This is a genomic window from Alteromonas sp. 38, assembly GCF_902506055.1.
Lineage (GTDB): Bacteria > Pseudomonadota > Gammaproteobacteria > Enterobacterales > Alteromonadaceae > Alteromonas > Alteromonas lipotrueae.
Genome location: NZ_LR733300.1, coordinates 4,036,077 through 4,151,419, shown reverse-complemented (window position 1 = coordinate 4,151,419; position 115,343 = coordinate 4,036,077). Strand labels below are relative to the sequence as shown.

General features: G+C 42.4%; 98 protein-coding genes, 4 tRNA genes, 1 rRNA gene and 1 pseudogene (1 of these 104 only partly in view). 80 read left to right on the top strand and 24 right to left on the bottom strand.

Annotated elements, in window-relative coordinates; translation table 11 throughout:
• The 6 genes from FLAVO9R_RS17910 to FLAVO9R_RS17885 all read left to right on the top strand — a co-directional run.
• On the top strand, positions 1-571 hold the 3' portion of the coding sequence (locus FLAVO9R_RS17910; protein WP_159533525.1) for a DNA-3-methyladenine glycosylase I. It extends 122 nt beyond the left edge of the window; the window shows 571 of its 693 coding nt (coding positions 123-693); its start codon lies beyond the left edge, outside the window; the stop codon is at positions 569-571.
• Positions 572-645: 74 nt separating this feature from the next.
• Positions 646-1,431, top strand: a complete 786-nt coding sequence (ubiE, locus tag FLAVO9R_RS17905; protein ID WP_013786255.1) for a bifunctional demethylmenaquinone methyltransferase/2-methoxy-6-polyprenyl-1,4-benzoquinol methylase UbiE — start codon at positions 646-648, stop codon at positions 1,429-1,431.
• Positions 1,431-2,066, top strand: coding sequence for a ubiquinone biosynthesis accessory factor UbiJ (locus tag FLAVO9R_RS17900; protein WP_159533523.1), 636 nt, complete (start codon positions 1,431-1,433; stop codon positions 2,064-2,066). The genes ubiE and FLAVO9R_RS17900 overlap by 1 nt, the downstream gene beginning before the upstream one ends.
• 9 nt (positions 2,067-2,075) lie before the next feature.
• A complete protein-coding gene (ubiB, locus tag FLAVO9R_RS17895) occupies positions 2,076-3,704 on the top strand; it encodes a ubiquinone biosynthesis regulatory protein kinase UbiB (RefSeq protein ID WP_159533521.1) in 1,629 nt (542 codons plus the stop codon).
• 281 nt (positions 3,705-3,985) lie between these two features.
• Positions 3,986-4,195 (top strand): transcription antiterminator/RNA stability regulator CspE, encoded by a 210-nt coding sequence (gene cspE / locus FLAVO9R_RS17890; protein ID WP_013786252.1) that lies wholly within the window; start codon positions 3,986-3,988, stop codon positions 4,193-4,195.
• A gap of 136 nt (positions 4,196-4,331) precedes the next feature.
• Positions 4,332-5,099: a hypothetical protein gene (locus FLAVO9R_RS17885; protein ID WP_159533519.1), complete on the top strand. Its 768-nt coding sequence runs from the start codon at positions 4,332-4,334 to the stop codon at positions 5,097-5,099.
• Positions 5,100-5,140: 41 nt separating this feature from the next.
• Here the strand turns inward: FLAVO9R_RS17885 and cysK are convergent, their stop codons facing one another.
• Positions 5,141-6,097, bottom strand: a complete 957-nt coding sequence (gene cysK, locus FLAVO9R_RS17880) for a cysteine synthase A (protein WP_159533517.1) — start codon at positions 6,095-6,097, stop codon at positions 5,141-5,143.
• 120 nt (positions 6,098-6,217) lie between these two features.
• On the opposite strand from cysK, the gene FLAVO9R_RS17875 reads away from it, so the two are divergent.
• Together FLAVO9R_RS17875 and FLAVO9R_RS17870 are read left to right on the top strand one after the other, a co-directional pair.
• The gene (locus FLAVO9R_RS17875) at positions 6,218-6,691 is read left to right on the top strand and encodes an Lrp/AsnC family transcriptional regulator (protein WP_159533515.1); all 474 of its coding nucleotides are present in this window, start codon (positions 6,218-6,220) and stop codon (positions 6,689-6,691) included.
• A gap of 175 nt (positions 6,692-6,866) precedes the next feature.
• Entirely contained in the window at positions 6,867-8,462 is a 1,596-nt protein-coding gene (locus FLAVO9R_RS17870) for a methyl-accepting chemotaxis protein (protein WP_159533513.1), read from the top strand.
• Positions 8,463-8,495: 33 nt separating this feature from the next.
• On the opposite strand, the gene FLAVO9R_RS17865 is transcribed toward FLAVO9R_RS17870, so the two are convergent.
• From FLAVO9R_RS17865 to FLAVO9R_RS17850, 4 genes are all read right to left on the bottom strand, one after another.
• A complete protein-coding gene (locus tag FLAVO9R_RS17865) occupies positions 8,496-8,660 on the bottom strand; it encodes a hypothetical protein (RefSeq protein ID WP_167347530.1) in 165 nt (54 codons plus the stop codon).
• A 262-nt stretch (positions 8,661-8,922) separates the two neighbouring features.
• Positions 8,923-9,933, bottom strand: coding sequence for a cytochrome d ubiquinol oxidase subunit II (locus FLAVO9R_RS17860; protein ID WP_159533511.1), 1,011 nt, complete (start codon positions 9,931-9,933; stop codon positions 8,923-8,925).
• 9 nt (positions 9,934-9,942) lie between these two features.
• Positions 9,943-11,304, bottom strand: coding sequence for a cytochrome ubiquinol oxidase subunit I (locus FLAVO9R_RS17855; protein WP_159533509.1), 1,362 nt, complete (start codon positions 11,302-11,304; stop codon positions 9,943-9,945).
• Between the two features lie 11 nt (positions 11,305-11,315).
• Positions 11,316-11,873 carry a GbsR/MarR family transcriptional regulator gene (locus tag FLAVO9R_RS17850; protein ID WP_013786244.1) on the bottom strand — a complete coding sequence of 186 codons (558 nt, stop codon included), beginning with the start codon at positions 11,871-11,873 and terminating at the stop codon, positions 11,316-11,318.
• A 271-nt stretch (positions 11,874-12,144) separates the two neighbouring features.
• Here FLAVO9R_RS17850 and FLAVO9R_RS17845 point away from each other — a divergent pair, with 271 nt between their 5' ends.
• Positions 12,145-13,179: an energy transducer TonB gene (locus tag FLAVO9R_RS17845; RefSeq protein WP_232370697.1), complete on the top strand. Its 1,035-nt coding sequence runs from the start codon at positions 12,145-12,147 to the stop codon at positions 13,177-13,179.
• 99 nt (positions 13,180-13,278) lie between these two features.
• Here FLAVO9R_RS17845 and FLAVO9R_RS17840 read toward each other — a convergent pair whose 3' ends face one another.
• The 5 genes from FLAVO9R_RS17840 to ubiD form a co-directional block, all read right to left on the bottom strand.
• On the bottom strand, positions 13,279-14,262 hold the full coding sequence (locus FLAVO9R_RS17840; RefSeq protein WP_220099987.1) for a substrate-binding periplasmic protein: 984 nt from the start codon (positions 14,260-14,262) through the stop codon (positions 13,279-13,281).
• Between the two features lie 57 nt (positions 14,263-14,319).
• Positions 14,320-15,702, bottom strand: a complete 1,383-nt coding sequence (locus tag FLAVO9R_RS17835) for a M28 family metallopeptidase (RefSeq protein WP_159533503.1) — start codon at positions 15,700-15,702, stop codon at positions 14,320-14,322.
• A 155-nt stretch (positions 15,703-15,857) separates the two neighbouring features.
• On the bottom strand, positions 15,858-17,216 hold the full coding sequence (locus tag FLAVO9R_RS17830; RefSeq protein ID WP_159533501.1) for a hypothetical protein: 1,359 nt from the start codon (positions 17,214-17,216) through the stop codon (positions 15,858-15,860).
• A gap of 236 nt (positions 17,217-17,452) precedes the next feature.
• Complete coding sequence (fre, locus tag FLAVO9R_RS17825; RefSeq protein ID WP_159533499.1) at positions 17,453-18,148, bottom strand: NAD(P)H-flavin reductase; 696 nt, start codon at positions 18,146-18,148, stop codon at positions 17,453-17,455.
• Between the two features lie 23 nt (positions 18,149-18,171).
• A complete protein-coding gene (ubiD, locus tag FLAVO9R_RS17820) occupies positions 18,172-19,659 on the bottom strand; it encodes a 4-hydroxy-3-polyprenylbenzoate decarboxylase (RefSeq protein ID WP_159533497.1) in 1,488 nt (495 codons plus the stop codon).
• A gap of 247 nt (positions 19,660-19,906) precedes the next feature.
• Here ubiD and FLAVO9R_RS17815 point away from each other — a divergent pair, with 247 nt between their 5' ends.
• The 3 genes from FLAVO9R_RS17815 to FLAVO9R_RS17805 all read left to right on the top strand — a co-directional run bounded on the left by FLAVO9R_RS17815 (position 19,907) and on the right by FLAVO9R_RS17805 (position 23,825).
• The gene (locus FLAVO9R_RS17815) at positions 19,907-20,158 is read left to right on the top strand and encodes a TIGR02647 family protein (protein ID WP_126871752.1); all 252 of its coding nucleotides are present in this window, start codon (positions 19,907-19,909) and stop codon (positions 20,156-20,158) included.
• A 208-nt stretch (positions 20,159-20,366) separates the two neighbouring features.
• Positions 20,367-21,011, top strand: a complete 645-nt coding sequence (locus tag FLAVO9R_RS17810; RefSeq protein ID WP_159533495.1) for a tetratricopeptide repeat protein — start codon at positions 20,367-20,369, stop codon at positions 21,009-21,011.
• 480 nt (positions 21,012-21,491) lie between these two features.
• Entirely contained in the window at positions 21,492-23,825 is a 2,334-nt protein-coding gene (locus FLAVO9R_RS17805; RefSeq protein ID WP_159533493.1) for a TonB-dependent receptor, read from the top strand.
• A 160-nt stretch (positions 23,826-23,985) separates the two neighbouring features.
• On the opposite strand, the gene FLAVO9R_RS17800 is transcribed toward FLAVO9R_RS17805, so the two are convergent.
• On the bottom strand, positions 23,986-25,671 hold the full coding sequence (locus FLAVO9R_RS17800; RefSeq protein ID WP_159533491.1) for an alkaline phosphatase D family protein: 1,686 nt from the start codon (positions 25,669-25,671) through the stop codon (positions 23,986-23,988).
• 211 nt (positions 25,672-25,882) lie between these two features.
• Between FLAVO9R_RS17800 and rnr the strand changes: the two genes are divergently transcribed.
• The 28 genes from rnr to FLAVO9R_RS17660 all read left to right on the top strand — a co-directional run bounded on the left by rnr (position 25,883) and on the right by FLAVO9R_RS17660 (position 53,012).
• Positions 25,883-28,195 (top strand): ribonuclease R, encoded by a 2,313-nt coding sequence (rnr, locus tag FLAVO9R_RS17795; protein ID WP_159534715.1) that lies wholly within the window; start codon positions 25,883-25,885, stop codon positions 28,193-28,195.
• On the top strand, positions 28,195-28,932 hold the full coding sequence (gene rlmB, locus FLAVO9R_RS17790) for a 23S rRNA (guanosine(2251)-2'-O)-methyltransferase RlmB (protein WP_013786232.1): 738 nt from the start codon (positions 28,195-28,197) through the stop codon (positions 28,930-28,932). The genes rnr and rlmB overlap by 1 nt, the downstream gene beginning before the upstream one ends.
• A 501-nt stretch (positions 28,933-29,433) precedes the next feature.
• Positions 29,434-31,119: a S8 family serine peptidase gene (locus tag FLAVO9R_RS17785; protein WP_159533489.1), complete on the top strand. Its 1,686-nt coding sequence runs from the start codon at positions 29,434-29,436 to the stop codon at positions 31,117-31,119.
• Positions 31,120-31,349: 230 nt separating this feature from the next.
• Positions 31,350-32,726, top strand: coding sequence for a DUF4397 domain-containing protein (locus FLAVO9R_RS17780; protein ID WP_159533487.1), 1,377 nt, complete (start codon positions 31,350-31,352; stop codon positions 32,724-32,726).
• A 143-nt stretch (positions 32,727-32,869) separates the two neighbouring features.
• Positions 32,870-34,957, top strand: a complete 2,088-nt coding sequence (locus FLAVO9R_RS17775; protein ID WP_159533485.1) for a GAF domain-containing hybrid sensor histidine kinase/response regulator — start codon at positions 32,870-32,872, stop codon at positions 34,955-34,957.
• 323 nt (positions 34,958-35,280) lie between these two features.
• A complete protein-coding gene (gene rplN, locus FLAVO9R_RS17770) occupies positions 35,281-35,649 on the top strand; it encodes a 50S ribosomal protein L14 (RefSeq protein ID WP_013786228.1) in 369 nt (122 codons plus the stop codon).
• Positions 35,650-35,661: 12 nt separating this feature from the next.
• Positions 35,662-35,976 (top strand): 50S ribosomal protein L24, encoded by a 315-nt coding sequence (rplX, locus tag FLAVO9R_RS17765; RefSeq protein ID WP_013786227.1) that lies wholly within the window; start codon positions 35,662-35,664, stop codon positions 35,974-35,976.
• Between the two features lie 17 nt (positions 35,977-35,993).
• Positions 35,994-36,533 (top strand): 50S ribosomal protein L5, encoded by a 540-nt coding sequence (gene rplE, locus FLAVO9R_RS17760; RefSeq protein WP_013786226.1) that lies wholly within the window; start codon positions 35,994-35,996, stop codon positions 36,531-36,533.
• Positions 36,534-36,544: 11 nt separating this feature from the next.
• Positions 36,545-36,850 carry a 30S ribosomal protein S14 gene (gene rpsN / locus FLAVO9R_RS17755; RefSeq protein ID WP_013786225.1) on the top strand — a complete coding sequence of 102 codons (306 nt, stop codon included), beginning with the start codon at positions 36,545-36,547 and terminating at the stop codon, positions 36,848-36,850.
• Between the two features lie 13 nt (positions 36,851-36,863).
• Positions 36,864-37,256: a 30S ribosomal protein S8 gene (gene rpsH, locus FLAVO9R_RS17750; RefSeq protein WP_013786224.1), complete on the top strand. Its 393-nt coding sequence runs from the start codon at positions 36,864-36,866 to the stop codon at positions 37,254-37,256.
• Positions 37,257-37,269: 13 nt separating this feature from the next.
• Complete coding sequence (rplF, locus tag FLAVO9R_RS17745; RefSeq protein WP_057795824.1) at positions 37,270-37,803, top strand: 50S ribosomal protein L6; 534 nt, start codon at positions 37,270-37,272, stop codon at positions 37,801-37,803.
• Between the two features lie 12 nt (positions 37,804-37,815).
• Positions 37,816-38,169 carry a 50S ribosomal protein L18 gene (gene rplR / locus FLAVO9R_RS17740; protein WP_041453128.1) on the top strand — a complete coding sequence of 118 codons (354 nt, stop codon included), beginning with the start codon at positions 37,816-37,818 and terminating at the stop codon, positions 38,167-38,169.
• A gap of 9 nt (positions 38,170-38,178) precedes the next feature.
• Positions 38,179-38,679, top strand: coding sequence for a 30S ribosomal protein S5 (gene rpsE, locus FLAVO9R_RS17735; RefSeq protein WP_013786221.1), 501 nt, complete (start codon positions 38,179-38,181; stop codon positions 38,677-38,679).
• Between the two features lie 6 nt (positions 38,680-38,685).
• Positions 38,686-38,865 (top strand): 50S ribosomal protein L30, encoded by a 180-nt coding sequence (gene rpmD, locus FLAVO9R_RS17730; RefSeq protein WP_013786220.1) that lies wholly within the window; start codon positions 38,686-38,688, stop codon positions 38,863-38,865.
• 3 nt (positions 38,866-38,868) lie between these two features.
• Positions 38,869-39,303, top strand: a complete 435-nt coding sequence (gene rplO, locus FLAVO9R_RS17725; RefSeq protein WP_013786219.1) for a 50S ribosomal protein L15 — start codon at positions 38,869-38,871, stop codon at positions 39,301-39,303.
• A 5-nt stretch (positions 39,304-39,308) separates the two neighbouring features.
• On the top strand, positions 39,309-40,628 hold the full coding sequence (gene secY / locus FLAVO9R_RS17720) for a preprotein translocase subunit SecY (RefSeq protein WP_013786218.1): 1,320 nt from the start codon (positions 39,309-39,311) through the stop codon (positions 40,626-40,628).
• A gap of 37 nt (positions 40,629-40,665) precedes the next feature.
• Entirely contained in the window at positions 40,666-40,779 is a 114-nt protein-coding gene (rpmJ, locus tag FLAVO9R_RS17715; protein WP_013786217.1) for a 50S ribosomal protein L36, read from the top strand.
• A 174-nt stretch (positions 40,780-40,953) separates the two neighbouring features.
• Positions 40,954-41,310, top strand: a complete 357-nt coding sequence (gene rpsM, locus FLAVO9R_RS17710; RefSeq protein WP_013786216.1) for a 30S ribosomal protein S13 — start codon at positions 40,954-40,956, stop codon at positions 41,308-41,310.
• Between the two features lie 14 nt (positions 41,311-41,324).
• A complete protein-coding gene (gene rpsK, locus FLAVO9R_RS17705; protein ID WP_013786215.1) occupies positions 41,325-41,717 on the top strand; it encodes a 30S ribosomal protein S11 in 393 nt (130 codons plus the stop codon).
• Between the two features lie 24 nt (positions 41,718-41,741).
• Positions 41,742-42,362: a 30S ribosomal protein S4 gene (gene rpsD, locus FLAVO9R_RS17700; RefSeq protein WP_013786214.1), complete on the top strand. Its 621-nt coding sequence runs from the start codon at positions 41,742-41,744 to the stop codon at positions 42,360-42,362.
• Between the two features lie 19 nt (positions 42,363-42,381).
• Positions 42,382-43,371, top strand: a complete 990-nt coding sequence (locus FLAVO9R_RS17695; RefSeq protein ID WP_041452624.1) for a DNA-directed RNA polymerase subunit alpha — start codon at positions 42,382-42,384, stop codon at positions 43,369-43,371.
• Positions 43,372-43,412: 41 nt separating this feature from the next.
• Positions 43,413-43,814, top strand: a complete 402-nt coding sequence (gene rplQ / locus FLAVO9R_RS17690) for a 50S ribosomal protein L17 (RefSeq protein ID WP_013786212.1) — start codon at positions 43,413-43,415, stop codon at positions 43,812-43,814.
• Positions 43,815-44,024: 210 nt separating this feature from the next.
• Positions 44,025-45,431, top strand: a complete 1,407-nt coding sequence (locus FLAVO9R_RS17685) for a mannose-1-phosphate guanylyltransferase/mannose-6-phosphate isomerase (RefSeq protein WP_159533483.1) — start codon at positions 44,025-44,027, stop codon at positions 45,429-45,431.
• A gap of 214 nt (positions 45,432-45,645) precedes the next feature.
• Positions 45,646-47,928 carry a glycosyltransferase family 2 protein gene (locus FLAVO9R_RS17680; protein WP_159533481.1) on the top strand — a complete coding sequence of 761 codons (2,283 nt, stop codon included), beginning with the start codon at positions 45,646-45,648 and terminating at the stop codon, positions 47,926-47,928.
• 22 nt (positions 47,929-47,950) lie between these two features.
• A complete protein-coding gene (locus FLAVO9R_RS17675) occupies positions 47,951-48,913 on the top strand; it encodes a hypothetical protein (RefSeq protein WP_159533479.1) in 963 nt (320 codons plus the stop codon).
• Position 48,914: 1 nt separating this feature from the next.
• Positions 48,915-49,985, top strand: coding sequence for a glycosyltransferase family 2 protein (locus tag FLAVO9R_RS17670; protein WP_159533477.1), 1,071 nt, complete (start codon positions 48,915-48,917; stop codon positions 49,983-49,985).
• 94 nt (positions 49,986-50,079) lie between these two features.
• Complete coding sequence (locus FLAVO9R_RS17665; protein ID WP_159533475.1) at positions 50,080-51,852, top strand: sulfatase-like hydrolase/transferase; 1,773 nt, start codon at positions 50,080-50,082, stop codon at positions 51,850-51,852.
• A 188-nt stretch (positions 51,853-52,040) separates the two neighbouring features.
• Positions 52,041-53,012, top strand: a complete 972-nt coding sequence (locus tag FLAVO9R_RS17660; RefSeq protein ID WP_159533473.1) for a hypothetical protein — start codon at positions 52,041-52,043, stop codon at positions 53,010-53,012.
• A gap of 584 nt (positions 53,013-53,596) precedes the next feature.
• Here FLAVO9R_RS17660 and FLAVO9R_RS17655 read toward each other — a convergent pair.
• Genes FLAVO9R_RS17655 through FLAVO9R_RS17645 form a run of 3 tightly spaced genes read right to left on the bottom strand, consistent with a single transcriptional unit; the run spans position 53,597 to position 57,075 of the window.
• Positions 53,597-54,457: a glycosyltransferase gene (locus FLAVO9R_RS17655; RefSeq protein ID WP_159533471.1), complete on the bottom strand. Its 861-nt coding sequence runs from the start codon at positions 54,455-54,457 to the stop codon at positions 53,597-53,599.
• A 3-nt stretch (positions 54,458-54,460) separates the two neighbouring features.
• A complete protein-coding gene (locus FLAVO9R_RS17650; protein WP_159533469.1) occupies positions 54,461-55,204 on the bottom strand; it encodes a hypothetical protein in 744 nt (247 codons plus the stop codon).
• Entirely contained in the window at positions 55,201-57,075 is a 1,875-nt protein-coding gene (locus FLAVO9R_RS17645; RefSeq protein ID WP_159533467.1) for a GT-D fold domain-containing protein, read from the bottom strand. The genes FLAVO9R_RS17650 and FLAVO9R_RS17645 overlap by 4 nt, the downstream gene beginning before the upstream one ends.
• A 219-nt stretch (positions 57,076-57,294) precedes the next feature.
• On the opposite strand from FLAVO9R_RS17645, the gene FLAVO9R_RS17640 reads away from it, so the two are divergent.
• The 20 genes from FLAVO9R_RS17640 (at position 57,295) to FLAVO9R_RS17545 (ending at position 82,908) form a co-directional block, all read left to right on the top strand.
• Complete coding sequence (locus FLAVO9R_RS17640) at positions 57,295-60,033, top strand: glycosyltransferase (RefSeq protein ID WP_159533465.1); 2,739 nt, start codon at positions 57,295-57,297, stop codon at positions 60,031-60,033.
• Between the two features lie 1,067 nt (positions 60,034-61,100).
• The gene (locus FLAVO9R_RS17635) at positions 61,101-62,138 is read left to right on the top strand and encodes a Gfo/Idh/MocA family protein (protein WP_159533463.1); all 1,038 of its coding nucleotides are present in this window, start codon (positions 61,101-61,103) and stop codon (positions 62,136-62,138) included.
• Positions 62,135-62,695: a D-sedoheptulose-7-phosphate isomerase gene (locus FLAVO9R_RS17630; RefSeq protein WP_159533461.1), complete on the top strand. Its 561-nt coding sequence runs from the start codon at positions 62,135-62,137 to the stop codon at positions 62,693-62,695. Before FLAVO9R_RS17635 ends, FLAVO9R_RS17630 begins: the two co-directional genes overlap by 4 nt.
• Positions 62,696-62,785: 90 nt before the next feature.
• Positions 62,786-63,547, top strand: coding sequence for a hypothetical protein (locus FLAVO9R_RS17625; protein ID WP_159533459.1), 762 nt, complete (start codon positions 62,786-62,788; stop codon positions 63,545-63,547).
• Between the two features lie 9 nt (positions 63,548-63,556).
• On the top strand, positions 63,557-64,273 hold the full coding sequence (locus FLAVO9R_RS17620; RefSeq protein WP_159533457.1) for an SDR family NAD(P)-dependent oxidoreductase: 717 nt from the start codon (positions 63,557-63,559) through the stop codon (positions 64,271-64,273).
• Positions 64,266-65,339 carry an AroB-related putative sugar phosphate phospholyase (cyclizing) gene (locus FLAVO9R_RS17615; protein WP_159533455.1) on the top strand — a complete coding sequence of 358 codons (1,074 nt, stop codon included), beginning with the start codon at positions 64,266-64,268 and terminating at the stop codon, positions 65,337-65,339. The genes FLAVO9R_RS17620 and FLAVO9R_RS17615 overlap by 8 nt, the downstream gene beginning before the upstream one ends.
• On the top strand, positions 65,336-66,052 hold the full coding sequence (locus FLAVO9R_RS17610) for an acylneuraminate cytidylyltransferase family protein (RefSeq protein WP_159533453.1): 717 nt from the start codon (positions 65,336-65,338) through the stop codon (positions 66,050-66,052). Before FLAVO9R_RS17615 ends, FLAVO9R_RS17610 begins: the two co-directional genes overlap by 4 nt.
• A gap of 11 nt (positions 66,053-66,063) precedes the next feature.
• Positions 66,064-67,002: an NAD(P)-dependent oxidoreductase gene (locus FLAVO9R_RS17605; protein ID WP_159533451.1), complete on the top strand. Its 939-nt coding sequence runs from the start codon at positions 66,064-66,066 to the stop codon at positions 67,000-67,002.
• An 18-nt stretch (positions 67,003-67,020) separates the two neighbouring features.
• The gene (locus tag FLAVO9R_RS17600) at positions 67,021-67,608 is read left to right on the top strand and encodes an acyltransferase (RefSeq protein WP_159533449.1); all 588 of its coding nucleotides are present in this window, start codon (positions 67,021-67,023) and stop codon (positions 67,606-67,608) included.
• 10 nt (positions 67,609-67,618) lie between these two features.
• Positions 67,619-71,350: a glycosyltransferase gene (locus FLAVO9R_RS17595; RefSeq protein WP_159533447.1), complete on the top strand. Its 3,732-nt coding sequence runs from the start codon at positions 67,619-67,621 to the stop codon at positions 71,348-71,350.
• The gene (locus FLAVO9R_RS17590) at positions 71,337-71,798 is read left to right on the top strand and encodes a hypothetical protein (RefSeq protein ID WP_159533445.1); all 462 of its coding nucleotides are present in this window, start codon (positions 71,337-71,339) and stop codon (positions 71,796-71,798) included. Before FLAVO9R_RS17595 ends, FLAVO9R_RS17590 begins: the two co-directional genes overlap by 14 nt.
• Positions 71,798-73,075 (top strand): hypothetical protein, encoded by a 1,278-nt coding sequence (locus FLAVO9R_RS17585; RefSeq protein WP_159533443.1) that lies wholly within the window; start codon positions 71,798-71,800, stop codon positions 73,073-73,075. The genes FLAVO9R_RS17590 and FLAVO9R_RS17585 overlap by 1 nt, the downstream gene beginning before the upstream one ends.
• Positions 73,065-73,964, top strand: coding sequence for an FkbM family methyltransferase (locus FLAVO9R_RS17580; RefSeq protein ID WP_159533441.1), 900 nt, complete (start codon positions 73,065-73,067; stop codon positions 73,962-73,964). Before FLAVO9R_RS17585 ends, FLAVO9R_RS17580 begins: the two co-directional genes overlap by 11 nt.
• Before the next feature lie 14 nt (positions 73,965-73,978).
• Positions 73,979-75,187, top strand: coding sequence for a 6-hydroxymethylpterin diphosphokinase MptE-like protein (locus tag FLAVO9R_RS17575; RefSeq protein WP_159533439.1), 1,209 nt, complete (start codon positions 73,979-73,981; stop codon positions 75,185-75,187).
• 160 nt (positions 75,188-75,347) lie between these two features.
• Positions 75,348-76,229 carry a glucose-1-phosphate thymidylyltransferase RfbA gene (rfbA, locus tag FLAVO9R_RS17570; RefSeq protein ID WP_159533437.1) on the top strand — a complete coding sequence of 294 codons (882 nt, stop codon included), beginning with the start codon at positions 75,348-75,350 and terminating at the stop codon, positions 76,227-76,229.
• 74 nt (positions 76,230-76,303) lie between these two features.
• Positions 76,304-76,849 carry a dTDP-4-dehydrorhamnose 3,5-epimerase gene (gene rfbC / locus FLAVO9R_RS17565; protein ID WP_159533435.1) on the top strand — a complete coding sequence of 182 codons (546 nt, stop codon included), beginning with the start codon at positions 76,304-76,306 and terminating at the stop codon, positions 76,847-76,849.
• Positions 76,850-76,858: 9 nt separating this feature from the next.
• A complete protein-coding gene (gene rfbD / locus FLAVO9R_RS17560) occupies positions 76,859-77,719 on the top strand; it encodes a dTDP-4-dehydrorhamnose reductase (protein WP_159533433.1) in 861 nt (286 codons plus the stop codon).
• A gap of 18 nt (positions 77,720-77,737) precedes the next feature.
• A complete protein-coding gene (rfbB, locus tag FLAVO9R_RS17555; protein ID WP_159533431.1) occupies positions 77,738-78,817 on the top strand; it encodes a dTDP-glucose 4,6-dehydratase in 1,080 nt (359 codons plus the stop codon).
• Positions 78,818-79,117: 300 nt separating this feature from the next.
• The gene (locus FLAVO9R_RS17550; protein ID WP_159533429.1) at positions 79,118-80,305 is read left to right on the top strand and encodes a nucleotide sugar dehydrogenase; all 1,188 of its coding nucleotides are present in this window, start codon (positions 79,118-79,120) and stop codon (positions 80,303-80,305) included.
• Between the two features lie 221 nt (positions 80,306-80,526).
• Positions 80,527-82,908, top strand: a complete 2,382-nt coding sequence (locus FLAVO9R_RS17545) for an Ig-like domain-containing protein (RefSeq protein WP_159533427.1) — start codon at positions 80,527-80,529, stop codon at positions 82,906-82,908.
• 83 nt (positions 82,909-82,991) lie between these two features.
• Here FLAVO9R_RS17545 and FLAVO9R_RS17540 read toward each other — a convergent pair whose 3' ends face one another.
• A complete protein-coding gene (locus FLAVO9R_RS17540; RefSeq protein WP_159533425.1) occupies positions 82,992-83,906 on the bottom strand; it encodes a LysR family transcriptional regulator in 915 nt (304 codons plus the stop codon).
• Positions 83,907-84,015: 109 nt separating this feature from the next.
• Between FLAVO9R_RS17540 and FLAVO9R_RS17535 the strand changes: the two genes are divergently transcribed.
• From FLAVO9R_RS17535 to FLAVO9R_RS17525, 3 genes are read left to right on the top strand one after another with little or no spacing between them, the layout of a single operon-like run.
• Complete coding sequence (locus FLAVO9R_RS17535) at positions 84,016-85,722, top strand: ABC transporter transmembrane domain-containing protein (protein ID WP_159533423.1); 1,707 nt, start codon at positions 84,016-84,018, stop codon at positions 85,720-85,722.
• Entirely contained in the window at positions 85,715-86,758 is a 1,044-nt protein-coding gene (locus FLAVO9R_RS17530; protein ID WP_159534713.1) for an efflux RND transporter periplasmic adaptor subunit, read from the top strand. Before FLAVO9R_RS17535 ends, FLAVO9R_RS17530 begins: the two co-directional genes overlap by 8 nt.
• Before the next feature lie 8 nt (positions 86,759-86,766).
• Complete coding sequence (locus tag FLAVO9R_RS17525; RefSeq protein WP_159533421.1) at positions 86,767-88,173, top strand: TolC family protein; 1,407 nt, start codon at positions 86,767-86,769, stop codon at positions 88,171-88,173.
• A gap of 79 nt (positions 88,174-88,252) precedes the next feature.
• Here FLAVO9R_RS17525 and FLAVO9R_RS17520 read toward each other — a convergent pair whose 3' ends face one another.
• Together FLAVO9R_RS17520 and FLAVO9R_RS17515 are read right to left on the bottom strand one after the other, a co-directional pair.
• The gene (locus FLAVO9R_RS17520) at positions 88,253-89,128 is read right to left on the bottom strand and encodes a hypothetical protein (RefSeq protein ID WP_159533419.1); all 876 of its coding nucleotides are present in this window, start codon (positions 89,126-89,128) and stop codon (positions 88,253-88,255) included.
• A 118-nt stretch (positions 89,129-89,246) separates the two neighbouring features.
• Positions 89,247-89,972: a hypothetical protein gene (locus FLAVO9R_RS17515; RefSeq protein ID WP_442858579.1), complete on the bottom strand. Its 726-nt coding sequence runs from the start codon at positions 89,970-89,972 to the stop codon at positions 89,247-89,249.
• Between the two features lie 714 nt (positions 89,973-90,686).
• On the opposite strand from FLAVO9R_RS17515, the gene rrf reads away from it, so the two are divergent.
• Positions 90,687-90,802: ribosomal RNA gene (gene rrf / locus FLAVO9R_RS17510) — 5S ribosomal RNA — on the top strand.
• Between the two features lie 112 nt (positions 90,803-90,914).
• On the opposite strand, the gene FLAVO9R_RS17505 is transcribed toward rrf, so the two are convergent.
• Positions 90,915-91,430, bottom strand: a complete 516-nt coding sequence (locus FLAVO9R_RS17505) for an EF-hand domain-containing protein (protein WP_159533415.1) — start codon at positions 91,428-91,430, stop codon at positions 90,915-90,917.
• Positions 91,431-91,698: 268 nt separating this feature from the next.
• Between FLAVO9R_RS17505 and murB the strand changes: the two genes are divergently transcribed.
• The 12 genes and pseudogenes from murB (at position 91,699) to FLAVO9R_RS17445 (ending at position 100,171) form a co-directional block, all read left to right on the top strand.
• Complete coding sequence (murB, locus tag FLAVO9R_RS17500) at positions 91,699-92,691, top strand: UDP-N-acetylmuramate dehydrogenase (protein WP_159533413.1); 993 nt, start codon at positions 91,699-91,701, stop codon at positions 92,689-92,691.
• 10 nt (positions 92,692-92,701) lie between these two features.
• Positions 92,702-93,691 (top strand): bifunctional biotin--[acetyl-CoA-carboxylase] ligase/biotin operon repressor BirA, encoded by a 990-nt coding sequence (birA, locus tag FLAVO9R_RS17495; RefSeq protein ID WP_159533411.1) that lies wholly within the window; start codon positions 92,702-92,704, stop codon positions 93,689-93,691.
• Positions 93,678-94,418, top strand: a complete 741-nt coding sequence (locus tag FLAVO9R_RS17490; RefSeq protein WP_232370696.1) for a type III pantothenate kinase — start codon at positions 93,678-93,680, stop codon at positions 94,416-94,418. Before birA ends, FLAVO9R_RS17490 begins: the two co-directional genes overlap by 14 nt.
• A 112-nt stretch (positions 94,419-94,530) precedes the next feature.
• A tRNA-Thr gene (locus FLAVO9R_RS17485) sits at positions 94,531-94,606 on the top strand.
• A gap of 7 nt (positions 94,607-94,613) precedes the next feature.
• Positions 94,614-94,698 (top strand) — tRNA-Tyr (locus FLAVO9R_RS17480).
• Between the two features lie 33 nt (positions 94,699-94,731).
• A tRNA-Gly gene (locus FLAVO9R_RS17475) sits at positions 94,732-94,806 on the top strand.
• 7 nt (positions 94,807-94,813) lie between these two features.
• Positions 94,814-94,889 (top strand) — tRNA-Thr (locus FLAVO9R_RS17470).
• Positions 94,890-94,956: 67 nt separating this feature from the next.
• Positions 94,957-95,257 (top strand): annotated as a pseudogene (locus tag FLAVO9R_RS17465) (GTP-binding protein); the annotation flags it as partial.
• Between the two features lie 639 nt (positions 95,258-95,896).
• A complete protein-coding gene (locus FLAVO9R_RS17460; RefSeq protein ID WP_159533407.1) occupies positions 95,897-97,309 on the top strand; it encodes an alkaline phosphatase PhoX in 1,413 nt (470 codons plus the stop codon).
• A gap of 385 nt (positions 97,310-97,694) precedes the next feature.
• Positions 97,695-97,847, top strand: coding sequence for a hypothetical protein (locus FLAVO9R_RS17455; RefSeq protein WP_159533405.1), 153 nt, complete (start codon positions 97,695-97,697; stop codon positions 97,845-97,847).
• A 48-nt stretch (positions 97,848-97,895) separates the two neighbouring features.
• Positions 97,896-99,458, top strand: a complete 1,563-nt coding sequence (locus FLAVO9R_RS17450) for a catalase (protein ID WP_159534711.1) — start codon at positions 97,896-97,898, stop codon at positions 99,456-99,458.
• Between the two features lie 149 nt (positions 99,459-99,607).
• Complete coding sequence (locus FLAVO9R_RS17445) at positions 99,608-100,171, top strand: ankyrin repeat domain-containing protein (protein WP_159533404.1); 564 nt, start codon at positions 99,608-99,610, stop codon at positions 100,169-100,171.
• Positions 100,172-100,271: 100 nt separating this feature from the next.
• Here FLAVO9R_RS17445 and FLAVO9R_RS17440 read toward each other — a convergent pair whose 3' ends face one another.
• Together FLAVO9R_RS17440 and FLAVO9R_RS17435 are read right to left on the bottom strand one after the other, a co-directional pair.
• Positions 100,272-101,909 carry an alkaline phosphatase D family protein gene (locus FLAVO9R_RS17440; protein ID WP_159533402.1) on the bottom strand — a complete coding sequence of 546 codons (1,638 nt, stop codon included), beginning with the start codon at positions 101,907-101,909 and terminating at the stop codon, positions 100,272-100,274.
• A gap of 79 nt (positions 101,910-101,988) precedes the next feature.
• Positions 101,989-104,244 carry a metallophosphoesterase gene (locus FLAVO9R_RS17435; protein ID WP_201299281.1) on the bottom strand — a complete coding sequence of 752 codons (2,256 nt, stop codon included), beginning with the start codon at positions 104,242-104,244 and terminating at the stop codon, positions 101,989-101,991.
• A 157-nt stretch (positions 104,245-104,401) separates the two neighbouring features.
• Here FLAVO9R_RS17435 and FLAVO9R_RS17430 point away from each other — a divergent pair, with 157 nt between their 5' ends.
• From FLAVO9R_RS17430 to FLAVO9R_RS17415, 4 genes are all read left to right on the top strand, one after another.
• Entirely contained in the window at positions 104,402-105,910 is a 1,509-nt protein-coding gene (locus FLAVO9R_RS17430) for an ethylbenzene dehydrogenase-related protein (RefSeq protein ID WP_159533400.1), read from the top strand.
• 37 nt (positions 105,911-105,947) lie between these two features.
• The gene (locus tag FLAVO9R_RS17425) at positions 105,948-106,583 is read left to right on the top strand and encodes an Lcl C-terminal domain-containing protein (RefSeq protein WP_159533398.1); all 636 of its coding nucleotides are present in this window, start codon (positions 105,948-105,950) and stop codon (positions 106,581-106,583) included.
• 165 nt (positions 106,584-106,748) lie between these two features.
• Positions 106,749-107,270: a hypothetical protein gene (locus FLAVO9R_RS17420; RefSeq protein ID WP_159533396.1), complete on the top strand. Its 522-nt coding sequence runs from the start codon at positions 106,749-106,751 to the stop codon at positions 107,268-107,270.
• Between the two features lie 238 nt (positions 107,271-107,508).
• A complete protein-coding gene (locus FLAVO9R_RS17415; RefSeq protein ID WP_159533394.1) occupies positions 107,509-109,962 on the top strand; it encodes a S8 family serine peptidase in 2,454 nt (817 codons plus the stop codon).
• 9 nt (positions 109,963-109,971) lie between these two features.
• Here the strand turns inward: FLAVO9R_RS17415 and FLAVO9R_RS17410 are convergent, their stop codons facing one another.
• The 4 genes from FLAVO9R_RS17410 to FLAVO9R_RS17395 all read right to left on the bottom strand — a co-directional run bounded on the left by FLAVO9R_RS17410 (position 109,972) and on the right by FLAVO9R_RS17395 (position 115,318).
• Entirely contained in the window at positions 109,972-110,601 is a 630-nt protein-coding gene (locus FLAVO9R_RS17410; protein ID WP_159533392.1) for a response regulator, read from the bottom strand.
• The gene (locus tag FLAVO9R_RS17405) at positions 110,598-111,287 is read right to left on the bottom strand and encodes a sensor histidine kinase (RefSeq protein ID WP_159533390.1); all 690 of its coding nucleotides are present in this window, start codon (positions 111,285-111,287) and stop codon (positions 110,598-110,600) included. Before FLAVO9R_RS17405 ends, FLAVO9R_RS17410 begins: the two co-directional genes overlap by 4 nt.
• Positions 111,280-114,408 carry a protein kinase domain-containing protein gene (locus FLAVO9R_RS17400; protein WP_159533388.1) on the bottom strand — a complete coding sequence of 1,043 codons (3,129 nt, stop codon included), beginning with the start codon at positions 114,406-114,408 and terminating at the stop codon, positions 111,280-111,282. The genes FLAVO9R_RS17405 and FLAVO9R_RS17400 overlap by 8 nt, the downstream gene beginning before the upstream one ends.
• An 82-nt stretch (positions 114,409-114,490) precedes the next feature.
• Entirely contained in the window at positions 114,491-115,318 is an 828-nt protein-coding gene (locus FLAVO9R_RS17395; RefSeq protein ID WP_159533386.1) for a GAF domain-containing protein, read from the bottom strand.
• Between the last annotated feature and the right edge of the window lie 25 nt (positions 115,319-115,343).

Below are 115,343 nucleotides of genomic sequence, written 5' to 3'. Positions count from 1 at the left end.
CGATCGTTTTTTAGCAGCCATGACGAAGCAAGTGTTTCAGTCAGGCTTTGTTTGGCGCGTAATCGAGAAAAAGTGGCCTGAGTTTGAAACCGTGTTCTTTGGTTTTGATATCGAAAAAGTGCTGCTGATGCCTGATGAGATGTTAGAGCAAAAAGCATCTGATAAGCGCATTGTGCGTAATTACAAAAAAGTAATGACCGTTCGCGACAACGCCATGTTCATTAAAGATATTAGCCGTGAACACGGCGGCTTCGGTCAGTTTGTGGCTAAATTCGACGCCAGTAATATTACCGATTTATGGACCACGTTAAAGAAACGTGGGTCGAGACTTGGTGGGAACACGGGGCCCTACATGCTGCGTGCGTTAGGCGTAGATACCTTCTTGTTCTCACGCGATGTTGAAGACTACTTAAGAAAGCACGATATCATTGATGGTGGCCTCACTAGCAAGAAAAGCTTAACCGCTGCGAATGCGGCTTTTGCACAGTGGTATCAAGAAAGTGGCCGCACGTTACAAGAAGTAAGCGTTATTATTGCGTTCAGTTGGGGCACAAACCAGTATTTAGCATAAGGTAAATACTGTTGCTGGGCGCTACAATCCGATACACTTCAGCCTTTACTATGAATCACTATTGCAGGAATGCCATGAGCGACAACCATAACAACACATCGCCCACCGAGGCATCGGATGCACCTACTACTCATTTCGGCTTTAAGCAGGTTGAGAAAAACCAAAAAGCGTCGTTAGTAGCCAATGTATTCGATTCTGTTGCCGCTAAATACGATGTCATGAACGATTTAATGTCGATGGGTGTGCACCGTTTATGGAAGCGCTTTGCCATCGATTGTTCAGGTGTGCGTGCAGGGCAAAAAGTGCTTGATATCGCTGGTGGTACTGGCGATTTAACCGCAAAATTTTCTCGTCTTGTTGGCCCTACGGGCAACGTAACGTTGGCCGACATTAACTTATCGATGCTAAAAGTTGGCCGCGATAAACTAAGAGATCGCGGACTAGTTAGCAATATCGATTACGTTCAAGCAGACGCTGAGGCGTTACCTTTCCCTGACAACCACTTCGACGTGGTTACCATGGCTTTTGGTCTAAGAAACGTGACCGAAAAGCAAAATGCACTTAATTCAATTTACCGAGTGTTAAAGCCGGGTGGTCGGCTCTTGGTATTGGAATTTTCTAAGCCAACGTCAGAGCAATTAAGCAAACTTTACGACACGTATTCGTTCCATATATTGCCTAAAATGGGGCAGTTAGTGGCCAACGATGCCGAGAGTTATCAATACTTGGCAGAAAGTATTCGTATGCATCCTGATCAAGAGACCTTGAAAGGTATGTTCGAAACCGCTGGATTTGACCAGTGTGATTACCAGAACTTAACTGGTGGAATTGTAGCACTGCACCGAGGCTATAAGTTTTAATGCCAACGTCAGCATTGGTAAGTGCCGTTATTGAAACGGCAGCGAATAAAATTTTAGCGTTAGATCCAGACAGCGTTGCCAGAATGGCCTCGCTGAAAGGCGCGCGACTTATTGCTTATGTAGACCCCTTACCTTTTGCTGTAGTGCTTGTATTTTCTGAGCAGGTAGATGTACTGGCCTTACATGAGCCGTTTCAAGACACAGTCGCTACGCTAAATCATAAAGACTGCTGTATTAAAACATCCTTAGATACCCTGCCTGAACTTAAGCACATCAATCAGCTAACCCGACTTATTCAGCAAAACAAATTGCAGGTTGAGGGTGAACTTGCTGTGGCTCAGCAGGTTAGCGGCTTATTTCAGCAGCTAGATATTGATGTAGAAGAGCTGCTGGCTGCTAAAACCAACGATGTGGTAGCCCATCAAGCGATGAGCTGGTTTAGCGCTGTTAAGCGCAAAGCGACGGGTGCCCTGTCAGAGTTTAATAAAGTCGCTAGCAATGCCTTGATAGAAGAAAAGCAAATAGCAGCGCCCAAATTAGCGGTATTACATTTTAGTGATGAAGTGAACGCACTACGTGACGATGTAGCGCGATTAGACGCCCGCTTACTTCAGCTAGAACAAAAATCAATTTAAGAGACAAGCATGCGCATTGTTAGGTTGTATAAGATTAATAAGGTGTTGTTAGAGCATGGGCTAGACGACCTTATCCCTGCGAAATGGCTACCATGGTACGCACGCCTTATGCGTCACAGCATCTTTTGGATCCGCAATAAACACAAAGATAAGACTGCCGGTGAGCGCATTACGCTTGCACTACAAAGCCTTGGCCCGGTTTTTATCAAGTTTGGCCAAATGCTCTCGACACGCAGAGATTTGCTCCACCCTGCCATTGCTAATGAACTTGCTCGTCTGCAAGACAAAGTGCCTCCGTTTTCGTCAGAAGCGGCACAACAGATTATTAAAACCTCCCTTGGTCTAACCCATTTATCTGAGTTATTTAGTGAGTTTGATGAAGCGCCGTTAGCTTCAGCCTCTATTGCGCAAGTGCATGCTGCAAAATTAAAAGCGAATAATGAAGATGTGGTGGTTAAGGTTTTACGCCCAGATATACGTGAAACGATTGTGGCAGACATGGAGCTGCTTTTTAGTTTAGCGTCAGTTCTGCAAAAATGGCTGCCAGATGGCAAACGTCTTCGCCCCGTTGAAGTGGTGGTGGAATATCGCAAAACCATAGTAGATGAATTAGATCTTCTTCGTGAATCGGCAAGTGGTATTCAATTAGGGCGCAATTTTGAGGGCTCAGATTCACTATATATACCTAAAATATACAGCGATTATTGTCACAGCAATGTCATGGTGATGGAGCGCATATACGGGCTACCTATTTCCAATATAGATGCCTTGCTGGCACAAAACACCAATATGAAAAAGCTAGCAGAGCGAGGCGTAGAGGTCTTCTTTACCCAAGTATTCCGCGACAGCTTCTTTCATGCTGATATGCACCCCGGTAATATTTTTGTTTCTACCGAGCATCCAGAAAACCCCAAATACATTGCAATCGATTTTGGCATTGTGGGCACGTTAAACCGTGAAGATAAACGTTATTTGGCTGAAAATTTTATTGCGTTTTTTAACCGAGATTATCGCAAGGTAGCGCAACTTCACGCCGACTCTGGTTGGGTGCCAAACGACACCAATATTGATGAGTTCGAAATGGCGATACGCACGGTATGCGAGCCCATCTTTCAAAAGCCCCTTGCTGAAATATCGTTCGGTAATGTGCTACTACAGTTATTTAATACTGCCCGCCGGTTTAATATGGTGGTGCAACCTCAGCTAGTTCTGCTGCAAAAAACGCTGCTTTATGTTGAAGGATTGGGGCGTCAGCTTTATCCGCAATTAGATTTATGGAAAACCGCAAAACCCTTTTTAGAAAATTGGATGCGCGAGCAAATTGGCGTAAAAGCCATGCTGGGTAAGGTAAAAGCAAACCTGCCGTTTTGGTCTGAAAAGCTACCTGAAATGCCGGATTTACTTTACGACAGCTTACAGCAAGTTAAGCGGCTTCCTTTGCAACAACAACGAGCTCAACTCGCTCTATTAGAACAGCAGAAAAGAAGCGCGCAATCCATTCAATGGGGCGTAGCGGGCGCTACCCTTATCTTGTTGTCGGCTATCTTACCCATGTATGAATTGAACTGGTGCTTCCCTGCACTTTCTGCCTGTGCAGGATCCCTCTGTTGGGTATTGGCGTGGCGTAAGAACCGTTAGCGACTGTTACGCTGGGGTGAAATTTTTATGAAATGCATTTTTTAGTGAATAAATTGTATATTAATCAGTTCGAAGAGTGTTATAGTTGCTTTGGCTTTAAGCCAAAAGTCTTTAAATAGACGAGATATGAAATTATTTGCTATATGTAAAACCGCTCAAGTTACCTTGTGATTTGTAGTAAGTTGTTGCCCATTCGTAAGTAAGACCAACTCCGCCTATTAAAGACACTCGCTATACGCGCTTATTGCGCAATTTAATATGATATTTGAGGTCTATACGACATGTCTAAAGTTACAGGCACCGTTAAGTGGTTTAACGCTGATAAAGGTTATGGTTTTCTAACTCAAGATAACGGCGGTAAGGACGTATTCGTTCATTTCCGTGCTATCGTTTCTGACGGTTACAAAACTCTTCCAGAAGGTCAGCGCGTGGAATTTGAAGTAGAAGAAGGTCAAAAAGGTCTTCAAGCTGCTAACGTGCACGCCATCTAAGAAATTCAAAAACGGCGGTCTGAAAAGACCGCCGTTTTTCTTTCTTTTATAAACACTACATTCGTTAATATAGTTGGTTTTCCCGCTATTAAGTGCTTTACTGTTGCAGTAATAGACTTAATGAAAGGATTTGCTAATGTTAAGGATGAATAGTGTTTTTTTCGCTTTTATTCTACTTACCGCGTTTATATCTTCTTCGTCATTCGCGCAATCATCCAGTAATATACAAAATACTTCCCAAGGCACCCAAGCTGCCAGCAGCGCCAGTAGTAAACAAACTAATAGCAAACAAAATAGTGCTATTGCCAGGCTATTCGGTGAACCGATTACCCTAGCTGACATTACTCCCGACCAAGACACTATTTCGAAGATTCGAAAGCAAGCGCCAGATAACGTCACACAGCTTGTTACTCAGATGCGAGCTATTAACCTAGCGAATCAGATTATAGAAGCCGTGCTTAGCGACTACGCTAGCACACACAATATCAAGGTAGACTCAGCCTTGGTTGATATTTTTAAGCAAAAATTTGGGGCAGAATATGAGAAGAACAACCAGAAAGTAGCTGCTAAGAAAGATGCTCAACAAAACGATAATGGGTTAGAGGAAAGTGCTAGCGCTGAAGACATTACCAGTATTGATGAGATTGCATCAACGCAAGTAGAGCGCTGGCAAATAGAAAAACACTTGTATAACACCTATGGCGGGGTAGTGATTTTCGAGCAGTCTAACCCTTCAATGCCAGTAGAAGCATACTTAACACTAATGAAAGAATATGAGAGCAAAGGCAAATTCCAGGTGGTAGATGAAGCCTTGGCCGAGCGCTTTTGGGAGGCCTTCAAGCCGCCATATGAATTTGTGATCGCGGCGGAAGATGTCGACTTTAGTCAGCCATGGTGGCGTTAACGTTTAAGTGGCATTACCTCTGGCAACACCGCTATTCGCTGTTAGTCGGCGAATAGTGGCGTAGAAAAGTAACGTTCAGCGCCGTCGGCAAGAATGACCACAATGTTTTTACCCTTACTACTAGGTTGTTGGGCTAATTGAGTGGCAGCAAACAGAGCGGCTCCCGAAGAAATGCCTACTGCTAAGCCTTCTATCCTGGCGATCTGCTGGGCGTAGGCTATGGCCTCGTTGTCTTCTACCGTAATTACCTGATTAATTTGGCTTACATCAAGTACATCAGGAACATGGCCTGAACTTAGCCCCTGAATATTGTGCACCCCACCATGACCTTTGCTTAACACCGGACAACTTGCTGGTTCTACAGCCACTACTTCCAAATGAGGAATATGAGCTCGCATGCTTGTGGCTAAGCCAGTTAGCGTACCACCAGTACCCACACCCGCAACCACAATATCAATATTCCCATTAGTATCGCGCAGCAGTTCCTGAGCGGTAGATTGGGCGTGGGCGTTAGGGTTAGCTTGGTTTGAAAATTGGGACAGACCCACAGCATTCGGGTTTTGATCGATAAGTGCAGCAGCTTGCTCTATAGCCCCTTTCGTTCCGAGGTGCTTTGGCGTAGTGATTATATCGGCGCCATAGTGGCGAATCAGTTTCTGGCGCTCGATAGACATGTGTTCTGGGATGCATACCGTCAGCTTAATACCGTTGATAGCGCAAAGCCAAGCACAGGCCACACCGTTGTTTCCTGACGACGCCTCTATTATTTCAGTTTTCTCATTAAAGTCAGAACTCTCCATTAGCGCGTTAAGCATGGCCATTGCCGGCCTGTCTTTTATCGAGCCAGCGGGATTGAAAAATTCCACCTTGGCTAAAAGCGTTGCACACACGTTATGGCGTGCAGCAAATTTACTCAAGCGTATTAATGGTGTGTTTCCAATGGTTTGCGTTACATCGTCAACCACACCAGGCATGGCATTTCTCGCGTAATCAAGCATTTCAAAAATCTCTACAAGTCAGTCTTACTTAATAGTGACAGCTAGAAAAAGAGAAATTTACTCATTCCTACCCTTTTGATAAGCTGAATGTAGTAAATAATTCTAACTTAGTTGTTAAATATGAAAAATATTACTCTTGATGGTGTCGATAGAGCTATATTGTTGTTGCTTCAGCAAGATGCCGATGTACCAGTCGCTGACATAGCAGAGAAAGTTGGGCTAACGGCAACGCCTTGCTGGCGACGTATACAGCGTCTTGAAGCTCAAGGCGTTATCACTCGTCGTGTGGCGCTATTGCAGGCGCACAAATTAGGCTTGGCAATGACGGTATTTGTTCAAATTAAGGCCGCACGTCACGACGGAAAGTGGTTAACAGACTTCGCCAAGCATGCTTCGTCATTTGAAGAAGTGGTTGAATTTTATCGCATGTCTGGTGAATATGATTACCTGCTTAAAGTCCTGGTAACCGATATGGCAGCGTTCGATCATTTTTATAAAAGACTAGTTAATGGGATTGATCTCAACGATGTCACCTCTAGTTTTGCCATGGAACAGCTTAAATATACCACTGCACTTCCGCTTACCCATCTTTAATAATGTTCGAATAATGCTTCAATGGTTTTTGATTTACGAAAGTAAAAGAGCGGAGATCGGGTCTATGTTACTTATGCAGTACTAAAGACACTATTATCAGTTAGTTATTAATTTATGCTTTAAGGTGTTTTTAGTAGTGCTTTAAATTAACTTTTTCCCCGGAAGGCAGTATGTAATGTTGAACACTATAAAAGTACGAATTTTAACGGGCTACGCGGGAATATTACTCGCTACTCTAGTTGCTGCCGTGGTATTAACACTTAATAATAAGCAGGTGACGCATCAGGTCGACACCTTTGTGAGTGAAACCTTACCCGCGTTAAGTACATTGGATAATGTGCAAAGTAATAGCAAGCAACTCGTGTTAATTGGTTACTCACTTTATGGCACAACGTTATCGGGCAATGCCTTTAAAGAACAAAAACAAGTATTAGTGCAACACGTTGATGCTGGATTCAAAGCACTAGGCTATATGGCCGGTGATACCCTTAAATCCCAGTTTAATTCGCTGGTTTCTAGTATGGACTCACTTCATGCAACTATGTCTGCATCGCGGGTTGATTGGGATCGAGCCCGAGATGATTTGCAGTCACTAAATGAATTAGCCTCTGTTTTTGATAACGCATTAATTGAAGTAAGAAATCAGGTGGCAAGCAAAGCCGGTGAGCGTTCTCAGGCGATAGGAAGTCAGTTACAAACCAGTCAATTCACTATTTATTTTCTTGTACTCATTCTGGCTGTTGTTGCCATGGCAGGTTTCTATAGCGCAAAAAAACAAATTGCTCAGCCTATAGAAAGCATGGCTGAGAAGCTCGATAGTTTAGCAAAAAGCAGAAATTTAGTGGCGCGCCTGCCAGAACAAAGCACCCATGAGCTTTGTCGAATGACCAACAGTATTCAAGGCTTGGTATCGGTTTTTCAAGCGGGCATGAATGAAGTAAAGGGGGCGGTTTCTGGGATAGAGGGTGCAGTTAGTTCTTTATCTGCATCATCTGAACAGTCAAGTTCGTCTGTTGCGACTTTGCTCACCGATATTACCGGCCTTGTGAACATCATGGACTCATTAGAGGCTGATATGGTGGAGAGCCTTCAGCGTTCACAAACTGCAGCAAGTGCAGCCCAGGACAGCGCAAAACAGGTGGATGCAGGTCGTGTGCAAGTAAAAGAGACCGCCGACGCTATTGCTGACTTAGCAAGCGATATTGAGCAAACGGCGAGTATGCTAGAAACCCTTCAAGTCGAAGGGAACAACGTTTCAAGTGTAGTAAAGACCATTGCAGACATTGCCGATCAGACAAACCTACTGGCATTAAATGCCGCTATAGAAGCTGCAAGGGCTGGAGACTCTGGAAGAGGTTTCGCGGTAGTCGCTGATGAAGTGAGGACCTTAGCTGTAAGAACTCACCAATCTACGGTCGAGATAAACACCATGCTTGAAAAAATTGTGGTTTCAATTACCTCTGCGGTATCCACCATGAGCTCAAACCAAAATAAGGCAAATGACTCAGTGAGGTTAGCGAATGATTTGGTATCAACCCTTGAAGCAGGAACGCAAAGCATTTTGGCGTTAGTAAGTGTTAGTGAAGAAGCGGCCGTCTTGGCGAAACATTCACAGTTGCAGGCCAATGAAGCGAAAAATGGTGTTAATCAATTCAAAAATTTGGGAGATAGACTGTCTCAGAACAACAGTCAGGTAAACGATGCGGCTGAAGATTTGTCTGCACTTGCAAATGGATTAAGTGCTAATGTGAACCAATTTAAAATAGGCTAATGCAAGGAGGGCCCTGTTAGGGGCCCTTCGTTACTAATGCTGTTGTTCTTCAGTTTGCTTGCTAGCAAAAATCTTGGATTTCTTTTGGATCTTACATCCTAAAATATTTTGAGCATTTTTCCGACCTATATAGTAAGCCACTGTATAGGGGTGAGCACGCCTGAAGAACCTTGAAAATGATTTAACTACATTGTTCATAATGGTCTCCTTTTAATTCTGCCCAAAATAAGCATACGTATATTTAATAATTATGTCAACACTGTCACAAAAGAAATTTATAACAAAATTTATTTTATTTTTAGTGTAATTATTCGTTTACATATGGGTGGGGTCTAAATTGGAAAGAAAGTGATCTAGTAATTTAGTTATGAAGTTAATGTGTTCTGGGTGAAAAAAAGGCTCCGTAACCAAGTGGTTAGGAGCCTATTATCTTTTTTAAGGGTGAACTGGTAGACAGGCGCTAATAGTAGCTAAGCTTTTCTGATTTACCTGAAAATATTTTGTATACCATTGCGGTGTAAGCCAGAATGCAAGGTACTACAATAACGACACCCACTAATAAGAAGCGAAGTGAGTTAGCGTCGCTGAGTGCATCTTGCACCGTAAGATGTCCTGGTATGACAAACGGGTAATAGCTTACCCCGAAGGCGGTGAAGCAAAGTACAAACACGGTTAATGCTATGGCAAAAGGCATCCATTCGCCTTTCCCGCCCGCATCAGGTAGCTTTTTCAATAACACGCCACATAAGCTAAGTAATAAAAAGCAGGCAACAGGAATAGCCATCAATACATAGCCAATAGTGGATGATAACCACAAGTCACGCACATCATCATGCAAGGTTAAGTTTGCTAGGCTTACCGCGACTATCCCTATAGAAAGCGCAAACAACCCTCTGCGCGCCCAATAATAGGCTTTGGCTTGTAAGTCGTTCTCTGCTTTTAATATTAACCAGCAAGAGCCAATAAAAGCATACGCAGCCGTTACGCCAATAGCAGACAATAAGGCAAACCCTTGTGCCCATATGTCGGTACGCAAGCCGGTTACATAGATGCCTAGCATATAACCTTGCGCCAGCGTGGTAAGTAGTGAACCGTACTTAAAGGTGAGGTCCCACTTACGTTTATGTACTTGAACGACCTTTGCCCTAAAATCGAAAGAGACGCCACGCAAAATGAGCCCCAGTAACATGATAGTGGCAGGGATATATAAGCTTTGAAGCACCTCACTGTGTGCCTCGGGAAAGGCAATCAGCAAAAGTCCAACGGCCAATACCAACCAAGTTTCATTGGCATCCCAGTAGGGGCCAATAGACGCAATCATATCGTCACGAAACGTTTCTTCTCGGGGCGGTATTAAAACACCTACCCCTAAATCGTAGCCATCTAAAATAGCGTAGAGCAATACTGCCAGCCCAAGCAGGCCAACGTAAATATTCCCTAATGTTTCTGCTGATACATTTTCGAATAACATAGCTGCTCCTTAAGTATTGGCCGGCGACATTTTGCTGGCTTTAGCCATTTCACGCTCTTCTGTAGAAATCTCTTCAATTTCAACGGCGCGCCGACACATCAACATGAGTGTACCCATATAAGCGAACAGCAAGATGGTATAAATCGTTGCGTACATGGTGAACGAGAAAGCGATATTAGAAGGAGGAAGCGTTGTTACCGCTTCTTGGGTGCGCAAAACACCACTGACGAGATAAGGCTGTCTACCTATTTCAGTCACATACCAACCCGCTAAGGTCGCTATCCAACCACTAAACGCCATGCCTGCGAATACACGCTTGAGCCAAAGTGGGAAAGATTTTCCTCTAAGTAAATAGCTACTACCAAGCCACGAAACCGCCAACATTAAAAAGCCCATGCCTACCATCACCCGAAACCCGAAGAACACAGGCGCTACCGGTGGATGTTCGCCTTCAAAGTCGTTCAGGCCTTGAATTTTGCCATCCATTTTATGGGTTAAAATTAAACTTGCACCGTTGGGCACTGGTATTTCAAAGTGATTTTCTCTGCTTTCTTCATCGGGAATAGCAAACAGCAGTAAGGGCGCGCCTTCAGTGGTATCCCATAAGCCTTCCATTGCGGCGACTTTTTGTGGCTGATGCTCAAGGGTATTTAATCCATGCATATCACCCGCAAAAATCTGTAAAGGAATAAGCACTGCTGCGGTATAAGTCGCGGTTTTAAGGGCAAGCTTTGGCGCTAGTTTGTCATCACCTTTCAGCATACGATATGCAGATAAACCGGCAATTAAGAAACTGGCTGTCAAACCCGAGGCTAGCATCATGTGTACAAAGCGATAGGGAAACGAAGGGTTAAAAATAATTTCGCTCCAGTCTACGGCATACACTACCCCGTCGATAATTTCATGCCCTTGAGGCGTTTGCATCCAGCTGTTAAGCGCCAAAATCCAAAAGGCTGACATGGTAGTGCCCACCGCCACAATCAATGTTGAAAGGGTGTGCAACCAATTGGGTACCCGACGAATACCAAATAACATAATACCAAGGAACGTGGCTTCTAAGAAAAACGCAGTAAGGACTTCGTAACCTAATAGTGGGCCCGCCACATTACCCACCCGCTCCATAAAGCCTGGCCAGTTGGTACCAAATTGGAAAGACATGGTCACGCCACTCACTACACCAAGAGCAAAACTTAGTGCGAATACGCGCACCCAGAAGCGGTACATACGCATCCATACAGGGTGACCGGTTACATTTGAGCGAAATTTGAAGTAAAAAAGAAACCATCCCATTGCCATGGTGATAGTTGGAAACAGAATATGAAAACTAATATTTAATGCAAATTGTAAACGAGACAGCAAAAACGCATCCACAGATAGTCTCCTTAGTTAACGGAATTTTTTCCCGGCAGAATTTTGTCTTTCAGTTCTAACATACGGCCTACGCCCGAGCCGAGTTTCATCAAGGTGTTAAGTTTATCTGGGCCTAGGTTCTGAAGCTCTTGTGACCACGCGGTCACCGACTCTAATAAGTCGTGAATTTCATTCAGCTTATCTTGCGCATTGGCTTCAGTTTTGTTGGCGGGGGTATCTAATAGCAAATCCCGCAATAAGCTCATGGTAGGGTCTATTTCACGTTTACGGCGTTCTTCGAATACGCGGTTAGCAAGTGTCCAAATGTCACCGCCGGCAATAAAAAACTCTTTGCGCTCACCGGGAACAAGGTGTTGCTTAACCAAACGCCATGATTGCAATTCTTTTAGCCCCATACTGGTATTGCCTCGGGATATATTTAGCGCGTCGGCAATTTCTTGTGCTGAGATGGGCTCATCAGCAAGTACAATCAGCGCCAAAATTTGGCCCACAGTACGGTTAAAGCCCCAACGACTGCCCATTTCGCCGAAATGCATAACCGCAGAAGTAATAAGTGGTGTCATTTTCATGTATATACCTGCTGAACTTTCAGAAATTACTGAAAGTTTATGCCGAAGTTTGATTGAGATCAACAAGTATCAGATGATAATTATGTTAGGAGGAACTCGAAGTCTAAATTGAAGGGGATAGTGAATCTTATGTGTGTTGATAAGTTGTCTCGTGACGTTTCGATTTATTGTTAAGTTTTAAAGATAGATGCTATAAACAATTTAGAATTAAACAGGAAACGCGATGTTGAGGTTTTTTTGCTTTTAACACGCTAAAAAATAGGGATAAATGGTGAAAATATTTTCTGCGTTATTATGCGTGTTATTGATAATGTTAAGTGCTACCTCTTTTGGCAATGGCAACAGCAAAGAAGTTAAAGCCGCCAAAATAATAAAAAATGCTAACAAAGTGGAAGAGGCCTTTACCTCGCGCGGAGGGATGGAAGGTTGGACAAGAGTTTCATTTATAATAGACAAAGACGGTACAACGAAAGACATCGTTGTTTTTGATTATTCAGGCAAAGACAGATACGTTAAAAAAGTCACTAAATACATAAGAAACCTTCAATATTCTCCTGCACTCGTTAACAATAAGCCAGTAGCAAGTGCTCAAACCCTGTTTGTTAAACACACATACTCAGAGGCTGGCCATAGCGAAGGTAGTGTGACGCCTGCTTTTGCAAAAGAATACCAAGCTACCATAGATGCGCTTTCTAGCCCTACCGCGGATATGCTTAGCATAAAAAAATCCATAGACGATTTGGTGGAAGACCATACTAAAAATTTAAACGAACATGCTTTGGCTGCGTGGTTAAAGTCTATCTATTATTATAAAAATGAAGAATTTTTAGAATATATGCGCCAATCCCACATTACAGTAGATTTATACGAACACTTGCCTATAGCAATATTGGCTAAGTCTACGGTGAATCTTTTTCAGTCACAGCTTTATTTCGGCAATTTTAATGGCGCCGCCGAAACCCTTTCGCGTATGGGGAGTGTTAATGGCCTTAATTTATCTGAAGAAACCTATCAACAATTTGCAGACGCACTTAACGCTGCTAAAGCGACTGAATCAGCAAACGTCACTAAAGGTCAGCTTAGTAGTTTGGGCGCGTGGTCTCAATTTTATGAATTCTCAACATTTAAAGTTGAAGTGTCTCAAGGGAATGTTGATTCAGTGGAACTTAGATGTAACGATTATCAACAAAAATACGTAGAAGGTTGGGAGAACAAAATAGAGTTTCCGGCGCATACTTCTGATTGCATTTTGTTAATCAGAGGGGATGCGGGCTCAACATTTGATATTCTCGAAATTACTAGTTGAAAACCAAGAAAGCGAGAGCGGTTTCGCAAAATCATTGACTACAAGGCCGCTCTTCTAGTTTGCTAGCAAAAGACGCTGCTAAAAAGCGCGGCTAAATAATTACCAGCGCCTAATCATGGTTTGATAAACATCAGGGTCGAGTAGACTTTCTCGCTCGGCTTTAACGCCATCAAGCATAGCCATCGCCTCAGCTTTAGTTTCAACGATAACACCATCAATAACGTAAACACTGCTATCACCAGGTAATGCTTTATCTAATGGGTAGGCGATAAGTGCACTTGCTGGCACAAGGCTAACGCTAGTTTCACCAATATAGTCGGCAATACCATCGTCGTTAATATCTTTGGTAAGCCAAGGCAGCCCTAGAATTTTATTGTAACTGCCATCTTGCTGCATGACGTCAATCGTTTGTTCAAACGCTTTAATAGTGGCCTTAGCGTTAGGCGTATTGTTGCCCAATGCTAAAGAAAAACCTGCGTTCATTAATGCTGCTGAAGACACATGTAAAAGCTCTTCACCGTCTTTATCAAGAAGTAAATTAAACTCTTCAATAAGCAAACGGGTGGTAATTAAGTACGGCGCTCTGTCATCGGCCAATTGCTTAAATGCGTCGTACGTACTGGGATTACGTGACCACTTCACTTCTTTTAGCATGCGGAACTTTGGCGTATTAGCAAAGCGGTTTTCTATCGCTACGCGACTGTCTTTTAAATGCGGTATCAGCTTAATCTCTTCCACATCGTATTTTTTGCCCGTGGCATACAAATAGATGGGTAAGTAGGGGGCTGAAAGGGTAATCGCGTCTTTTCTTTCGCCTAAGTCTATATAGGCGAACTCGCCATCCACCTTACCAGAACGTACTGCGCTACCTAAGAAGGCATCGCGCATAACCTGAAGTTCTAGGTCGGTTTGCATTCGCGAGAACGCCGCTTCAACGATAGACGTGAGTCTTGAAGGTTCGCCCTCATCGCTTACGTAAGTTTCAAATGGCGCTGCGGCAAGGGTGACACTGTTTGCCTTTAACGGCGCCACCACGGTGATAAAACTTAATAAAGCGATGACTCTCACCAACACGGGCGACATCTCCTAAACAACGTTATTATTATCTATCGGCGCTATTACCTATTAACAGTATAACCGTTACTGGCCAAAACTGCCTGCAGCGCCTGGGAATACAACTGGGCTTTCAATGCCATCGTTGTTAACACTGGCAACCCCGAAAAAGTAGTTATCAATCACTACGTTTTCTAACGTGGCTTCGTTCACCTTACCAACAAACTTACTAAATTCCCATTGCGGTGCATCGGTATGACGCCAGTAAACTTTATAGCCCGACAGTTGAGGGTTTTGCGCTGTATCTGCTATATCCCACATTAATGTGGTAGAAGGCTGAACGGCGCCTTTAATTTTTACGTTAGCTGGCGGGTTGGGCGCCCAAGCCATAGCCGCTAGCGATACTGCGTTTAAACCAGTTAGCTTGGCTGCGTAATCAAAATTCACACCGTCTAAGGTATCGCCATACTTGATACCATCTTCTTCTCGAAGGTCCTGATGCTGGCGAGTGTAGTTTTCATTGGTTTCCATAATACGAATACCGGGAAAACCTAAATCGTTGAAGGGGCGATGGTGCCCGCCACGACCAAAGCGATCTAATCGATAAATGACCATGGTATCTAGATTCTCAATGTATTGGTCGGCAATTTTATCAATGTATCTTGCTAAGTTTCTGCTTGGTGAATCGACTTCTCCACCTGTGAAGCGGCGGGTGCGAGCTTCATCTGTGGTTTCGGTTACGCGAGTGCCTTCAGCAAATATGCGCGCCGTGGTGTTGTTGATAACCCCATTAACGCCCTCTATATTGCCAATCATGTCGTTGTTCAATACGGCTTTTAACCGCCAGCCGTCTTTTTGCGCTTGGTTTGCCATAATACGCCCACCAAACAGGCCTTGTTCTTCACCTGCCAGCGCAGCATAAACAATACTGCCGTTGAATGTGTATTTTGATAATATTCGCGCAGCTTCCAGTGTGCCAGCTACGCCCGATGCATTATCGTTTGCGCCAGGTGAGTCTGATGTGAAATCCATCACATCAGATACGCGAGAATCTATATCACCAGACATCATCACGTAACGTTCTGGATCGGTACTGCCGCGTTGAATAGCAATAACGCTTACTACCTCGACAGGGTCGGGTATACGTTTTTCACCGCTAATGGTTTCAGACTGAAAATACACGTCTAAGCAACCACCACATTCGGCTGATATCTTTTCAAACTCAGCCTTAATCCAGCGCCTTGCGGCCCCTATGCCTCGGGTATCTGATTCGGTTTCCGATAAGGTATGTCGGGTTCCAAAATTCACAAGGGTGGTGATATCGCTTTCAATGCGCTTTGGGGAAATGTCTTCGGCTATTTTGTATAAGGCTTGTTGTTGTTCATTTTGCGCTTGCGCTGTAAAGGTCAAGGAAAGTGGTAATACTGCTAGCGCTGAAATTTTTACGAATGTCGGAATGCTTTTTATCATTGTTTTCTCCATCTCTTTTTTATCACCATACTGGATACGAGAGAAAGCAACAAATAGCCTTAACGTGTGGAGAAGTTAATTGTCGAATTAAAAGGTGTATTAAGAATAGCCTCTTCAAAAAGAGGCTATTGCCAAAGGTGAAAGTAATTTGCTAACTATCTTGCTATATAAAGGGCACCAAATGAAGAATTACTCCAATCAGATAAAGATTCAAGATAATCAGTTGTATTTAGTACGTCTTCTACTCGCAGATACAAGAACCCTGACTCTATTTCCTGTGTTATGTCTAAATCTAGTTCGAAAGGTAAAACAACATCATCAAAATTCAGCGTATCAAGAATGCTCATTGAACCTTGAGCGGGAGTGGTCAAGCTGAAAGAAAATTCACCACCTGAACTGAAATACAGGTAAACATTGTCGGCACCGGTATTGGAGAAATCATAATCGTCGCCTGAAAGCATATCTTGAGCGGCTTCAAGGAATGGGGTTGGTTCCATCACGGTAAAATCGACGACGCCTGCATAATCTGAATCGACCGAAACACCAGACACCATGTCCATCCAAACGAAACCTTCTATGTCATCAAAAAGTATCTCATCATAGGTTGTTTCTTGAAATGTAAGATAGGTTTCCAAGTTTTCGCTTTCGCTGTAAATAGGTAAACTTTGCGGTAAAAAGGCGAGTGAGTCAGCGCCTTTGTAAAAATCAAAAGAGTGTAAATCTTCAATCTGGCTAGAACTTGATACGCGGTAAACGCTTTCAGTAAATACAGGTGTATTGGTGACTAAATAAGGAACGTTTGTATTAAGGTGTGCATCTGATAGCGAAATAGTATTCGTGCTATCAACGTCATAATCAGATATCTGAGTGCTGTACACCTCTATTTCTTGGTACGGCTGGCCGTTAATGGGAGTTGAAATAACGACTGCTAAACTAGGCCATTCGCCATCAACCGTTCTACACACTTCGGCTTCAGCCACTTCGTCAATGCTAGATAAATACGTTTGCTCATTAGTATTGGCCGCAGATGCACGCACATTAACACTGCCTGATGCCGTAAATTCACTGATATCAAAAGTGACACTCTCGCATTCACATTGAGTCACATTATCATCGGCACCGGGAAAGGAGATCATATTAAGAATTTTATCGGCAGTAACCGACACGTAGGTTTTTACTTCAGGAAAGCGGCCACTGTCGCCGATTGAGAAAGTAATTGAGCTGAAAGTGGCTACATCACCATAGTCTATCGTAATATCGCCATTTTCATCGGCTTCATAGACTTCTACAGCGTCGCCTGATGCATCATGCCGTACGATAACCGCTTCAGGTTGGGGAGTAACAGTGCCGCACTTCGATGTGTAAGAGGCGTTAACAATATATTCAAATGATGAGTTTCCGCCACCAGAGCCGCCGGATGGAGGCGTTTGAGTGTCTGGGGTACTATCGCTACCACCGCAGCCAATCAAGCCCATGGCGGCTGAAGCAACAAGAAGATTTTTGGCGTTAAACATGATTTACTCCTACATACGTTAAGAAAAGGCGCAAGCAAAAGCAAAAACAAACAATTAAGGTGCCAAAGCTTCTTGCTAGGCCAAAAAGGGCTATCCCGCCCTTTGGATACCGATTATAACAAAGCAACTCGTTGAGCAGTCAGTGGAAAGGTGCTCAACGCTTTGTTAATCAATTTTCATACTATCTCTATATGTACAGAGCCACCATTTTAAAATGTAACAATATGTATGTATGTTTAAATAAACGCGAAGGCATCGCCAAATAGATTTTCTACTTTTAAGCCGCGAACGGTAAAGTCTTCACGTACGGTTTTAGCCATTTCAAAACGTCCAGCAACATACACTTGCATGTGTTCGAAGTCTGTATGGTCGGCTAATACTGCATGGTGAACCCATCCTGTTCTACCTTTCCAGTCGTCTTCGGCAAATTCCACTACAGGTACAAAGGTAAAGTTATCGTGCTTGGCAGCGAGTGCATTTAGCGCTTCTGATAGATATAAATCACCGGCATGACGGCCTCCCCAATAAAGGGTAATAGGCGTTTTATCACCGCTGTTCAGATGCTGCTGTAAGATAGAGTAGGTATAGGAAAAGCCTGTGCCGCCAGCGATTAGTACCATCGGCAAGCCGTTTGATTGCAAAAAGGCTTCACCGTTATTTACGCTAAGACTAATTTCGCCTTCTTCTTTCATACGACTCAATACTTCACCGGCAAAAGTATTGCCAGGCTCTGCGCCAATGTGAAGTTCAATGCGTGAATTATCATAGGCGGCATTGGCAATAGAGAAGGGGCGCTTGTCTTTTTCGCCCATATCAATAAGTGCGTACTGGCCTGCTTGAAAGGCAACTGGCGCGGGAGGTGTTAATTCGATTTTGTATACTACGTCGGTTAACGGCGTGATGCTGGCAACCTTACATTTAATTTCTGACATGTAATCTCTTCTTACGTTTGCTGTTAGCGTTTCGCCGTTGGTAAGTCCATGATACCAAGTTCATCCCAGATATCATCCACCCGTTTTTTCACGTCTTCGTCCATCACAATGGGTTCGCCCCATTCACGGTCGGTTTCACCGGGCATTTTATTGGTGGCGTCCATCCCCATCTTCGACCCAAGGCCAGACACTGGCGAAGCAAAATCTAAATAGTCGATGGGAGTATTTTCAATCATAACCGTATCGCGGGCCGGATCCATACGTGTGGTAATCGCCCAAATTACGTCGTTCCAGTCGCGGGCGTTTACGTCGTCATCGCACACTATCACAAACTTGGTGTACATGAACTGTCGTAAAAACGACCATACACCCATCATTACGCGCTTAGCATGACCCGGATATTGTTTTTTCATGGTAACCACAGCCATGCGGTAAGAACACCCTTCTGGCGGTAGGTAAAAGTCTACAATTTCTGGAAACTGCTTTTGCAAAATAGGTACGAATACTTCGTTTAATGCTACGCCTAAAATAGCTGGCTCATCAGGCGGGCGACCGGTATACGTTGAATGGTAAATAGGATCTTTACGATGGGTAATATGGGTTACCGTAAACACAGGGAAGTCATCAACTTCGTTGTAGTAACCCGTATGATCGCCGTAAGGCCCTTCGGGCGCGACTTCGTCTTGTGCAATATAACCTTCCAGAACAATTTCAGCACTCGCGGGTACTTGCAGGTCGTTACTTATCGATTTAACCACTTCGGTTTTATCGCCTCGTAACAACCCTGCAAAGGCATATTCGGAAAGGGTGTCAGGCACAGGAGTAACGGCACCTAAAATAGTGGCCGGATCGGCCCCTAGTGCTACGCTTACTGGATAGGGCTTTCCTGGGTGAGTTTGGCACCATTCACGAAAATCGAGCGCACCACCACGGTGAGATAACCAACGCATAATAAGCTTGTTCTTACCGATAACCTGCTGGCGATAGATACCTAGGTTCTGGCGGTTTTTATGCGGGCCTTTGGTCACACTTAAACCCCACGTAATAAGCGGCGCGGCATCACCGGGCCAGCAACGCTGGATAGGCAGTTTACCTAAATCGACATCATCACCGGTTAGCACGACTTCTTGGCAAGGTGCTTTTTTTACGACCTTGGCGGGCATATTCAGTACCTGTTTAAAAACAGGCAATTTTTGCCATAAATCCTTTAGTCCTTTAGGTGGTTCGGGTTCTTTTAAATAGGCCAGTAATTCGCCCACTTCTCGAAGTGCCGCAACCGACTCTTGCCCCATTCCCATTGCCACACGTTGTGGTGTGCCAAATAAGTTGGCCAATACAGGCATGCTATGGTTTTTAGGGTTTTCAAATAATAGCGCAGGGCCACCGGCACGTAGTGTGCGGTCAGCTATTTCGGTCATTTCTAAATCGGTATCGATTGGCTGGCTAATGCGAACCAATTCACCTTTGGCTTCCAACTGGTGAATAAAGTCACGTAAATCTTTGTACTTCATTTGAACAGGGGGTATCCGCAGACTAAAGTTAGGAACAAGAATATACTATTTCGACACAAAGTCCGATCAGTTCAGTGGGCTAAAAGGGTGGCTTCTCAGATTTTAGCGGCGTATGTTGATAAAATAATCTGGACACCCTGAGTAAATGGTAGTCTGATAGCGTTAGTGCGGTTGAACTTCAAGTAGTTGAACTGTCTATACAAAAGAGTGAATAACAATAATACCCTTTTTTGCCTAAGGTGAGTGTATGACAATATTTGACCAGGACATGCTCGACGAACTTAACTTATTAGTTAAGTTTCCTACAGACAGTTTATTACAAGGCCTAAAAATACATCACGATGCCAGCCAATCAATGGTGAATGCCGCATCAAGACTTTATACAAAGGGTTTGATTACTCAGCCTGATGGCGGTTACCTTACCGATTTAGGAATAGATTTGGCCGATCACTCCCGCCATCTACAGTCCGCGCTGTGTAACCGCAAAAGCAGCCACTAGCGAATACGGGCTTGAAGCGGGGCTGCCACAAAGCCCCGTTAAATTACCATTAAGTATTCGCTGTAATGGCCGATAATTAAACATAGCCAATAAGGCCTAGATGCAATAGCGTTATATACATACCGTTATTTGTTTCCCCGCCTTTATATCTGAACGATTTAAAAGTGTTACTTTTAAACATTAATTTCTAAACAAAGAAGCCATTGATATGAAATTGTATTCACTGCCCACAATTTGTTTATTGCTTTCTTCGCTTTTCAGCGCAGCGGTGTTGGCTGAAGGGGAAACTATTGATGAAATTCGTGCGGTGCAGTTATACGATCAAAATGCGCTTATCGATATGATTAATGCCAATACCCACTTAGATAAAGTGGTCACTGATAGATGTCAGCTGGTGCAAGACATAGAAGCCCGTGCCGATATACTTAAAGTGCCCGCGTATCAGTTTTTATGGGGTGACATGTTAGCGTGGGGTGTGTGTGTCGACGCAGAGCCCGCTCGAGGTATGACTCACATTGAAGACGCAGCAAATCAAGGCTTTCCAGCTGCTTTAGAACAGCTTGGCCGTTATTACGCCAATGGTACATTGGTGCAACAAGACAAAGAAAGAGCGGTGGTGTATTTGCGAGAAGCCGCGGCAATGAAAAGCTTAAAGGCGCAATTGCAGTTAGTTGAATTGTTTCTAGACGGCTACGGTAGCCCCTATGATTATCAAGATGCTTACCAATGGCTGCACAATTCAGTCACTAACGACAAAGCGCAACATCAAAAAATAGCCAGTTACTTAAGCAAGCTTGAACAGCTAATGCACCCTAAAGCAGTACGCGCAGCAAAACGCCCATTGGACAGCTAATCCACTTAGGCTAGCAATCACTGGTAGCACGTTCGCTCGCCATTAAGCACGTTCGCTAAAAAGTATATGGCGCGCTCGAAAACTTCCCCCACTGCAACAATGCTTGAGCAAATTCACTTCGCCCGCAATTCATTTAAACTGCAATATAGTTCGTCCGCAATTCACTTAAACCGCAATATAGTGCGACTTTAATAAATTAAGATCGCAAGAAAAAACATCCAGTAGGCTATCAATAGCCTCTTACTCCAATCCAACACATTCATTGTGTACTTATATACGTGCATGATATTTATTGGGTTTTGAAACATGTTGTCATAAAACTGCCTCTTACCTGTCACCTTCGCTTCATCATTTCGTCTTATAACAAGATTAGATTCATCTGCTTTGCAGAGCTCTGACCACTACTGCAATAAACCATGAAAAAACACACTCAATCAAGCGCACAACACACTAACGAAATATTCATTAAGGGACAGACACATGTTTTCAAAAACCCTATTAGCCAGCGCTATTTTTAGTGCATTGGCCGCTCCAACATTTGCTAATACAGATTCACCAGCAGATGAGAAAGACTACATTGAAGAAATTACTGTTACTGCTCAAATGCGTGAGCAATCGATAATGGATGTTCCGGTAACCATGGATGTAATTTCAGGCGACTTTCTAGAACGCACTAACATTATGGAACTTGATGAGCTATCTCGCGTTTTGCCAAACGTGCAAATACAAGAACAAGCGGTAAGCCTGCCTTCATTTAATATTCGTGGCGTTACAGACGACGGATCTTCCGTTTCGGCCACGCCACGTATCTCCGTATATCAAGATGGCTTCGATATCAGTAAGAAAACCGTATCAAGTGTGGCGCTTTACGATATTGCTCGCGTTGAAGTATTAAAAGGCCCGCAGCCCACACTATTTGGTGTTGCCGCGGCTAACGGTGCTATCAGTATTCACTCTCACTTGCCTACCAATGAAAAGGAAGCAACGGTTCAGGTAGGTTACGACACTGAGTCGGGTAAAGAAGCCGAGTTCATGTTCAATACACCTATTAATGACAATCATAGCGTGCGTATTGCGGGCTTATATCGTGAGATGGACGGTATTGTAGAAAACAATGCGTGTTCTGAAGACAGTTATTATGGCAACGCCGACATGATTGACCATTTAGGCAATACCGTACCCTGTAACAGCGAAGACTTACAAGGCATATCAGTGCAGGCCCTTCGTGGTACATGGAAGGCCAGCTACGATAACTTTGAAATAATCGCCCGTGCTTCAATGGAATATAACGACCAACCGGGTATTGCCTTTAAATCAGGTTCAATTGCCCCTAATGGCGGCGATACCAGCCCGTTTACGGCTGCTGAATTTAGTATGGGGAGCGAGCTTGGCATTGAGCGTACGCTGCAGGCCTACGATATTTCACTAGATTACGATATTAGCAACAGCTTAATGTTTCATGGCGATGCGTATTATAAAGACGTAGAAGTGAGTGAAGGGTTTGATGCCGATGGTTCAGCCCTTAGAATTCAAGATGCCTACTTCGATAACGATGCAACACTAAGCGGTGGATCTATGCGCTTGGTTTATGATTCGGGCGAAAAGCTGGTGGCTTTTGTGGGCGCCTCTGTAAGCCAAGATGATTCGATACTGCCGTATTACGTTATGGTAGACCCGTTTGTACGTGGCACCTTCGACGCGGTAAAAGCTCAACTAGAAGCCTCAACCAATATTCCGTTAAATCAAAATATTGCTACCGATGCCTCGCTTGAAGAAATTGAAGCTTTGCGTGCTATGTTAGTGTCTTCATTGTTTAATGCCGACGGCACGCCAATTTCAAGTGCAGACTTTCCCTCAACTATTATTCAAGGCCCTTATATTTTTGAGGCAGAGCTAGATATCACGTCTTATGTGGCTGAGGTATCTTACTTTGTGACTGACAAGGTGAATGTGACCGCTGGTGTACGTTATATTGATGAATCACGCTATACCAAAAACACCTATACATTAGATTCAGGCACATTTGAATTTGAGGGTGAAGGCGACTTCGACGATACGCTACCTCGCTTTGCCGTTAGTTATGACATGAACGATAGCTGGAATTTTTACGCAAACTACGCGCGCGGCCGTCGCTCACCCGTAGTTAATGCGGATTTTTCTGGGGTATCGACAACCAAAGCTGAAATTGTTGATAGCTACGATTTAGGGGTTAAATACCAAAGTAACAATTTCACTTTCTCAGGCGCGATTTTTACGTATGAATATAGTGATTATCAACAGTCTTATACTGATCCTGAAACTTTGCAATCCATTACCGTAACTGTGGGTGATTCAACCATGTCGGGCATTGAAGGCATGGGAACTTACCATTACAGCGATACGTTATCGATAACCGGTAGTATCGGCTTCTTAGACGCAGAGTTTGCTGATGAAACGGCTGATGGTAGTCCATTCCAGTATGCCGGAAATAAGTTTCGTCTAGCACCTGAGGTGAGTGGTGCTATTAATATTAATAAGGAATTTGAAGTTCAGAACTGGTTAGTGAATGTGAATTGGCTAACGAGCTTCCAGTCTGAAGTATTCTTTGAAAGCAGTAACTACCCTGGTTTGTCGCAAGATACTCATTCATTGACAGATATCTCTGTACAGTTTTCACAAGAAGCAAGCAGCTTTGCGTATGAAGTGTATTTAGAAAATGCCTTCGATAAAGAGTATGTGATTGATGCTGGTAATACCGGCGGTGGTTTAGGTATTCCTACTTATGTTCGCGGTATGCCGCGCATTGCAGGCGTGCGTTTCTACTATAGCTACTAATATCGGTAGCTTTTCAATAATAAAAAATCCCGTTTCGCTTTTGGCGGTAACGGGATTTTTTTTGTCTTGGTGCTAGGTGGCAAGTAACGCGGCTAGCGCTTTACTAGTCTCAATCCAGCCACTACTTACTTTTTTTACTTAGCCACTAATCAGGCTTTCGTCAGCCCTCAATGACAAACTCATGACTATTTACTGTGCTGGCAGACGTGGATTTAATGGAATCTACATAACGCCACGTGGCAACCGCCTGTTTTTCAGTAAAAGATACCGTTAAATATCCCCGCTGATGCAAATTGCAATATGCTAAATCATCGATAAGTACAGGAAGATCTTCCGCCATGGTTGTCGCAGCGTCAGCATCCATTTTCAAATAATGCTCCATACCCGGCGATGAGACACTGGGTGTGGCCAGCTCTGTTGCCACCGCTGTGCCATCTTGCAAGGTTAAGGTGTTATGCCACGCATTGTGCGTGTCGCCTGCTAACGCGATCACAGGTTTATTTAATTGTTGCACTGCCGTTAGCAATTGTTCCCTTTCTACCGGATAGCCATCCCAGGCATCAAGGTTGTATGGCATGGCAGCGGCTAGCAGCTTTTCTTCTTGTGCTGAAATGGTTTCTCCGGCTAGCTTTCTGCGTTTGCTATTTGCAAGGGCGTGCACATGAGCAGGAATTTTTTCAAAAGGGACACCATTAAAGATAGAGGCAGGAAACATCATGCGGCCAATTAAAAGCTGCTGCCCTAATACTTGCCATTTCGCTTTGCTATTGTTCATGGCCGTATTAAGCCATGTTCGTTGAGCAGCACCCAGTAAGCCTCGTTCTGGCGCACTAATCGCCTTGGTAAATCCGGGTAAATCAAAAGCCTCGGAATCGGGCGCATCAGGGTCGCGAAAGTCGCTATAGGCTAATTGCTTGTCTCGCGCGAGAACACGGGTATCTAGCATGTATAGGTCAACTAAGTCGCCAAAGGTAAACTGGCGGTATATTTCTAATCTGCTTTCGCCAAAGGTAGGTCGAATGGGTAGCCACTCATAATAGGCCTGCACCGCCGCGGCCCTGCGCGCATAAAAATCCCCTTCATCTTCTTGATGATTTTCTGCGCCATCTTTGTAGGTGTCGTTAGTGATTTCATGATCGTCCCACACCACAATAAAAGGCTTAGCACGGTGTAAATCTAATAAACCTTGGTCGTTACGATAGAGCGCGTAGCGTTTACGGTAATCTTCAAGAGTATAAAGCTCGGTGTCGTTGTCTTTAGCAAACGTGCGGCCTAATTCTTTAGCATGTTCGGTGGCATAGCCTTCGCCATCATATTCGTAAATGTAGTCGCCTAGATGTAATACAAAATCAATATTCTGTTGTGTCGCAGCATCAGCATACGGCGTAAAAAAGCCCGCAGGGTAGTTAGAACATGAAAACACCCCGAACATTACCTGGCTTACGTTGTCTTTCGGCAAGGTTAATGTTGTACCTACTTCGCTCATGTTATTTGCGCTTTTAAAACGATAGTAATAGCGGGTGGCTGGATTCAAACCGGTGACATCAACTTTAACGGTATAGTCTCGTGATTGCTTGGCCTCGGCAATATCACTGGCAACAAGCGTACTAAAATCTTTTGAAGTTGATACTTCCCATAAAATGTTGGCGTTTGCTGCGCTTTTGTCGGGCAAAGCGCGGGTCCAAAGTATAACGCTATTATGCAGTGGGTCGCCGCTTGCAACCCCATGAGTGAAGCTGGCACTATCTTGAGGCTTTTTAGTAGAAACACAGCCGGCTAAGCCCGTTGAAATGGCAACACTGGCACCGGCGATAGAACTTAATTTAATAAAAGAACGTCTGTCCATAAGGCGTGTCCGTAAACGTTATTTTTTTAGTGATTGAGAACTAAAGATATATCGAAAGAGTATGACACTGGCATGGCAGTTTTATAACGCAATGTTTTGTGTAGATTGCTGTTATACTGTGCGTAAATCGAACGCTTTAAAATTGCCACCCCTTGAACAGGGCAACAGTGTTTGAAAAATGAATAAACTAACGAGGCGACAGAACAACTCTATGAGTGATGATCCGCATTATCAGCGCGAGAAAGAAAAGTACGAAAATCCGGTAGCAAGCCGGGAGTTTTTGATGAGTTTATTGAAAGAAGAAGACAGACCTATGTCTTTTCTTGAAATATGTACGGCAGTGAATGCCGAAGAAGAAGATGCTCGCATTGGCATTCAGCGCCGCCTTCGCGCTATGGAGCGAGAAGGGCAAGTTCAGTTCACCCGTCAAAAGAAGTATATTCTTCAAGATCAAGATGAGTTGTTCCGCGGTAAAGTGATTGGCCACCGAGATGGCTACGGCTTTTTGCGCCCCGAAGATAAAAGCGGTGATCTGTTCATTAGTGCAGGCCAAATGAAACTGTTTTTACATGACGATATTGTAGAAGCGCGAGTAAGCGGTACTGACCGTCGCGGTCGTAAAGAAGCCTTTATTACGCAAGTGGTAGAGCCGCGTTCAGAGCCTATTGTTGGTCGCTACTTTGTAGAGCAAGGGTTTGGCATGGTTGTGCCAGATGACAGCCGTCTACAGTATGAAATTGTTATTCCCCCTGAACATGTAAACGGCGCCCGTATGGGGCAAATAGTGGTGGTTGAGCTTACGCAGCGCCCACGTCGTAAAATGAGCCCAGTGGGTAAAATTGTTGAAGTACTAGGTGAACATATGGCGCCTGGTATGGAAATAGAGATGGCGCTTCGCACCTTTGATATTCCGCACCAATGGCCAAAAGGCGTTACCAAACAGGTTAAAAGCCTTACCGAGCAAGTGCCCGATGAAGCAAAAGAAGGGCGAATCGATTTACGTCAGCTTCCACTTGTTACCATCGATGGTGAAGACGCTCGTGATTTTGATGATGCCGTATATTGTGAACCGTTAGATGATGGTGGTTGGCAACTATGGGTAGCCATTGCGGATGTCAGTTACTACGTACGAAATGGTACTGCATTAGACGATGAAGCCCAGCAACGGGGCAACTCGGTGTATTTCCCCGAGCAAGTTATTCCTATGCTACCGGAAGTGCTGTCTAACGGCTTGTGTTCACTGAACCCAGAAGTTGATCGCTTGTGTATGGTGTGCGAGATGACCATTACCGCCCAAGGTAAGTTAGATACTTATCAGTTCTATGAAGCCGTAATGAACTCTCACGCTCGTTTAACTTACACCAAGGTATGGAAAATACTGCAAGGCGACAAAGACCTTCATCAACGATATGAAGCACAAGTGCCGCATTTGCGTGATCTTCACGACTTATATCGTTCGCTGAAAAAAGCCCGTCAGCACCGTGGTGCTATTGAGTTTGAAACCCAAGAAAGTAAGTTTGTATTTAACGCCCAGCGTAAAATTGAAAACATCGTGCCGCTTATCCGTAACGATGCCCACAAACTTATTGAAGAGTGCATGATTTTAGCTAACGTTAGTGCTGCACTAACACTGTCTGAAAATGAAGCGCCTACACTATATCGTGTACACGATAAACCCGATGCCGATAGGCTGACAGCTTTCACCAGCTACTTAGCTGAAATAGGCGTGCCGCACAAAATTACCGATGAAGCCTTACCGGCAGATTTTACCGATGTGGTATTAAAAACCCGTGGTCGTCCTGACGAAGAGCTGATTCAAACCATGTTGCTTCGCTCAATGAAGCAGGCTATTTACGATGGCGATAACCTAGGTCACTTTGGCTTAGCCCTTGAAGCCTATGCGCACTTTACGTCGCCTATTCGTCGTTACCCAGACTTAGTGGTTCACCGTGCGCTGAAAGGTATTATTGCTAAGCAAAAAGGTAAAAATACGGTTTCAGGTGCGAAGAATTACACGGTTGAAGAAATTGAACAGCTAGGCGAACAATGCTCGATGACCGAACGTCGTGCCGACGACGCTACCCGTGATGTTGCTGATTGGCTTAAATGTGAATTCATGCTTGACCACGTTGGCGATACCTTTGAAGGCGTAGTCAGTTCAGTGACAAACTTTGGTTTGTTTATTCGCTTAACCGAATATCACATCGATGGCCTTGTGCATATCACCTCGCTAGATGATGATTTTTATCACTATGACCAAGTAAAGCAAATACTGGCAGGTGAGTCTGGACATCGTCAATTTAGACTAGGCGATACCGTAGAAGTGAAGGTGGCTGCGGTTAACCTTGATGAAAGAAAGATTGATTTATTGCTGGATAAGTCTATGCTGCGCGGCCCCGGCGGCAAGAAGGTTAAAGTAGCCAGTGCGAAGAAGCCGCCTAGAAATGCCAAGCGAGGCCCTAAAAAGGGCGCGCCAAAAGGCAAAGGGGCACCATCGCGTTCGAAGAAAGGGGATAAGCGTTAATGGCACAGCAAGAATGGTTATATGGTTTACATGCAATGCAGTCGGTTTTAGAACAAGAACCAGAGCGTGTAATGGAAGTTATGGTATTAAAAGGCCGTAACGACGAGCGTTTGACTAATATTGTTAATCAAGCACGTCGATTTGGTATATCAGTACAGTTTTGTCAGCGTAAAGCACTAGACGACAAAGTTAACGGCGAACAGCACCAAGGCGTGGTCGCCAGAGCGAAACCCGCTCGTGTAATGGATGAAGCTGACTTAGATAGAATCTTAGACAAAGAAAGTAAGCCCTTATTGCTTGTGCTTGACGGTATTACCGACCCGCATAACTTAGGTGCCTGTTTGCGTACCGCCGATGGCGCGGGTGTGCATGCAGTGGTAGTACCGAAAGATAAATCGGCCAGCCTTAACGGCACTGTGCGCAAAGTCGCGTGCGGAGCAGCGGAAGTTATCCCACTTATTCAAGTGACTAACTTGGCGCGTACGTTAAAGCACCTACAAGATAAAGGTTTATGGATTGTGGGCACAGCGGGCGAAACCGACAAAACCCTTTACGATATAAAACTAGATGGCCCAACCGCACTAGTAATGGGCGCTGAAGGTAAAGGCATGCGCAGGCTTACCAAAGAGACCTGTGATGAATTAGTGAAGTTACCAATGGCAGGTAGTGTAAGTAGCTTGAATGTATCGGTAGCTACTGGTGTTTGCTTGTACGAGATAGTGCGCCAACGTGGCTAATTAGCTCATTTCGTCGCTAAACAATTATTCATTACACATGTAAGCCGTTAACCTAACCGTAAGCGGCTTTTTCATTTCTGAAACACGTTAGGGCAGAGATAAGTTTGATTTAAGTTATTTTTAAGTTTTACTAATTTCTGAATTAACATTTACTTACAAATTGATGCTTTACACTTAAATATCACGCCCTGCCTGCATTTGCCAAAATTCCAACGCTACTAAAGCACAATCCAATCTGCAACTTACGTATATATTTTCAACATAAGGAACGTAACGTAATACTTAACTCGTTGATTCAATGCTTAATAGTTAATTGGTGCGTATTGGGTGTATTACCTAATGCCATGATAAAAGGCATGTGGGCCGTTGGCGAATTCGAGCATGGAGTGCTTTCGTAGGAAGTAGCGTTTGCCCTGAATGTCTATTAATAACAACGAAGTTTCAAAAACGCTGTAAAGCGTTGAAACACGACAAGACAGACAACAGGAAATAAAAGTGAATATGAAACACACAAGTATATCAGCCATTGCCCTTGCAGTATCTGTAGGGTTGGTCAGTCACGCTGCAACAGCAGCAATAACAAAAAATGCGACAGCGATAAACACCACCAATGCACCAGTAAAAGTTGAAGAAAAAGCATCGCTTCAATCTTTACTCGGCAAAAGACTTGTAATAAAAGGTAAGTCTGCACAAGAAGAGCAGCGCTATATTATTAAATTCAAAGAAACATTAACTACAGATGTCATTAGCAATGCCAGTAGCAGTAAATCTGGCTCAGCTGAGCTAGTTCAAGCCACTAAATCTACTGTAAAGCGACCTTTTGAAGTGCAATCTGCCCGCAGTGAAATACAGAAGGTGGGGGGAGATGTTCGTAAAGAGCTTGGAAAACATCGCATGATGGCGGCGTCTTTAAGCCGAAATGCCCTGAATAAACTGCGTAACAATGCAAATGTAGAAAGTATTGAAGTAGATGTAAAACGCACACCTATGGCACAAACCACCCCTTACGGTTACACCATGGTACAAGCTAATCAGCTTTCGCAAGCAGATACTACCGCTCGACGTGTATGTGTTATCGACACGGGATACAACCTAGGGCATCCAGATTTACCTGGCACCAACGATGGTGTAACCGGCCAGGCGAATAATAGTGCCGTAGGGAATTGGTATAACGATGGTAACGGTCACGGTACTCATGTTGCCGGTACCATTGCCGCTTATGACAATAGTGAAGGGGTTGTTGGTGTTTATCCTGGCGTGAATCTACATATCGTTAAGATATTCAATGACAATGGCGATTGGACCTACGCCTCTGATCTTATTGACGCTATTTCACAGTGTCAAAGTGCCGGGGCTAACGTGGTAAATATGAGTTTAGGCGGTGGCAGCGCTTCAACGACAGAGCAAAACGCGATGCAAGATTTCACTGATGATGGCTTACTTCTGGTTGCCGCTGCAGGTAATGCAGGTACAAGCGCTAAGTCATATCCAGCCTCTTACGACGCAGTAATGTCGGTAGCCGCGGTTGATTCAAATGAAAATAGAGCAAGCTACAGTCAGTACAACGACCAAGTTGAAATAGCTGCACCGGGTAGTGCTGTTTATTCAACATACCCCACCGACACATATGCTTCTTTAAGTGGAACTTCAATGGCTACGCCTCACGTAGCGGGTGGTGCGGCCTTAGTGTGGAGTTATTTCCCTCAGTGCTCAAACACCCAAATACGTAATGCGTTGACATCTGCTGCCGAAGATAAGGGGGCAAATGGACGTGATAACTTATATGGTTTTGGCCTTATGCAACTTGAGGATGCTTACAGCTACCTGAATACTAACGGATGCGACGGCAGTGGCGGTTCAGATCCAGGTACCGACCCAACTGTTGAGCCGGTATCAGGTCAACTGACGGGACTATCTGCATCACAAAGTAATTGGAATCGTTATACGTGGACTATTCCTGAAGGCGTGACGACCATGACGGTACAAACGTCTGGCGGTAGTGGTGATGCAGACTTGTACATGAAGTTTGGGTCGCAGCCAGAAACCAGTGACTTTGATTGCCGCCCTTACGAGAATGGTAATAACGAAGTGTGTACGTTCCAAGCACCCGCTGCGGGTACGTGGCATATCGGAATTCGTGCTTACTCGACTTACAGTGGCGTAACGTTATCGTATTCCTATGAATAGTTAACCCACAAATAAAAAGCTCGCCCCTATTACCTTATGAACAGGTAATAGGGGCTTTTTTGTATAGAAAGACAAAAATACTTTTGTAGTGAATTGTCAGCTTTGTAAAGGCTGCGTAAAGGTGTGAACTATAACAAGCTTTGTAGTGCCATACGGCAGTATAGTTCACGCCTTTCTGGGCAGTGTAACTCCCTTCAAACAATCACGAATTTAGTAAGGACGTTCAGTATATGCAATTTCAATTTCCGGCTTGGTTACGAAACGTAGCTATCGGTCTGGTGGCAATTTCAGGGTTAGCTGCTTGTGGTGGCTCTGACAGCAGCTCCGATTACTCGTATGCTTATATACAATTCTATAATGCTTCGCCAAATGGTGCGAATGTAGAAATGCGAGAAGTCGATGGAGATAGCTTTGGCTCTGCGCAATTTGGTGATACTACTGCGATGTACTCAATGGACAACGGTGAAATTGAACTTGAGTTCATTCGCACCGACTCAGATGACCAAGAAGTGCTTATCGATACTTACACCGTTAATCTTAAGAACGGTGACAAGCACCTTATCGTTATGAGTGGCGATTTTGCATCACCGATTCTCAGCGATTACAGCTATACCCGTGAAACGCTAGAAGATCACTTCAGGTTATTCGCATTGTCTGTAACCATTGATGAAGGTTCTTACGACTTTTATTTAGCTGAGTCTGGCGACCCGTTTGAAGCGGCAAACTTCTTAGGTACGGTAACTGCATCTGAAATGATTGAGTTTGACTACTGGGATCCAGATGACGACAGCGACTACTTTGATGAAGATGAGTACACCATTTATTTAACCGAGCCAGGAAGCACTGAGGTGCTATTTGAATCACAGACACTAGACTTTGCGTACGAAACTGAATATCTACTCACAATGCGTGATGTAAGTGGCGCAATCCAGTCAGGTTTGGTTGTAGATACTATCTTGAATTCATCATCAGTGACGGCGTTAACCGACGTTGAAGCAGATTCACAGTACCGTATTTATAACTCAACAAATATTACCACTGCACTTGATGTGACCTTTGGTGGTAACACTGATGAAGAGGATGTTGCTTTTTCTCTGGATGCGGGGGAATTATCTGAATTCACTGAGATTGGGTATGGCGATTACCGCGTAACAGTAACGGATACATCTGGTGAGGCAACAACGCTAAGTAATAAGCTTATCACCTTGAACCAAGGTGAAAGTAAAGCAATTCTAATCTACGAAAAAGCGGGTGCACTTGGCGCGGTAACATTCGTAGAAAGTGGGCTGCCTCAAGCGTACGATAAAACAGTAAACTTCATTAACTTGGTTGAAGACTTTGATGATGTGGACTTCTATCTAGTGCGTAACGATGAAACTATCGATACCGCAGAATACGACCTGCAAAATCTAGAGTTTGGCGAAACGGACAGTGAAGTATTACCGTCTGATTACTACGAAATCATTGCCGTTTACGAAGATGATAATGAAGAACAGATTCTGCTAGATCGTACAGCCTTGTTCGGATTTAACGAAGAAGAGAACTATATTGTTACGGTAGAACCAGCAGATACCGCAACTGGCTATGAAATTAACATTTTGTATTAATCACTTATGTGCAAACTATACTAATTGTTAATGCTGGTCTGCTTTAAATACCGAGAGTTTCAGATACCTTTAGAAAAGACTATTACTTTCCCGTAATGGTCTTTTTTGTCTCTAGGGCTTTTTAAGGGAGGGCTGAAAACCTCATGAGTGTAATTAAAGATCTTCACAAAATTACCACTGATGGTGCTTTGTCTTTCAGTGAAAAAGTGGCTCGATTACTCGAAATTGGCACTGAAGTTTTAGGCCTCGAAACCGGCATTGTTAGCTACGTGCATAACGGGACCTATACGGTGGTGCAGGCTATTTCTCCATTAAATGAAATTGTAAGCGGCGCTGAATTTCCGTTATCTAATACCTATTGTGCTGATACTGTAAATGCAAATGGTATCGTGGCCTACAACGACGTTGACGTTATGCCAGGCAATAGACATCCGTGCTATTCCCTCTACACATTAAAAAGCTACTTAGCCACCCCTATACATGTGAATGCTGCCTTATATGGCACACTGAACTTTTCTTCCACTACGTCGAAGACCGATGGGTTCACCGCTGTAGATTATGATTATTTGCTGTTACTTGCCGACTGGATAGGGGCAGAGGTGACACGTGAAGAAGCGTTAAGCGAAATCATTTCTCAGAAAGACGCATTAGAAGAACAAAACGCACTGCTTAATCAAATTACTGAATTGGCGGGGGTAGGTACGTGGGAGCTCGATTTAGAGACAGGTGCACTTAAGTGGTCAGCGTCTTTGAAGCGCATGTTTCAAATCAACGACAAACAAGAAGTCACACCAGCACATGCACTTAAGTTTGTGGCAAATACAAAAGTGCGAAATGTCTACGAATCTAAAATGGAGGAAATTGCCAGAACCGGGAGCGACTGGGCTTACGAGTTCGAAATTATTACCGATGGCGGAGAAAAGCGGTGGTTAGAAAGTCGAGCACACCCCATCATGAAAAATGGAACCTGCCTTAAAATCATTGGCGCGACCCGGGATATAACTGAGCGTTTTAACACCACCCAATCTTTGAAACAAAAAACCGCTATTGCAGAACAAGCACTAAAAGCACGTAGTGAGTTTCTTGCGAACATGAGTCATGAAATACGAACCCCTATTCATGGTGTACAAGGCATGCTCGAAACCCTTTGCAGCACGTCTCTTAATGAAAAACAGAAAGAATATACACATGTCGCAATGCGTAGCTCGGAATCGTTGCTCAACATCGTGAATGATATTTTAGATTTTTCCAAAATTGATTCAGGCCATATGACCTATGATGTTGAGCCTGTAAACTTGAAAGAATTAATTGAGCAACAAGTTCCCATGTTTAGCCGCTTAGCCGATAAAAAGGGGATTGAATTTATCACCGAAACGGCGGCTGTTTCAGATACATTATTTCTCGCTGATTCATTAAGGCTAAGTCAGATACTGATGAACCTTTTGAATAATGCGGTGAAGTTCACTGAGAAAGGGTCAATTAAAATTAGTACGCGATGTACTAAGTATGGTGTGGGGCGCTTTAAGGTTAAGCTAATCGTTACCGATACGGGTATTGGTATTAGCGATGAACAGCAAAAAGTTATCTTTTCGCCATTCCTTCAGGCTGAAGAGTCGACACAGCGACGCTTTGGCGGCACAGGTTTAGGCTTGGCCATTGTGAATAATATTGTTGAGCATTATGACGGCAATGTAGAAGTATCAAGCGCGCTTGGGGAAGGGGCGCGATTTATCGTTACCATGACTCTCGATTGTGCAAATGCCGGCGTGTTGAAAGAAAAGACTATCGCAGCAAACAAGGCAAAGCCGCTTTGCAAAAAAGTGTTGTCAGAATCACGAGTGTTAGTCGTGGAAGATAACGAAATAAATCAGATAGTCATTAAAGAGCAATTAAAAGAAATTGGCGTGTCGGTAGAGCTAGCCAACAATGGTGCCTTAGGCCTAGCAAAGGTGAAAAGTGCGATAGCGCGGAAGAAGCCATACGATCTTATCTTCATGGATTGCCACATGCCGGTGATGGATGGGCTAGCTGCCACGAAAGAAATAAGGGCGCTAGGTGAAACAGTCCCTATCATTGCACTTACTGCAAACGCGATGAGTGGCGAAAAAGAAAAGTGTTTGAGAGCAGGAATGGATGATTTTATATCGAAACCTGCAGGCGTTACGCGGCTAGGTGACTGTATTAACTACCACTTGTCTCATAAACAGGAGAGGTTCAGAAATCCTGCTTGATAGCCAACATTTGGTTATCAGCCCCGACAATGCTGAGGCTTTTTTATGTGTACCTATAAAACCACAAGACAAACGATAAAATTCTGAGTATAATGCGCACAAGTTTCCGGCACATTTCGTGCGCCCCTCGCGCTTTTCATAAGCGATTTACTCAAATTCCCCATCGATTAAAAATAATCCAATTTAACGCTATCTCTAGCTCAAAATTTCTGTTATAGTTTCGCGCCCTTTTTATGGGGGTATGTATATAAATTCAACAATGTTTGTTGGGTTTAGCAGCAATAACGACTCGGCAGAGTCTCATAATAGAGCGGAGCACTAACATGATCCAAATGCAAACTAACCTGGACGTTGCAGATAACAGCGGCGCTCGCAGGGTTCAGTGTATTAAGGTTCTTGGTGGCTCGCATCGCCGTTATGCAGGTATCGGTGACATCATCAAAGTTACTGTGAAGGAAGCAATTCCTCGCGGTAAAGTTAAAAAAGGTGACGTACTGAATGCAGTGGTGGTGCGTACTAGAAAAGGCGTTCGTCGTGCAGATGGTTCATCCATTCGTTTTGACGGCAACGCAGCTGTTTTGCTTAACGCAAACAAGCAACCAATTGGTACGCGTATCTTTGGACCGGTAACCCGTGAGTTGAGAAGTGAAAACTTCATGAAAATCATCTCATTGGCCCCAGAGGTACTATAAGGAGTCACGATAATGGCTAATAAAATTCGTCGTGATGATGAAGTAGTCGTATTAGCGGGTAAAGACAAAGGCAAACAAGGCAAAGTCCTTAAAGTGCTTATTGCTGATAACCGTGTAATTATAGAAGGTGTTAATCTTATCAAGAAGCACACTAAGCCAAACCCACAATTGGGTGTAGCTGGTGGGATTGTTGAGAAAGAAGCTTCTATTCACGTTTCTAATGTTGCGATTGTTAACCCGGCAACGGGCAAAGCAGATCGCGTTGGTTTCCGTTTCGAAGATGAGAAGAAAGTTCGTTTCTTCAAATCTAACGGCGAACTTGTTTAATTATATTGGAGAGTACGATGGCGAAACTGCATGATTTCTATAAAGAAACAGTAGTAGCTGAACTTGCTAAGCAGTTCGGGTACAAAAGCGTCATGCAAGTCCCTCGGATTGAAAAAATCACTCTAAACATGGGTTTAGGTGAAGCAATTGCTGACAAGAAGGTGCTTGAGAATGCTCAAGCTGACATGGCGGCTATCGCCGGTCAGAAGCCGATTGTTACAGTTGCTAGAAGATCAGTAGCGGGCTTTAAAATCCGTGAAGGTTATCCGATTGGCTGTAAAGTAACCTTACGCGGCGAGCGTATGTGGGAATTCCTTGAGCGTTTGATTTCAATCGCTATCCCACGTGTTCGCGACTTCCGTGGTTTGAACCCTAAGTCATTCGACGGTCGTGGTAACTACAGCATGGGCGTGCGTGAGCAAATCATTTTCCCTGAAATCGATTTCGATAAAGTGGATAAAGTTCGTGGTATGGATATTACTATCACTACCAGTGCGGACTCAAATGAAGAAGCACGTGCTCTGCTGGACGCGTTCAACTTCCCATTTAAAAAGTAGGGTGTAGGGTTATGGCAAAAGAATCAATGAAGGCCCGTGAAGTAAAGCGCGCTAAGCTAGTAGCTAAGTACGCAGAAAAACGTGCCGCACTTAAAGCGACTATCAGCGATGTTAACGTATCTGAAGAAGAGCGTTGGGACGCTGTTCTTAAGCTACAACAACTGCCACGTGACTCAAGTTCTTCACGTCAGCGTAACCGCTGCCGCGTAACTGGTCGTCCACATGGTTACCTTCGCAAATTCGGTCTTAGCCGTATCAAACTGCGTGAAGCAGCGATGCGCGGCGAAGTCCCTGGCCTTAAAAAAGCCAGCTGGTAAGGAGTAGCTGATAATGAGCATGCAAGATCCTATCGCGGATATGTTTACCCGCATCCGTAACGGCCAAATGGCAGAAAAAGTTTCTGTAGTTATGCCTTCTTCTAAACTTCGCGTAGCAATTTGTGAAGTATTAAAGTCTGAAGGTTATATTACTGACTTCGCTGCATCTGGTGACGTTAAGCCTGTTTTAGAAGTTACGCTTAAGTACTTCGAAGGCAAGCAAGTAATTGACACTATTGAGCGTGTAAGCCGCCCAGGTCTGCGAATCTATAAGAAAAAAGATGAGCTTCCTAAAGTAATGGGTGGATTGGGTGTCGCGATCGTGTCGACTTCTAAAGGTGTGATGACTGACCGTGCAGCGCGTAACGCTGGCATGGGCGGTGAGATCATCGGTTATGTAGCATAACGGAGGAGTTGAAATGTCACGAGTAGCAAAAGCCCCAGTAGACTTGGTTTCAGGTGTAGATATTTCTATCGCTGGCCAAGAAATTACCGCAAAAGGTAGTAAAGGCACTTTGACCCGCGTTTTTAACGACGCTGTAGAAGTTGTACAAGAAGAAAACCAACTGAAAGCACTTCCTCGTGAAGGTTTCGCTGACAGCTGGGCGCAAGCAGGTACTGCTCGCTCTCTTCTTAACGCAATGGTTCAAGGTGTTTCACAAGGTTTTGAGAAAAAGCTTCAGTTAAATGGTGTTGGTTACCGTGCGCAAGCACAAGGTAGCAAACTAAACCTGACGCTTGGTTTCTCTCACCCAGTAGTATACGAGATGCCTGAAGGCATTACCGTTGAAACGCCTACGCAAACTGAAATCGTCGTGAAAGGCGCCGATAAGCAGGTTGTAGGACAGGTTGCGGCGAACATTCGCGCTTACCGTCCACCAGAGCCTTACAAAGGCAAAGGTGTACGTTACGCTGACGAACATGTACGTCGTAAAGAAGCTAAGAAAAAGTAGGTGGGTGATACGATGGATAAGAAAACAGCTCGCATTCGTCGCGCTACACGCGCACGAGCAAAAATTCGTGAACTGGCCGCGCATCGCTTGGTAATTAACCGTACACCTCGCCACATCTATGCTCAGTTAATCGCTCCTAGCGGTTCTGAAGTATTAGCAGCGGCTTCTACTGTAGATAAAGAACTTGCAAAAGATCTTAAGTCAACAGGTAACGCTGAAGCAGCGGCGATAGTCGGTAAAGCAATTGCAGAACGCGCTAAAGAGAAAGGCATTGAAAAAGTGGCTTTCGATCGTAGTGGTTTTAAATACCACGGTCGCGTTAAGGCATTAGCTGATGCAGCTCGCGAAGCTGGCCTTCAGTTCTAGGAGTTTATAATGGCTAAACAAGAAGTTCAGAACGGTGAACTATTAGAGAAATTGATTGCTGTTAACCGCGTATCTAAAGTGGTTAAAGGTGGTCGTATCTTTAGTTTTACTGCATTGACAGTAGTGGGTGACGGTAATGGTCGCGTAGGTTTTGGTTACGGTAAAGCACGTGAAGTGCCTGCTGCAATCCAGAAAGCTATGGAAAAGGCACGTCGCAACATGGTTGACGTTGACCTTAACGGCCACACGTTACAGCACCCAATTAAAGGTCGTCACTCTGGCTCTAAAGTCTACATGCAACCAGCATCAGAAGGTACCGGTATCATCGCCGGCGGTGCAATGCGTGCAGTACTTGAAGTAGCTGGTGTACAGAACGTACTTTCAAAATGTTACGGTTCTACGAACCCAATCAACGTTGTTCGTGCAACAATCAACGCGCTGACAGAGATGAATTCTCCAGCGAAAGTTGCTGCGAAACGTGGATTGTCTGTATCAGAAATTTTGGGGTAATCAGACATGGCAACGATTAAAGTAAAGCAAACTAAAAGTGCGATTGGCCGTCTGCCAAAGCACAGAGCTACGCTTAAAGGTTTAGGCCTTCGTAAAATCAACCATGTTCGTGAACTGGAAGATACGCCAAGTGTACGCGGCATGATTCACCGTGTTAATTACATGGTCGAAATAGTCGAGGAGTAAGTTATGCGTTTAAATACTATTGCTCCTGCTCCAGGAGCTAAACATTCTGGTAAGCGTACTGGTCGTGGTATCGGTTCAGGTCTAGGTAAAACAGGTGGCGCAGGTCACAAAGGTCAAAAAAGCCGTTCAGGTGGCCGTGTTAAGCCAGGATTTGAAGGTGGTCAGATGCCACTTCAGCGTCGTCTTCCGAAATTCGGTTTCACATCACGTAAGAGCTTCGTTACTGACGAAGTAACTCTTGCAGAAATCGCAAAGGTTGATGGTGATACAGCATCTCTAGAAACTTTAAAAGCAGCTGGTCTTGTGAAAAAAGAGATTCAGTTCGTTAAAGTTATCAAGAGCGGTGAAGTATCACGCGCTGTTACAGTAAGCGGTTTAAAGGTTACTAAAGGCGCTAAAGAAGCGATTGAAGCTGCTGGCGGTAAAGTAGAGGAATAAGCTAGATGGCTAAACCAGGATTGGATTCAGGCGCGAAAAGCGGCTTGAGTGAGCTTAAAGCAAGATTGTTGTTCGTACTCGGTGCGATTGTTGTATTCAGATTAGGTTCTTACGTTCCTATTCCGGGCATCGATCCAGCTGTACTTGCTGACTTGTTCGAGCAACAGAAAGGTACCATTGTAGAAATGTTTAACATGTTCTCCGGTGGTGCGCTTGAGCGTGCATCCGTTCTGGCTTTGGGCATCATGCCATACATTACTGCATCAATTATTATGCAGTTGCTCTCGGTGGTTCATCCACCGATGATAGAGCTTAAAAAAGAAGGCGAAGCAGGTCGTCGTAAAATTAGTCAGTACACACGTTATCTAACGTTGGTATTGGCTATCTTCCAATCAATTGGAATATCGACGGGTCTGCCTAACCTAATTAATGGACTGGTATTGAACCCTGGCTTCGGATTCTACTTTACGGCAGTAGTGAGCTTGGTCACAGGAACGATGTTCCTAATGTGGTTAGGTGAGCAAATTACTGAACGAGGTATCGGTAACGGTATTTCTATATTGATATTTGCTGGTATTGTTGCCGGTCTACCAACAGCGATAGGTCAGACGGCAGAACAAGCAAGACAAGGCGACATTAACCTGTTGTTCTTGTTGTTGATGGCTGTGATTGTTATTGCGCTTACATACCTTGTGGTATTTGTAGAGCGCGGACAGCGCAGAATTGTGGTAAACTACGCAAAGCGTCAGCAAGGCCGTCAGGTTTTTGCCGCGCAAAGCACGCATTTACCACTGAAAGTCAACATGGCTGGTGTTATTCCACCCATCTTTGCTTCCAGCATCATTTTGTTTCCGGGTACTATCGCAGGATGGTTCGGACAGAATGAATCTACGGCGTGGTTGCAGGACGTAGCACTTATGCTATCTCCAGGTCAGCCCCTGTATGTGATGTTATACGCAACAGCGATAATCTTCTTCTGCTTCTTCTACACGGCGTTGGTTTTCAACCCGCGTGAAACTGCGGATAACTTGAAGAAGTCTGGTGCGTTTGTACCAGGTATCCGTCCTGGTGAACAAACATCACGTTATATCGATAAGGTAATGACTCGTCTGACTCTGGCAGGCGCGCTGTACATAACCTTTATTTGTTTGGTGCCTGAATTCATGCTAATTGCCTGGAATGTTCCGTTCTACTTCGGTGGTACGTCGCTTCTAATTATTGTGGTGGTTATCATGGACTTTATGGCACAGGTGCAGACACATTTGATGAGTAGTCAATATGAGTCTGTTCTGAAGAAAGCTAATCTTAAAGGCTACGGCCGTTAAGTTAGCCCCTTAATTTATAAGATAGGGGAGTGATGTAATGAAAGTTCGTGCATCAGTTAAAAAGATTTGCCGTAACTGTAAAGTTATCAAACGCAACGGTGTTGTGCGCGTAATTTGTACAGAGCCGAAGCATAAGCAAAGGCAAGGTTAATCTACGCGGTACTGAATACTCGCAAAGCCAATAAGCAGGGCCTGACTTATACTTATCAGGTTCTGCTGGTTTTGTTTAAAGTGTTCAGAACCTAAATATTTGCAATTTAGTTGACGGGTAAGTATCCTATCGGGCTTTTTAGGTCGTCAACAATAAATTAGAGGAGTGCTGTTAATGGCCCGTATCGCTGGCATTAACATTCCTGAGCACAAGCATGCTGTAATCGCTATCCAAGCGATCTATGGCGTTGGTCCTACACGTGCTAAAAGCATTTGTGTAGGTGCTGGTGTTGCAGAAGATACAAAGATCAAAGAGCTAGACGAAGCGACTATTGATAAGCTTCGTGACGAAGTGGCTAAATTTACCGTTGAAGGTGATTTACGCCGTGAAGTCTCTATGAGCATCAAACGTTTGATGGACCTGGGTTGCTTCCGTGGTATTCGCCACCGTCGTAGCTTGCCTCTACGTGGTCAGCGCACTAAAACAAATGCGCGTACCCGTAAAGGTCCTCGTAAGCCAATTAAGAAGTAAACGGGGAATAAGTTATGGCTAAAGCACCAGCTCGTAGTACGCGTAAGCGCGCTAAACGTCAGGTTGCAGACGGTATGGCTCATATCCATGCGTCTTTCAACAACACAATTGTGACTATTACAGACCGTCAAGGCAATGCATTAGCATGGGCGACATCTGGTGGTTCAGGTTTCCGTGGTTCACGTAAATCTACCCCATTTGCTGCACAGGTTGCTGCAGAGCGTGCAGGTGTTGCTGCACAAGAATACGGTCTTAAAAACCTAGAAGTGTTTGTAAAAGGTCCAGGTCCAGGCCGTGAGTCTGCGATCCGTGCTCTTAACGCTACTGGTTATAAGATCACAAATATTACCGATGTGACACCAATTCCTCACAACGGTTGTCGTCCACCGAAAAAACGTCGCGTTTAATCGACGGACAGTTGGAGAAAGATCATGGCAAGATATTTGGGTCCAAAACTCAAACTTAGCCGTCGCGAAGGAACTGATTTGTTCCTTAAGAGCGGCGTTCGCGCAATCGATTCTAAATGTAAAATCGATACAGCGCCTGGTCAGCATGGAGCCCGTCGTGGCCGTTTGTCTGACTACGGTGTTCAGCTGCGTGAAAAACAAAAAGTTCGTCGTATGTATGGCGTTCTTGAAAAGCAATTCCGTAACTACTATAAAGAAGCTGCACGTCTAAAAGGGAACACAGGTGAAAACTTGTTACAACTTTTAGAAAAGCGTCTTGATAACGTAGTTTATCGTATGGGATTTGCTAGCACACGTGCAGAAGCACGTCAGCTAGTTAGCCACAAGGCGATCATGGTAAATGGTCAAGTTGTGAACATTCCATCATTCAACGTTTCTGCCGAAGACGTGGTTTCTGTTCGTGAAAAAGCTAAGAAGCAAGCTCGTATCGTAGCTGCTTTGGAACTGGCTGACCAACGCGAGAAGCCAACTTGGATTGAAGTAGACAGCACTAAAATGGAAGGTACTTTTAAGCGCCTACCAGAAAGAACTGATTTGTCTGCGGAAATTAACGAACAGTTGATCGTTGAACTTTACTCTAAGTAAAGCTAACTAAAGAGGAAGCATTGTGGGTTCTGTGACTGAATTCCTTAAACCGAGATTAGTTGAGATCGAAAACGTTTCTCCTACTCGTGCCAAAGTAACTTTGGAACCACTAGAGCGCGGCTTTGGCCACACTCTAGGTAACGCCCTACGTCGTATCTTGTTGTCATCCATGCCAGGATGCGCAGTTACTGAAGTAGAAATTGATGGCGTTCTTCACGAGTACAGCACCAAAGAAGGTGTGCAAGAAGACGTAATTGAAATCTTGCTAAATCTTAAAGGTTTAGCGGTTCGCCTTGAAGGTAAAACTGAGGCAACCCTAACTCTAGTGAAATCTGGCGCTGGCCCTGTTGTTGCTGGTGACATTCAGCATGATGGCGACGTAGAAATTGTTAACCCTGACCACTTAGTTTGTACTTTAACTGGCGAAGCTGAAATCAGCATGCGCATTAAAGTAGAAATGGGTCGCGGTTATGTACCAGCTTCTACCCGTCGCTCCTCTGAAGAAGATGATCGTCCAATTGGTCGTTTGTTAGTTGATGCTTCATACAGCCCAGTAGAGCGTATAGCTTATAGTGTAGAGTCTGCCCGTGTTGAACAACGCACAGACCTAGACAAATTGATTATCGATATGGAAACGAACGGTACTTTAGATCCTGAAGAAGCGATCCGCCGTTCTGCGACTATCCTAGCTGAACAGCTTGATGCATTCGTAGATTTACGTGATGTGTCTGAGCCAGAAGCGAAAGAAGAGAAGCCGGAATTTGATCCGATTCTACTTCGCCCAGTTGATGACCTAGAGCTAACTGTACGTTCTGCTAACTGTTTAAAAGCAGAAGCTATCCAGTACATTGGTGACCTGGTTCAGCGTACTGAGGTTGAGCTACTTAAAACGCCAAACCTTGGTAAAAAATCGCTAACTGAAATCAAAGATGTTCTAGCATCTCGTGGACTTTCTCTAGGTATGCGCCTAGAAAACTGGCCGCCTGAGAGCATCGCTGAAAAAGATTAATCAGGTTTTTAATAAACTGATTTGTAGAGAAGGATAAAACTATGCGCCATCGTAAGAGTGGTCGTCAGTTGAATCGCAACAGCAGCCATCGTCAAGCTATGTTCAAGAACATGGCCGGCTCTTTGGTCAAGCACGAAGTGATCAAAACGACGTTACCAAAAGCGAAAGAATTACGTCGCGTTATTGAGCCTCTTATCACTATGGCTAAGCAAGACAGCGTTGCAAATCGCCGTTTAGCTTTCGCCCGCACTGGTGATAAAGAAGTTGTTGGTAAACTATTCAACGAGCTTGGTCCTCGTTACGAAGCTCGCCCAGGCGGATACACTCGCATTCTTAAATGCGGACTCCGTGCTGGCGACAATGCCCCTATGGCATACGTTGAACTAGTAGACCGTCCAGTTGTTGAAGCTGAAGAAGAAGCAGTAGAAGCAACTGAAGAGTAATAAATACTCTTAATTCTGATAATTCAGAATTATTAAAAAACCCGGCTTAGGCCGGGTTTTTTGTTTATGAAAATTAATATCCACATCAAGTAATAATTAATCCGGTTAATTGCAGGAAGCCCCGTTTCATACCTAAACAAATCTTTGTATACTTAAAGGATAATAAAGTATCAGGACGTGAGAGTTCTCTCACCCATTAAGGAAGTTAATATGAAACCAGTAGTACTTGCAGGCGGCACTGGAAGCCGCTTATGGCCAAAATCAAGAGCGGCGTTACCTAAACAGTTTCTGTCACTTACATCCGATAACACCATGTTGCAAGACACTATCGTTCGGTTGAATGGCACTAAAGCCCAAAGCCCCATTTTCATATGTAATGATGCCCATCGCTTTTTGGTTGCAGAACAATTACGTCAAAAAGATATTAACCACGGCGGTATTTTGTTAGAGCCAGTTGGCCGTAATACTGCACCTGCTATTGCACTAGCGGCGTTGCATGCAACGATGAATGGCGAAGACCCTGTTTTACTCGTGCTAGCAGCTGATCACTTAATCAAAGATGAGCCTGCATTCCATACTGCAATCGAAAAAGCAGAAAAGTTAGCTGAGCAAGGTAAATTAGTGACGTTTGGTATAGTGCCAGATCAACCACATACGGGTTACGGCTACATCAAAGCTGGGAGTACACTCGGTGATGGTTATGAAGTTGCTGAGTTCGTTGAAAAGCCAGCGCTTGAAACTGCAAAAGGATATGTAGATTCTGGCGACTATTATTGGAATAGTGGCATGTTTATGTTCAAAGCTAGCAGGTATTTAGAAGAGCTAGAAAAATACAGCCCTGAAATGCTAGACGTATGTAAACGCGCCATCGATACAGAAGCCCCAGACCTAGATTTTATCCGGGTTGATCATGATATTTTTGCTACCTGCCCAGATGATTCTATCGATTACGCAGTAATGGAAAAAACTGACAGTGCTGCTATGGTACCGCTTGATGCACAGTGGAGTGATGTAGGCAGCTGGACGTCATTATGGGAAACTGCGGAAAAAGACCAAAATGGTAACGTTTCTGTTGGTGATACCATTCTAGAGAATACAAAAAGCAGTTACGTGAATGCTGAGCAGCGCTTAGTATCAGTTATTGGTTTAGAAGACGTTATTGTAGTTGAAACCAAAGATGCGGTGATGGTCGCTCACAAAGACGATGCACAGAGCATCAAGAATGTAGTCAATAAACTTAAAGCTGAGAAACGTCCAGAATTTCAATTCCATCGTGAAGTTTTTCGCCCATGGGGAAGTTACGATTCAATTGATAACGGTGCCCGTTTCCAAGTTAAGCGTATTACTGTAAAACCTGGCGAAAAGCTTTCGGTCCAAATGCACCACCATCGCGCTGAGCACTGGATAGTAGTATCGGGCAGTGCCAATGTCACCATTGATGATAAAACCACATTAGTCACCGAGAACCAATCGGTTTACATTCCTATAGGTGCGGTTCACGCTCTAGAAAATCCGGGTAAGATCCAATTAGAGCTTATTGAAGTTCAGTCAGGCGCCTACTTAGGTGAAGACGATATTGTGCGTTTTTCTGATAGGTATGGGCGTGTAGCTAAGTAAAAAAGACAGTTAAAATATTTAAAAAGGCACCCATTGGTGCCTTTTTCTTTTTGTGCAATTATGTCATCGCTTAATATCATCATTCTCGTGTGTTTCAATTTTATTAAATGCGGTATGATTAGCGCCGTAAAGGTATGTAGTAAACCTTCTACGTAACAAATGAAGTTTAAGGAAAGCATTCTAAGCTTTATATAGGAAAAGGTGTCCACCCGTTTTGTTATCTAAAATTCTCAAGCCTGCAACTTTAAAACGATTAGCCTATTGGCTAGCCAAAAAGTTAATCATTGTTCCCCATCATGAGTTAGCGCCAGTCAAGGCAGACAATAGTGGTTCCAGTTGGGTATCAACGGGAGATGACCCGCAATTCATTATTCATCCTGCGCGACGCATTCCCACTCGTAGCTTTAGTAAAGGGTGGTACCTTTTGCGTATAAAGATTAACGAGGCAAATCATCAGTCGCACATAGGAAAGCTTTATTCTAACCTTCAAAAGGGTGAATTGGTGTCTATCGATGTGCCTTGGCATAGCACTAAGTTCGTGAATAGAGTTTTCTACCTTGAAAGTGCAAACGCTATGCTCAGGTTCGACCCTTGTGATGCAGAAACAGAGTTCACAATAAATACTTTCATGATTTCAAAAGTGCCCTCCTTCATTGCAATGAGGCACATGAAACAGCGCTTGTACAAGTTACTTAGTCATGTAGATAACATTGAGGAGTACTTGGCCGCGAACTGCAGGCTGAACGGTGGGCGGTTAGTAGATACCGTTTACCAAGAATACAATAATACATTTACTCATGGTGCAATGGAGAAAAGCTATCCGTTTTGGGTAGAGTTTGATGAGCCGCGTGCCATAGAGAAGATGAAGCAAGCTTTCACTGCAAATCAGTCTGAAGTAAAGTTTTCTATCATATTGCCGACGTACAATACCGACCCTGTGTATTTAAAAGCATGTATCGATTCTGTAGTTCAACAAACGCATCAAAACTGGGAACTTTGTATAGCAGACGATGCATCAACTAACATGGAAACCATCGAAGTATTAAAGGCATATGAACAGAAGTATCCTAATATAAAAGTGAAATTGCTCAGTGAAAATGGGCATATTTCCAAAGCAAGTAACGAAGCATTAGCCTTAGTGGCTAATGATTACGTTCTCTTACTTGATCACGATGACACTTTACCTGCACATACGTTATCGTTCTTTGCAAAGGCCATTACAGAGAATGCATCAGCGCAAGTTCTGTATGCCGACGAAGATAAAATAGACGAGCAAGGAAATCGGCACCAACCGCATTTCAAGCCAGACTGGAATCCAGATTTACTGCTAAGTCAAAATTACATATGCCACCCAGCAGTTTATAAAACCAGCTTACTTAAAAAGGTTGGTGGTTTTAGAGTTGGTGTTGAAGGTTCACAAGATCACGATTTACTATTAAGAGCTACAGCTAATCTTAGTTGTGAAGAAGTGGTGCATTTACCCTTCATTCTTTATCACTGGCGAGTTATCGAAAACTCAACAGCGTCGAATGCATCAGCTAAATCGTACACAACCGATGCAGGAATTGAGTCGATAAAGCATTTCCTTTCGCAGACAAAGCAAAGTGCATCTGTTGAAAAAGGGGCATACCCCAACACCTATAAAGTTAATTGGGCTTTGCCTGCTAAACCACCTTTGGTGAGCTTGGTTATACCCACAAGAGACGGCTACGACATTCTGAAGCAATGCTTAGAATCTATCTACAATAAGACATCATACGAAAACTTTGAAATTATTGTTGTAGACAATCAAACGAGCTGTGAGAAAACATTAGCCCTCTTTAATGACTATTTAGACGGAAAAAGTAACTTTAGCGTGTTGAAGTGGGATAAGCCTTTTAACTATTCAGCAATTAATAACTTTGCGGTATCACAAGCAAGCGGAGACGTCGTTGGCTTAGTAAACAACGACATCGAAGTTATCAGCGAGCATTGGCTAACAGAAATGGTCTCCCATGCTTTAAGACCTGAAATTGGCTGTGTAGGGGCCAAGCTCTATTATCCTAATGATACTATTCAGCATGCTGGCGTTGTTTTAGGAATAGGCGGCGTTGCTGGCCACTCACACAAATACTTCCACAAGAGTGAACCCGGTTATTTTACGCGGTTGCATCTAGTCCAGAATATGTCTGCCGTTACCGCAGCTTGTTTACTAGTGCGTAAGTCTGTTTTTGAAGAGGTAGGCGGGCTAAATGAAGAAGACCTCACCATAGCCTTTAACGATGTGGATTTTTGTTTGAAGGTACATACCGCAGGCTATCGAAACCTGTTTACACCTTGGGCCGAGCTTTACCACCATGAGTCGATAAGCCGTGGTGAAGAAGATACCCCAGAAAAAATCGCCAGATTTAATAAAGAAAGCGAATATATGAAGGAAAAGTGGATAAAGGTGTTATCGAATGACACGGCCTATAATCCTAACTTATCTATTACCCATGAAAATTTTTCGCTTCGATAGTGATTGAATATTTAGAAGTATTATGAACAATTTCCCCCTATTTTTTATACATATCCCTAAGACCGCCGGTTCTAGTTTTCGAGTGGCGGCTGAGCAATATTTTGGTTCTGACGCTACATATTTTGACTATGGAAAAGGCTCAAAAGAAACGCATCCCGATATAGTAAAGTATGAATACGAGTTGAAGGACAGATATCTTGCTGCAAAATGTATCAAGAGCAGCGCAAAGCTTTTGTCTGGGCATGTCATTTACCCCAAGTATGCACCGTTTTTTCAGCCTAAGAGCGTAGTAACTTTTGTTCGTGACCCTGCTCAACAAGTACGCTCTCATTTCGAGCACTTCTCAAGGCTCCACGGGTATAAAGGAAGTTTCAAAGATTTCATTAAAGAAAATCGATTTGCCAATATGCAATCTAAAGCATTAAATGGTGTATGGGCCGATGCTATAGGGTTTATTGGTATAACTGAAAGATACAACGAGTCAATCGCGCTATTTAATCAGTATTATGGTACTGACATTAAAGTACTTGATATAAACAAAAATACTGCGAAACCTTCAGGTGCTTATACGTTCAGTGAGGACGAGATTACATTAATTCGTGAAATGAACTCCCAAGACTTTGCATTTTATGACTATGCCTTGAAGCGATTTGACGTACATAAAAATCTTTTGAACAAAGGGCTTCCATTGGTTAGATTCGGTGAAATGAACTTGGCACCTAAAGACAAAGGAAAGCAGCTTAATATGTGGGGCTGTTGCTACGAGCAAGAAGAAGCTTTAGAAGCTTATATTTTACTAGACGACGAAGTTGTAGACCAACTGAAATTATCCGACTACAGGGCGCAGGGCGCTGAACGAAACATGCATCGCAGTGGCTTTGTGGGTAAGGTCTATAGATATCCAGCGACCTTTGAAAAAGGACAAATTGTAAAAGTCAGAGAAAAACAAACTCAGTTAATAATGTTTAGAGACGTAGTTAGCTAATATGTTTTTCAATCTATTACATAATATGAAACACGCGCTTACAAAGCGCTCGTCTGATTCGAAAATCAAGCTGGTTGCAATAGCAAAAAACGAAGCCGCATATTTAGCTGAATGGATTTTTCATCACCTCTATTTGGGTGTCGATGAGATTGAAATACACTTTAACCGCTGTAGCGACAATACGCTTGACTATATCGAAATATTTGAAAAGGACAGTCGAGTTAATCTCGTTAATGCAGATGATCTTTTTGAAAGCCACAAAGGAAACCCGCAAACTAAAGTTTACCAGGATGCTCTAGCGTCTAGCAGGATCCAAGGGTTCACACACTGCCTATTTTTGGACATCGATGAATTTTTGGTGCCTCCCGATATAGGCATGAACATTAAAAGCTTGATCCAGACATTAGATGAGCCAGAAGTTGTCAGCTTCCAATGGGGAAATAAATGTGAATCGGCTGAAGCGTTTACTCGGGCGATAGCACAACAGATTGATATATCGCGCTCCCTCCATGTTAAGAGCCTCATATCAACTTCTCTTAATAAGCCATTCCTGACCCCCCATGGCCCTCGAGACGATAAGTTTGAAAGAATATTGCCTAATGGAGACAAATTCGTATCAGATGGGAAAACTGGCGCAATCTTGTCGCATGAATTTCTTAATAGGCCTATAGATTCTTGGTTTGTGATGCATCGGATGTTTCGCAGCCAACGAGAATATGTAGCCCTACTAGCTAGAGGAAGACCAAACATCATACATAAAGGTGATGGAGTTTCTTCTCTAAAAAGTAACCGAAATGGCTATGGTCCATTTCCGCATCGTCAAAGTGTGAACTTTACGAGCTCTTCACTTAAGAAATACGAAAGCTATATGAATAAAAATTTAGAGCGACCAGCTCTTCAGCGCGCTATCGTAAAAGGAAGGCGCTATGTATCTAGCAACTTCGAGCTCGTTTTGCAGATAATAGAGAATTCGTCATCAGAAGATTTTGACCTAATCAAAAAGGTTACTCAAAGAGTGACGCTATCTGAAGTTCAAAATGCGCTTATTAATAGAGGTGTAAGGACTGAGTAGCTAACTTTTAACTTTATTGACAAAGGTTTCAACCCAATTCAATAATGGTCTAATTTTTCTTTATAACCACTAAGCCTTATTCGGAATAAAAAGTATGGATGCGATAAAACTGTTGGGCTTGTCCTTCTTAGTCCTAATATCTGTGTTTTCCTGTGGTGGCGAATCGCAACCGTCTTCACAGCAACCACCCTCAGACCAAAATCGACTAGGAAGCTCTTATTCAATAGACTTGGCGCAAGAGATTACCTCTGATGCAACGGTCTTTTTAACTTTAAACTCATCGCAAGCCAATAATACTCAGAATGTGACTGTCGAATCGTGGAGCTCATCGTTGAATGAGCCCCTAGATGTAGTAAATACAAGCGAGGGAATATTCAACTTTACCGTGCCTCAGGTAAGGAAAACTACCCCTTTTACAATTACTGCAACCTTAGTCGACGAATCTGGCAGTAAATTTACTGTCAGTGCACAGTCTTTGATTGTTCCTTCTAAACCAAATCTTATTGTAATTTTTACCGATGATCAGGGGTATGCCGACGTAGGAGCCCACAATGTTGTTAACGACATCGAAACTCCGAATATAGATAAACTAGCCGCTAACGGCGTACTGTTTTCTAATGGTTATATTACGGCTCCGCAATGCACCCCCTCAAGGGCGGGAATGATTACAGGCATGTACCAGCAACGATTTGGGGTAGATGATAATAGGTACACTCCAATCCCCAAAAACGTGGTCACAATGGGTGAGCGTTTTTCAGATTTGGGTTATACCACTGGGTTAGTGGGGAAATGGCATCTTGAGATCGATCAAAATTCAAAACCATGGTTTAGGGAAAATTTTCCGGATACTCCTATTGAAGAGTTTAATCCAGGAAAGTTACCATCATCACTAAAAGAGCAATTTTATCCTTCATCGTTGGGCTATAAATATAACTATTTCGGTTATGCAAATCGCTATTGGACTAACTACGATTTGGAAGGCAATAAAACACAGTTAGGGTGGGTGAACAATTCAGACTACAGGCTGGATGTTGTTTCAGATGCGGCATCCCAATTTATTGATATAAACCACAACGAGCCGTTTTATCTTCACGTAGCTCACTACGCTCCTCATGTTCCCTTAGAAGCTACTGAAGATTACTTATCCTTATTCCCGGAACAAACTTCAAATCGCCGCAGGTATGCGTTAGCAATGATGTACGCCGTAGACTCTGGAGTTGGCAGCATAGTATCAAAGCTTGAAGAACACGGAATTTTAGATAATACGATCATCGCGTTTATTAGCGACAACGGCGCACCGATAGGTCTTGATTTTACCGATGCCCCTATTAGTGAGAAAAAAGAAGCATGGAATGGGTCGCTTAATACGCCTTTGCTAGGTGAAAAAGGCATGTTGACTGACGGCGGCATAAAAGTCCCCTTTATCGTACACTGGCCAGACAAGCTGCAAACTAACACTGTTATCGAAGAGCCAGTTATTAGTCTGGATGTTCTATATTCGGCAATAAAAGTTGCTGGGGCGACTGAAGATACATTGTCTGAGCTAGATGGCGTCGATATTTTCCCAACAGAAGGATTTAATAAAAACTACCTATCAGAAAGACCACTTTTTTGGCGGTTTTGGAATCAGTCAGCGGTTAGGCTAGGGAAGTATAAATATCTAAGAATGGGCCCAGATTATGAGTTTCTATTCGATTTATCCTCTGAAGAGTCGAGTTCAAACAACTTAATTTCCAACATGCCAGAGAAAGCCGCAGAGCTCAGAAGTTTGTATGAACAGTGGAATGCAGAAATGCTAAGACAACCTCAGCAAGATAGTCTAAATTCTCAAGAACGAGATTGGTTGTCTTTTTATTTAACACCTTGATACTTTGCAAGTGCTGTTGAGACAGGTAGCTTTTTTGATACTTAACAGTATTCATGAATTTTAAGTGCAAAATTCCAGTGCAAAGTTAATTCATGGAAAAAGAATTGAAGTCGCATGTTAAACTGAAGCCCAGCGTACAATGCTAATCTTTCAATCTCCCATGAAATTTTTCTATTAGATAGGACAAAATGGAAGCAATAAATTACCCATTATTTTTTATTCATATATCTAAAACAGCAGGTTCTAGTTTTCGCGTTGCGGCAGAGCAGTACTTTGGGAAAGAGCATGTTTTCTATGATTATGGGCCCAAAGCGAAAGAGACTAATCCAGAAATTCGAGCGTTAGAATATGAAAAGCGTGACAGGTATGCTTCTGGGATAAACATAGTGGAGAAAGCAAAGTTTGTTACAGGGCATGTGAATCATCCCAAATACGCTCCATTTATTCCTGCGAAGAATGCTATTACCTTCGTCCGAGACCCTCTCCAACAAGTCCGTTCCCACTACGAGCACTTTACGCGGCACCATCGTTATAAGGGCTCTTTTAGTGATTTTGTTAAAGAACCTCGGTTTAGAAATGCTCAAAACAAAGCGCTACAAGGAACTTGGCCTGATGCTATTGGCTTTATTGGTTTGACTGAGCGTTACAGCGAATCACTAGCGCTAATTAACAAGATGTATTCTATTGATATCCAGGGGCTCGATATCAATAAAAATAAAGAAAAAAAATCATCTGAATATCTATTATCAGAAGAAGATGCTGCACTCATTAAGAAATACAATGAACCAGATTTCGAATTGTATGAATACGCTCTTAACCGGTTCGAGCGACAGAAATTAGCTGCCGAGTCAGAGCTCCCCTTCATTCGCTATGGCAAAACACACATGACTAAAGGTGTCGAAGGGAAAATAATGAAAGGCTGGGCGGCCGATTACGCTAGCCAATCTCCAGTAGCGTTAGAAGCACGTGTAGGTAAGAAAAAAATCGCTGACATTCTAGCAAGCGAGTACAGAAGCACCGCGAACGAGAGAAATATCCATCGAAATGGCTTTGTTGGGTTTAGTTTCCCTTATCCTAAAAAGCTTAAAGATGGTACCCAAGTAGATTTCGTAGTTAAAGGGACTGGGGAGTTACTTATAAGGGATATAGTGAATCGCTAAAAACTTAGATTAAGTGCTCTCTACTTAAATGCCCTAACATCCTAGTAATAAAGAAATGTACTCTAACTCTGAACGATACATGCGATGTGAAATGTATGCAACGTAGTGGTCCTTTAATGCTTTGTTTTGAAGCCTTTGTCGTTCTTTAGAGGAATGTAAAAAAGGCTTACCGTTGAAGAGCATCTTAATTCCTAAATTACTTTCAACAGAGGTAGATGAAGCTGAATTTTTTCTATTTTGGTGGATGGGTTGATAATAGACTTAACCGAAAATGTAGGTTACACGTGAACTTCCCTTGCTAGTTGGCTAACCTCTTAATCATTTAAAATATTCAACCAATGAAAGGACAAGGTGTCGAATGGTGAGGCTTGTTTTAAAATATCGCTAATAGAGCTTTTGAAGTCACTAGGGACTAAAAGCTCATTGATGTATAAAAAGCATAGGTGAGACAGAGTGAATCGACCAGACTTTCGTTTGAATTCTTCTAGCTTTTCATAAGCCAGTGAGGCATATTATTCGCTTCATCATGGGAATACTTAACAAAGCATAAAATGGCCGAAACCTCTAATTATGGATGTAACTAATTAGGGGCGTTTTACATTATGAATAAGGCTTGTCGCTGCATTTTTCAAATCTTCACTACCTCCAGAAACTAACTCCTCAACATAATTTGAGAATTGCTTATTTGTAATAAAAAGTTCTCCATGTGATTTAAGCATAAGAATGATGTCTTTATCTTTTCTGTGCTTTAAGAAACCTATTAGACGATTACAATGCTTAGCGTCTTTAGGCATAGCAAATTGGTTGTAGGACATCCCTTCTAAAATTCCGAAAGCTTGTTGGTATTTCCAAGATGTGCCTGTGTTAGAGTCAATCGATTTAAATACACACCCTGTACCAGAAAAGTATTCGTTGAAATCTAGCGTGTTATCTTTAGTGATCCCATATAGATTCGTATAAGCTGTAATTGCTCCAGGCCCGGTACAACTCCATACATCGTACATGAGAGTTTCAGTTTGAAAGCATCGGTCAATAAATTTCAACACATCAAGTGCTAGTTCGTGCTTTTCGGTGAGGTAAAACGCCATATTAGTATGCCAATAGCCACCAAACTTGTCCTTCCTATGAAACATCACGAAATCTTGATTATTACTTAGGTAAGCTAGGTGCCGCTTTATCTGTAAGTCACAATCGAGATACCAACCTCCATACAGATAAAGTGCCATCAATCTGACAATGTCGGATTTTGCAGCAGGGATATTTATAATATCTAAATTAATCCGAATACCTGTATCAGTATGAAATTCTTTACATATCCTTTTGGCTTTTTCAGCATCAATTAACTCAATGTTAGCGTCGTAATGTATAGCTTTCGCAGTTTTTATATTATTGGAATATGCATTTGGGAAATTAGCAGGATTATCCCAGTAAAAAAATATATTCAATTGTCACCTCTTTCTCACTAATGAGCTTACTAATTTTTGTATGTGGATCTCGCGGATGTACAAAGAATCAACTAAGTGATGGTCATCAATGGAAGGTATATGGTACTTGTTAACCGCTAACGTACTCAGATCACTCGTTTCCTTTACCACATCAAAATAGCCAAAATTATTATTTTCACATTCTTTTTCTAGCATTTGGTTGAAGTAAAGATGCGCGCCATTTCTTTCAATATTCGAAGCAAGCAAGTCTTTTAGTTTTTGACTTGCATATTTCCTCTGTTCGGGGTCTGAAATATTTTCTGATATGATACGGCTAGTGTAGTTTATGGCTTTGTTTCGTGATTCAGTTAACGTTGATAGATTAATTCCTTTAAATGTAATACTCAATTTTGGATGGGATTCAACAAAATCAAGCGTTCGATTGATGTAGTTTTTAATTAAATCTTGAATAAAGTCAGTATAATTAACGTCATCATCTTTAAAGACTTTACGATAATAGTAACCCAATTCTATATCAACCTGGCCGAACGCGAAGCAAATATGATCAGGGGAAAACTCCTCAATTTCAGATACTAAAGTACCGTAAGAGTCTAAGCTAGAACGCCGGCGTCCAAATCCTGTTATCGTAGCTCCTGAAAGTGGGATGACCTTTATAGACAGGCCTCTCGTGTTCGGTACGCAGTCTCTTAACTCTGGTGTTATGTTGAAATACTTAGAATGGCTGTCACCTATAACGAGAATTTTCATAAGTATGCTTCTACTACCTTTTTATATTTATCAATTTCTATACTTTTGTTTTGCTTTGCTTCGTTTAGTATTTCTAATGTGATTTCTGCAATCGCACGTGCTGGCTCCGTATAAGTGTGAACGCTAGGGCTGTTTAAACAAGCTAACAGATCTTTATCTAAATCTAACATTGTATTGTCTTCATAGAATTTTGAAAGAATATTTGGTAGCCTCAATTCCTTATTTACGAGAGTATAGTTACTGTCATTAAAGCTTAGTTCATCGACATAGCTGACAATTTCTCGCGGTGCCTTAGTTTCTAAGAGGAAATGTTTAACTTTTGTTTTAACCACGCCTAGCCCCTCGTTTATCTTAAGTGACTTGAGCGGCTGTTTTAATCGTAAGATGGATGAAAAGTCTTTGCATACACAGCCATCAACAAGAACTTTCTTGTCATATATTCTTAGGACAACGTTCTGGTTACCGAATATTGCCCGCCACTTCTCTATTTTACTTTTAAAATCAAGGTAATTTAACAATGTAAATGTGAATTTAGGCATTACGGAGTCAGAGTCGTGACCGCAAATGGCGCTACTGGGTGATGCCCCATAGAAGGGTTGCTTAGCTGCTTGTTGTTTTAGGGAAATCGCCAGCTTATCTTGACGTCGCAAATAACAAATAATTTTAACGTCATCGAAATATTTTTTGGAGAAGTTAAAGAGTTCTTCAATCTCTTTTTCATCCTCTATGAAAGATAAGTGTTCTGCTGATATTACAGCATTTCCTTGCTTTGCATTAGCGATTAACTCATAAAAAGATTTTTGTGGTTTGGCAACAATATGGCTTCTGTGAGCGGTCACGGAAATCAATTCAGAAGAGTTACCGCTTCCATTTGAAGTCAAAAAGTTAACACCTGCATCAGCAAGCTGGTGTTCTGATTGTTTCAAAGACCATTGAAGTGATGTCGTTCCCGTTTTGTGATGTCCCATGTGAATGTAGAGAGTTCGTGATCCTTTTAACAAATATGCTTTATTTGCGGTTGCATCGGGTCTACCTTTCCCTGCCCAACCATCAAATATAGAGCCTATATCTATACCAATACCACCTTTCTTTTTGATAATGTTGCAGTAGTGTTTTCCCAAATATCCTGCTGCGACTAAAAACACATCCCCTCTTCTCTTTACATTTATTTTAGATTCTATTTCTGGATATAGTGTAGGGTAGTGAAACTCTCCACTTTGCATGAATGATTGGTGCCCAGGGATCTTTATATGATCACACTTAGGTAAGTTAAAGTGTGATGCTATTTGGTCAGTTATGTCAGTATGGGATATAACTGTTAGTTGATCTAAACCTTTTAAAAGCTGGTTGAAAAGGCCTTCTTTGTGAAAAGGTTTAAATATGAAATGATCAAATATGGGTACGCTTTTTTCGACTGACGCCTCAATGGTTGTAAGACACACTGATTGTGCCGCTTGTGGAATTATATTGGTGTCATTGGTGCTATCTCTGAAATGAAGCCAACTAGGAGCACCGATAATATCTGCATTTTTTACTGCGTCTAAAATTAACGATTGAAGATGAGTCATACTAGGTTGGAGATAGTCGTCACCAAAGATTCGTTTTAGCTCTTCTACAACACTTCTGCCAAACTGGTATGTTAGAACTTGATTGAGAAAAATGTCTTTATTGAACAGATTGGGGTAAGCTAAAACTCTTCCTTCACCATCTCCCAACCTAACCATCGAAAATGGCTCTTTTTTGGTTATCGCATGTTTTAGTAGTTCATATAGCTCGTTAGTACAGTGAAAAGGGTTTTTGTCGGTACTGTAGAATAGTGAACGTTGAAGTTTTTCGGTCTTTCGTATCTGCTCTAGAAGTATGTCTTTCATTCAAATCCAATAATCTTGTATAAACTTGTCAGCCGTGACAATGATGCAATTGCGTTAATTGATATAATACCCAAAACGCACTGTATGTTCTATTTCATTATTCCAGTTTAAGATAGCTACTTCGAAGCGGACCTCACTGGTCACTATTAAGCTTACTGTGGTAGCATACCTCTATAAAATAAAATATATACTCAACTTAAATTGAGTATAGAGGTTGTTATGGATATAAAGAAATTAAAGCTCAACCGAAAGCCTTCTACGCTTTCTCCTAAGGGATCTATTGATGGCCTGCAAGGTGGTAATCTTGAAGGGTGGGCGGCACAGATTGGAGTCAACGAGCCGTTAGTTGTGGCAGCATATACGAGTGAGGGTGAACTACTCGGTTATGGTAAAGCTGACCAAATGAGGGAGGATTTATTGGAGCATGGAGTTAATGAAGGCTACCATGGATTCAGTATCGCTATAAACGAGGACAACCTATCGCCAGGAAGTGAAATAGTATTAAAGGACTATGTTACCCATAAAACTATACAAACAAACAGTTACATCACCCCAACCTACGATAAGCAGTTATCAGTAAGTGTGGATAGTGTTATTAAAAACCGTCTGAACTTCACGGTAACAAGTAGCGTTGCTATTGGCACCGCTGTACTAAGGTTTTCCCACAAAGGAATAGCTTTCTGTGACCACGCGATAGAGAGCGATGGTACATATATAAACGATCATATTTGGTTACCTGCTGTTTTACTAAACGGGCATGAAAATCAAGTTGACATTCATGTTATCGGTGCACACGATCGTGCAGGATGGGGAATAGTCAACAGCGACCCAATATTAACGCCGTCAGAATATCTAACCCATAGTAATACTTCACAGTCTTTTATCTCCCGACAAGCAGGCGCGGATTGGAGATATGAATCTCTGGTCTTACAATTGGATAGTTGTGGAGGAGATGCATCGGCGATTGATCGTATAACAACTGCCCACCGCGTGTTAGTAGAGTCGCATGAAGGGCGGAAATATTATCCGAAGCTCTCTTTGCCGTTTCATAAACAGCCTCAGTTTAGCATTATCATTCCTGGCTATAATAAGTTTGAGCTGACGTATCATGCCATCGCGTCAATAATATTGTCTTACAATGAATGTTCCTATGAGGTGATTATCGCAGATGACTGTTCTACAGATGAAACGTCAGAAGCGGAGAATCTAATAGAGAATATCGTGATCTCTCGTAATGAAGATAATTTACGGTTTCTGCGGAGTTGCAACAAAGCATCAAGCTTGGCAAAAGGCAACTTTATTGTTTTTCTCAATAACGACACAGAAGTTAAGTCTCATTGGCTTGATGCTCTATACGAGCAACATGCAATAGATGAAAGTATTGGCTTAACCGGAAGCAAGCTGCTAAACCTAGATGGAACTTTGCAGGAAGCCGGCGGCATTGTTTGGGGGAATGGTGAGCCATGGAATGCCGGGCGAAATGAAAACCCTTTTGCTCCTGAATGGAACTACGCTCGCGAAGTAGATTATCTCACCGGCGCTGCTATGTGTATCAAAGCAGATGTATGGAATGAGGTGGGTGGCTTTAGTGATGAGTTTGCGCCTTGCTATTATGAAGATGCCGACTTGGCTTTTAAAGTCAGAGAGGCTGGCTACAGGACAGTTTATGTTCCTCATTCCGAAGTAATTCATTTCGAAGGGCAGAGCCATGGTACCGACCTCAAAAAGGGCTTAAAGTCTTACCAAAAGGTAAATGAAAAGACTTTCCGAGCGAAGTGGTTCAAGCAATTTCGTAACCGGCTAAAACCCTCTTTAACTGACCTTCAACTGGAAAAAGACCGGAATATTGAGCAGCGGGTTCTGGTTCTTGATTATGCAATCCCCCAGCCTAACCAAGATGCAGGCAGTTATGCGGCGGTTGAAGAAATGAAGCTCATGCGTGCTTTGGGCTTTAAAGTAACATTCGTGCCGGATAACCTAGCGCATATGGGGAAGTTTAATCGCCAACTAGAAGCATTAGGTATAGAGGTACTGACGGTGCCATTTTATGTATCAGTCAGGGACGTTTTGGAACGTAGACTGGATGAAATGGATGCAGTGTATATAACCAGATACAGTGTCGCTGAAAAGTACATAGACGTAATCAAGGCCAAAGGGAAGCCTGTAATATTCAATAACGCTGACTTGCATTTTCTTAGAGAAATTCGAGCAGCGATTACCGCAGATGATGAAGGCCTGCTAATTAGTGCGCTACAGACTAAAAAAGCCGAACTCGCTGTTTGTAAAAAGGCGGACGCAATTCTCTGCTATAACGACAAAGAACATGCGGTTATTACGAGTCATATCTACGAAAGCGATAAGCTATTTATAACGCCTTGGGTATTAGGAGAGCGTCAGTTTAAAACTCCAATAGATGAACGAGAAGGAATAACTTTCTTGGGAGGATTTAACCACATGCCTAATATTGAAGCAGTGCTATTTCTGGTAGAGGAAGTTATGCCTAAAGTATTGGCATCGAACCCAAATATTAAGTTATATGTTTACGGTAGCAAGATGCCAGAATCTATTAGTAAGCTAGAGACTGAAAATATCAAGATGGTAGGCTTTGCTGAAAGTTTAGATGATGTCTTTAACAATCACAAACTGTTTGTAGCTCCATTGCTTTCTGGGGCAGGTATTAAAGGAAAAGTTCTTGAAGCGATGGCTTATGGTACGCCCTCAGTGGTAACAGATGTTGCCGCAGAAGGGACTGGCTTAGTAAGCAATGTCAATGCTGTGATATCCAATAATGCAAGTGACTTTGCTGCGGCTATTGTTGACTTATATTCAGACAATGAAAAATGCCAAAACTTTTCTGAAGCAACAAGAAACTTATCCGCTGATAAGTTCTCAAGAAGCTCAGGGCTAGCGAAATTTAAAGAAATATTCGAAAGTGTCGGGCTATATACTACGCGTTAACTTTCGAAACTTTTACAAGGCCCAAAGCGAAAATGTATGTCAAAAATACATAACAATGAATTTTATAATTTACAAAGTGAGGAAAGTTATTAGAGTGCTCTAATAATATTAGGGCGCTCAAGAGAAAGCTAGAGGTTAAAATTAGACTAGATAGTATTATTGATTTTGGATGTGGGGTTGGGAGCTGGCTTGCTGCTGCAAAAAAGTGTGAGGTACAGGCGGAGAGTACGTCCCGAAAGCTCGTCTGATGATAGAACAGGATGAGTATCATACCTAATGACTTATCATTGACTCTAAAGATTAATGTTGTTGAAGATCAATTTGACCTAGCAATATCACTTACGCCAACTGTTCGACAATAAGTTCGTTAAACTTCTGCAAGAAGTATAAAGTTGATTTTGAAACTTACAACGAAATTTTCGAAGTGAAAAAATTTATACAATCTAAGAAAGTTGATAACTACCATTTCTCGGTCACATCCAAAAACGATGAGGCGCACTCTGCTCAGCCAATTAGTTTATTGAGGGGCAATTGGCGGCACGCTTTCTTACAACCAAATACTTGTAGTTATTGTGATGCTTGGTTACCAGAGCTTAATGATGAATGGCGTAACACCAACATTTTTTGAAGAGGGTGACCAAGCTGCTTAGATTGTCACGGAGAACTTAAGTTTGGAGGAATTTCACATAGAAGGCATGGGGGATAGTTCGAACGAGTGATGATAAAAGGACGATCGTAATTTTCCAAGCAAGAGGATTTACTCGCTATGGTTAACCTACCGTTTTGGCGAGTTAAGCTTCTCAAACAAAGAAGAAAAATGTCTAACTTGAGTTCGAAGGTATTTGCCGAGGCAAAGACAGTAAATAACCTTAAGCATTCTATTTATCGAATGACAAGCGAAATTGCAGTTTATAGTTGTATTGGAAGTATAAAGAAAAAGAATCTATGGTGATCCTTTTTGAAGGTTAGTAAACTTGAATTAGCTCCATTTAGTGACAACGCTGATTGGTTCAATAAAAAGCAATGTTAAAGCTGTACACAAATAATTATAGAATTAGGATAGGTATATGAAATTTGGTTTTATTGGCTTTGGTAAGATGGGAAAAATACGAGCCGAAGCTTTTTCTGCGTCGAGTAAAGTAAGTGTTTATAAAATTTATGAGCCAAATCTAGAGGGAACAGTTGATTGTCTAATTGCTGATAGTGCAGAAGAAATCATTGACGATAACAATATTGATGTAATTTGTATCAGTGTTCCAAATTATTTCAACCACGAATATACAATTGGTGCTTTAAAAAGCGGCAAACATGTATTTTGTGAGAAGCCTCCTGCATTTACTGCAAAACAAGTAAAAGAAATTAGAGCTGCAGAAAAAGAAAGTGGTAAGAAGTTAATGTATGGCTTCAATCACCGTCATCATGACGCTGTGATAAAAATGAAATCACTCATTGATTCAGGAGACTATGGAAAAGTTCTTTGGATGCGTGGACGCTATGGCAAAAGTGTTGATGAGACATACTTCGATACATGGAGAGCGAAAAAAGAGCTTGCTGGTGGAGGTATTTTATTTGACCAAGGTATTCACATGCTAGATCTGTTCTTACATATGGGTGGTACTTTTGATGAAGTACACGCATTTGTTTCAAGCCTATACTGGAAAATGGAAGGCCTCGAAGATAATGTGTTTGCCATCATGAAACAGTCTAAAACTGGTGTTGTAGCGTCATTACATTCAACAATGACGCAATGGAGACATCTATTCTCCTTGGAAGTTTTTTTAGAATCAGGGTATATGGTTCTAAATGGCCTTAAAACTGGATCGGGTACCTATGGAGATGAGGTACTGACTGTAGCGAAAAATAGATCTACGGCACCAGCTGCAACTTGGGATGACGAAGAGTTATTTCGCTTTGAAACAGATAACTCTTGGAATTACGAAGCTGAACACTTTCTTAATGCAATTTCGAATGATAAGCCAGTGCAAATCGGTACATCTAACGATGCTTTAGAAGTTATGGAACTCATTGAAGCTATATATGAAAATGAACGCCATGAATCAAAAGAATTAAATACAACTTTAAAAAATATTAGGGAAAAATCATGAGTGATAATCAATTTTTAAACGACTACTTTGCGGAATATGAGAAGTTAGCTTTTTCTGAAGACGTATATGCTGAATTAATTGCATTTAAAGAGTTAGCTTTGGAAGTAAAGGCAAGGGGTAAGAAGTTAATGCTTGCTGGAAATGGAGCTAGCGCGGCAATTTCTGCTCATGGTGCGGTTGATTTCACAAAGCAAGGAGGTATCAGAGGAATAACATTTAATGAGGCAGACTTAATAACGTGCTTTGCGAATGATTATGGATATGATAAATGGATGGCAAAGGCTGTAGAGTTTTATGGCGATTCAGGTGATGTGGTCGTTTTGACGAGTGTAAGCGGGACTAGCCCTAGTGTTGTTGAAGCAGCAAAGTATGCAAAGGCGAGCGGCATGAAAGTAGTTACCTTCACAGGTAAAACGGCAGATAACGCATTACGTACTCTAGGAGATATAAACTTCTGGGTGGATAGCAGAGCATATAACATAGTTGAAGGAATTCACATGATGTGGCTGACAACTGTAATCGACTTAGTCATTGGTAAAGCCGAGTACTCTGTTTGATTAGTTGTCAAGGGGCTACATAGCCCCTAAACCTTCTCAAAATATAGGTAATCAGTTTCTGTTTGTTCAGATATATTTAAAGGAAATAAAATGAGTTTAAGCTTGATAGCGAAGAAAATTAGCAAATCACGCCTTAATAAAATTATTGAAAAATCTGCAATATCCGAACTTTCAGATCATGACCCATACCATGTTCAACAAGCGGTTGCCAATCTACTCCCCCCAACTGGTGCATGGAAAGCTGGTGGTACAAATAAAAAAACTCAAGAGTATTTTGGTACTGCAAATCCCTACTATGGCCCCATTGAAAAAAGTAAGGTCCATGTTGGAAGTCACTTGGTAGTTGACACGAAATCTTTAGCTCAACCTTTGAAAGGCGAATTAGAGATAGGCTTTCTAATACCACCAGAAGTTTTCACGAATGAGAATAAATTGGCGGATTTGATGACGGGAGGTGACATAAGCGCATTTGTTTGTGTAGAGCTTCCATGGACGATATTTGAGCAGCCCGATACGGGCTTGAGTCATCTTATTGCCGACGTGTGTGGCGCAAATGCTCTTTTGTGCGGGCCAGAAATCCCGACGAGAATGCTTTATGGAAATAACAAGATAGAGTTGTCATTACAGTCGGGCGACGAAACAGTCACACGCGGCTTGATAACTGATTCAATAATACCGCCTCTAGACGTGCTCGTTGATTTTATAGCGTTTATCTATAAGCAAGAAATTGAGATAATAGAACCTATCTATTTAGCCACAGGAGGAATTTCAGCGTGCGTTTCTTTAAATAAAAATACGAAATATTCAGTGGTGATAGATGGCACAAAGAACTTTCATTTTACCCTTGGTTAAAGGAACAATATGAGTACAGTTATTGTTACGGGTGGTACAAGAGGAATTGGTTTAGCGATTTGTGAAAAATTGCTAGAAGATGGTTACAAAGTTATTGCAACAGGCAGGAATCCTTCTGAGGATGACAAACTGTCCTCTCCAAATATTAGCTATCAATCACTTGAATTAACAAGCGAAGCATCAATACGTAAGTTTTGTGAAGTTATATCTAACGTATCATCACTATCTGGCTTAGTAAATAATGCAGGTATCAACATCATTAAGCCTTATGCTGAAATCACAGATGAAAACTTTGACCAGGTAATTAGTACCAATCTAAAAGCAAGTTTTGTAATAAGCAGAGCCGTAGTAAAAAAATTACAATCTTCTCAGAGTCATGGGCGTATTGTGCATATCGGCTCGATTTGGAGCGTAATCTCTAAGAGTGGTCGAGCTAGTTATAGTGCTTCTAAATCTGCATTAATTGGCTTGACGCGAGCGATGTCGGCAGAATTGGCGTCGCAAGGCATCTTGGTCAATATGGTTTCCCCTGGTTTTGTTAATACCGAGTTGACCGCAAGAAGTTTAACCCCTGAAGAAACCAAATCGCTTACATCTCAGGTGCCTATTAATCGAATGGCTGAACCGAGAGAAATTGCTGAGGTAGTTGAGTTCCTCCTAAGTAAAAGGAATTCTTATATATCAGGTCAGAATATTGTTGTTGATGGTGGTTTTTCTCATGTTTAAAAATTTTTTAGTTCAGTCGTTCAAAGGTGAGTACACAGTAGAATTCACCGAGCATTTAGATGCGTTAAAAAGTAATTTACTAGAAGGTGATGTTGTTATCTTGGACAGCAACATTCAAAAGTTGTATCCCAACATATGCGATTTATTGGATGAGCACTATATAGAAGTGGTAGAAGCTAATGAAAACGCAAAAACTTATGAAAAAATAGGTGAGCTGATCAATCGTGTTATTGGCTTTGGTTTTTCTAAAAATAACCGTTTAGTGGGGATTGGTGGGGGAGTTGTTCAAGATATTACGGCGTTTAGTGCTTCGATAATGTTCCGAGGCGTGGATTGGGTATTTTTCCCGACTAATTTGCTGACGCAGTGTGATAGTTGCATCGGTTCAAAAACTTCAGTGAACATAGGTGACTATAAGAATCAACTTGGTGGTTTTCACCCTCCTCGCCAAATATTTATTGATTTCTCTTTCATTGAAACTTTATCAAACTTAGAAATTTGCTCTGGATTGGGCGAGATGATGCATTATTTTTTGTTACAAAAGGATACAAATTTAGAGGATTTGGGGAGCGAAATTGTAGCCGCCCAAAGCGACAAAATAGTTTTGGCAAAATTGATTGAGCGCAGTTTAGGCATTAAGAAATCAATGATTGAAATAGATGAATTTGACACTGGTCCAAGGAATATATTCAACTACGGACATTCGTTCGGTCATGCTATAGAGGCTTGTACTAATTTTGAAGTACCGCACGGTGTGGCAGTGGCTTATGGGATAGATCTAGCTAACAGTATCTCGGTTCAACTTGGCTTAGTTGACAAAGAATTTAGAAACAAAGTTAGAACGATATTAGCTTGTATATGGAAGAGCAAAGCACTACCTGCAGTGGATATATCTGACTACTTTACTGCACTATCAAAAGATAAAAAGAATGTTGGAAAGCAAATCAAAGTTATTTTAACTGAAGGGATAGGCAATATGTATAAAACTACATTGCCCGTAAATGATGATATCGAAGCGCTAATATCGTCATTCTTTAACAACAGAACATATGAGCGAGATCTATGAGAGATTTAGGTAAAGTAGTTGCACATATTCCCGCGAGAGCTGGTAGCAAACGTGTAAAGGCAAAAAATTTAAGGTACATCGATGGCAAGCCACTATTGGCTTACTCAGTAGAGTGTGCTATTGCTGCAGAAGTGTGCGATGAAGTATATGTAAATTCTGACTCTGAAGATATGCTCGCATTAGCGGAGTCTCTAGGCGCTAAAGGCTACAGAAGAAATGGGCAGTTGGCTTCAGATACTGCCTCAGGTGATGACTTCACATACGATTTTATAAAAACAATGGAGCCAGATACTCTGGTGATGATTAGTCCGGTATGTCCCTTAATTACGGTTGTAGAAGTGAAAGCGGCGCTAGAGAAATTCCAAAATTCAGACTGCGATACAGTAATTACTTGTGAGTCCACGCAAATGCAAACGTTTTGTGATGGTAAAGAAGTCAATATAGACTTGTCTGGTCAACTAGCCCCAACTCAAGAAAACCCTAGTGTCCAAATATTGAACTGGGCTGTCACGGTATGGGATGCAAAGAAATTTGTTGAAAACTATGAAATTCTTGGATCTGCATATATTGGCAAGAAGCGTGAATTGTTGACAATTGACCCAATAAAAGCCGTGAAAATTAGTAAGGAAAGTGATTTTGAATTGGCAGAGTCTCTGTTAAAAATTAAAAAATTAGAAAAAGAATCAGAAGTTAAATATTGGACCAACAAGTAGGGTATAAAATAATGGAGCCAAAAGTAGCCGTTTGTTCTCGCTCATTTTCTCAGAACAAAATACTTCGTGAAGAGCTGATAAAACAATTTCCGAATACAAAATTTAATGACGCAGGTATTAGCCTAAATGGCGATTCATTAGTCGAATTCTTAAAGGGGATGGAACGAGCTGTTCTTGCCTTAGAATACTTAACTGAAGAAGTTATCCAGCAGCTTCCAGAACTAAAAGTGGTGGGTAAATATGGAGTTGGTCTGGATAAACTTGACTTACATGCTATGTCTAAATCGAATATAAAACTTGGTTGGACAGCTGGCGTTAATTCTATCGCCGTTGCCGAGCTGACAATTGCTCTGGCCCTAGATATTGTTAGAAAAGTATCCGAATCTCAAGCAGTAGTTGCTGGTGGAGAATGGACACAAGTTAAGGGGCTGCAATTGTCATCGTTAAAAGTGGGCGTGGTTGGATATGGGCACGTTGGTTCTAAGGTTTCGCGTTTGTTTAAGGCTTTTGGCTCAGATGTCGTTGCTTATGATATTAAAGGGTTAGAGCAAGAAATGGAAAATGATGGTGTCACTCCTTCTTCTTGGAACAAAATAGTTGAAGAGTGTGATTTGATTACAGTACATGTACCTTATCATAAGCAAAACCACCACCTTATAAGTGATAAGGTGATGTCTTCAATGAAGCCTGGTTCTTATATATTAAATACAGCTAGAGGTGGGTTGATCGATGAGTTTAGCTTGCTTCAGCATTTGGAGTCCGGCCATATTCATGCCGCTGGATTAGATGTATTCGAAATTGAACCGCCTAAGAATAATGCACTAGTGAGACGAAGTGACGTAGTTGTAACAAGTCATATTGGCGGAAGCTCAAAAGAGGCAATTTTGGCGATGGGCAGAGCTGCCATTGCCGGATTATCTGACTTTACTGATCCACTTGATTACTTATAGTTTTAAATAGGTTAAAGAATGAAGTTGATTGGAAGAGTAGACGAAAACACGATTAAATTAGAGACAGAAGAGAGTGATTTACCGGGCCTTAATATTAACTTCATAGGGCAAGGAAATAAGCTGGTTATAGGTAGAAATTTTAAATGCTCTAGACTAGACATTAACTTTTTTAAGGATAATTGTACTCTTTTCATCGGGCAAAATGTGGTTTTGGCAGGTAGTTTGAACTTCAAAGGTAAAAATACTCAAATGTCTATTGGGTCGGGGACTAAATGTAATGCTAGTCTATTCGCCAATCTAGGTGAGGATAATGATAAAATTTCTATAGGTGAAAATTGTTTATTTGCTCAAGTGAAATTTAGAACCTCTGACTCCCACAAAATTATGGATATTGAAACAGGTGCTCGTATCAACAGAAGCAAAGATATCGTTTTAGAAGATAGAGTATGGATTGCTGAGGATACCCTAGTAAAAGGGGGCGCACATATAGGGAGCGGAACTGTGGTAGGAGCAAAATCGTTTGTCTCTAAAGAACTAAAACAGAATTGCATTTATGCTGGGGCCCCAGTTCGTTTGATTCGTGAAAATATACGCTGGGAAGAATAAGGGTCGTAAAATGCAGATATTAATTGTAAAAAGAAAGAGTCATCTATTTTTTTTTGAAAATTTAGTTAACTCAGCCGAAGTTGAGTTATATTCCGAAGATCCTGAGTTGATTTCGCTTAGCAAATCCCGATTCAAGAAGAGTGTATTACTCCCACATCAAATTGAGTTGTTCGTTGAACAAATAGGCGCTGAAAATTGTCAAGTTCTTATCCCCTTAGATACTTCTAATTGTTTTAATTCTTGGTATTCAGACCCCATTTTAAGAAGTCTGCCCTCAATTGGCCTTTCATCAGGTGTTTTGGATACTGAATGGGTTTATGATCTGACAATAGAGGGACGTAGGGAAAAACTGGCTTCGCTAACTGGTCTTCTGAAGGGAATCTATACCCCAGATAATGATCCTGAACTAAATATATCAGATACTCCGTTAGTAAGCTCAGGTATATTTGTCGCCAAAGAAGACTTAATGTCTGAACCTAGTAATCAAGCTTTGATCGTTCCAGATTTTGCTGATTACCTTGACCCAGATAAAGAGCGCTGGTTAAAAGATGTTAGCAGTTCTCTAGATAATCTTGGAATAGCTTACTTAATTGCTGATTATGATTCAGCTTATGCTAGTCCAGATGAATTTTATGAGCTAAAGACTAAAGTCGCATCATCCCAATATTTAATTACACCAAGGTCTTATTTGTATTACCTCGCTAGAGGTTGGGGGGGGAATGCTATTGTTTACGACGTAGATAACTACGTCAGTCTATCATTCGATCGGGAATTAAGGCCTCCAGCTGCTCTAATTCGCCACAAGCGTGACTTTAGTCGATTATTTGAAAATCAAGACTCTCAATTTGATGATTCGAAACTTGACGTAACGTACAACGCCAGTGGTACGTTACAAGAATTTGGTGGTTGCACCTCACTTCAGATAACTAAGTCCCATATTGTATTGTGGGGTCGAATGCCGCCGCACAATTATTCTGGGGGAAGGTATCATGGATGGCTACTGGCTGAAGGTTTCGCAGCCCTAGGCTACCAAGTGACAGTTATGACAGATAATCGTCCGTACTTTATTGATGATTTTTCTCATATGCCAGGTCATCGAAATATCCATGTAAAAACCACTAGTAATTTCCTAGATCCAACTAGCTATCCAAGTTACACCGCTGAAAACATCATTGTTATACCGGGTATGGATAAGAATGGTGATATGTATAAAGGAGCGATTGACTACGCAACGAATTGTGGCGCGAGGTTGGGGCTTGTCAATTTTGAGTCTCCCAATTGGTTCAATTCTATGGTATTCCCCAATCGTGACCCTGAATTATGGAAATACTGGGAGGTGACTTCTAAATTTTCCAGTTTAATTTTGTCAACTACAGATGTTAGTCGGGGATATGCCCAAGAATACTACTTGAATAGTCGTGATTCTTGTTTGTTTGAATCGCTCTATGCCCCTATTAATTCGACATACGCCGAACGCTACTGTGAATTAAAAAACAAAGAAAAGCGAGTTATTGTTTTTTTTCCTCGTCACGGTTACTCCGCGCACAAAGGCTGGCAAAACATCGTTGATACGTTGGGGGATGGTTTCAAAAATCATACTGTAGTTTTTCTGTGCGGTGAGTCTGACCTCCCTAAAGATGTAATAGGTTTACTAAACAATTTAGCGACTGAAATTGGTTTTGAAATTGAATATAAGATCAAAATTAATGATCAAGAAAAGTTTGAAGAGCTAGCTCGAGCCTGCTTACTATTGTTTCCGTCTCAATTTGAAGGTTATGGCTACCCGCCTATAGAAGCTTTAGCGGTAGGAACTCCAACGGTAGCTTTTGACTTACCAGTTTTACGAGAGACCTGTGAAGAGCACTTGATATATGCTCCTAATGGCGATTGGGAGAGTTTCAAGCACCTAGCTAACAAAGCACTTGCAACAAATTATCGACTACAACCAGAAGCAGTTGAGCGAGCATTATATGTAGCAAGTTTTACTCGATTTACGGAAAGATTATCGTCGATAACAGACAAATGGATAGATGTCAAAAACGCTGAACTTAAGGCTTGTAGCGAAGATATTACAAAAGCATTTTTCGACTTGAACTCTTTGGTCAGTAAGTTCATCGGTCAGCGCAGTAAAAATATTGAGTCGAAGGCAATAATTAAAGAGTTATTGTATGGTGTAGGGTTTGATCCTAAGACTGATATTCGTATCAATAGCGCAAGTCGAGTATTGATAACTGTACAAAATACATCTGTAATCGATGTTGAACTAGGCTCAAATACTTTATTAGATCTAATTGTTCACCTAAATAAAAAAGGTATTGGTGTTGATGTTCTGTCTCAGGATTTTGCGATTGAAACGTTTGCACAGCGTTTTAAGTTCAGCCTTAATAGATTCATCAGTATTGGGAAGTCGGAGCTAAATGCCCCACAGGTTCGTGGCGAAGTTGGTATTTTGCTACTCAAAATGTTACATCAATATAGTTATTTCGAAATCATCTGTGTTGATGAATTTTTATATCCTGAACTCATCGAAATAGCCAATGTCTCAGTATGCCCCCAAGTTGCTAGTTTGGACTTGACGAGAAAAGTGCGGACAAGTAATAAGATATTTTCTCGTAATTATGTTGGGGAATTAGAAGGGGGGACTGGTGATAGTACCTTCATTGTTCCAAATAGTTTGTTAGTAAGTCGAGACAGAAAGGCATGGTTAGTCAATGGACCAAATCAGCTTGTAACTATCGTTGTTGATAATTTTTGTACTAAAACAATTCGTTTATTGGCTAACTTTGAGCAGGTGATGCAAAGCCTTCAAAAACAAGGGCTCTCAATAGACGTGCGGTTGGCGTCAAAATCTCCAATGACTTCCCTCCCTTATTTCGCAAGTTCAGTTATATACCAAAATAACGATGACCTTTATAAATTCATGCGACAAAGTATGTTTAGCGTAAATTTGTTAGAGGGGCAACTTGAATCTTATCTAAGTACGATGAATCGCTTAGTTGGCGTTATTGAATTGAGCAGTGAACTGAGTTCACGAGAGCTAGAAGCTATAATAGTGAAACTTTCTTCTGATTCTGAAGTGTGGAAGAAAGTTCGTCGAACCGCGTTTAATGATGAAATTAATAAAGCTGCATCATTAAACTACTATCGAGGTGTTCTCACTAATACCGGGTCTAAAGATGCTAATTTAATGAATAAGTTTGAAGCTGGTAAAAAGACTTTCATTCAAGACTTTGAAAAGCTGCAACCAAGGCTATTTCTGCAGTTCAAAGAAAAGTTAAACCTGGGGCTTATCGCTCAAGCTTGTGAGATTTTAAAACGTTATACATTAACTTCCGAAGATGATGTCGTCGCAAAAGCTTTACTGATAAAGCTATCGCTACTGGCTGGAATGCCGAGCTTTGCAGAGGCGCTCAACAGGGAACTTATAGCCAAGTATCCGGTCGAGTCGTTAGTGTATTCTTTAGGAGCTAAAGTCAAACAATACCTTAACCAAACAGCTTCTGCATCACAGTATGACTACTTTGGTCTAATGCTCGACTCTACTAGTATTGAAACTATCTTATGTGCGTCACAATCTAGTATAAAAGCGGGCCGCAGTATCGACATCGAAATTCATACAACGATAGTACAAAACGTCGCTAGTTTTCAACTAGATGAAAATTTAGAAGGATTTAACTGTGAACGACAATCTCACTTATATAAAGCGTTAATCGAGGAGTATGCAAACAATGGAACATATTGATCTAATCAAGTTTGATAAGTCATTCCATGGTTCTGGTTGGTATGATCCTGAGCATTATTCCAGTGAGAATGGAGATGTTTTTTATCGCTGGATGGCTTCTGGGGAGGACTGTTCGGTATCATTGCTCTCAAATAACGAAAGCTGTTGTATTGTCTATTGTGATGTTATGTCAATGGTCAGTAGTGAAGTACTAGAGTACTTAGAAATACATGTTGATGGGCAAGCCGTAATTTGGTCGGCAAACGGCCAAGATGGTAATGGTGTTCGTTTGCAGTTTTTGTTGCCGGTAAAAACTGATTTACAAGCTTGCGAAGTTACTTTTAGGGTCACTAAGTCTTTTAAGGCAGGAGGACAAGACTTGAGACATTTAAGTTTCGCATTCAGAGAAATTTCTGTAACTAGAGTTCGCTTTGAGGCGTTAATGGAATTACTTGAGGTTGGGTGCTAATGGAAAAGCTTTTTGAAAACTTAAGTATGAAAGAGCTTAAAGCAATTAGGCGGAAAACAGGTGTAACTAACGCGGTTGTTTATTATCCGAAGTTTAAATCTAGTGAAGAATTAACCAATCATTATCATCGGGCTCGCTGGTATTTACCTTATGAAAAAAACGTGATTGAAAAGGTGAAACTGTTCTCAGATGATGATGCTAGTATTCAGGAGCGGCCTGAATATATGGCCCCCCCAATTTCATCTTCCGAGCATATCTGCGATCTTAAAGATATGGATATTGAATCATTGGTTGCAGCTAAATGTGTTTTATTATGGGATTATCCTAGTGAAATGCTAATACAAAAATTCCAGAAACTCGGTATAAGGTCTTTTAATATAACAACTAATGACTTAGATACTGCTGAATATGGTAATTACTGTAAAGTTTTATGGCAGTTAACTTCAAACGCCGATAAAGATAAAATTATAGAGTCTAGCCACTCTCGATTTAAAAATTATTTAAAAAGGCTTTCCAATAAAGAGTACAAAGCAGCAGCTGTATTTGGAACCGGCCCTAGTATAGATTTAGCGTCTGAATTTGACTTCTCTCGATGTTTTACACACGCTTGTAATACAATTATTCTGAGTGAAGAGCTCATGGATGCGATAAAGCCAGATTTTTTATCTGCTGGCGACGTTGTAAGCCACTTCGGTATCTCTGAATATGCACACCAATATCGGGAAAGATTGCACTCAACTCTACAAAGCACTGATTGTATGTTTTTGACAACATCTCAATTCGGTTATTTGTTTATGGTGCAATATCCGGATGTGGCAGATAAAGTGTTAGTTAGTGATCAACGGGGCTTTTTACCTAACTATGATTTAAATAGTGATTGGAACTTACCGTGTTTAGATAGTGTCTTTAATATTCATATGGCGCCGACGGCTTCGACATTTTCAGATACTGTGTTTGTTCTTGGCTGTGATGGTAAAAATCCCGATGAAAGCTTAAATGAGGATTTTTGGCAACACTCAAAGAAAGCACAGTTACATAACCTAGTCGATTCTGGGCATCAGTGCCACCCAACATTTGATGTCCATCGTCAGAAATCTACTTGGGACGGTTATCAAAATTCTGTTCAACAAACATGTGGTTTGGGAGAAAATCTTTATGGAAAGCGGTTTTTTACACTACATCCTTCGTACACCATAGGCTTAAACACGAGATTCATTGACAGCGAAGAGCTAGAGAAAAATTTCCCATTTTTAATAAAGCGAAGCCATGAAGTTTGATAATATTTTAGCACTGGAGCTGACCGACTCGTATGTATGGCTAGAGAAACTTAGGTCAGCGCTTGGGGAACATCAATATCAAAAGGCTAGCAGTATAGTTAAAAGCTATGAATCACAAGGCTTTCCTCATCGGAACTGGAAAAAAATGTTACTAGAAAGTTTCGCCAAAGGTGAATCTTTCCAAATATATAGCCGGAATATGCAGTTTGCTAATCTCAATGATGCGAGAGCTTTACTAGACGAATTGATTATAGACGACGTTTACGGACTAAATGCATTGTCAGATTTAGCTTATGTAATTGATGCAGGTGCAGCCAATGGTCTTTTCTCAAGGATTATAACTCATAAATTCCCGACCGCCGAGGTTCAAGCTATAGAACCAAATCCTCGGAACCTGACGATGATTAAGCATAACTTAAGTCGTGAAATCAAAAACGGTAGGGTAGTTCTACAGAAAGGAGCTTTGTCAACATCGCAGCATGATATCTGTATCGAAATCCCTAAAGACGTTAGAGTTTGGGGGGGCCTTGGGGCAACTTCTGTAGAAAGAGATCGACTTAACGTCCGTGAGCTATTAAGTGTCGAAACAAAGAGTATTGATTTAAACACCTTTTTAACTAAGCCTGTTGATTTACTAAAGTGCGATATTGAAGGTGCTGAGTTTAATGTATTATGCTCGGTCGAAGATAAAATCAAGCTGTGTAAAAGATTGCTAATTGAAATTCATTCGGACGTGAAGGATTTTTCACAAAAGTTCAGCCAATTAATTTCGTTTCTTGATAGCCATAATTTCGACTTTGCATGCTATGAAGGCGTAAAAAGTAGTGGGAACATGTTTCTAGGTAAACCTTTCCCGTCGTTCATGTTATGTGCAGTAAATAAACACTGAGAAAGTAATTCAAAATGGATTTAGAAATTAAATTTTATGTTTGTGAATCTCACAAATTTGCAGGGACATTTGCTTTCATAGCGGAGCTCGTTGAAGTTAGAGTTAATGAAATAAGTAAAGCTTTTGTTTCTAAGTCAACTTCCCCATTAGCGGATTTTTGGGTTGAAATTCGGAAGGAGCAACATAAAACTATTCTCGCGGGGTCGGGATTCCTTTATGACAGTTCAATTATTGGGAGTTTGAAGCTAATAGTTGAATTTGAAGATAATGTATTCCAGAGTTTTACTTTCCCGTCACCATCCATCATTGAACAAGGTGTATTGAGTTGTAATATAGACGATGATTATTTAAAGGTTAAATACTGGAGTAAGAATGGTTTATCTGACTTGGCTCCCATTGATTATTTAGAGAAGAGTAAAGAACAATGGTACGCACCTCTCAGCAAAGTCTATATTCATGAAAAGAAAATTGCAGATACCCAAGCCGATTTTGTCCCTATTCTTCCAAAATCTGGGCCTGAACAGCCAATTCCAAAAGAATTACTCAATGATACTCACCACCCTCAAATGAAAGAGTTGTTAGCCCTTAAGGGACTTCATGAAGGAAAAGATGCCGTTTTTATTGGTAATGGGCCAAGTTTAGATCTCAACTTGCTATCAAAATTTGATAATCATATTTTTTTTGCGTTTAATCGTTTCTATTTAGCCTATGATCAAACAAGTATTAGGCCAGATTATTTGGTCAGTGCAGACCAGCAAATGATAGAAGATTTCGGTAAAGAAATGATAAACAAATCTCAGGCTAAAGTTTTTTTAGCAGGAGAAAGTAATTTACCGTTGAGCGGAAACTATATTTGGTTGAAATTGGTCAATATTTTTCCTGCTTTATTTTCAGAGGATGTTGCTAAGTTTGTAACGCCCGGGGGGTCAACACCATATGTAGCAATGCAAATTGCAGCCTATATGGGTATTAAGCGGATATTCTTATTGGGCTTTGACTATGGGTATCAGTTTGATGAGCAGGATAAAAATCGAAGTTCTAATGTTGTAAGTGGGGAAGGTAATCACTTCATTAAAAATTACCGGGATGGGAAGCCTTGGATACCGCCCTCTTTTCGCAACATAGGCCAATCATTTTGGACCGCTAGACTTTATTTCGAATCAAACGGGGGAGAAATAGTAAATCTATCGCCTTCTAAAAGTTTAAAAGCATTTAAAAATTAGTTTAAAGTTAAGCCACGTTCTCTTATCGCTTTAGTCAATTAATATCATCTTAGGCCGCTAGGCCTTTAATTCGGGGCTGTGAGATTGGTAGTATGGCTACATTCAAGTTATGATGTTCTAAACATGGAAATCAAAAGATTTAATATAAGTGAGCTGTTGTATGAGAAAAGGAATTATTCTAGCTGGCGGATCTGGCACACGTTTACATCCGTTAACTAAAGTGGTGAGTAAGCAGCTTATGCCTGTTTACGACAAGCCTATGATTTTTTATCCGTTAACGACGTTAATGATGTCGGGCATTCGTGATGTACTTATCATCACCACGCCAGAAGAGCAGCAACGTTTTATCGACCTTATTGGTGACGGTTCTGCGTTAGGTATGAATATCCAATATGCGGTACAACCATCGCCCGACGGCCTTGCGCAAGCTTTCCTTATTGGTGAACAGTTCATTGGAAATGACAGTTGTTCGTTAGTGTTGGGAGACAACATTTATTACGGCCACGATTTAAAGCTTTCGCTGCAAAACGCATATAAGCAAGAGCACGGTGCTACCGTATTTGGCTACCACGTAAACGATCCTGAGCGTTACGGTGTAGTGGAATTCGACGATAATTGGAACGCGCTTTCAATTGAAGAAAAGCCTGCCGTTGCTAAATCTAACTATGCGGTTACTGGCCTATATTATTACGATAATCGCGTTGTCGATTTCGCAAAAGAAGTGAAGCCTTCACATCGTGGTGAACTAGAAATAACCGACCTTAACAATCTTTATCTGCAAGACGGCAGTTTGAAGGTTGAATTAATGGGCCGAGGCTCAGCTTGGCTTGATACGGGAACGTTGGATTCATTACTTGATGCAGCAAACTTTGTTGCCGCGATAGAAAAGCGCCAGGGCTTAAAGGTTTGTTGCCCTGAAGAAGTGGCGTACAGAATGGGTTATATAAACGCTGAACAGCTCGAAAAGCTAGCAGCTCCACTTAAGAAAAGTGGGTATGGCGATTATCTGCTTAAAGTCATCAACGACAGGGTTAAAATTTAACATCACTTCAACTTTTAAAAGGTGGCAATGCCACCTTTCTTCTTATCTAATTTGCCAGTTTGTACGGAAAGTAAATGCAAGTAATTAAAACAGACATCCCAGACGTTAAAATCATTGAGCCAAAAGTATTTGGCGACGAGCGCGGTTTCTTTCTTGAAACCTTTCGCACCGACTGGTTTAAAAAAGAATGTGCAGACGTTGAATTTGTGCAAGACAACCATTCAAAATCCAGCCAAGGTATTCTTCGTGGTCTGCATTACCAGTTAGAACAAACTCAAGGTAAATTGGTTCGCGTAGTCAGCGGCGAAGTATATGATGTTGCTCTTGATATGCGTAAAGATTCACCTACGTATGGAAAGTGGGTAGGCGTTTTACTGTCGGCGGAAAATAAACGACAACTATGGGTACCTGCAGGTTTTGCTCACGGCTTTTATGTAACCAGTGAGTCTGCTGAGTTCGTATATAAGTGTACCGACTACTATCACCCAGCGTCAGAAGTGTCGGTTAAGTTTGACGACCCAACTTTAAACATCGATTGGCCTTTAGTTAACGGTGAAAAACCTTCTTTATCTGGAAAAGATGAAAACGGCGTAGCGTTTGTCGATGCCCCTACGTTTTAAGGATTAAACATGAGTATTGTAGTTATTGGCAATGCTGGCCAATTGTCATTTGAGTTGGTGCGTATTTTAGGTGAAGACACTATTTGTTTAGGCCCTGAAGATACTGACATTACCAACGAATCTGTATTATCTGAAACGCTAAGCAAACTAGCGCCAAGCGTTATTATTAACGCAGCGGCTTATACTGCGGTAGATAAAGCAGAAGAAGATTTCGATTTATGCCACGCGATAAATGCCACAGCAGTTGAAAACTTAGCAAAGTACTGTAAGCAATCAGGTGCATTTTTAGTACACGTATCTACAGATTACGTATTTAACGGCCACAAAGGTTCGCCTTATCTTACTGATGACACTATTGAGCCTCAAGGGGTTTACGGTAAAACCAAAGCGGATGGCGAAAAAGCCTTGCTGGAACTACTTCCTAACTCAAGTTGCTTAATTCGTACTGCGTGGGTGTATTCATCACATGGCAATAACTTTGTGAAAACCATGCTGCGTTTAATGGCAGATAAACCGCAATTGTCGGTGATTGACGACCAAATTGGCACGCCTACGTGGGCTAAAGGGTTGGCAGAAGTGTGCGTAAGTGCAGCGCAAAATAAAACCCAAGGTGTATATCACTGGACTGATGAAGGCGTAGCTAGTTGGTACGATTTCGCGCTAGCCATTCAAGAGCTTGGCATTGAAAAAGGTTTGTTGTCTTCGGCTATTCCGGTATTGCCTATTCCTTCTTCTCAGTACCCCACACCGGCTTCACGACCGCATTACAGCGTGCTAGATAAAACCAGCACACGAGATACTTTTTCATCACTTAATCTTACACATTGGCGTACTCAATTGTCTGCCATGATGGATGAGTTAAAAGCATAATTATTGAGTAACACACGTATGAAAACAATTTTAGTAACAGGTGGTGCGGGGTTTATTGGCTCGGCAGTAGTTCGCCATCTTATTAATGATACAGAACATAAAGTCGTAAACTTAGATAAGCTTACTTACGCGGGTAACTTAGAGTCGCTTTTGTCTGTATCAGATAACGAGCGCTATGCGTTCGAACAAGTCGATATTTGTGATGCCGACGGCGTAAAAGCCGTTCTTAATACCCATCAACCCGATATCATTATGCACTTAGCGGCAGAATCTCATGTAGATCGTTCAATTGACGGCCCTGGTGAGTTCATTCAAACCAATGTTGTAGGTACTTATACCTTGCTTGAGCAAGCACGTGCATATTGGTCAACGCTTAATGATGTGAAAAAAGAAGGCTTTAAATTCCATCATATTTCAACTGATGAAGTTTATGGTGACCTTCCACATCCAGATGAAGTAGAAGAGGGCGCTGAACTGCCGTTATTCACTGAAACTACGCCATATGCACCAAGCTCGCCTTATTCTGCAAGTAAAGCGTCTTCTGATCAGTTAGTGCGTTCATGGTTACGTACTTACAAGTTACCTACATTGGTAACCAACTGTTCGAACAATTATGGCCCATATCACTTTCCTGAAAAGCTAATTCCGTTAGTTATTCTAAATGCCTTAGCAGGCAAGCCACTACCGGTTTATGGTAAAGGTAATCAAATTCGCGATTGGTTGTATGTGGAAGATCATGCCCGCGCATTGGTGCTAGTGGCCCTTGAAGGGAAAATTGGCGAAACCTATAACATAGGCGGCCATAACGAAAAGCAAAATATTGAAGTAGTGAATACAATTTGCGACATTTTGGATGATGTTCAACCTAAAGACAGTAAATATTCAGAGCAAATCACTTATGTGGCAGACCGCCCTGGTCACGATATGCGATACGCGATTGATGCATCTAAAATTGAACGTGAGTTAGGCTGGTCACCCCAAGAGACCTTCGAAAGCGGTATTCGCAAAACCGTTGAATGGTACTTAAACAACGAAGGCTGGTGGAAAGCGGTACTAGATGGTAGTTATCAAGGCGAACGCTTAGGTGCTGGCGATTAAAGGTTAGTACCCCACTGAATGAAAGTGCCTTAGGAACCCTGCTATGAAATGATAGTAGGGTTTTGTGTTTATTAAGCACTAATAAATACAAATTTAATATTAGGCGCGTATATTGCTTATTTATCGCTAAATTACGATTTTTCACAAAAACGCGTGTTTAGAGTAAAGAGTAATTTAGTATTTGAGGTCACTAGGCACCTTTATGATGCATTTTCATGATTATTTCAAAAAACTCATGCACAATGTTTAGAGTGAGTCTTATTTGTATAGTTACACCTAAAAGAATTGGAGATATAGTAAATGGATAATACGTCGAAAAGTTTAAAAATAGCCGTTGCAGGCACAGGCTATGTAGGTTTATCTAATGCAGTATTACTAGCACAGCACAATGAAGTGATTGCGGTAGATGTAGTTCCTGCAAAAGTGGATCTTCTAAACGACAAAAAGTCTCCTATTGAAGATAAAGAAATTACAGACTACCTAAATAACAAGCAGCTTAACCTTAGAGCAACGTTAGATACTGAACTTGCTTATAAAGATGCCGAGTTTGTCATTATCGCAACGCCTACAGATTACGATGCGCAAACCAATTACTTCAATACCAACTCAGTCGATGCGGTAATTAAAGAAGTTATGCGAGTAAACCCTAATGCGGTAATGGTGGTTAAGTCTACCGTTCCAGTAGGTTTTACTGTTGAAGCAAAAGAGCGCCATGGCACTGAAAATATTATTTTCTCACCAGAGTTCTTACGTGAAGGTAAAGCCCTTTACGACAACTTGTACCCAAGCCGGATTATTGTGGGTGAGCAAAGCGAGCGTGCAAAGACATTCGCAGCATTGCTAGAGCAAGGTGCTATTAAAGAAGACATTAATGTACTTTTCACTCACAGCACTGAAGCTGAAGCTATCAAGCTTTTCGCGAATACGTACTTGGCCATGCGTGTTGCTTACTTTAACGAACTAGATAGCTATGCAGAGCGCAGCGGTCTTAACACGAAACAAATCATTGAAGGTGTGGGGTTAGATCCGCGCATTGGCGATCACTACAACAACCCAAGCTTTGGTTACGGCGGTTACTGCTTACCTAAAGACACTAAGCAGCTGTTGGCAAACTACAGTGACGTGCCTAACAACATGATTCAGGCTATTGTTGATGCTAACCGCACCCGTAAAGACTTTATCGCCGATTCTATTGTGAGTCGTCAGCCTAAAGTGGTGGGTATCTTCCGCTTAATCATGAAGTCTGGGTCTGATAACTTCAGAGCGAGTGCCATTCAAGGCATCATGAAGCGTATCAAAGCGAAGGGTATTGAGGTAGTGGTTTACGAGCCAGTAATTACCGAAGACGATTTCTTCCACTCCCGCGTAATTAAAGACTTAGAAGAGTTTAAATCCATTTCTGATGTCATCGTTGCGAACCGCGTAACAGAAGACATTGAAGACGTATTAGAGAAAGTGTACAGCCGTGATTTATTCGGCGCTGACTAACACTCATTAGCTTATGAACACGTAATAAAACCAGCTGTTAAGCTGGTTTTTTGTTTTCAATATTCACAGTATCTTACGCTTTCCATTTATATCTCTATCTGTGCCATTTATTTACATTCGACTTTCTAAGTAATGCATTTCGAACTTCCGTAAGCTATTATGCTTTGGAAATTAAATGGTATTGTTAAAAAAACTATAAAAATTGATAAGGACGTTTAGTAATGAAACATAGCATTATTGCGCTTGTTGTAAGTGCAACTTTTCTTTCTGCCTGCGGCGGTGGTTCAGACGAAAAAAACCAAGCTCCCATTCTAACTGCTGATGCTGCAGCCACGCTGAACGATTCAGCTGTTACTGTTGACGTGTTAGCGAATGACAGCGATCCAAATGGTGATGCGCTTACTATTTCTTCAGTCGGCACGCCTGATGTCGGCGAAGTCACCATTACAAACAATACATTGGTTTATACGCCTTCAGCGCAAGCAATGGGCGATGTGAGCTTTTCGTATGAAGTTACCGATGGTGAATTGTCATCAAGTTCAACGGTTACGATCACTAACCAACAGTCTGTCACAATCACTGGTATTGCAACTGATGCGCCTTTAAACAATGGAGAGGTTACTGCTACTAACAATAATGGTGACGTTCTGGCGACTGCAACTACTGATAGCAGTGGCAGATATTCACTTCCAATTCTTGTAAGTGAAAACCCTGGTTATTTAGTGCTTAACGCTAACGGGGTGGGTGATCAAATCCACGTAAGCCTAATGTCGCGGGTGGGTAATTTCTTAGATTTAAGAGCGCTTGCAAGTGAAAACAATACTAGTGAGCTTTCGGATGCACTGCTCTTAGAAAGTAAAATCACCCATGTAAGCACCGCGCTTTCTATCATGTACACTCAGTACGTAAACGACGGTGGGGAAGCAAGCTTTGACGTTTACGTCGGTGAAGCCGATTTTGAGAAAGTGTTAGACCTTGCAAGCTTTATAAAGGTACTTGCTGACAATGAAGACTTTTCGTTACCTGAAGGTACGGATACGGTTTCATTCTTTGCCGACAGTGAAGAAAATATTCTCACTACCATTCGAGCCTACTTAAATGATTTAGGGCTGATAAATGAAGACGGTACCTATGCCGATGCGTACGCGGATGCAATTAATGCTGCCCGTGTTGAAACATTAGAAGATGACACGCTTCAACAAAGCTACAGTGAATCATCGATAGCGGGCAAAACCTTTGCAACCTATAGCGCAGGAATGTACCAAGCGGCTAAAGGTTCGCCTGTTTATACATTCAATGCCGATGGAACAGGAAGCAAATCGTCAGCCGAAAACTATTACAACATTTTTTCAGATAGTGTTAGTTGGTCGGTAGATGATGGGGTGCTTGTAGTGGTGAACACCGATGCAACCCCAAGCCTTGAATTTCCGCCAAGCCCATCGAACTACCTTGAATACTTCGATGAAGAAACAGTATTGCAAATTCTTGCAGCAGATGAAGAAGGTTACTCTGCACAATGGAGAATAGAAAAACGTCCAGTTTCTGAGAGTTTCGAATTAGTGTACGAAAATGGTGGTAATGCGATTGCTCACGTTTCACAAGTTATAGAGCTAACGATAACGCCAGCAGTTGATGAGAGCTATGGAGCGCCTAAGTTTGTCACAGAGTATCCTCAAACTTACACCTCTATTTACAGTGATACTTCTGAAGTCATTTCGCTTTCTCGTGAAGATGTGTTGGCATCGCCTTGGGTAGTCGCTTACAACAGTGAGTTTGAGTACAGCTTAAACGACCGAGAAGGTAACCCAATTTCCCTAGAAGGCATGGTGAGCGATTACCTTACTTTTAACGATGACAACACGGTCACTTCTCGTTTGTTTGGTACTCAGGGCAGTTGGGCTTTCGACAGCGGTACAATTAGTTTATCTGTAAATGGTAAATCATTTACAGTAACACCGTTCAAAAAGCAGAATGACTACTTAATTGCTGTGTACGAATATGAAGAGGCCGGAAACGTAATAAAGTATGCGGCTGATATGCATGCTATCGACTTCAGCATGCCTGAAAGTTTTGACGTAACCTCTACGCCACCAATGGTGTGGGCTTCTACCATGAATACTTCGCTTTTTGTTAATGATTTACCACTAGCGGAAGATTTGTGGAGTTACTACTTTGATAGTGATGGTACTGCCGGTAGGGTTTTTGCCGAGATAGATTATTCTGATCCAGACTTACCTGATTCTCGTTTTGTGGATGACAGCGCGCTTTATAACTTTCAGTGGCAAAAAGAGGGTGACCTTTTAACGCTAAATGGTCTTAGAGAGAACAGTGCGTTTGTCTTTCAGCGTCGTTTTAAGTGGGAGCTACTTGGTGTGACAGACTCGGGGTTAATGGCTACCATTGAATATCAAGTAGGTACTATTGACTACAGCGACGGCTACAGCGTTGAGCCAGTTGGTACAGTTCCAAGGCTTAACTTCTTTATGCCACTAAACCTAGAGGATGCTTATCCAGAGATTTGGGCAAATACGGAAATTAATGGTCTTAATACCCCAGACTCACAAAACAACAGTTCAGTTTCATCACTAAAGCGTGATCAATAACGTATTGTTGGTATTTGAACTATAATTTAAGCCGAGCCCATGCTCGGCTTTCTTTTGTATTGAAAATCTTAAGTTCACTCCAACTAAGCATCCATTAGCTTTTGTGAGTAACCTAAGATAATGCGAGCCGCCTTAATAATAGATTCAGTAATAGTAAAATCTACACGACTTTTCCCTGTAATCGCATAGTACCTTTCATTCAGCGAGTGAGCCTGCCCAATACAATAAACACCGTATTGTGCTTCCACATGATTTGATATGGCCGACGGTGCGCAAAACACGCCGAAGTCCTCGCTACCAAATAGCTTTAGCAGTGCGGTATCATCAAACTCTGCTACTATCTTCGGGTAGAGTTGCTCTGTTTCTAGCCAACTCATTAATGCGTGGTGAATACCCGATGTATTGCCCTGAATCAGCAATGGCATATGATTCAAACAATCGGGAAAAGTCTGATTGCTTGGAAGAGGCGCTTTGGAAAAAAAGCTGAGCGCGCTTTCTCCGAGAAAGTGGCTGTTAGCACTTACCTGTGAGCCAGGTGCAATCCCCCTATCGGCCACAATGAAATCAATTGCATTAATTGCGAGTTCTTTAAGTAATCCATCGAAGCTATCTTCTTTAATAACATATTTAACGTTAGCGAAATTGCGCATAGTGTCATGGACGAAGTCATAAAAAAGCACTTTAGGTATACCATTAGTAATACCAATCACAAATTCTTTAGTATTTACTTCATCACCGGCGTTTAGTATTTCTGCTAGCTGATGGCCTTTATGAAAGATCTCACTAGCATATTGGAAGCTTATTTTTCCTTTATCATTCAAATATAGGCGTTTATTAATTCTATCGAAAAGCGGGTAGCCAATTTGATCCTCAAAAGTACTTAGTTGCCCACTAACGGTTTGAGGAGTAACGTGAAGTAATTTAGCGGCTTGCGCAATGCTGCCTTCGCGAGCCACTAAATAGAAGTAGTAAAGGTGGTGATAGTTTAGGTGATGCATAAGTAAGATTTTTACGATGAACTAATAAGAATATAACAGGTTTAGTATTCTTTTATTTGAATTACACTGGATAAAAGGCGAAGTATCACTCGGCGCTATTGAAGGAATTATGGGAAAAGTCATTAATTTACACGCAACGAGGAAAACCTTGTTTGCTATTTTGAAGCCAGAGTCAGGTTTTTTCTGGGTTGCCATAGCTTATGGTGTTGCTATTAGTTTAATGACATTAGCGGTGCCTATTGCGGTACAAACATTGATTAATAGTATTGCTAATATTGGCTCTGTTCGCTCGGTTGTCATACTTGCTATTGTGCTGTTTCTAACGCTCTTCGTATCGGGTATTTTTAGTGCGCTTCGAATGCGTATTATGGAATATTACGAACGCAAAGTTTATGCGCGTCTTACTGCCATTATAAGTTTAAAAACTATTATGGCGGAACACCGTTTCTTCGAAGGAAGGCAGAATACTAATATTACTCAGCGCTACTTCGATATAATGACTCTGCAGAAAAATGTGCCTTCACTCATGGTGGATGGGTTCGCGTTGGTATTGCAAATGCTAGTGGGCTTTACACTAGTATCATTTTACCACCCCATGTTATTTGCGTTTAACTTAGTGCTTATATTGGTGATGTATGCCATATGGAAAATTTGGGGTACGGGGGCCAAACGCTCTGCTATCGAGCTTTCACATGCAAAGTACGATTCGGCCAAATGGCTAAACGACATTGCTGCCGCTCATGAATTTTTCAAATCGGCTGACCATGTTGAATATGCGGGTAGAAGTACCGACACCTTTATCAATAACTACCTCACTAAGCACAAAAATCACTTTCATTACACTTTTGCGCAAGTGGTTATGTTTTTGTTGCTCTATGCATTTGCCAGTGCGACGTTGTTAGGTATTGGCGGTGTGCTGGTGGTACAAGGCCAGCTATCTATCGGTCAGTTGGTGGCTGCAGAATTAATAATGTCTGCGGTATTCTTTGGGCTGTCGCGTTTTACGCAATATTTAAAGCTTTACTATGAATTGTATGGCGCCGCTGAAAAGATAGGTTCTGCCCTGGTTATTCCGCAAGAAGTCGTTAATGAAAAAGCGGATCGGGTGCCAAACTCTTCGCAGTTAATTTTTAATAAGTTACACCTCACCCATGGTAGCGATACCTGTTTAATAGATTTGCAAATTGAAGCGGGTGGTAAGTACTTCATTACTACGAATAAGAGTTGGGTTCAAAAGCAACTTATTGGGCTAATGAAGCGCTACGAAAAGCCGCAAAAAGGTGAGCTACTGCTTGGTGACTTGAGCTTGTATGATTTCGATACCTATGAATTACGCCAAGCAATTAATACGCTAGACCGTTCTCTTATCGTTGAATGTTCCATCGAAGAGTATTTACGACTGGCAAACCCAAGAGCGAGCTTTGCTGAAATTAGAGCTGCTCTGGCGGCTGTTGAATTAGATACCGTTATCGATGCACTGCCTAACGGGGTTGATTCTAAGGTGTCGGTATTAGGGGCGCCATTGCAGCCGCTAGAATTCCTATTGTTAAAGCTGGCCGCAGTCATTATTGAAGAGCCCAAAGTGCTTATCATTAATCAACATTTCGACGCTATTCCGCTAGCACTGCGGCTACGGTTGTTAAACCGTTTGTCTGAACTTAGTTGTACGGTACTTTATTTTACCAACACACCTGAAGCTCATTGTTTGGACGGTGTTATTTATCTAAAAGACAGTGCCGAGGTAGTGGCAGCTGAACCTGCAAAAGAAAGCGTTGTTAGCCAAAGCGTGTCGCAGGAAGGAGCAAATGATGAATAGTGCAGAAAAGCGATTTTTAGATAATGTCAGTTCTTTATCTTCACTACATGTTCCGAAGCTTCATAAAGTGGTGTGTGGATTGGTGTTAGCGATGGTGGTGTGTGCTTCGCTTATTCTGTGGTTTACACCTTGGATGCAAACGGCTTATGGCACAGGAATGGTCGACTCTTTAGACCCAGTCGACAGAACGCAGGCGATTAGTGCCTTAGTTGATGGGCAAATAAAGCAATGGCATGTGCGAGAAGGTATGCAAGTAAAGGCGGGCGACCCTATCGTCACGTTAATTGATACCGACGCTGGCCGATTAGAAAAATTGCAATCTCAACTAGCGGCGGCAAAAGCTGGGCATCAAGCTAATGAAACTGCAGTAGCTAACGCTGAAAATAATTTAGCACGTCAAATGGGGTTACAAGAGCAGGGGCTAGTGTCCCGCAAAGATGTAGAAGCAGCGCAAATAAAGGTGCAGGAATTAAAAGCTAAGGCGGCAAGCTCTCTATCTGCCATTAACGATGTAAGCATGAGTTTATCGCGTCAGTCTATTCAAACAAAAGTGGCGCCAGTAGATGGCACTATCATTAGGCTTTACTCTGGTGGAGTCTCAACATTTGTAAAAGCAGGGGCGGTGTTAGGGCAGTTTATCCCTTTGAACGCCAAACGTAGTATACGTATAACGGTAACAGGGCTAGATGCGCCGCTAGTTAAAAAGGGCGCCAAGGCGCGTTTACAGTTTGAAGGCTGGCCAGTGTTTCAATTTAGCGGGTGGCCGGGTAGTTCTATAGGCACGTTTGGTGGCGAAGTGGTTTACGTTGAGCCGGTGGCAAGTACCGCTGGTACGTTTCAGGTGTGGATAATGCCTGATGCAGATGACGTACCATGGCCTAAAGAAAGCGCTACGCGGTTAGGAAGCCGCGTTAAAGCGTGGGTATTGTTAGAGGAAGTGAAGTTGGGCTATGAACTGTGGCGACAATTGAATAACTTTCCTCCCCAGCAAACCGCTGAGCCCGAATCATCTCAAACTAAAACGTCGAGTTGGTAAGGGATAGCATGAGAAAACTACATGTTGTTACGTTTGCCTTTGCATTGAACGTTTCTGTGATGAGCTGTGCAGTAGCCGCAGCTCTGCCAACGGTAACTGAGCTTATCGAGTCAATGCAGTATCACCATCCTTATACTCAAGCCATTGCTGAAGGTGAAATTCAAAGCGGTGCAGATATCGATATTGCGCTTAGCGAGTTCGACCCTTTTATAGAGCAACAAACATCTAGCAGAGTAAGTGGTTATTACGATGGTTTGGCACTACAGCAACGCGCAATAAAGCCGCTTCAGTCTTTGAACGCTTCAGTTTATACAGAGTACCGTGTGTCTGATGGTGACTTTCCTGTTTACGAACAAGAATATGAAACCCTCTCTGGCGGGGAGGCCAGCGTAGGAATTTCACTTTCGTTATTAAAGAACCGAGAAGTAGATAAACGAAGAGTAGGGGTAAGAAATGCAAGGTTAGCTGCACAGCAATGGGAAGCCGAAGCGCAAGACTTGCTGAATAGCTTTTTACACAAAGGGTTAACCGAGTATTTGTTATGGTATGAGAGCGCGTTGCAGGTGATATCGGTGGAATCATTATTGAGCCGCGCTGCTGAACGTGAACGAGCACTATCTACTCGGGTTGAAAAAGGCGATCTAGCACGGGCCACGCTTACCGAGTTTAAAGCGAATATTTTAGAACAGCGTTTATTAGTGGCTAAGTTGAAGCAAAAACGCAATGCACATGCCCGAACCTTGTCTTACTATTGGCGCGATACTCAAGGTGAAATGATACCGATAACAGAAACTAAATTATCGGCAGATATTCATTGGCCTTTTAGCGTAAGTACTGCGCAAATAAGTCAGCTACGTAAACAAATTACTCAGCACCCTCAGTTAGCGTTATTGCGCATGAGTAAAACGGTGGTTCAGAACAAGCAAGTCTTGGCTAAAAATGCGCTGTTGCCGAAACTTGACCTGAAGGCGTCTTTGGCACGAGATATCGGGAGTGGACCTAATTCACTTGACGGTACAGAGAGCAAAGTGGCCTTGGCGTTTTCCTATCCGCTAGGTAATAGAAAGGCAAAAGCTGAACAAGTTAAGCTTGTGTCGAAGGGACGAGAGCTCGAACACAAGTATGTATCTAGCAGGCAATCCATCGAGCAAGCATTCGAAAAAGCTTATGAGTATTGGGTGCAAGCAAAAGAGATCGCTAGTTTACAGCAACAAAATGCAGAACTCGCCAAGCTACTATTAAGTATGGAGCTTCAACGTTTCGACGCGGGCGACAGTGATATGTTTACGCTAAACGCTAGGGCATCCAATGAGATAAAGGCGCAAATGAAAGCGATAGAAACAAATGTCGATTTGTTGAGTGCTGAGCTTATGCTTTATCGTGTCGTTGTTGCATTGCACACGGTTAATCACTAGTTCAGTAGATGGCCAAAACGTGTTTAATCTTAATGTTCTATTTTACCTTTAAAGCTGGCTTGCAACTAGACGAGGGCGCTTATTGACCTGATGCATATACTCGCGCTTGATTATATTGCATTAAGGTAGGTATAAGTGCGGCTGCTAACATGTAGTTGGTTTCACTAAACCACCGGTCGTCATATCGAATCTCAGCTTTACGTGTTTCACAATTTCTCATGGGATTGCCGAACAACACATGATGTGTCGATTTTCCTAGGCTTTCGTTACGTGGAGTTTTTGGCAACGCTAAAAAGTTGTAAACGTTGTCTAGAGTTTCACTGGGGTTGAAACAAAACGGTTCGTAACCTACCACTTCGAAGGGTAAAGCGAGTTGGTTTAAAAGAGATTCCCTTTTCTTATTGTCGCTTAGCCATCGCATCATCTGATACCAATAGTGGCCCTTTACCTTTTTTAATCCTTTGCGTGGCTGCGACCGAGCTAACCTTGCTTGTGAGCTTGAGTAAGAGCGAACATCTCTGATCAAAAATAGCGCTCTAACATCAATAGTTTCAGAGCCCGCCAGCAACGTTAGATGTTTTACGCCCTTCGAGGTATCTATGGGTTGATAGTTGTTACCATATAATTTAGAAAATTGAGAGAGCACAGTAGCGTAAGCATCTGGATAATAATTTGGCTTTGCAGGGTTTACGATATCTAAGCTTCGCATTTTCGATAATACAGGTTGCCAAAATTCGCACTTGTCAGCGGGGGCGTCACAACTACAAAGATGCGCTTGCTTATTTAGCCAATAGGTCGGGCCCATCCGTAAAACTTGATATATTTCTCCAAGCGATATGAGGTTTTCGTGACACGCTAATGCCATTGAGAATACCGTTGACCCAGAATGAGATAGGCTGGTTAAACAAACGATGGGTTGTTTAGATGGGGAAAAGTCGTCATTGTTTTGCGTCATGGGTTATCGTTAGTCAGAGTAAATATGGAATTACCTACTCTGACTTACAAAAGTGACGAAGGGTCTTATCTTTACGTATTATTTACGTAAGATTGAAAGATTGTTTAGTTTTGTTGAATCAGTTGTTGATAGCTGAATTAAAATCTTCTTCAGATAACCCTGCGGCCATCGCATATTCTTTTAGCTTGTCGTCTTGAACACCTGCATGTTGCGCAGTGGCTAATATACGAATAACTTGCTCACGTTGCTGAGACGATTCTCTTACGGCCGTTTCTACTACTGTTTTTGCATCGTTTGGAAATACAGCTAACAGCGCATCTACTACATATTCACCAACAAAAGGGACTGCATTAAGTGCGCTCGTCATGATATCGACAATCTTGTTTGGGTGTTCTTGAGACAAAGTCTGAACAATACTGTCTGCTGCATCAGGTTGCGTTAGCACGGCAACGCGAACAATCTCGCTCAGTTCTTCAGGCGTTGCAACAGCAGCAGCTTGAACAACGAAGTCTACATAAGTAGGTTCTGCCATTATCGCCAACTGAACGATGTTGGGACATGAACTTACTTCTTTCTCTATAGCCAACTGTACTATTTCTTCTGTAGATGAAGGCTGAGAGGAAATAGCTGCAAAGATAATCTCGCGGTATTGATCAGGGTATGTATCTAATGCGATATCAACAATAGAAACTACATCTTGAGGATAATGACTTGCTATAGAACTAATAGCACGCCCAACAGACATGTTTTGATCAACCTGGCGTTTTAAGAACGAGGTTTGAAAATGATTTGATTGATTAGAGGTAGCTTCTTCCGGTGAAACAGTTCCATCCTTTGCACTCATACCTATCGCTGGTGTACTTACTGCAAGTACCAGCACTGCCGATGAAAGCAATGAAGTAATACGAAACATATATCCACCTTATATTTATTGCGTAGTCTATTACCACTAACGGACTACTACTTTATAGGAATTATAGTCCCATCCTATTAGTAATTAGTCCATATTGTCTACTTATTATCTCATCTGAGTGAAAATTAACCGAATGGTTCAGTTTATTACACTTTTCTTAAAACAAGGGTTGACGCAGGCTCAGAAATCTCTAGAATGCGCATCCGCTTCGACAGGAAAGTGAAACAACTTACACTGGCAAAGCAAGTCACTACTTACCTTTAAGGTCAAGTGTGACGGGGTTTTAAAGAAAATGCTTTAGAAAATAAATTTTCAAAAAGTGTTGACACTGAAAGCTTCAAGCGTATAATGCGCACCTCACTCGAGCAGGGTGAGTCACGAAGAAGCAATGGCTTCTAGTGAATTGCGACAAAGTCGCAACGTTCTTTAACAATTTATAACAAGACAATCTGTGTGGGCACTCATTAAGAGTGTCACACAACGACGATTCATATTCGATATATTTAATTGAAGAGTTTGATCATGGCTCAGATTGAACGCTGGCGGCANTTACGTGAATATCAGAATTCCTAAATTGTTAATTATTAAAGTAATATGGACTAAATAAGTCGGTATTACGCAAACAAACGTTTGCAACCAGTTTTTCCTGGCAGCCATAGCGATACGGTACCACCTGATCCCATTCCGAACTCAGAAGTGAAACGTATTAGCGGCGATGGTAGTGTGGGGTTTCCCCATGTGAGAGTAGCACACTGCCAGGTCCCATTCGAAGAAAGCCCTTATCAAATGATAAGGGCTTTTTTTATGCCTGCAGGAAAGTGAAGCTAGGCGGGTTATTAATCCGCATTGCTCATTGTTTGAAAACAAAGATACTTATTGCTTACCTTTCTTTTTCAGATAATGTTCAAGTTCTTTTCTGGTGAGCGCCCCATTCCCATCTTTATCCATTTTAGTGAAGTTTCCGTCTATATTGGCTTTAGATACTTCAGCAGATGACAATGTACCATCTTCGTTTATGTCCGCTTTTTCAAAATTAACAACAACCGCTGATACCATGGCGGTGTTTTCTACATCATCTACCTTTTCTACGCTAACGGCGTCTTCTACACTATTTTCATTAACAGTCGCAATCACATCCTCACTAAATTTGCTGGTATTTGCTTTTACGAATTCGTTAAATTCGGAGAGGTTTATAGCAGAGTCGCTGTTTGTGTCTATATTTCCTAAAAAAGGCGCTATTGATGTTCCTTCCAATTCACTCGATGTGAGTAATTCGTCACCATCAGAATATAACCCCGTAAAACTAGTCTCTATCTTACCGTTGGACGAGGCCATAACCAAACTCGAAATTAGTGTGCTCATTAACATAGATAGTGAAAGCTTTTTCATAATAAACTCCATTTACTTAAGTGCGTTCTGCTCAAAAAGAGACAAAACGTTTCAGTGTAAGAAGTAAAGATTCATATTTTATGCCACTACCTAACTTTATGTTATTTGTGACTAATAACAGATAAAAGTCGACGGGCAATGGTTGCAAACTCTGCAATGTGTGAAATATATACAGGGGGCGATCTCCTTAACCAATCCCTCTAAACTGCTTTTAATTAACATCAGCTTCACCTACCATTAGCGCATTATTATTCTTCTATAAAGTGCTATGCCCTCATTAAAGCAATATCATACCTTTTCATTAGCCTCGAATTGCGCATCTATCGTCGAATTCGACTCTGTAGATTCATTTTTAAAAGCTTACAATCCCGAAATTAATACGTATATTTTAGGTGGTGGAAGCAATTCGGTATTTTTGGATGACTTCGAAGGTGTGGTGCTAGTAAATAAAATTAAGGGTATTAGCCACTACGACACCGAATCACATCATCATATTAGTGTTGGGGCGGGGGAAGATTGGCATGAGTTTGTATCGCTGTGTATGCAAAATGGCTGGTTTGGCCTTGAAAACCTTGCGCTGATCCCAGGTTCCGTAGGCGCATCGCCTATTCAAAATATTGGGGCTTACGGGGTAGAGGTACATTCATTCATAGATTCTATAGAAGCGATACTGCTTGAAACAAAAGAACCCTTTCTTATTAAGGGGGCTGATTGCCAGTTTGGTTACCGCGATAGTATTTTTAAACACGCCTTATATGGTAAAGCGCTTATCACCAAAGTGAATTTTACACTTCCCAAGGCGTACGACGTTGTGGCGAGTTATGGTGAATTATCGGCTATAGACTGCCCTAGTGCGAAAGATATCTTTAATAAGGTAATAGAAGTGCGAAAAGCCAAGCTTCCTGATCCTAAGCAGCTTGGAAATGCAGGTAGTTTCTTTAAGAACCCTGTTATTGCATTAACGCATTTTGAAGAACTCAAATGTCACTATCTTGATATACCGAGTTACCCGGTGTCAGAAAATCAGGTAAAAGTACCTGCTGCATGGCTTATCGATCAGATGGGTTTTAAAGGAAAGGCGCTTAATGATGTTAGGTGTCACCCTACACAGCCGCTAGTATTAACTAATATAGGAAACGCGCTGGGAAATGACTTAATTGCCCTAGCTAAACAAATAATGCATGCGGTAGAAAGTAAATTTAAAATAACACTCGAGCCAGAAGTACGTTTAGTTGGTAAGGAAGGACTCATTCAATTATGAGACAGCAATTATGAGGCAGGCGTCAAAATCAGTCAGAAAACATATATTGGCCTTGTTGTCTGATGGACACTTCCATTCAGGTGAAACCATAGCGCAACAAGTTGGTCTTTCCCGCACCGCTGTAGCAGGCCATATTTCTCAGCTTTCTGACTGGGGATTAGATGTTTTTAAAGTTAAAGGTAAGGGTTACCGTTTAGAGCGAGGTTTTTCTTTGTTAAATGCAGAGAGTATTAAGAAGCACTTAGGTAATACTAAGCGCGCCATGATAGATGTTGAGTCGGTTTTACCTTCTACTAATACTGAAATGAAAAAGCGAATTGCTAATGCTCGTCATGAATTAGCTGATGGTGATGCAATATTCGCTGAAATTCAGACGGCGGGTCGTGGTCGTCATGGTAGAACCTGGTTAGCGCCTATTGGTGGTAGCTTAACGTTTTCTATGTATTGGTCTTTCCCGGATGGTTACCAAAGCATGGCGGGTTTGTCATTAATGGTTGGTTTGGCAGTATGTGAAGCATTAAAAGACTTTGGCGTAGATGATACTGAACTGAAGTGGCCTAACGACATTTATCTTCAAGGTAAAAAGCTCGCCGGCATTCTTATAGAAGTTGAAGGCCAAATTGGTGCTACTGCGCATTCTGTTATTGGAATAGGCTTAAATGTGTGTGTTCCTGATAGCCAATATGACGTTGGACAGCCTCATAGCGATTTAACATCTTATTTAGGACACACGCCAGATAGAAATAGTTTAGCGGCAGCCATAATAAAATCCCTTTGGGCATTATTACCTAAGTTCACCCAACAAGGTTTTGGCCCGTTCGCACCTCATTGGGAAGCACTAGACCTGTATGCAGATAAAAGGATTGTGCTACAAATGGGCGAAAAGCGTTTTTCTGGTATTGATCGAGGCGTAGATGCCAGCGGTGCATTGTTGGTAGAAACCCAAGATGGCATTACTCGATTCCACGGTGGAGAGGTTAGCTTACGTGGTAACCGATAAAAATGTCGTTTTAGTGGACGTTGGTAATACGCGATTTAAATATTGTTTGTTATCTAATGCCGAAAATGAGCCAACCGCCACAGAAAATTTATCCGATTTACTTTCTTTTATCGATAAACAGCAAAATATTTCCCACTTATATTTAGCCTCAGTACGAAAAGCAGATGCGGTCGAACAAATTTTCGCCGCTTGCGAACAGAGAAATATCGCTGTTGAAGAGAAAAATACCGAGCGAGAAGCCTTCGGCATAAAAAATAGTTACGAAAACGAAAAAAAAATGGGGGTTGATCGATGGCTTGCCATGGTTTGTGCTGCAGAAAAATCACAAAAAGCATTTTTTGTGATGGATGTGGGCACAGCAATTACGGTTGATTTTGTGGTAGATGGTCAACATTTAGGCGGTTGGATCACCCCTGGCTTTCAAGTAATGAAACAAGCATTACTTAATTCCACTAAGAAAGTGTATGCAAATGACGAAATTCCGACCAGTCTCACCCTGGGCAACGATACCGAAGAATGTGTTGCAACAGGCTGCTATGCCGCAGTGTATGGTGTTTATTTGAGCGCCGTTGATTACTTATCCAGCAAACAAACCGATTTTGATATAATTTTAGGGGGTGGGGACAAAAAAATGTTTGCATTCCTTGAAAGCGATGTTAGGATTCGTCCCGCTCATTTGGTGGTGCAAGGTTTGGCCCGCTACGCAAGAAGCGAGCTTCTTACGTAACTGGTTTGATTGATAAGTTTTTATCGGTCAAAAAAGAAAAAGTAAAATTTTTCAAAACAACACTTGCACTGAGTAATTCATTACTCTAGAATGCGCACCCACTTGATGTAGTGCCGACTTAGCTCAGTTGGTAGAGCAACTGACTTGTAATCAGTAGGTCGCCAGTTCGACTCCGGCAGTCGGCACCATCAATCTGGAGGGGTACCCAAGCGGTCAACGGGATCAGACTGTAAATCTGACGGCTCAGCCTTCGCAGGTTCGAATCCTGCCCCCTCCACCACTTTTTTATGAGGTGGCCAGAGAATTAGGATTTGCGAGCATCGTATAATGGCTATTACCTCAGCCTTCCAAGCTGATGATGTGGGTTCGATTCCCACTGCTCGCTCCAAATCAGTGCTGATATAGCTCAGTTGGTAGAGCGCACCCTTGGTAAGGGTGAGGTCGGCAGTTCAAATCTGCCTATCAGCACCAGTTTCTCCCCAGCTCATGTTTATAGAATTTCATAAATTTTTAAAGTAACTTTGCTGGGATAATAGAAATGGCAAAAGAAAAGTTTGAACGTACGAAACCCCATGTAAACGTTGGTACTATTGGCCACGTTGACCACGGAAAAACTACTCTAACTGCGGCAATCACTACTGTTCTTTCTAAGACATACGGTGGTTCAGCTCAGGCTTTCGATCAAATCGATAACGCGCCTGAAGAAAAAGCTCGTGGTATTACCATCTCTACATCTCACGTAGAGTATGACACTCCTACTCGTCACTACGCTCACGTAGACTGCCCAGGACACGCTGATTACGTTAAAAACATGATCACCGGTGCTGCTCAGATGGACGNATGGGGCCTTCGCTACAGCATCCATGTTGTAGAGAGTTTTCGAGGCGCACAAAGCCCTTCCTTCTAAACGTGCCATCGTACTCAGATAGTGATTAATCCCATCAGAAATGCGGCGTGAATCCATCAATGGAGCCTGTGCAGTCGCATCTATGCTGTGGAAGGTTTTAGATGGGGGCTACTCCCTCTCTTGTAAATGCCAGCATCTACTATTGCTATAGTAGGGGATAACCCATCCATGGGGCCTTCGCTATAGCATCCATGCTGTAGAAAGTTTCCTAAGTGCTCAAAACTCTATTTAACAATGAGAAGTTTGATATGAAGCCTAAGCTGCACTCAAAAGCTGACTCATTTTAGTTTTATCACTCTGAACTCATCCCTTATCTCTCGGTCTATTGCCATGTGTTTTCACCAACACAAGTAAACTTTGTCGTGCTTTTCTTTAAATATCATAGACCGGTTTAACTGCACTGGTTTACTAGGGGAGGTGTCTTCTATAAAAACATCGGTAATTGTCATAGAGAAAAGGTAATAAATGTTATAATGTAACAATAGTGTGTGATGATAGATGCAGGCAGTATTTGGTTTAATCGGGTACACGTAAATCAGATGCGTAAGTATTAGTACAAAGAGTGATAATAATGATTAATAGACGGCAGTTTTTTAAAGGGGCGGGTACCTTGGCATTTGCTGGGTTGGCATCAAGTGCACTGGGTAAAGCGAATGCGGGTGTGTTAACGCCAACCACCAAAGGCTACGGGCCGCTTGTGCCTGATCCTAAGAAACTTCTCGATTTGCCTCAGGGTTTTAGTTACCAGGTTATCTCATCACTGGGTGATGCCATGAGTGATGGATTAAATGTGCCCGATCGTGCAGACGGCATGGGGTGTTTCTCGCTAGGTAAAAATAGGGTTGCCTTAGTACGAAATCACGAGTTACAGGCTGCTCATCTATCTATCCAGCCTGAATCTATTCAAACTCATACTACTGAGCTTGCTTATGATCATTTTGAAAACGGTGTCGCTCTGCCAGGAGGCACCACCACGCTGGTTTATAATCTTGATACCAAAGTTGTTGAAAAAGAGTTTGTTAGCTTAGTAGGTACTATTCGTAACTGCGCTGGCGGTATTACGCCTTGGGGGACGTGGTTAACGTGCGAAGAATCCGTTGATAAACCTAACGGTGTTATTTCTAAAGCACATGGCTATATCTTTGAAGTACCTGCCGATGCTGAGACGTTAGTAGAGGCTAAACCGCTTAAGGCTATGGGGCGGTTTAATCATGAAGCGACTTGTGTCGACCCAGAAACGGGTATTGTTTATTTAACGGAAGACAGAGGCGATAGCTTGTTTTATCGCTTTATTCCTAATGTGAAAAGCCAGCTTGATAAAGGCGGTAAGTTACAGGCTTTGCGCATAAAAGGTGTGCCTCAGTTCGACTCTCGTAACTGGGATAAGGCGCGTATGAATCTGGGAGAATGGTTAAATGTGGATTGGGTTGATTTACATACGCCAGAAAGCCCTAATGATGACTTGCGCGTTCAAGGTCATAAGGCGGGCGCAACGTTGTTTGCTCGAGGTGAAGGGCTGCATTGGGGCAGCAACGAGCTTTATTTTTGCTGTACCAATGGTGGGGCAAAGCAACTAGGTCAGATAATGCGTTACCAGCCACACCGCTCTCAACCACAAGGCTCTCAACCACAAAGCTCTCAGCAACAAGGCGCTACAGCTGATTCTGCTTCAAGCCTAGAGACCTCTGGTGGCAGATTACAATTATTCGTTGAAAGTGATGACGCTAGCTTATTTAACTTTGGCGATAATCTAACAGTAAGCCCTAATGGCCATTTGATTGTATGTGAAGACCAGTACACCGAAGTGGTAGATAACCACCTTCGCGGGGTTACACCAGAGGGCGATATTTATAACGTTGCCAAACTACACGCGCAAACCGAACTTGCCGGCGCGTGCTTCACTAACGACGGCAGTGTGTTGTTCGTGAATATGTACTCTCCCAGTAAGACCTTGGCCATTACAGGCCCCTGGATGGCGCTTTAACTAGCACCATGTTCAAGTAACTGATTATCGGTAATGTGCTTTGTGTATGTGAAGTACATTACCTTTCTGTCTATCTTCCTACCTACCTTTGCTTCTGCCTTTGACCCCTTTGTGTATTCTCTTATCTACCATCGTTGTCACTCTGAAATAAGTATCAAAGATACTAACCTTTTGGTGTTAAGTTAAAAATTGACTTGTTAATTAAACTATCGAACAAATCGCAAATTTTCCCAAGCTCACCCAGTCTAAAATACCAATCGAAAAACTCAATCAGTTTTCTATTATTTAGTCACATCTATAAATCAAATTAAGTTAATCAATTAATGTTATTTTAATAGTTTTCGCAGAACGTGAATAATCCTCGCATCTAACAAGGAGAGCTGATGTGAGCACAATTTTAAAAAAACTTACACCGCACAAATTCGTTGCTAAACCAGCACAATCGGTTTGCAACTATGCAAATAACTATTATGGCGACCAAGTTTGTGTCGCTCAGAAAACCCCGACCAATAAAACTCGTTTTTCAGGAGCAGCATAAATGAAGCGATCGTTTACCCGTAGTATTATAAGTTGTGTAACCGTAGGTATGTTAAGCATGGGCTTAACTGCTCAAGCGGATACCCTTACTCGTCAAAATGGCGCACCAGTTGGTGATAACCAGAACTCGCAAACTGCTGGTCCTTGGGGCCCTGTGCTTTTACAAGATTCTCACCTAATTGAGAAGCTAGCGGCGTTTGACCGTGAGCGTATTCCAGAGCGTGTGGTTCATGCCCGTGGTGTCGGTATTCATGGTTACTATGAAAACTACGAAGATTTGTCTGACGATACAGTTGCTGCACCTTTCCAAGGTGAAGGTAAAAAGACCGAAGTATTCGTGCGCTTTTCATCAGTAGTACACGGCCACCTTTCGCCTGAAACACTTCGTGATCCTCGTGGTTTCGCCGTTAAATTCTACACCGAACAAGGAAACTGGGATTTAGTCGGTAACAACTTCCCTGTGTTCTTTATCCGTGATGCAATTAAATTCCCAGATATGGTTCACGCATTTAAACCGTCTCCGGTAACCAACAAGCAAGATGCTAAGCGTGTATTCGACTTCTTCTCGCATGTTCCAGAGTCTACGCACACACTAACCATGTTGTTCTCTGACTATGGTACGCCTGCAAGCTACCTAAATATGGATGGTTCAGGTGTTCACGCATTCAAATTTGTTGATGATGAAGGCAATGTTAAATACGTGAAATTTACGTGGAAAGCGAACCAACCTATTAAGAACTTCACTGCTGAAGAAGCAATGAAACAACAAGGTATGGATTTCCAGCCACACACTACTGACGTTTACACTCGCATTGGTGAGAAAGGCGAAACCGCTTCATGGGATTTGTATTTGCAAGAACTTGAGCCAGAGCAGTTAGATGATTTTGACTTCAACCCGTTAGATACCACAAAGATCTGGCCTGAGAAGTTAGTTGCTTCACGCAAAATTGGTCGTATGGTGTTAAACCGTGTACCTGACAACTTCTTTGAAGAAACTGAGCAAGCTGCATTTGCACCAAGCAACTTAATTCCAGGTATTGAGCCGTCAGAAGATAGAATGCTACAAGGTCGTTTGTTCTCTTATGCTGATACCCAGCGCTACCGTTTAGGTGTTAACGCTTACCGTATTCCGGTAAACGCGCCTAAAAATGTTGAGATTAATAACCACGAGCAACATGGCCAGCTTCGTACTACATCAACTAACCGTGATGTTAACTACCAGCCTAGCCGTCGCTTAGACTTGAATGAAGATCCTGCATACCGCTACTCAAGCAAGCCGCTTGCAGGTATGACACAGCAAATTCCTTTCTACAAGGAACAGAACTTCAAACAAGCGGGTGAGTTCTACCGCAACCTTGATAAGCAAGGTCGTAAGAACTTAATCAACAACATAGGTGGTGCATTAGCATCGGTACCTGAAGAAGAGATTCGCGTTATCATCAGTGCATTCATGTACAACGCTGATAAAGAATACGGTACCGGCGTTGCTAAGCTAGCTAAGGTTTCTATCTCGCAAGTACGTGCAGAAGCAAAAGCACTAATGGACGAGCAAGCAGCCCGCGCTGCTAAAGCGAAGAAAGTAGCGGAAAGCTTGACTGCCCTTATGCAATAAGTAACACCACTATCAACTCGCCCTACCTATTTAGGTAGGGCAGTTATCGTTATCAAAGACTTCGTTTGAACCACCTGTTTTACCTTGTAGCTTTTTTCATATCAACTACTCATATTTATCATTGCCAACGACGACACAGGAGACCCACAATGCACATCGTTAAACGCACACTATTGTGTTTTACTTTAATGCTTAGCGTGAGCCTATGTCATGCGCAATCCAGTATTGATGACCTGAAAGCGCACTATTTTGATGCCGCGCGTGAGGGCAATGTTGAGTTGCTTCAAGCCTTTTATCAGGCAGGTCTTGATGGAAACGTAGCTGACGATAAAGGTTATACCGCACTTATTCTAGCCGCTTACCATGGCCACAACGATGCGGTTACTTATTTACTTGGCAAGGAAAATATCAATGCCTGCCAGGAAGATAACAAAGGTAACACCGCACTAATGGGGGCTATTTTCAAAGGGCATTTGAGTGTGGCTAGAAAACTGATGTTTGCACAATGCAATATCGATGAAACTAACTCTCAAGGTCAAACGGCACTCATGTTCGCTAGTTTGTTCGATAGGCAGTCTTTAGTGAATGAGCTAATTGAGCAAGGCGCTAACCCCCAGCACAAAGACTTGGCAGGTAACTCAGTGGCCGATATTGCGTTATCGCAAGGCAATTATAATTTGGCTAAGTCGTTAAATGAATCAAATACTAATTAACGACAATTAATTACGAATCAATTCAAATGGGGCATACGCCCCATTTTTGTTTTTTGAGCTTTATAACCTAAAAACACAATCTTGGCGGCAAGCTACCTTTTTACTTAAACGGATTGTGTGTGTAATCGAAAGATACTCCAAGCGATGGCTGTTCCGATAGACGTTGGCTACCGCTAACTGTATACATGCTTTTAGCTAATCGTGCCGTATAACGAGGATCTTCAATCGTATCAACGTACCACCAATCGCAAACTACCTTGTGGCGGGTAACATCCACTACCATAAAACCATGGGTTTTAAGTTCGACGTATTTCATGTGGGGGTTCATAGTAGGAATAAGCAAGGCGAGTGGGTCTGCAATTTCATCAGGAAACCCAGGTGATGTTACTGATGGAGTCACAAACTCTACCGCTAAAGGCGATTCTCCTAAGCGAATTCTATCGTTATAGGTATACCCGTTAGTACTGTCTTCGAATACTTCCATTCCCCAAGAGGTATGAATATCGCCAGTAAGCACTACCGTATTTTTTATTTTATAGGCTTTAATTACATCCAAAATGCGCTGCCGAGATTCTGGGTATCCATCCCATTGATCCATATTCAGCGCAACAAGATCTTGCGTAAGTGGAATACCCGCTGCAGATAGGTTTGGAGCATTGATGCCTTTTAACTGGCCAAACATAACCTGTTGCCCTAGAAAGCGCCAATGTGCATTAGAAGCTGCAAGATTATCGAGTAACCAGCGTTCTTGTTCGTCACCCAGTAGTGTGCGGTTACTGTCACTACGCTCTGGCGCAACAGATGAATCTACTTGCGCATCTCTTCCTTCAATGCGTGTGTCTAACATAAAAAGGTCGAGTAACCCTCCCCATTCAAACTGGCGATAAATACTTCCTTCTCGTATTGGCATCCATTCATAGTAGGCTTTAATTGCAAAATGCTTACGCTGCTGATAATCCCCTTCGCCTTCATTGTGATTTTCAGCCCCATCTTTATAGGCGTCGTTAGTAATTTCATGATCATCCCATACGGTAATAAAGGGATGCAAAGCATGAAGTTTGGCTAAGTCGGGGTCGGTCTTATACTGTGCGTGGCGAGTGCGGTAATCGCTTAGTGTAGTTATTTCTTTATCAGGAAGTGGGGCGCGGCCAAGTCTCGAACCATCACCATATTCATCTTCTGCATACTCATATAAGTAATCGCCCAAGTGTAAAATGGCATCAAGATTATCAATATTGGTTAGCGCATGGTACACATTGAAATAGCCTTCAGGGTAGTTTGAGCAAGATACAACCGCAAAGCGCGCATGTGTCGCCTCAAGTGGTACTGTCTTGGTTTTACCAATACGGCTTCTATAACCTGATACTTCGAACTGGTAGTAATAGCTAGTGTTGGGAGTTAATTTTTCCACGTCAACTTTAACCGTAAAGTCGCGCTCGCTAGAGGCTTGTACCACACCTGTTGCAACCAAGTTAGTCATGCCCTCGTCAGTAGCAACGTAGAAATTAACCGGTACGGTGTCTGTGCAAGAACTTACTCTCGTCCAGATTATGACGGCGTTAGGTAACGGGTCGCCACTGGCTACGCCGTGTTTAAAATAGTGCTGATTATCAGTTTTGTAATTAGCCAGCAAACTAGAATGTAGTGGCGTGGATAGGGCATTAACTGAAAGTAGCGTAGCAGAAGCGCCCATGTAGCGTGCAGAATGTCGAAAGAAATTACGTCTTGAAATATTCATTGTTTTTGTCCAAAGCGATGAAGGTGAGTGCTGTCGCTTTTATCACCCTCATAGCAATAAAATGTTAATTAAGTAGGGCTTATTTTTCAGTAATGGTAAGTGATGCGCCGCTGTATAGGCTATGAGCGTGAATGCCTATTGAAACAGGTGTACCCTCTGGTACTTCGAGTAAACACACTTCACTTTCGTGTTTTAGATAAGGGCGGCATTCATAGTGATTAAGACTGACTATACCGTTTTTCAGTACATATAAATCGGGGTCGCCATACCCTGAACGTAAAACAAATTCGAGTGAACGCGCTCGCGAAACTTCAGGAATATGGTAAGTAAGGAAATCACCCTTATTCGCGTTGAGTTCGGTAATTTGGGATGGCACGGCTAGAGAATTACTAGGCTGTTCGAAGCACGCCGCAGTGGCACTAAAGCGAGTGCGCAGTGTAGCAGCATTATGATTTTCGCTATCACTAACAAAGCGGTTCACTATTGGATGGGTTGCACTAATGCCAAACCCGAAAGCGTGGTATTGCTGAAATTGTGCGTTTAGTTTTGCGAGCGTCACTTCATTGAATGTGAAGGTGATAGTATTTCCTGCCGCAATGGTTTCAAAGCTGTCGAACTCCCCACTTGATGCACTTGAGAATAGGATGTTGCCTGTAGTCCAGTTCACTGCGCTTTCACTGAATTGAGGCTCAATCAATGCTAGGTTCAACATGACACCAAGTTCAGCGAAAGTGGCACCGGTCTCAGTTAAGGCTGAAATATTAGATTCGATCGTTGCATCGGTAGGTTGTACCGACAGAGTCAGATTCGCTTCAGTTAACGTTGCACAGGTACCCACTACATCAGGAGTGAATTTGAGTAGCGCTTTTGTTTCACCATAGGTGACATCGGTATTTCCCACTCGCATGCCTGTAGGGTAGGCATTGTAGTTTTTGGTAGGCTGTTCGCTTGCAATGAAACTATCATCGGAGACACTTAGTACAAACTCTCTTTCATTATCGGCGAGTTGTTTTGCATGTTGGGTTAACCCAGTGGTAGTTTTAATTAGCGGGAATACATCGCCAATCCCGTTGGCCGACCACCATGCTACCTTTTCTGGTAGCGCTAGCGGGTCTTGCTCGCGATCATCAGCAGAGAGCGCACGGGCGTTATCATCAAATTGAGCTGTGCGTATCAATATAGACTCTTGGGTAACGCTCAATACTTTAAACTGCTGAATACTGGCAAGATCAATTGTCCAAGGAAAAGCCTGATTGGCTGAACGAGCAGGTGCCCCCCAGCTTCCTTCTCCAACAAATACCGTGCCGCCGTTGTTAGCTTGAAGATATTCAATGCCGGTTTCTGCTGGTTTTAGCGGGTGTGTAAGTTTATTGATGTGAGTGTCCGATTCTACCACTAGGTTCATGTTGTGTTTGTAGAACAAGGACGCCCACCAGTTAAATAGACCTTCGTTGCTAGGTTTACCGTCATAATGAGGAAAAATAGGTTTGTGGTATTGGGCTACGCGCCAAAGCGGAGCATTGGCATATGTACTTAAATCATCAGCCAGCCAATCGTTCATTTGTGTCGCTAGAACTGACCATCCACTTTCTTGAAATTGACTGTTCAGGGTATACACACGGATTAAATCGTTGATGGTCATTGCACCATAGGCGTCCTGTTCGTTGCATTCGCCATCTTGAAAGTAGTCAACGCCAAACACCTCGCATAATGTTGCGTAGTTGGTGTCTTCATGATTTCCGTGGGTAGGAACAATGGGGTAGATACGCTTGTAGCCGATGTTATCAATGGTGTCATCAGAGAAAGTGAGTTGCCAATCCGCTAGGAAGCCAGCCATTTCAAAAGGAGTGTTTCCATTCGTGAAGTCACCGCCGTGCATAATAAATAGTGGGCGTATTTTGGCTACAAGACGGTTTCCATCCTGACGTGTAGTCCAGCCTGTTCGGGTATCACCTCCTGCAATAGCAACGAATGGCTTTGGATAATCGGCAGCGGTTTTGAACCACATTCGTTGGCCGCACCCGTCTTGATCACAAACATGAAAGTAAATATTACTATCTGCGGGCAGGTTTTCCAGCCTGACAAAGTGTGACTCAAGCGTAAAGAAGGTGGCATTTAGCGATACATCAGCTTTTTGCCAAGAGACTTGGTTAGGAGTCGATCCATACATGACATAAGGAGCAATACTCAACCCCTTCGGGCTAAAGCCAATAACGGCTTCGTGTTGCGGGTTTTTATCCCAACTCAATCGGTAGAGGTGGGTGGCAGCTTGTACTGAATTCATCGTTAAAAAAAGCAATACGAGTATAAGAATACTAGCAAGTAACATTTTCATTTGAGTGCCTAAAGCAGCTATAAATTGATGCCGCGTATTGAATGAAATTTAAAGAGGAGGAGAAATGGGGGGATCACCCTATTGTGGGGTGAGTCATAAAAAATTAATAATTCTGTAGCATTTTAACTCATTCACTTTTCTGCTTAACAGGCCTTGTATGAAGTCACGTTCTTTGTTTCTGGTAAGCCATTTCGTTGTATTGATTTGCGTGGTTATTTTGCTTTTATCAGGGCTTCGGATCGCGACTTTACAGCATAGTTTTTGGCTGCATGTAAGCTGGCTTCTTCCTCAGGGGTTAGTGCATCTTTGGCATATTTTGGCAGCATCATTCCTGTTGCTCGCGTTACCTATTATGTTGTGGTGTCTATACAACAAGCGCCAAGAAAATGGGGCTTTTAAAGCATGGAACAAGCTAGGGTCATATCTGTTAGTTGTATCTTGCACTACTGGTTTACTACAGGTGTTTTCTGAAGCGGCGCAGGCTCAAGTTAAGTGGGTACATTATTATGCCGCACTAGGGCTGCTTCTCTTTTTTCTATTACACCCTATTCGTTACTATTTAACTAAGCCTTTACGGGTTTTATCGACTTACTTGCTCTCGCCATTTTTCAATAAACAAAATGTCGGGTTGCTGCTAATTACCATTGTTATCGGTGCGGCAATAAGTGCGTACATACTATCTAAACCGGATAAGTTAGTTGTGTACCAGATTGAGAATGATAGCTTTATTCGAATAGATGGAAAGGATGACGAGCTTGATTGGCAAAGCGCTAATGAAGTATCAATAGGGACGTTTGGTGGCGCTAACTTTAATAATGGCGCATCGAAGGTTAGCGTTAAAGCATTACACAATGAATCTGAAATATATTTCTTTATTCGATGGCAAGACCCATCGGAAAGTTTACTTCACCTGCCTTTAATCAAAACGAACAAGGGGTGGAAGGTGAAAGAAAATGGATTTGCGCACAATAATGAACTGAGCTTTTATGAAGATAAATTTGCCATGTTACTCTCGAAAAGTTGCTTTATTGCCGCAGCAGGCACTGCACACCTAGGGGCTAATCCTTTAAAAGGGAAGCCTGCTAATACACACAAGAAAGGTTATCACTACAGCCACTCTCGCACCGCAGATCTCTGGCACTGGAAAGCAGTGCGAACCAATAATATGTTTATCATGGACGATAATTTTATTGGTAAACCTACAGCACCTATAGCAGGCATGTCTCGCTATACTGCGGGTTATCGTCAGGATAGTTCATTAGGAGGAAGTTACATCATGAATTGGAAATGGTACTCCCCTAAAGGTATTGAGCCTAAGCGCCTGCCTCGTTTCACTGAAACTTCAGCTGAGGGAGAACGGACTTGGTTTAGTTACAAAGCGTATTCGCCGACGGACGATGATTATTCAGTGGGTAGTACATTACCCTCAGTATTGTATCGTTCAAATCAATTAGAGGGAGGGCGAGCACATGTCAGAGCGCGAGGGCTTTACGACTCTGGTTATTGGCACCTTGAGGTGGTAAGAAAAAAGCAAACCCAAGATGATTTAGATATCGCCGTCGAGGATGGAGTATGCATGTGGTTAAGCGCCTTCGATCATGCACAAATGGCCCATACACGCCACGTAAGACCTCTCCAATTACGCTACCAAACGCAATCTAAGTAATGCTTATTTTAAAACCAACTGTATGGGAGTTGCTATTGTGAAAAAGCGTATTGTGCTGCGCGCTGGGCTGTTAATCACCATGCTGGTTATTTTAAGGTTATTGAGCATACCTGCGCTGCCAGAACCACCCCTTGAAACAAGCCGGTTCGTAAAAGTAGACCCTAAAGGCACAGAGATAGAAGAAAATGATGGCCCTTGGCATTGTATTAAAGACAATGAACAACGTCTGTACTGGATGGTGGGGCGAGATGATGAATCGCCTTTTGATAGTTATTGGACATACAGTTGGTATTCATCTTCATTGCATATTGGTGAGCCTCATAAAGGTAGTTGTTTTTATAAAACGCCAGGGTGCAATGTGAGCGATATAGTTGCACAAGCAAATTTGCAAAAAGTGTGCGGGCTCAGCACGTGGCGATTGCCGACATCTCAAGAACTGCTGTCACTAGTTCAACCCCCGACAAAGCCCGAGGGACCGTATATTCAAAGCGGATTTTTCCCCCATGCCCATAAGGGCGACTATTGGTCTGGTGATGCTGCAGAAGCGTTAATCATCAATGCCTTCACCCACCTAAACCAAGGTGCTGTTGCTGTAAGTTTTAAAGATGGCACTAAAAGAGTTCTCCCTTATAGAAACGCTGCCTTCGTTCGGCTAGTGGCCAGCGGACAATGACAGGCTAAAAAGTAGGGGGAACTCCCTATGGCTGGTTTACAACGAAGACTAGATACTAGATACCAAGTAATAAGCTTAATAGCCGCTTATACATTGAAGCTAAAAGTTAAATAAAGAATTAAAAACAACGCATTAAGCCTTAATATTTTATAAGTTGGAAACCTTATGAGAACATTATTTACGTTAATTTTGCTTACCATTGCCTCACCTACATGGGGCGCGTTAATTACCTTCGACTTTGATGAATTAACGTTAACCAACGGTTCGTCACAAGCGTTTGTTTCTGGATCTATCTCTTTTGATGACTCGGTCTCTGACTTTAGTGCCTATACATGGGAAAGTTTTGGTTTTAATTTTGAATATGATGGAGATACCTTCCTACTTGATGAAGATCATTTAAGCGATATTGAAATAATTGATCTAGACGACCTTATTTTCGGTGACGATGATCCAGAAGGCTTTGTCTTCACATTTTTTAACGGAGATTATGTGCTAGCTACTGGACGGGGCGGTATGGGGGGAGATGAAACCTGTTTTTATACTACTACCGATAGCTTATGTGCTAACGGGTTATTTAGTTTAACTAAAACGCCGTCACAAGATGGCTCTGTATCAGTAAGCGAGCCTCCGATACACATGTTTGTTCCATTGTTGTTGATGGTTCTTTTTTTTAAAACAAGAAAATAGTAAAACGCGAATGGTGTTGATAATACCGTTGTAGCGCATCAATACGTTCCCGCCAACCTACAAGTTTCTCGTAAGTTGGTGCCTCCACGGCCCCCACACTATTGTGGGGGCTTTTTTTATGCTCAACACAGTGTTTGGCTAGCTCGTTTTATTAGACTTATGGTTATAGGGGGAACCCCCCATAGTGTGTTCGCCTCGCTTACGAAATACTCAAAGGGTAAAAACAACGAGGTGTACAATGAAAATTTTAAACAAGAAAAATGCAATAGCAGTTGCGGTAGCATGCGCTTTACCAGCAAGCATGGTTAACGCAAAAACTTTCGATACTACGCTTGCAGATAAATTGCTAGCGGCACCAACAGAGCTACAGCAAGTGATTGTAACGTTTGAAGGAAATGGACCCCTTTCATTTGACCAATTAACCGCACTCGACGCGCTAGGTATCACATCGGGTGTTAGCCTTCAGAATTTGCCTATTGTTGGCATTATGGCCACCAAAGCACAGGTTGAAGCCCTTTATAGCCGCGACGATGTCGTGTCTGTGTGGAATAATGATCCACTGGTACTAGAAAATCATGAATCTACCCAGATTACTGGCGTGCAAGCATTACGAGCAGACCGAGATTTGCGTAATAACGGCGTACCATATTCTGGCAACGGCATTGGCGTAGTCGTTAATGATTCAGGCGTAGATGGAACACATTCCGACATTGCTTATCCTGATCACGTGGTACAAAACGTACTAGCACAAGTAAACTTAAATAGTTTTAGCGATATTTTACCCATAACTTATCAAGAAAATGTGCCTAACACCGATATCGGCGGTGGGCATGGTACTCACGTTGCTGGCACCGTTGGTGGTAATGGTGCAAAAAGTAGCGGCCTGCATGCTGGTGTGGCTCCAGGTGCTGATATCATCGGTTACGGTTCGGGTGCCGCACTATTCATATTAGACACCCTTGGTGGTTTCGATTATGCCCTTACTCACCAGTACGACTACAACATTCGTGTTATTTCTAACTCATTTGGTAATACAGGTGATGTAGGTACTGACTTTAATCCAGATGATCCAACAAATGTCGCGACGAAAGCATTGGCAGATAATGGCATTATTACGGTGTTCTCAGCAGGAAACTCAGGCTCTGGTGAGTCGACAATTACAGGTAACTTTAAAAAGGCGCCTTGGGTTATCACAGTTGCGGCTGGCGATAAGGAAGGCAATTTGGCCGACTTTAGCTCTCGTGGCGTAGATGGTAAAGGCGGCCAAGTGGTTGTCGATGGTGAAGTATTTACTTGGGAAGATCGCCCTACTATTACAGCACCTGGCGTAGACGTTATTTCTGCAAGAGCATCTACATCTAGTTTAGGTGCACTTAGCGCTTCCGATGACGCTGCGATGATAGAGCCTGCCCATTTACCTTTCTATACCGTATCAAGTGGTACTTCAATGGCGGCGCCGCATGTTTCAGGCATAGTGGCATTAATGCTAGAAGCTGACCCTAGTTTGCAGTGGGAAGATGTGAAATCAATTATTCAACAAACCGCTACACCAATGGTGGGCTTGGCTGAATGGGAAGTAGGTGCGGGTTACGCGAATGCCTATGCCGCAGTGAATGCGATTGTTAACGGCGTAGAAGTATATGGTGATACGTTAAAGCTAGACCGAAAATTTAACGGCTTTGCCAATGTATCGGAAGGCGAAAGCTTTACTCTGCCAACCACTTACCTTCCTGTTGGTGAGCCTCCGGTAGAAACCTTCGATGTTGGGCCAGACGTGTCTATGGTATTGGCAAGTGCCACGATTGAGACGGCAACGGCCTTCGTACTGGAAGATCCCGCGGGCAATCGTTACGGGTCAGGTATCGGTTTGCCGCTTCTGGGCTCTTCAGTAGGTACTGCAGCACCCGGCATGGCAGGTGAGTGGAAACTATATAGCAGCGGTATTGGAAGCGTCAGTGGTGTATCTGTTGACCCGTTGGGCGTAACGAATGGCGTGGGTATTCCCTCTACAACAGACGTGAATATTCGATTACTTGAAACTTCTGGGTATGTGGGCATTGACGATGTCGCTGGTCACCCGTCGCAGCCATACGTTGAATATGTTGTAGCCAACGAATTAATGGATGCCGCGACTGATGGCTTTAAGCCGGACGATGCACTTACACGTGTTGAATTTGCGGATGTACTTACCCTTAGCAATAGCGTACGCCAGTCTCTTGTAGGTAACACTGCGATGTTTTTTGACGTGGATTCAGCGTTTTCTGGAGCGGTTAACGCCGTAACGTCAGAAGGCGGCGTGTTGCGTGATCTTACCTTCAGTGATAGCCCTCTCATGCTTACCGGAGGTAGTGAGCATTTTGGCGCTGCCGATACTGTGACTAAAGAAACGATGGCCTATTCTTTAATACAGGCACTAGGGCTGGAAGCATCTGCACAATCTTTCGACACGGCTGAAACGCTGGTAGCCATTGTATTTGACCAAGCAGTGCCTGTTGCAGATAGTGAACTTATTGCGCCTGAAATGCGCGGCTATGTTCAGCAAGCGTTAGCCATGGGGTTAATGCAAGTGCAAGTGGAAGTAGAGCAGGGGCCATTTGATTTAGAGCCTACGCTGGTGGCTTACTTCAACCCTACTGATGAAGTGACACGCGGAGAAACAGCCTTCGTCGTGTCTCAGGCTCATCAGTTATAAAAGCAATCGCTATTCAAGAAGGCCGGCTTTGCCGGCCATTCTTATTAGCTCGGCTGAACTGCTCAAGTTGAGCTTTTTGTATATATTACTTCGGTGATTTTCAGCAGTTTTTAGGCTCATATTCAATAACTCACCTATTTTTTTGCTTGTATTACCGGCGGCAACCAAAAAGAAAACTTCGCGCTCTCGGCGCGTTAGTACGCTTAATGGACTAACGTGTTTTTGAAACTGTTCATCCTGGCTATCACTCACCCTGTCGGGGAAGAACGTTTGTCCTGCCGCCACTTTTTTTATTGCTTCAACAAGTACATCACCAGATGATTCTTTTAGCACATACCCTCTAGCCCCTGCATCACGCATGGCTTCTACATACTCAACTTCGTTATGCATCGACAACACAAGTACTTTGGCATCGCATCGCTGGGAAAGTATTTTATCAATGGCCACAAGGCCACTCATCCGAGGCATGGAAATATCCATGAGAATGACATCGGGTGAGAGTTTAACCACCGTCGATACAAGCTCGACGCCGTCATCACATTCACCAATAACACTGATGTTATCAGTGGCATTTAACATTTGTGATACGCCTTGGCGCATTAATACATGGTCGTCTGCGAGCACTACACGAATTGTCATACGGGTACCGTTACTGTTGTTCTTGTGCCTTGACCTATAGCCGACGTTAACACTAATTGTGCGTTGAACGCCTTAGCTCGATCTCGAATGCTCGATAAGCCCACACCAGGCTCTACGGTTGTTTTATCAAATCCGTCACCATTGTCCACAATATCTAAGCGAATAACATTATTATGAAAGGCAAGACTTAACGTTACTTTGCTCGCGTGGCTATGTTTTATGGTATTAACCAAGGTTTCTTGTGCAATGCGAAAGAGTAAAATACTCACATCTTTAGCAATATCTGCTGGAATATCAATGGTGCATTCATACTCGATATCTTCAGAGCTGAGCAAGTTACGGCAAAGCCAGCTTAATGCAGGTTTTAACCCCAAATCATCTAAAATGGTAGGGCTCATCAACCTCGATAATTGGCGCACATCATTTAACGCCATTTCTGCCAAACCATGCAAATTTTCAAGCTCAGGCGAATCTGCTGACAAGGCCTGCAAGCGTCGAGTTAGCCCTGTTAAAAGCTGACCAATACCATCGTGTAATTCACGGGATAACTTTGCTTTTTCAGATTCTTGTTGCGCCCATAAACGTTTAGCGAGCTTTTGAAGTGTAGCTTGTTCGTCATCAAGTCTGTTTTTTAAAGAATCTTGAAGGGCTCGAATTGAGGCCAGTTGCTGCTCAATATCACTCAAGGTAGGCCTGCCTATATTCTAATGCTTGCGTTTCAGAAAGCTGCTCTAGCCACTGTGTACGTAATGGCTGTAGTTTGGCTTCGTACTTTGGAAAAACTGAATAGTAAACGTGATTGCGCCAGTAATTGGGATGCACTGCTAATTGTTGCGCTAGGGTTTTGGCTAGCTCAGTTTTGCCGGCCCTTACCTCAAGATATAGCCAATGTAGATAAGGCTGATAATAAGTTGGCTTAATAAGCGTATTAATCGTCTGCATCACTTCACTGTCAGGCTCAAGATTAAATCGGTGTTGAATATCCAATAAAATTTTAAGTTCTGTGACTACGGGAATATGAGATGTGTCGAAAGACGGGCTAAAGCCGGTTGTATTTATTGGTTGTTGTTGATGTTGTGATGCTAACAGTAGCCACTGCATGACAGCATGCTGATCGCGCCTTTCTTTAACAACTTCGCTGTCGATACTCGAAAGCACCTCTGTTACGCATTGCCAATCTGCTGTGCGAAGACAGACTTCGCCATGCCATAAACTTACCTCAATCAGTGCTCGAGTGTCTGATGCACGCTCAGCTAATTGCTTCGCTTGCTCTATTTGGGTAAGGGCTTCAATTAACTTCCCATTAGTAAAATGGAAGTAACTTAACAGCAGGTGGTTTACCATTTTTTCTTGGTCGTTTTGCTGGTTCAACTTACCCTCAACTTCAGAAAGATAGCGGGTGGCGGCATTATTGTCGCCCTTTACTAAACTTAACTGTGCAAGGTTTTGATACGTACGAAGCAGATGAGACTGATCGTTGTTCCTCTCAAATAACGTTTTCGCCTGTTGCCAATAAATATCAGCAAGGGACAGATCGCCAATCAAAAAGTGCATATAAGCTACGTTACTCATGCTTTCTGGTTTTAGCACTTTGTCATCGATTTGTACCCGAATATCTAAACCACGTTTATAGTGCAAAAGCGCTTTTTCGAACTCACCTTGCTCTTCATAGAGAAACCCTAACGTGTCATTGATGTGAGCTTCTTGTTCCAGATCACCAATATCCATTATGAGTGACAAAGCCTCTTTTAACGAAGATTCGGCTAGTTCGATTTTGCGAGTAAGTGATGCTGCGATAGCTAAGTTGGCAAGTGTTTTGGCTCGTTCAGAAGGTTGGGATGTAGCATCCCTAAGTGATAGTGCATCTTGAAAATACGATGCTGCGGTAGCGTGCTCTGCAATACGCAAGTGAGCGATACCAAAAGCATTAAGTACTAAGCTTTCACCTACCTTGTTTTTAACTTTTCTAAAGGCAATTAGCGCTTGAGTAAGGGTTTCACTAATGGCAGTGTCAATGTTGCCATCCATTATTTGCAAACGCGCAAGTTCAAACCAAAGTTGGCCATCATTGGGACGTAATTGCAACGCGGCTTGGTAATCGTCCATGGCCAATAGTGGCTCGTTAGCCCACTGATGGATATCAGCTCGCATGGCAAGTAAGTCGGCACGATTAGGGTAATGGCTAATTAACGCATCAATGGATTGTTGGGCCAACGAAAGATTATCATCTATTTGCGCCCGAAGTAGCTCTCCCTGCAAACGCCAATACTCGCCGATGTCGGGCATTGCCATTAAGGTATCTAGAGACTCTCTGGCGACCAAAATATCGTTATTATTTAACGCTAGTTCAGCATTAGCTACCCACCCCCCAGGGTAATCTGGTGTACTGGTTATCATCGCCTCAATAGCATCTTCACGAGCAAGGGCCGGCCCGGCCTCCCAGGCATCATGTAACGCATTTAAGTAACGTAAGTCTGGGGTGTCTACCTCGGTTTTTAAATGAGAAAACAATGCTTCAACGAGCTTGTCGGCAAAGGCATCTAAATCGTTAGCCAAGCTGCTGGTCGTAATAGAATGACTTACCGTAAATATCTGCGTATTGGCCGGCATACTAAGTACGCTGGCGTGAAGTAAGTAAGACTGACTGCTAGTGGGAGTTGCATCAAGTAACAACAGACTATCGGTACCAAGGATTGCACTGAAATCCACTCTATCATTGTCATTATCCATAGGGGACAGTGCTAAATTTCCAATTATCGTAGTGCTTTCGTTTTCGCTGACCAAAGCAACATCAGGGTGGGTTGAAAGAGGGTAGCGAAGTAAGTCACTAATGGTGCCTAATAGTGGATAGTTGTTATCGTGAATTATAGCGAGTTGTAAGGTTTTACTGCCGAACCCATCCTGATTAGATTTTGTTTTATTCACCATAAAGGTAATTGCAATCGTTGCTAACACAAGTATAAAAATGATGAACACGGCTACGAATTTTGACGATGAAGCGGGCGTGTTAGCGTGGTTCAGCGCTTGTGTTAGGGTGGGGCGTTTTTCTGGAATTTGATGGGTAAGGTTACGAATAAACTGAGTTTGCTTTCTAAGCCACACAGTGTCAGATAACGAAAATGATGATAACGCCACACAACCGAGCATATCCTTAAGCACTTTACCGGCACTGTAGGTATCTGAAAATTCACCTGCCGTTCCCGAGTGAATCACTTCTGGAGCCGAGTACTGTAAATGGCCACTCGTTTGCTCACCATTTTGTTCCGATTGGCCTATGCCGAAATCAATGAGTAATAAGTTATCATTCGAATCAATAAGGATATTGTCGGGTTTTATATCACCGTGTTTAATATCTACGCTTTGACAGGTGGCAATAGCATCAAGTAATTGGTGCGACCATTTTTGATATGTGGTGCGAGAAATAGGGCGTTGAAGGCGCTCGAATAATGGCTCACCTTCTATGTACTCCATAGTGAAAAAGGCGTAATACTCGTCAGCAAATACATCGTGAACACGAATAATATTAGGGTGTTGAAGTTGTCGAGCAATAACAACTTCATTGCGAAGTACCTGCATACTGGCTGGATCAGTTGCGGCGCCAGGGATGAGTTTCAGTGCTACATCAACCGCAAGTAACTCGTCTTTGGCGGCATAAACACTGGCCTGAGTGCCTGCCCCTAACTGTTGAATAATACGAAACCTATCAGAAAGTATGGTTCCGGAGGCAAGTCTAGGCCCTGATGACAAAGCCTCAGTTTGAAAATGTTCTGGCGTTGAAGGTATATTCCCCGGCCCAGTCAAACGCATCTCCACACTACAATTACTACAGCATAGGCTTCATCTCGCGCGCTTTGCTGGGCATATCGCAACGAGTGAAACCAATATTATTCTAATTAATTAGATAAAGTTTATGCTCTATGGCGTGGAATAACAAACGAAGAGACAATAAATTAGCGAGAGACCTGGCAAACTCGATGTCAGTTTCGGTGAAATAGCGTCTCCCCACAAGGGAATCGGCGTATAAAACCCCTACTGGTTTACCGTCTATGCAAACGGGAACACTGATAGCGGCCTGAATGCCATTGCGAATAATACTTTGTTGAGCGTTAAGAGAGTTGTCGGCAACAATATTGCCTACCGCCAGCACCGCGTTTGTTTCCATCGTACGTCGAATAATAGTGCGGCTACCGGTGAAGTTCTCCGAATTCATCCATGGCTCGTGACCCAAACCAAACAATGCTTTATTTTCCTCATCAAATAAGATGAGTGAGGCGCGCTCGCAAGCTAACGACTGAATTAAACATTCTCGAGCTAAATGAATTAGTGCGCTACTGTCATTACAGTTTTGAAGTTGGTTTTGATAACGCTTTAGTTGTCGCTCTCGCCATACGCGTTGACTATCTAACTGAATAACTTTGCTATGCTCAACCGGTGTAAGTTTGCATGATATTGGGCCGAAAAATAAATGCTGAGGTTTATTAATCGCAATATTTTTAACGGGCACACCGCCACTGAAGCAACCTGTTGAACTGGTATCATTTAATTGCCATAAACTGTCGTTAGTGGCCTGTAATTCGGCATGCAAGCGAGAGATTTGAGGATGCGCAATAATAATGTCAGCATTTTGCGCCCGACCTATTCGATACTGTCTACCCTCAAAAAGTACGTGCTCTGCTACGCTGCCATTAGGCTGAGATACTGCAATTTGCAATGGCATAACAAGGCTCCGTATAACTCGCGAT

Excerpts from the sequence above, each read along its gene's own strand:
- ubiE (WP_013786255.1), top strand. The coding sequence starts at position 646 with ATGAGCGACAACCATAACAACACATCGCCCACCGAGGCATCGGATGCA.
- FLAVO9R_RS17900 (WP_159533523.1), top strand. The coding sequence starts at position 1,431 with ATGCCAACGTCAGCATTGGTAAGTGCCGTTATTGAAACGGCAGCGAAT.
- ubiB (WP_159533521.1), top strand. The coding sequence starts at position 2,076 with ATGCGCATTGTTAGGTTGTATAAGATTAATAAGGTGTTGTTAGAGCAT.
- cspE (WP_013786252.1), top strand. The coding sequence starts at position 3,986 with ATGTCTAAAGTTACAGGCACCGTTAAGTGGTTTAACGCTGATAAAGGT.
- FLAVO9R_RS17885 (WP_159533519.1), top strand. The coding sequence starts at position 4,332 with ATGTTAAGGATGAATAGTGTTTTTTTCGCTTTTATTCTACTTACCGCG.
- cysK (WP_159533517.1), bottom strand. The coding sequence starts at position 6,097 with ATGCTTGATTACGCGAGAAATGCCATGCCTGGTGTGGTTGACGATGTA.
- FLAVO9R_RS17875 (WP_159533515.1), top strand. The coding sequence starts at position 6,218 with ATGAAAAATATTACTCTTGATGGTGTCGATAGAGCTATATTGTTGTTG.
- FLAVO9R_RS17870 (WP_159533513.1), top strand. The coding sequence starts at position 6,867 with ATGTTGAACACTATAAAAGTACGAATTTTAACGGGCTACGCGGGAATA.
- FLAVO9R_RS17865 (WP_167347530.1), bottom strand. The coding sequence starts at position 8,660 with ATGAACAATGTAGTTAAATCATTTTCAAGGTTCTTCAGGCGTGCTCAC.
- FLAVO9R_RS17860 (WP_159533511.1), bottom strand. The coding sequence starts at position 9,933 with ATGTTATTCGAAAATGTATCAGCAGAAACATTAGGGAATATTTACGTT.
- FLAVO9R_RS17850 (WP_013786244.1), bottom strand. The coding sequence starts at position 11,873 with ATGAAAATGACACCACTTATTACTTCTGCGGTTATGCATTTCGGCGAA.
- FLAVO9R_RS17840 (WP_220099987.1), bottom strand. The coding sequence starts at position 14,262 with ATGTCGCCCGTGTTGGTGAGAGTCATCGCTTTATTAAGTTTTATCACC.
- FLAVO9R_RS17835 (WP_159533503.1), bottom strand. The coding sequence starts at position 15,702 with ATGATAAAAAGCATTCCGACATTCGTAAAAATTTCAGCGCTAGCAGTA.
- FLAVO9R_RS17830 (WP_159533501.1), bottom strand. The coding sequence starts at position 17,216 with ATGTTTAACGCCAAAAATCTTCTTGTTGCTTCAGCCGCCATGGGCTTG.
- fre (WP_159533499.1), bottom strand. The coding sequence starts at position 18,148 with ATGTCAGAAATTAAATGTAAGGTTGCCAGCATCACGCCGTTAACCGAC.
- ubiD (WP_159533497.1), bottom strand. The coding sequence starts at position 19,659 with ATGAAGTACAAAGATTTACGTGACTTTATTCACCAGTTGGAAGCCAAA.
- FLAVO9R_RS17815 (WP_126871752.1), top strand. The coding sequence starts at position 19,907 with ATGACAATATTTGACCAGGACATGCTCGACGAACTTAACTTATTAGTT.
- FLAVO9R_RS17810 (WP_159533495.1), top strand. The coding sequence starts at position 20,367 with ATGAAATTGTATTCACTGCCCACAATTTGTTTATTGCTTTCTTCGCTT.
- FLAVO9R_RS17805 (WP_159533493.1), top strand. The coding sequence starts at position 21,492 with ATGTTTTCAAAAACCCTATTAGCCAGCGCTATTTTTAGTGCATTGGCC.
- FLAVO9R_RS17800 (WP_159533491.1), bottom strand. The coding sequence starts at position 25,671 with ATGGACAGACGTTCTTTTATTAAATTAAGTTCTATCGCCGGTGCCAGT.
- rnr (WP_159534715.1), top strand. The coding sequence starts at position 25,883 with ATGAGTGATGATCCGCATTATCAGCGCGAGAAAGAAAAGTACGAAAAT.
- rlmB (WP_013786232.1), top strand. The coding sequence starts at position 28,195 with ATGGCACAGCAAGAATGGTTATATGGTTTACATGCAATGCAGTCGGTT.
- FLAVO9R_RS17785 (WP_159533489.1), top strand. The coding sequence starts at position 29,434 with ATGAAACACACAAGTATATCAGCCATTGCCCTTGCAGTATCTGTAGGG.
- FLAVO9R_RS17780 (WP_159533487.1), top strand. The coding sequence starts at position 31,350 with ATGCAATTTCAATTTCCGGCTTGGTTACGAAACGTAGCTATCGGTCTG.
- FLAVO9R_RS17775 (WP_159533485.1), top strand. The coding sequence starts at position 32,870 with ATGAGTGTAATTAAAGATCTTCACAAAATTACCACTGATGGTGCTTTG.
- rplN (WP_013786228.1), top strand. The coding sequence starts at position 35,281 with ATGATCCAAATGCAAACTAACCTGGACGTTGCAGATAACAGCGGCGCT.
- rplX (WP_013786227.1), top strand. The coding sequence starts at position 35,662 with ATGGCTAATAAAATTCGTCGTGATGATGAAGTAGTCGTATTAGCGGGT.
- rplE (WP_013786226.1), top strand. The coding sequence starts at position 35,994 with ATGGCGAAACTGCATGATTTCTATAAAGAAACAGTAGTAGCTGAACTT.
- rpsN (WP_013786225.1), top strand. The coding sequence starts at position 36,545 with ATGGCAAAAGAATCAATGAAGGCCCGTGAAGTAAAGCGCGCTAAGCTA.
- rpsH (WP_013786224.1), top strand. The coding sequence starts at position 36,864 with ATGAGCATGCAAGATCCTATCGCGGATATGTTTACCCGCATCCGTAAC.
- rplF (WP_057795824.1), top strand. The coding sequence starts at position 37,270 with ATGTCACGAGTAGCAAAAGCCCCAGTAGACTTGGTTTCAGGTGTAGAT.
- rplR (WP_041453128.1), top strand. The coding sequence starts at position 37,816 with ATGGATAAGAAAACAGCTCGCATTCGTCGCGCTACACGCGCACGAGCA.
- rpsE (WP_013786221.1), top strand. The coding sequence starts at position 38,179 with ATGGCTAAACAAGAAGTTCAGAACGGTGAACTATTAGAGAAATTGATT.
- rpmD (WP_013786220.1), top strand. The coding sequence starts at position 38,686 with ATGGCAACGATTAAAGTAAAGCAAACTAAAAGTGCGATTGGCCGTCTG.
- rplO (WP_013786219.1), top strand. The coding sequence starts at position 38,869 with ATGCGTTTAAATACTATTGCTCCTGCTCCAGGAGCTAAACATTCTGGT.
- secY (WP_013786218.1), top strand. The coding sequence starts at position 39,309 with ATGGCTAAACCAGGATTGGATTCAGGCGCGAAAAGCGGCTTGAGTGAG.
- rpmJ (WP_013786217.1), top strand. The coding sequence starts at position 40,666 with ATGAAAGTTCGTGCATCAGTTAAAAAGATTTGCCGTAACTGTAAAGTT.
- rpsM (WP_013786216.1), top strand. The coding sequence starts at position 40,954 with ATGGCCCGTATCGCTGGCATTAACATTCCTGAGCACAAGCATGCTGTA.
- rpsK (WP_013786215.1), top strand. The coding sequence starts at position 41,325 with ATGGCTAAAGCACCAGCTCGTAGTACGCGTAAGCGCGCTAAACGTCAG.
- rpsD (WP_013786214.1), top strand. The coding sequence starts at position 41,742 with ATGGCAAGATATTTGGGTCCAAAACTCAAACTTAGCCGTCGCGAAGGA.
- rplQ (WP_013786212.1), top strand. The coding sequence starts at position 43,413 with ATGCGCCATCGTAAGAGTGGTCGTCAGTTGAATCGCAACAGCAGCCAT.
- FLAVO9R_RS17685 (WP_159533483.1), top strand. The coding sequence starts at position 44,025 with ATGAAACCAGTAGTACTTGCAGGCGGCACTGGAAGCCGCTTATGGCCA.
- FLAVO9R_RS17675 (WP_159533479.1), top strand. The coding sequence starts at position 47,951 with ATGAACAATTTCCCCCTATTTTTTATACATATCCCTAAGACCGCCGGT.
- FLAVO9R_RS17670 (WP_159533477.1), top strand. The coding sequence starts at position 48,915 with ATGTTTTTCAATCTATTACATAATATGAAACACGCGCTTACAAAGCGC.
- FLAVO9R_RS17665 (WP_159533475.1), top strand. The coding sequence starts at position 50,080 with ATGGATGCGATAAAACTGTTGGGCTTGTCCTTCTTAGTCCTAATATCT.
- FLAVO9R_RS17660 (WP_159533473.1), top strand. The coding sequence starts at position 52,041 with ATGGAAGCAATAAATTACCCATTATTTTTTATTCATATATCTAAAACA.
- FLAVO9R_RS17650 (WP_159533469.1), bottom strand. The coding sequence starts at position 55,204 with ATGAAAATTCTCGTTATAGGTGACAGCCATTCTAAGTATTTCAACATA.
- FLAVO9R_RS17645 (WP_159533467.1), bottom strand. The coding sequence starts at position 57,075 with ATGAAAGACATACTTCTAGAGCAGATACGAAAGACCGAAAAACTTCAA.
- FLAVO9R_RS17640 (WP_159533465.1), top strand. The coding sequence starts at position 57,295 with ATGGATATAAAGAAATTAAAGCTCAACCGAAAGCCTTCTACGCTTTCT.
- FLAVO9R_RS17635 (WP_159533463.1), top strand. The coding sequence starts at position 61,101 with ATGAAATTTGGTTTTATTGGCTTTGGTAAGATGGGAAAAATACGAGCC.
- FLAVO9R_RS17630 (WP_159533461.1), top strand. The coding sequence starts at position 62,135 with ATGAGTGATAATCAATTTTTAAACGACTACTTTGCGGAATATGAGAAG.
- FLAVO9R_RS17625 (WP_159533459.1), top strand. The coding sequence starts at position 62,786 with ATGAGTTTAAGCTTGATAGCGAAGAAAATTAGCAAATCACGCCTTAAT.
- FLAVO9R_RS17620 (WP_159533457.1), top strand. The coding sequence starts at position 63,557 with ATGAGTACAGTTATTGTTACGGGTGGTACAAGAGGAATTGGTTTAGCG.
- FLAVO9R_RS17615 (WP_159533455.1), top strand. The coding sequence starts at position 64,266 with ATGTTTAAAAATTTTTTAGTTCAGTCGTTCAAAGGTGAGTACACAGTA.
- FLAVO9R_RS17610 (WP_159533453.1), top strand. The coding sequence starts at position 65,336 with ATGAGAGATTTAGGTAAAGTAGTTGCACATATTCCCGCGAGAGCTGGT.
- FLAVO9R_RS17605 (WP_159533451.1), top strand. The coding sequence starts at position 66,064 with ATGGAGCCAAAAGTAGCCGTTTGTTCTCGCTCATTTTCTCAGAACAAA.
- FLAVO9R_RS17600 (WP_159533449.1), top strand. The coding sequence starts at position 67,021 with ATGAAGTTGATTGGAAGAGTAGACGAAAACACGATTAAATTAGAGACA.
- FLAVO9R_RS17595 (WP_159533447.1), top strand. The coding sequence starts at position 67,619 with ATGCAGATATTAATTGTAAAAAGAAAGAGTCATCTATTTTTTTTTGAA.
- FLAVO9R_RS17590 (WP_159533445.1), top strand. The coding sequence starts at position 71,337 with ATGGAACATATTGATCTAATCAAGTTTGATAAGTCATTCCATGGTTCT.
- FLAVO9R_RS17585 (WP_159533443.1), top strand. The coding sequence starts at position 71,798 with ATGGAAAAGCTTTTTGAAAACTTAAGTATGAAAGAGCTTAAAGCAATT.
- FLAVO9R_RS17580 (WP_159533441.1), top strand. The coding sequence starts at position 73,065 with ATGAAGTTTGATAATATTTTAGCACTGGAGCTGACCGACTCGTATGTA.
- FLAVO9R_RS17575 (WP_159533439.1), top strand. The coding sequence starts at position 73,979 with ATGGATTTAGAAATTAAATTTTATGTTTGTGAATCTCACAAATTTGCA.
- rfbA (WP_159533437.1), top strand. The coding sequence starts at position 75,348 with ATGAGAAAAGGAATTATTCTAGCTGGCGGATCTGGCACACGTTTACAT.
- rfbC (WP_159533435.1), top strand. The coding sequence starts at position 76,304 with ATGCAAGTAATTAAAACAGACATCCCAGACGTTAAAATCATTGAGCCA.
- rfbD (WP_159533433.1), top strand. The coding sequence starts at position 76,859 with ATGAGTATTGTAGTTATTGGCAATGCTGGCCAATTGTCATTTGAGTTG.
- rfbB (WP_159533431.1), top strand. The coding sequence starts at position 77,738 with ATGAAAACAATTTTAGTAACAGGTGGTGCGGGGTTTATTGGCTCGGCA.
- FLAVO9R_RS17550 (WP_159533429.1), top strand. The coding sequence starts at position 79,118 with ATGGATAATACGTCGAAAAGTTTAAAAATAGCCGTTGCAGGCACAGGC.
- FLAVO9R_RS17545 (WP_159533427.1), top strand. The coding sequence starts at position 80,527 with ATGAAACATAGCATTATTGCGCTTGTTGTAAGTGCAACTTTTCTTTCT.
- FLAVO9R_RS17540 (WP_159533425.1), bottom strand. The coding sequence starts at position 83,906 with ATGCATCACCTAAACTATCACCACCTTTACTACTTCTATTTAGTGGCT.
- FLAVO9R_RS17535 (WP_159533423.1), top strand. The coding sequence starts at position 84,016 with ATGGGAAAAGTCATTAATTTACACGCAACGAGGAAAACCTTGTTTGCT.
- FLAVO9R_RS17530 (WP_159534713.1), top strand. The coding sequence starts at position 85,715 with ATGAATAGTGCAGAAAAGCGATTTTTAGATAATGTCAGTTCTTTATCT.
- FLAVO9R_RS17525 (WP_159533421.1), top strand. The coding sequence starts at position 86,767 with ATGAGAAAACTACATGTTGTTACGTTTGCCTTTGCATTGAACGTTTCT.
- FLAVO9R_RS17520 (WP_159533419.1), bottom strand. The coding sequence starts at position 89,128 with ATGACGCAAAACAATGACGACTTTTCCCCATCTAAACAACCCATCGTT.
- FLAVO9R_RS17515 (WP_442858579.1), bottom strand. The coding sequence starts at position 89,972 with ATGAGTGCAAAGGATGGAACTGTTTCACCGGAAGAAGCTACCTCTAAT.
- FLAVO9R_RS17505 (WP_159533415.1), bottom strand. The coding sequence starts at position 91,430 with ATGAAAAAGCTTTCACTATCTATGTTAATGAGCACACTAATTTCGAGT.
- murB (WP_159533413.1), top strand. The coding sequence starts at position 91,699 with ATGCCCTCATTAAAGCAATATCATACCTTTTCATTAGCCTCGAATTGC.
- birA (WP_159533411.1), top strand. The coding sequence starts at position 92,702 with ATGAGGCAGGCGTCAAAATCAGTCAGAAAACATATATTGGCCTTGTTG.
- FLAVO9R_RS17460 (WP_159533407.1), top strand. The coding sequence starts at position 95,897 with ATGATTAATAGACGGCAGTTTTTTAAAGGGGCGGGTACCTTGGCATTT.
- FLAVO9R_RS17450 (WP_159534711.1), top strand. The coding sequence starts at position 97,896 with ATGTTAAGCATGGGCTTAACTGCTCAAGCGGATACCCTTACTCGTCAA.
- FLAVO9R_RS17445 (WP_159533404.1), top strand. The coding sequence starts at position 99,608 with ATGCACATCGTTAAACGCACACTATTGTGTTTTACTTTAATGCTTAGC.
- FLAVO9R_RS17440 (WP_159533402.1), bottom strand. The coding sequence starts at position 101,909 with ATGAATATTTCAAGACGTAATTTCTTTCGACATTCTGCACGCTACATG.
- FLAVO9R_RS17435 (WP_201299281.1), bottom strand. The coding sequence starts at position 104,244 with ATGAAAATGTTACTTGCTAGTATTCTTATACTCGTATTGCTTTTTTTA.
- FLAVO9R_RS17430 (WP_159533400.1), top strand. The coding sequence starts at position 104,402 with ATGAAGTCACGTTCTTTGTTTCTGGTAAGCCATTTCGTTGTATTGATT.
- FLAVO9R_RS17420 (WP_159533396.1), top strand. The coding sequence starts at position 106,749 with ATGAGAACATTATTTACGTTAATTTTGCTTACCATTGCCTCACCTACA.
- FLAVO9R_RS17415 (WP_159533394.1), top strand. The coding sequence starts at position 107,509 with ATGAAAATTTTAAACAAGAAAAATGCAATAGCAGTTGCGGTAGCATGC.
- FLAVO9R_RS17410 (WP_159533392.1), bottom strand. The coding sequence starts at position 110,601 with ATGACAATTCGTGTAGTGCTCGCAGACGACCATGTATTAATGCGCCAA.
- FLAVO9R_RS17400 (WP_159533388.1), bottom strand. The coding sequence starts at position 114,408 with ATGCGTTTGACTGGGCCGGGGAATATACCTTCAACGCCAGAACATTTT.
- FLAVO9R_RS17395 (WP_159533386.1), bottom strand. The coding sequence starts at position 115,318 with ATGCCATTGCAAATTGCAGTATCTCAGCCTAATGGCAGCGTAGCAGAG.